We start from the raw sequence: 115,343 nt of genomic DNA, 5'->3' as shown, positions 1-115,343 counted from the left end.
AAGCGAGGGTGGAACAGTAACGCCATGTTGAACGGAAAAGCTTAAGCCATGTGCTTGTCCTAGTCCGTGATATGGGTCTTGCCCAAGAATAACCACTTTAACATTATGGTAAGGAGTTTCTTGCAGTGCTTTATATATATTTTCTTTCGCTGGAAAAATCGTTTCTTCATTGTACTCTTTTTCAACGAACTGTTGAAGTTGGATAAAATAATCTTTTTGGCTCTCCATTTTCATTAATTCTGTCCATTGCTTACAAGCAAATTGCATGACGTGAACACCTCAAGTAAGTAAACTTATTACCTCTACTACTTTACCACACAACACCAAAATTGAAATAATGAACATTTCCCGTTCGACAAAATTCGGGTGGTGCCTGGCACTCTAGTTCATTTTTCGACAAATTGCGGGTGGTGCCTGGCACCGTTTGTTTGAATTTGGTTGGTTGGCAGGGTAAAATGAGTGTGTTGGGGAGTGTATTGGGCGTTTATTTTACATTTTCCGATAAAATGTGTTACTTTTTTTCTGTTTTTTACGAAATAGGTTATTATATTTGGTCAAAATGTTATATCATATAAGACGAATAGTTACATGTTACATATAAAGTGAGGTTCTTATTGTGAGCAATGAACAAAATCCTAAATCAATAATTGTTATTTTTGGAGCAACAGGGGATTTAGCGAAGCGTAAACTTTATCCTTCTATTTATCGTTTATATAAAAATGGCAGCATTTCGAAAAACTTTGCAGTTGTTGGGGTTGCACGCCGCCCGTTAAGTCATGAAGATTTCCGCCAAAATGTGGAGAAGTCTGTTAGAGAAGCTAGCACGAATCATGATCACATTGAGGAGTTCAGCTCTCATTTTTACTATCATCCATTCGATGTGACAAGCAGCGAATCGTATCAACAGTTAAAAGATTTATTACATAATTTAGATGGTGACTATCATACGTTAGGAAATCGCATTTTCTATTTAGCGATGGCACCAGAATTTTTTGGTACCATTGCTTCCAACTTAAAGTCCGAAGGCTTAACAGATACAGATGGTTGGAAGCGACTTGTTATTGAAAAGCCGTTCGGTCATAACTTACCTTCTGCTCAGAAATTGAACGATGAATTACGTGAAGCCTTTTCTGAAAAAGAAATATATCGTATTGACCATTATCTTGGAAAAGAAATGGTCCAAAATATCGAGGTTATTCGTTTTGCTAACGCCATATTCGAACCGTTATGGAACAACCGTTACATTTCTAACATCCAAATCACTTCTAGTGAAACGCTTGGTGTAGAAGACCGCGGTAGATATTACGAAAGCAGCGGTGCATTACGAGATATGGTTCAAAACCATATGTTACAAATGGTTGCTTTGCTTGCGATGGAGCCTCCGATTAAATTAAATCCAGAAGAAATTCGTAGCGAAAAAGTGAAAGCTTTAAGAGCACTACGTCAAATTCCAGAAAATGAAGTCGATGATTACTTCGTTCGCGGCCAATATACTGGTGGCTTTATTAATGAAAAACCTGTCATTGGTTACCGTGAAGAAAATTCCGTTGACCCTAATTCAAACACAGAGACATTCGTTTCTGGAAAACTTATGATTGACAACTTCCGTTGGGCTGGAGTACCCATTTACATCCGCTCAGGTAAACGTATGACTTCTAAGTCTACAAAGGTTGTTGTGCAATTTAAAGATATTCCGATGAACCTTTACTACAACCGCGGAGCAAAAGTGGATCCAAACTTACTTGTCATTCACATTCAACCAGATGAAGGTATTACCTTACATTTAAATGCGAAAAAATCGGGTAAAGATATAACAACAACTCCGATTCGCTTAGACTATAGCAATAACAACTGCATCGACGGTATTAACACACCTGAAGCATACGAGCGCCTCATTTATGATTGTTTACGTGGCGATATGACAAACTTTACACATTGGGATGAAGTGTCCTTATCTTGGGGATTTGTTGATCAAATGTCTAAAGAATGGGAGTCGAAAAAAGCGGAAGACTTCCCTAATTACGAAGCTGGTTCTATGGGTCCAAAACAATCTGACGATCTTCTTGCAAAAGACGGATTTTTCTGGTGGCCAGTATAAGTAGATTTTTTTGTAAGGAGATTTTGGCTTTTCCATCTAATTTAGTGATTGAGTGGATTGGAGCGGAGGGCATCTGACTCCTGCGGGAAGAAGAGGGAAGGCTGAGACCCCACAGGCGAAGCCGAGGAGGCTCAGCTCCCTCCCCGCGGAAAGCAGATGCCCGCAGCGCAAAGGAACGGTCAAATTTAATACCTAATACACTTTTAGTAATACTGAACAACAGAGAGGAGTAGAAACAATATGAAATTTTACGATGTTACGATGCCAATTTTTACAGGAATGCCTGTTTACAAAAACAAGCCTGAAAAACAGCCAAAGGTTGAGACAGTAACGAACGGGTATGTTACAGAATCTCGCCTAAGCATAGACGTTCATACTGGCACACATGTAGATGCCCCATTACACATGGTAGTTGACGGCGAAACAATTGAAACTTTACCTTTAGATAAGCTTGTAGGTCCATGTAAAGTATTTGATATGACGAACATCGAAGACCGCATTAAAAAAGAGGATGTTGAAAGCCTGGACATCCAAAAAGACGACTTTATTTTATTCAAAACAAAAAACTCTTTTGATGAAGAGTTTAACTTTGATTTCATCTTTGTAGCTGAATGTGCAGCAAAACATTTAGCAGAAGTAGGTGTTTCTGGTATTGGAGTAGATGCACTTGGAATTGAACGTAGCCAAGAAGGACACCCAACACATAAAACACTATTCGCAAATAACGTGATCATTATTGAAGGGCTTCGTTTGAAAGAAGTAGAACAAGGCTCCTACACAATGGTTGCCGCTCCTTTAAAACTACAAGGAACCGACGCATCACCAGCAAGAATCATTTTATTAGAAATGTAAAATAACCAATTCGAAACGTAGCTATGACGGGGGAAATTGGATAAACATATTAGTGCCGGTTGTGTGACCGACTCCTCGAAAATGCATACGCATTTTCTTCGTGCGATGCATCGCTCTCGTAGCCTTCCTTGTCCTGCGGGAGAGGGTAGGCTGGTGAGACCCCACAGAGCCCTTGGGCTCGAGGAGGCTCACCGCCTCCCCCGCGGAAAGCGGTCACACAACCGGCACGTCTTTTATATACTAAAAAGAATATAATTGGACGCATCCTTTTTATACCTATATAACAAATACATATTTTCCTCCGTACTTATACAGAATATAACTAAGTAATAAGCTACGGAAGAAGTGGTAAGGATGCATCTCATCTTGTTGGTATGGGTTTTTTTACTTAATGTAAAACAACAAACATTAAAAAACTTCCATCAGCATGTAAACAGCATTTTATATGTGTGTGCAAGTAATTTCTTGTACTACCTATTATGCAAAGATTATATTCTATGGGATTTCAAATCAAATATAATGAGTTCAAAAGCCATTCGGACGATACACCTTCTTTTCATCATGCCACTCGTTTTATTACTTTACTTAGAAAATTACCCAAAGCAAAAGCTTGATCAACTACTCTATATAAGTAAATGGGTTGTTTCTTCCGCAATAATAGAATGCGTTGGCCAAAGAGTATTTAAAATGATTTATTTTGATAACGGCTGGCATATTGGCTGGTCCTTATGGATTTATGTTAAGATGTTCATCTTCAGTATTATGTTTAAAAAGTATCCATTCTCTGTTTTAGCTACTTCCTTTGGAATTACAGTATACTTACTGAAAAGATTTAAAGTTCCTGTTCTATCTAATATGAAGGAATATTGGTCGGAGACAAAAAGACTAGTCCAGCTAGAAAAACATGCTATTGTTACGTATTTACTTTCCTTTGTTACTACAGTCTTTTGCATACTTTCTATCTATTATTACTTCAGAAAAAACAAAACGCTTAGGTTCCGTTGATTGATGACGAAACCTAAGCGTTTTTAAATATTTACTTACTCATCCACTCTGTGTGGAAGATTCCTTCTTTGTCTACACGTTGGTAAGTGTGGGCACCGAAATAGTCTCGTTGTGCTTGAATTAAGTTTGCAGGTAACGTAGCGGTACGGTAGCTGTCAAAGTAAGACAATGCGCCAGAGAATGCTGGTACTGCCACACCATTTTGAATCGCAACCATCATCGTTTCACGAAGTGCACCTTGGTAGCTTTCTACGATTTCCTTGAAGTAAGGGTCTAATAGTAAGTTTGGTAAGCTGCCATCGCGATCGTAAGCTTCCTTAATTTTTTGTAAAAATTGAGCGCGGATGATGCAGCCGCCGCGGAAGATCATGGCGATTTCACCATATTGTAGGTTCCAATCGAACTCTTCGCTTGCTGCTCTTAGTTGTGCGAAGCCTTGAGCATATGAACAAATTTTAGCCATATATAATGCTTTACGTACTGACTCTATGAATACTTGCTTATCACCAGTATATCCTGTCATCTCTGGACCAGTTAACATTTCACTTGCTTTCACACGCTCTTCTTTCATTGCTGAGATGAAGCGAGCAAAAACAGATTCTGTGATGATTGGAAGTGGAACACCTAAGTCTAATGCACTCTTACTTGTCCATTTACCAGTACCTTTTTGACCAGCTGTGTCTAAAATTACATCTACTAACGGCTTGCCCGTTTCTTCATCTACTTTTGTGAAGATGTCTGCTGTAATTTCAATTAAATAGCTGTCTAACTCGCCTTTGTTCCACTCAGCAAATACTTCGTGTAACTCTTGAGCTGATAAGCCTAATACATTTTTTAATAAGAAATATGCTTCACTAATTAATTGCATGTCCCCATACTCGATACCATTGTGTACCATTTTCACATAATGGCCAGCTCCGTTTGGTCCGATATACGTACAGCAAGCATCGCCTTCTACTTTTGCAGAAATGTCTTTTAAAATAGGTTCTACTAGGTCGTATGCTTCTTTTTGGCCACCAGGCATGATAGAAGGTCCTTTTAACGCCCCTTCTTCTCCACCAGAAACGCCTGTCCCAACGAAGTGAATGCCAAGCTCTTCTAATTCTTTGTTACGACGGATCGTGTCTGTGTAAAGGGTGTTTCCGCCGTCGATTAAGATGTCGCCTTTCTCTAAGTAAGGCTTTAGAGATTCAATCGTAGCGTCCGTTGCTGCACCTGCTTTTACCATAAGTAAAATTTTGCGTGGCTTTTCTAGTGAGTTTACAAACTCTTCAATTGTAAACGTTCCTACTACGTTTTTGCCTTCTGCTTCTAGTAGAAACTCTTCTGTTTTGTCTTTTGAACGGTTGAATACTGAGATGGAGTAACCTCTACTTTCTATATTTAATGCTAGGTTTTTTCCCATTACAGCAAGACCGATAACACCGATTTGTTGTGCCATAAAAAAACTTCCTTTCTATGTAAAATAACTGTTTTTTCAGTGAATCAATTTCATAATTACGGTTCGTTTAGTGAAAAACGAACTAAACTTCACTCTAACTTAATAAACGTTCCCTATTATTATGTTCTTGCGCATGACGCTGTAGAATTATTCGTTTTTCGTATAGTAATGATACATTATGAAACGGACTCTAGTACTAAAAACTTGGCTATGTTAAAGGTTGCTGTTGATTTCCGTGCAAGGCTTCGCTTTCCGCGGGCGGTAAAAAGGAAGGTTATTTTCACTGCCGTGAAAAAACCTACTCCTCGGCGCAAACGCCTGTGGGGTCTCCCGCTTCCCGCTTCTCCCGCAGGAGTCTCAGCCTTGCACGGAAATCAACAGGTAAGTATATAAATATCAACACTAAGCTTTAACACAGCCAAACTATAAAATCCTGTGCTATTATACCATTTTATTTGATTAGAAAATAGCATTATGGCTAGGAGATTGCGAACATTTCACATGTAAAACGCTTACACTTTAGTCTTTGTTTTCGGTACACTTCTATACTTGTTATTTGGGAGCTTCTTGAACATAGTTCATCGCAATGGCTTTTATATAGGCTGCACGAACGGAAAGGATCGAAACCATTAAGGCACTTTCCATGTTGGATTGTTGTTTTTCCGATAGGTGTTCGTACATTTTCATATATTCCTTCACTTCATTAGCGATATAGTCCTCGGTTAGTATTTCCCCTTTTCGTACAAGTTCTTCATAGAGGTTAGAGTACGCAAGTAAATACTTAACTGGACTAATCAGGTCGTCTTTTCGATCCTTTGGATTGTTAAAAACTAACCGTAACACGGGGCGGATGGCTTCAAAGTCGAGGATTGTCTTTAAGTCTTTCACTATGTAAAGCAATGCTGCTTGTTGTATCGAGTATTTTTTTCCGACCTCAGGAGAGCCAATGAACTCTTTCATTTCGCGCTTTACCCAATTTTTTAAGGCCGTTTCCGAAATGGTCGTACATTCGAGCTGGTTTCCTAGTGTAGCTATGTCGTTCATAGAGAAACCAAGTTTGTTGTTTTCAAGGCAATTGATAAGCTTTTGTTGCAGGTCTGTAGAGACTGTCCCAATGGATTGGATGACCCTGAGTACTTCTTCGTTATTCTTTTCTATAACAACCTTTAGTAGGTTGGCTAACTGTAAACGTGTCCAGCCTTGTCGCATATTCAGACACCCTCTTAGGTTCGTAATTTCATTTTGTGTAGAATTTGGTATACAATTACTCGGTGTAGCCGATAAACTGTTTTTTTCGCCGATTAAACCGTGTTTTCGCTGATTGGCTTGCTCTATTCGCCGATAGAATAGTCACTTTCGCCGATTGAGTCGCGATTTTCGCCGATAAGTTCGACATTTCCGCCGTTTAACACGCGATTTTCGCCGATAAGATCGACCGCTTTCGTCGGTTGAGTTTCGATTTGCCTTTTTTCTCCCTGCCTACCTACACTTTGAGACGAAAATCACCCTTACTTGTCTATAATAGTAAGTCCACTAACACAATTCGTCAAATAAAGGTAAAGTTGTTTTATTGAAAAATTTCTGATTTGCATCTATAATTAGGTCTAGATAGAAAACAGGTTCATATGAACTCATAAACTATTATACAGTATATTATCAGGAGGAGAATTATGGGTAAACGTGTATTTTTATTCCTATTAACAAATATCATGGTTCTTGTAACCATCGGTATTGTCCTTTCCATCCTTGGTGTAGGTAGCTACCGCACTGCTGATGGCGGAATTGATTTAGTAACTTTATTGATTTTTAGTGCCGTGATTGGTTTCACTGGTGCGTTCATGTCACTATTGATGTCTCGCTGGATGGCGAAGAAAATGATGAACGTACAAGTTTTAAATCCAGATGGATCGCTTTCTCCACGTGAGCGTAAAATCGTAGACATGGTTCACCGTATGAGTCGTGCTGCTGGTATTACTCGTATGCCTGAGGTTGGAATCTATCATTCCCCAGAAGTAAATGCATTTGCAACTGGTCCTTCTAAAAACCGTTCATTAGTTGCGGTGTCTTCTGGTCTTTTAGATGAGATGGATGAGGCTGCAGTAGAAGGTGTTATCGCGCATGAGGTAGCACATATTGCAAATGGCGACATGGTAACGATGACACTTTTACAAGGTGTTGTAAATACATTTGTTGTGTTCTTAGCACGTATTGCTGCATGGGCTGTTTCTCGTTTCGCACGTGAAGACTTAGCACCAATTGTTCACTTTATTGCGGTAATCGTATTCCAAATTGCTTTCTCTATTCTTGGAAGCATCGTCGTTATGGCTTACTCTCGTTACCGTGAGTTCCATGCGGACCGTGGTGGCGCTGACTTAGCTGGTAAAGACAAAATGGTTCACGCATTACGCTCTTTAAAACAATACACGAACCGTATTACAGATGAAAAAGATACTGCTGTTGCGACATTAAAGATTTCAGGGAAAAAGAAAGGTTCACTTTTCTCTTCTCACCCTGATCTAGATGAGCGTATTCGTCGTTTAGAAGCAAAATAATCTTTTCATTCATTAAAAAACTTAGAGCCATTCTGCTCTAAGTTTTTTTGTTTTATTTTTAATTATGATGGGTATGTAAATTCAGATGAGTAAATATACCTATTCGAGTCCTTGTCGATAAATTAGTCCAAATGCCCTAATAGGTGTATTATCTTTTATAATTTTCTGTTATATTGAACTTATCATGAAAAAGGAGAACGGAAATTATGGAGCTATTCGTACTCTTACTCTCAGCTATCACACTTGCTAGCCTTTTTAACATGTTTCGTCACTTTTTACCAAGAATATATCAAAAATTATTAATAAATAGTGGCTTTTTATTATTTCTTTTAGTTCCAACTTACTTTTTAGATATTCCTCCTTATGCGGTGCTAAGTGTATATATCCTAATCGTGTTAAGTATGGCTTTTTATTTTCATATAATAGGAGCCTTAGTAAGTATCATTGTAGGTTTATTACTTGGATATAACTATGGTCTACCAACTTCTCATCTAATAGAACTATTTATTATATACATATCTATTTTATTTTTAACTTACTTGCTTTTTAGAAGAATAAAGCAGAGCAAAGATTTGAACGAAAACTGGATATCGCAACTGATGAAACAGTCCAAACAGCTTCATGTTTACAGAGAAATCGGTACGATGATGCAGCAAACATCTTCGCTAGATAAACAACTTTTAACGATTTTAACTGCGTTAACGGCTGGTCACGGACTAGGTTTTAACCGTGCCATCATTTTTTTAAAAGTGAATGAGGACGATGTTCTATATGGGCGTATGGCTGTTGGGCCGCGCACGGCAGAAGAAGGCTTTCATATATGGGAAAATATTGCCGCGAAAAAATATCAGTTAACCGATCTAATAGAAATTAATAATAATGAGACTCATACTGACTTAGAGCTCAATGATATCGTGCAGTCTTTGGTTATTCCTTTGAACAATCAACATTCTTCTGCCTATAAAGCGATGAAAACAAGAACTCCTAGTATTATTACGGAGAACCATGTAGAAGACGATTTTCAACAACAGATGAAACTGCTTTTTCAAATGGAAGAATATGCGATTGTTCCACTCATTCATAAAGGAAATGAAATAGGAATAGTTGTGATTGATAATGTTGTAAACAAGAAGCCAATTACGTTAGAAGATTTAGAAGGTGTGCTTCCATTTGCTAACCAAGCAGCTGTTGGCATTGAACAAGCGACGATGTATGAAAAAATGGAACAACTCGCAAAACGAGATGGGTTAACAGGGTTGTATAACCAACGTTCGTTGCAGCAGACGTTACGCCTTTTATTTCAAGATGAACAAGTGAGTTGGCCAGTTAGCCTCATTATGATTGACATCGATTTTTTCAAACATTTTAATGACAGAAATGGTCATTTACTAGGGAATGAAGTGTTAATTCAGCTCGCTAATTTGTTGCAAACAACTGTTGGAAAAGGCCACTCTATTTACAGATTTGGCGGAGAAGAACTATCTATTGTCATGCCTAAGAGTAACGCAGAAGCTGCGTATGAGTTAGCAGAAAAAATTCGTCATGCAGTGACAACGACTAGATTTCCTGAAGGGCAACATCAGCCGCTCGGTATGCTAACCATTAGCATTGGTGCCGCTTGTACGGAAGACCTCTCTACTCTATCAAAAGATGCATTAATAAGTGCTGCAGATGAAGCTTTGTATGCAGCTAAAAATAATGGCAAAAACCGAACTGTTGTATTTAAAGGAGAGTGATTAGGTTGGATACTATTATTTATTTTCTAACTTTTATTGTATTTTCAGCCTTTCTCTTTTTTCTTTCTATACCATTTTATAAGAATTACTTACGTGTATATTCTCGCTTTCTCTTTAAACGCTTAAGGGTGGAAAATAATTTTCCTTATACATTTGAACAAATTGTTTTTTTCTTTACAAGGCCTAGTTTAATACCTGCCTTACAACAAGCTGAAATAGAAAGACTAGAAATTGAATTAGAATTTAAAGGCATTTTACTTCCATGCTTAAAAGGAGTACGAATATTTTTACACGACACGGCAGAGGAGGCGCCGTTGTTTTTGGCGTATTTATCTGTTGAAGATTTTCGTTCCCCGACATTGGATAAGTTGTTAAAAGAAGAGAAGATTTCTCCTACTCAATATGTTACGATATGTTCAAGTCAACTAACACTTCCTGCCGTTCAAGAAGCTTTAAAAGAAGATGTAATTAAGCAATTGAAAATGGGAAGATATGCTAGTGTAACATCGGAATAAAGGAGAAATGTAAATGGCCGACTTGCAAGATACAGTTGAAATCAATAAGCCGATAGAAGAAGTATTTTCTTTTTTCACCCATATAGAAAACTCTCTAGAAGTGATGAGTAATGTAACGAAGGTAACCTTATTAACAGAAGGCCCTCTACAAGTTGGCAGTAAGTTTGAAGAAACGCGAAATATTCGTGGTAAGGAAGCAACGGCTGTTATAGAAGTAATAGAATTAGATGCACCGAATCGTTATGGTGTAAAAAGCGACTCCAATGGATTAACGGTTACGTACCATTATTATTTCCGCCCAACGTTGGATAACACAACAAAAGTCTCATTTGAAGGTAAAATTAAAACAAGTGGCCTGCGCATGTTATTGTCAAAGCCCGTGATACGAAAGATTTTACAAAAAGAAGATGGAGAACACTTACGAACGTTGAAGGAGCTTTTGGAGAAAAAAGCTGATAGGGAATAGTTTTCATAGCCAAAATGAACTTCATTCGCCTTATGAAGTTCATTTTTTTCTTTATTCTTGAGCAAAATGAACTTCATCGGCCTTATCAAGTTCATTTTCTTCTTTTTTCTCGAGCTAAATGAACTTCGTCGGCCTTATCAAGTTCATTTTCTTCTTTTTTCTTGAGCTAATTGAACTTCATCTATATTCCTATTTCTTATTAAACCCTTTTTTCTCTACAAACTCTTTCATATACATGCGTTTTGGACTTTCTAACATCGAAGCCATTTGAGCAGTCCATTTGTCGTTGCGCATCCCATTTGTTCTGTCGTAATAATATTGAGAAATTTCTTTGTTATATGCTTCTAACTGTTCTTTAAATTGTTCATTATTTGGTTCGTATGTTTCTTCATGGTAAACGTTTGAAACTGGTAAACGTGGTTTCACGCCTGGATCTTGCGCTGGGTAACCTACTGTTAAACCGAATAACGGAATAACTCTATTTGGAGTTTGCAACACTTCACATACCTTTTCTAAATTGTTACGTAATCCTCCTATATAACAAATACCTAATCCCATTGATTCTGCTGCTATTGCCGCATTTTGTGCTGCGAGTGATGCGTCAATAAGTGACACCATATATTTCTCTGTGCTCTCTAACGATTCGCTTAAATCTACTCCTTCCATTTCCGCAATCACATCATGTCGATGTAAATCTGCGCAGAAAACAAAGAAGTGACCGCTATTTTCTACATAAGACTGATTACCAGCTAGTTCTGCTAGTTCTTGTTTCTTTTCTTTGTTCGACACTCCGATAATAGAATAAGCTTGTATAAAACTAGAAGTGGATGCTGCTTGAGCACTTTTTACAATGGTTTCAATTTGTTCCTTTGTTAGCTGTTTATCTTCAAATTTCCTTATAGATCGATGAGCTAATAACGTATTAATTACTTCATTCATGAAACATAACTCCCTCCAACATCTTTTATATCTCTATTAAAACAAAAGACCCACTACATTGACTAGTTTTTCGCCCCGCTGGCAGCATATTTGGTATCTTTTTATATTTTGGGTGCAAAATGGTAAAATAGGAGTACAACGTTCCAACTAACTTCTTGGAATAGACTTTATGGGGGATTACATATGAATTTGAAAAATTTAGGAATTGTTTTTTGGGTTTCGGCGACCATTGTTGCCATTTTAGTGTTAATAGGAGCATTGGCGCCAAACGCATTTGGAGAGATATCGGGGCGCGCGCTGGATTTTACTACATATGCTTTCGGTTGGTTTTACTTGTTAGCCGTTTTATTCTTTGTGTTATTTTGTCTTATTTTAGCGTTTACTCGTTACGGAAGGATTCGCTTAGGAAGAGATGAAGATCGACCAGAGTTTCCTTTTTTCACTTGGATAGGGATGCTCTTTAGTGCAGGATTTGGTGTTGGTCTTGTTTTTTGGGGAATTGCAGAGCCAATGAGCCACTATTTTACACCACCACGTGATACGGTAGAGCCTTTAACTGATGTTGCGGCTCGTACTGCGATGCACTATTCCTTTTTTCATTGGGGAGTAAGTCAATGGTCCGTCTTTACAGTCGTTGGACTTGCAATCGGTTATTTTCAGTTTAGAAAAAAAGAAGATGGACTTATCTCCACAACACTTAAGCCAGTCATTGGGGATCGTGAATACATAAAAAAGCCTATTGATATTTTAGCGGTTATCGCTACAGTGATGGGAGTCGCTACTTCATTAGGACTTGGGATTTTACAAATTAACGGTGGGTTAAATGTTGTTTTCGGCATTCCAAATAATGCAATCGTTCAACTTATTATCATATTTGTTCTTTTACTTTTGTATTTAAGTTCGACGAGTACTGGATTAAATCGCGGAATTAAATATTTGAGTAACTTAAACTTAGCTCTTGCTATTTTATTGACGGCTTTTGTATTTATTATGGGGCCGACTGTGTTTATTTTAAATACGTTTACGCTTGGTATTGGGGATTATATTTCTAATTTCTTTAATACAAGCTTACGATTAACACCATACAAAGGTGGAACGTGGGTACGTGACTGGACGATTTTCTATTGGGCTTGGGCCATTGCTTGGTCACCTTTTGTTGGTGCATTTATTGCTCGAGTTTCTAGAGGAAGAACGATTCGGGAATTTGTCCTTGGCGTGTTAATTGTTCCCCCATTAATTGCACTGTTCTGGATTGCAGTATTTGGAGGAACAGCTTTACACTTTGATCTATTTGGTGGGACAGATATTGCCACAACGGTAAATAATGATATTACATCGGCATTGTTTACTACCTTTGCACAACTGCCATTTACTTTTATTCTATCATTACTTTCTATCTTATTGATTCTTACGTTCTTAATTACTTCTGCGGACTCCGCGACGTTTATTTTAGGAACGATGACGTCGAATGGTAGTATGAATCCACCATTATTTTTACGTGTCATTTGGGGGACTTTAATGGCTTCTATTGCGGCTGTTCTATTGTTGTCGAGTGGATTAGAAGGATTACAGACAGCTTCCTTAGTTGCTGCGTTGCCTTTTACTGTTATATTACTTGGGATTTGTCATTCTTTAGTGAAGGCGTTGAATAAAGAGCGCAAAGAGCAGAAACGAGCGAAATAGGAAGATTGGGAAGAACCTACTTATTAAATTGAGTAGGTTTTTTTTATGTATGAGAGTGCTATCGGTACTTTTCTCCGTCCTATGGGCACTTTTCAGGCGCTTATCTATACTTTTTGCAGGTCTATCGGTACTTTTCTACTCTCTATCTATCCTTTTTAGAATTCAGAACAAAATTTAGTAATTCTACAATTATCTCAACTTTTTTAAAAAAATAGGACAAATATCCATAATAGAAGGAATATACTGAATATTGTAGAACTACTACATTTGTATACAAACTTATATGGGGGAGGAAGAAAAAGTATGAAGCCAATAATTTCTTTTTTCAATCGGCTAATGCAACGTTATTTACCTGATCCATTTTTATTTGTTATTATCCTTACTTTTGTTGTATTTGGATTAGGTCTAATTTTCACAAGCAGTGGACCAGTTGACATGGTAAAGCATTGGGGAGATGGCTTTTGGGGATTGCTCGCATTCTCGATGCAAATGGTACTTGTACTTGTTACAGGTTATGTTTTAGCAAGTAGTCCTGTATTCAAAAAATTTCTAGGAGCACTTGCTTCTACTGCAAAATCACCAGGATCTGCTATCGTTATCGTAACAGTTGTTTCGTTAATTGCTAGTTGGATTAACTGGGGATTCGGATTAGTTATTGGGGCACTTTTTGCAAAAGAGCTTGCGAAAAAGGTGGAAAACGTAGATTATCGCCTACTAATTGCAAGCGCTTACAGCGGATTTATTGTGTGGCATGGTGGATTCTCTGGTTCCATACCGTTAACAATTGCAACAGAAGGACATTTTTCTCAAGATCTAATTGGGGTCATTTCTACTTCCGAAACTATTTTCTCTACATTTAACTTAATTCTTTTAGCTGCTTTGTTTTTAGTATTACCTTTAATGAACAGACTTTTAATGCCTTCAAAAGAAGATACAGTTTCTGTTGACCGTACATTATTAGAAGAAGCATCTAACTTACAAGCAGCAACAATCGAAAAGGCAAATATGACACCAGCTGAACGTCTAGAAAACAGTTATATTTTATCACTAACTGTATCTGTTATGGGGTTAGCCTTTTTATTCTATTATTTTGCAAACAATGGCTTTAGTTTAAATTTAAATATCGTTAATTTCCTATTCTTATTCTTAGGAATCCTGTTCCACTGGACTCCTAAAAACTTCTTAGAATCAGTAATGAATGCGGTGAAAGGTGCAAGTGGTATCATCATTCAGTTCCCGTTCTATGCTGGTATTATGGGAATGATGACAGCATCAGGCTTAGCGGCGGTTATGTCAGAAGCGTTCGTTAGCATTTCTAATGAGCATACATTCCACTTTTTCGCATTCTTAAGCGCTGGTATTGTTAACTTCTTCGTACCATCTGGAGGCGGCCAGTGGGCTGTCCAAGCTCCAGTTATGCTAGAAGCTGCAAAAGCAATGGACGTATCTATTGCAAAAACGGCTCTTGCTGTATCATGGGGCGATGCTTGGACGAACTTAATCCAACCGTTCTGGGCGTTGCCGGCACTTGCCATTGCGGGACTCAAGGCGAAAGACATCATGGGCTTCTGTGTTATTTTACTATTTGTAAGTGGAGCTATCATTTCTCTAGCTTTCTTACTACTATAATCATGACTTCAGGCCTTCTCCTTATTGGAGGAGGCTGTTTTACTTATTTTCAAAATGAACAAATAAGTAATAAGCGTAACGAATGTTCCGTTTATTATAATTAAATAACGTTCAATATAATACGTAAATTATATGAAAGAATAGGTTTAATATTCGTTTTTCGTTTAGTAATTGTACATTATGAAACTCACTCAACTAAAATATTCGTTTTTCATTAAACGACCCTAATAATGAAATTGATTCACTTTTACCGCAAAATAAAAAAGAGAAGGATTTCTCCTTCTCGTTAGTATTAGGTTATATGTCCCATTTTATGACATTCATTTTTAGTTTTCCTTTTGCACCAACCTTTATAGCACGGTTGCTTTCAAACGGGAACATACGGGCTGTAAACACTTCTTCCCCACCATTCACAAATACTTCTATGGATGATGTGTCTAAATATATAGTTAACAAAGACAATTCTTCTAAAGAGCAACTACGAATTTCTGTTTGAGATGTCACGAAGTTAACCCTCTCCATGGAAAAGCGTTTTTCTTCTCTATTATAGATAAGTCTCACGTTATCTCTTACGTTTATTTCCAAAAAGGAGTAGTCATTCTCTAGTAATTCAACAAATAACTCATAACTATCTCCACTCATACCATCTAACTCTAGCATTTCGTCTACTGCGTAAACATTTTGGAGTTCAAGCTTTGACTTTCGTAAAAGAGCTAACTCTTCTACTGGTTGTTGAATGAGCTTATCGTTTACCATTTTTAATTCTCTTGGCAAGGTCATGCAGTGAATCCAGCGGTTTTCTATTGTTGGATGTTTATCTTCTTGTTGTTCCGGTACACCCATCCATCCGATCAGCAATCTGCGTCCATTTTCATCTAACGTTGTTTGTGGCGCGTAAAATTCAAAGCCTCTATCGAGTTCTACAAACTCTCCATGTTCAAAGTTTGCCTCTTGATATTCTAATTTCCCTAGGAAATATCCGGCTTGAAACACATTTTGATACTTATAGCCTTCTGGCTTTAACCCTTGTGGAGAGACAATTAATACATCCTTGTCATCAAGGTGAAACAAATCAGGGCATTCCCACATGTAGCCAAATTCTCCTAATCCGTTCAAATTAGACCCAGCAATTGCTCCCACATGTTGCCAATCTGTTCCGTTTTCGGATTTTAAAAGCGCAACTTTTCCTTCTAGTTCATGACTTTGTGCACCAACAACCATATACCACTTATCATCATGTTTCCATACTTTCGGGTCGCGGAAGTGTGCGGTATATGCTTCAGTAGGTAACTGGACTACTGGCCCTTTTTTTTCAAAACGGATGCCATCCTTAGATACGGCAAGGCATTGGTAGGTTTCACGGTTTCCTTCTTCATCTTTTACATTTCCTGTGTAAAAAAGGAGTAGTTCACCTTGATGGGAAATGGCGCATCCTGAATAACAGCCATTTTTATCAAACCAGTCACTCGGTGCTAGGGCAATTTTTTCGTGTGTCCATTGGACAAGGTCTGTTGATGTGTAGTGACCCCAAAACTTTGCGCCATGACCAGTTTTAAATGGCATCCATTGATAAAATAAGTGATATGTTCCGTTCCAGTGAATGAAGCCATTCGGGTCGTTTAGTAAGCCTACTGGAGGCATGATGTGATAGTTTAGACGGTAATAGTCGTTTCCCACTAATTCTTTGTATTTTTCTACTTCTGCTAATGCTTGTTGTTTTAGTGCATCATCTTTGGAAGTCATTCGATACCTCCTACTTTAATTTCTATATTTTAGGGTTCTAATTGTTGATTTCAGCTGCAGGTGTTCGCTTTCCGCGGGCGGTAAAAAGGAAGGTTATTTTCACTGTCTTGAAAAAACCTACTCCTCGGCGCAAGCGCCTGTGGGGTCTCACTTGACACGCTTTCCCGCAGGACAAGGAAGGCTCCGGAGCGATGCCTCGCACGAAGAAAATGCGTATGCATTTTCAAGGAGTCTCACACCTGCAGCTGAAATCAACTGTATACGTTGAAACAAAACTAACAAAAACAAATTAATTTCTTTTTACTAACAATTCCACTTTTTCTAATGTTGGTAGGGCGGTCATGGCTCCTTTTTGGGATGCAGCGAGGCCGCCGGATACACTGGCGAATTCGGCCATTTTTCTTGCTTTTTCTAGTGTAATTTCATTTACACTTTCGTTCATGTTCGCAAGGCAGTAAAGAATACCTGATACGAATGCGTCTCCTGCTCCAGTAGTATCTACAGCGTTCACTTTCATTGCTGGAACACGTACTGAACCGTCTTTCATAAACGCATAACTACCTTCCGCTCCTAGCGTGATGAAAATGAGTGGAATGTTATACTGTTCCTTTAAAGAAGCTACCCCTATCTCAATCTCAGCTTCTCCTGTTAGAAACTCCAACTCTTCTTCGGAAATCTTTAATACATCCACTTTTGGCATGATGGACAAAATCGTTTCTTTTGCTTGTTGTTCTGACTGCCACAAACTTAAACGTAAATTCGGGTCATACGAAACGATTAGCCCTTTCTCTTTTGCCTGCTCAACAGCTTTCTCCGTTGCACTTCTAGAAGGTTCACTTATCATGGAAATAGATCCGACGTGTAGGATGTTATGTTCTTCAAAAAGCGTATCTACAATATCCTCTTCCTGTAAAAATCGATCTGCACTTGGGTCAATATAAAAGTCAAAACTTCTTTCGCCACCCTGTCCAAGTGTGACAAAAACGGCTCCAGTGCGTACGTCGTCTGTCATAGACATATAGTTTGTATTCACGCCGTAATTTTGAAGCGTTTCTTTCAAAAATCGACCAAGTACATCGTTTCCAACTTTACCAACAAACGTGGAAGGTGTTTGTAGTCTAGCAACACCTACCGCTACGTTTGCTGGCGCTCCCCCTGGGCTTTTTTGATACGTTACATTATGTTCATCAAGCGGAATGAAATCTATTAATGCTTCCCCTAAAGATATAACTCCTTTTTTCATCATCCGTACGCCTCCTCGCAAGTTTGCAGGGAAGGCTAAAAAAGCCCTCCATGCCCCAATATACTTTTTAGTCTTCTTTAATGCCCATAATCCAAGTCGCGATAAATGCTGTTGATACTGCAATGGCAAATCCAATTAGATAGTGAACAACATTCATCATGCCAAACTCCACTAAAATAGCAATCATCGGAATACCAGTTAATCCGTAAGAGTTAGCAATAACATTTGTTAAGACAACATATCCTCCGCCTAATGCGCCACCGATAGCCGCTCCGATAAATGGCTTACGATATTTTAAGTTCACCCCGAAAATAACAGGCTCTGTAATACCTAAAAATGCTGATAATGCAGAAGGTAACGCAATTTCTTTCGTTTTAGCACGTTTTGCTAAGAAAAATACCGCCAATCCCGCACCACCTTGGGCCACATTTGCCATTGCCCAAATTGGTAACAAATAGTTAAAACCAAGTTGTGTAATGAGCCCCGCTTCTATTGCATGGAAGCTATGATGTACACCCGTTATAACAATTGTAGAATATAATCCACCGAAAATTAATCCAGCAAATACACTACCATGTTCATATATAAAATTTAAAACCGTAGTAATACCTTCTCCGATAAAGTTACCAAGTGGACCAATAAACATGATCGTGACAAATCCAGTTAATATAATCGTTAAGAATGGTGTAACAAGTAAATCAATCGCACCTGGCACTACTTTTCGTAAGCCTTTTTCTATTTTACTCATAATATAAACCGCTAATAACACTGGTACTACTGTTCCTTGGTATCCAATTAAATCAATGTTTATCCCGATAAAATAAATCGATTCCGGCTCTGCATTCGCTAATCCCCAAGGGTTCAACAATGCTGGATGGGTCATGATACCACCGATTACAGCACCTAAGTAAGTATTCCCACCGAATTCTTTTGCAGCACTATAGCCTAGTAAGATTGGTAAGATAATAAAAGAAGCACTAGAGAACATATCTAAAAAAAAGATTATTGGACTATCTGCAGAAACCCAATTGAATGTATTTAACATACCAAGAAGTCCCATTAATAAACCACTTGCAACAATCGCTGGGATGATTGGCACAAAAATGTTCGATAACGTTTTGGCAAAGCGAGCAATTGGATTTAATTTTTGCTTTACTGCTTCATTATGATCTTGTGTTTCTTTTTCATTCAGACCTACTTCTTTTGCAAATTCTATAAATACTTTATTAACCGTTCCTGTTCCAAAGATGACTTGGAACTGGCCAGAGCTTGCAAATGCACCTTTCACACCTTCAAGTTCTTCTAACCCGCTTGTATCCACTTTACTTTCATCTTGTAGTACGAGTCGTAATCTTGTTGCGCAGTGCATGGCGCTAATAATGTTGTCTTTTCCACCTAAGAGCGGAATTAGTTCTAATGCTATTTTCTTGTAATCCATCCTAATTTCCTCCAAATTGTTTTATATTTTTATTAATAATTGATTTGTTAAACACCGCTGTTGATTTCCGCGCAAGCCTTCGCTTTCCGCGGGAGTCTACGACTTGACGCGGAAATCAACTGTTTGAAAAGTATCGTAAATAACATTTGCTTAGCTAGTTCACACTTAAAAACAAAAAAAGACCTAAAAAACGTGGCTAGAAACTTTGATAGTTCCAGCGAACGAATTTTAGGTCTTGCCTGCTAAGTCAGTAACAATCCTGTTAAAAATGTTAAGTTGTGTATACGTTTACATTGTAGATGTTTCGACAAGATTCGTCAATAGGGAATTACTTCAGTAACCGTTGAACGTGAAGTGTGATATAACCTACTTCCGATGGCGGAAAGTCAAAGTTATATTCTGTATGCAAATAGTCAGCTATTTGCTGTGCACAAGAAAAAGCCTTGTCATATTTCACACGCAACAGTTCTAACATGTCTTCGTCCATGGAGTCGAATTGCTCTTCTCCTTCTACTCTTCCTAAAGCGAATCTTAAATGTGATACGAGCCTCTGGTAGGACATACTTTGTTCGGCTACATTTACATCTAACGTTTTCTCAATTAGGTCGATTAGTTCACTAATGATTGTTGTATGTTGTAATGTTTCGGTCATGCTTTTTGAACCAAGTTTTGCCGTATGAATATGAAGCGCAATGTGGCCCACCTCATCTTCCGGAATCTCAACATTTAATCGTTCCTTTATTAGCTGTTTCGCCCATATTCCAATTTCGAATTCTTTGCGGTAAAGCGTACGAATTTCATTCAGGAGCTTGTTTTGTATGGCAAATCCTTTTTGTAAACGCTCTATCGCAAATGATAAGTGGTCCGTTAAGGCAATATGAATGTGGTTGCTAAGTGGTACTTGCAACACACCTTCCGCATGGCTAATAATTTGTTCGGCAATCTCTATATGTGCTTCAGGTAATGTTGCTAACATTTCTTGGAATTTATCATTGCCATCTTTCATGACAAAGATTTTTTCAATTTTATTTTTAGCGACAATATCGTTCTTTCCTTTTTGAAAACCAATCCCGTTACCCATTACGATCTTTTCTTGTCCAGCTTCTTTTACTACAACCGCATTGTTATTTAGTATCTTGCTTATTCTCACGTTTGTACGCTCCCAACATGATAAGTTGGTAGTGTTAGGCACCTACCTTATGTCCCTTTATTATAACAAATTCGGAGGCTATGCAAAATTGAATAACTAATCAAAATCATCCAGGGTACTAACTGCAGATATTCGCGGAAGGTATTCGCTTTCCGCGGGCGGTAAAGGTAGGTTATTTTCACTGTCGTGAAGAAACCTACTCCTCGGAGCAAGCGCCTGTGGGTCTCCCTTGTCACGCTTCTCCCGCAGGAGTCTCATACCTTCCGCGAATATCTGCTTTATTTGTACAAGCAATTGCTATTAGTAAAAAAAAGTTATTTTACAATAAACGTTGCTAATGTTGTATCTCCTGCAACTGCCTCTGATACTGTTTCTTTTGTGAACGTTTCTAGCACATCACCGTTTGTCATAATAATCGGTGTCACAGTGCTTTTCGCTTTTTCTGCGATTAACGCCAAGTCAAAGCTAATTAGTTTAGTTCCAACTTTTACTTTGTCGCCAACTTGTACGTGGCCTTCGAAACCTTCGCCGTTCATGCTTACTGTTTCTAAACCTACATGGATTAGCACTTCTACTCCAGATGCTGTTTTAATTCCGATGGCATGTTTTGTTGGGAAAAATTGAACGATTTCACCCTCTACCGGAGATACAACTGTACCTTCTGTTGGTTCAATGGCAAAGCCGTCACCCATCATTTTTTGTGCAAAAACTGGGTCTGGTACTTCTTCTAATGGTACGAATCTTCCTGTTAGTGGTGCAATGATTGCTCCGTCTTTTGATACTTCTTCTTTACCGCCGATTAACTTTTTGAAAAATGACATGTTTGTTAGCACTCCTTTTGAAATATTCTGATAAAAAACAAATAGACCTAATGCGGCCATGTTAAACATGTGCATTAGGTCTTGCCTGCTGGTAGCAGTAACAATCCTATATATTTTGTTTTTTTAAAATAGACTCTGTTAAAAGGCCGCTGTTGATTTCCGCGCATATCTTCGCTTTCCGCGGGCGAGTCGAGAGCCTCCTCGGCGCATCGGCGCCTGTGGGGTCTCTCGCTACTCGCTTCTCCCGCAGGAGTCTCCGATATGCGCGGAAATCAACAGCTAAAAAGGTATCAAAAACTCAACACTAACCTTTAACACAGACAAAAAATAAAATCTAACATAACCATTCTTTTTAAAAACTTAAAGAAAAAATAAGGTTTTGTCAACTAGATTGTTATTTTTTGAAGATGGCTGCGTTCTTGACTAGTTCTTCCCAGTCTGGGTAGAAGTCGGAACGGCGGTCGCGCCATGTTGTGACAGAGCCACTTTCTCTTACTTTTTCTAAAAGAGAGATATCTAAGTCACCTGTAATGACCATGTCTGTATTGAGTTCACCTTCTGCGACAATTCCTTTCGGTGGAAACGGTACGTCGTTAGGGGAAAGAATGGCACCTTGCCCAAAGTTACCTCGCATAAAGTCAACAGTAGGTAAAGAACCGATTGTGCCTGTTGTGACAACATAGATTTGATTCTCAATGGTTCTCGCATGACAAGAGTAGCGGACTCGGTGGAAACCGTGGCGATCATCTGTACATGATGGTGCGAACACGACATCCGCCCCCATTGCTTTTGTTAAGCGTACAACTTCAGGAAATTCCATATCGTAACAAGTAACCATTGAAATCTTGCCTTTTTCTGTTTCAAACACTTGTAAAGATTCGCCTGGTGTTATACCCCATTCTTCCACTTCTGTCGGTGTTAAGTGAAGTTTCGGTTGCTCGGCAACTGTCCCGTCTGGATAAAAAAGATGTGCCACATTATACAGTTTTCCCGCGCGCTCAATAATGTGCGTTCCGGCAATAATATGCATGCCCGTTTGCGCTGCAACTCCCGTAAATAACTGATAGTACAATTCCGTATAGGATGGTAAGTCATTTATCGTTTGCTGTCTACCATCTTTCTCAAATGATAAAAGTTGCGTTGTAAAAAATTCAGGAAACAATATAAAATCCGCATCAAATTCAGCGGCCATTTTTACATAATGAATGACTTGATTTGCGAAATCTTCAAAACTTGTAATCGTGTGCAAATGATATTGCACAGCAGAAGCACGTATACGCAATTTGCCTACCCCCTAATCATATTAAAATGGAGCGCGTATTCGGTAACGCGAACCCGTATATGTTTGGAAAAAATTCAAACAAATCTACTATAACATTTTTTCGTTAAAAGTAGTTTATTAGGGTATTAAAAAAAGGTGGTGAATATTGGGTTGAATTTTCTGCATTCGTTTATGTTTAAAAGGAAAAACGGTTCCCTCCTTATGAAAAATTTAACCAATTTATAAATTCCTATTAGAAAAACGGCATATTTACTAGATATTTTTAAATTTTCTGTACTTTTTAATACTATTATCCTATATAATAAAAGTACTAAAAATATACGTGATGAGGGTATATTATGAAAATAACCGCTTTACACATCGGAAAAGTAATCGTAGATGATATTTACTCTATAAATGGGAGTCTTTTGTTAACAAAAGGCACCGTATTGTCTCAAACACATATAGAGAAATTACAACAGCATGAGTATTACTTTCATCCGTCTTTATTGGTAGCTGAGTCTGCTTATATTAAATATGAACAATTCGAACAGGTAAAGTCTCTCTATCAAACTAGTGTAGAGTCTTTTCAATCGATATTTTCTAGTATTGAAAAGGACAAGTTGCCTCCACTAGATGAGCTGTATCAGATGTTAAATCCGCTTGTCGATCAGTTAGTAGAAGACCCTGTATTTATTCGTTATATCCAGCAAGTTAGAAGTTACGATAATTATACTTACACACATAGCATGAACGTGAGTATCTATGCATCCTTAATTGCAAAAATATTAAATTATGATAAGAAAGATATTAAGCTTTTAGGCCAGATGGGACTTTTTCACGATGTGGGCAAACTGTTGATCGATAAAGATATCATTCAAAAGCCTGGACAATTAAATGAGCGAGAATGGCAAGAAATACAAAAGCACACAACGTATGGTTATGACATGCTAAAGAATGTACCGTATATTCATCCACTTATTTTACAAGGTACACTTTTGCACCATGAGCGTTTAGATGGAAGTGGATATCCGGCAGGGTTAAAAAATAACCGGATCCCGTTTTTTGTACAAATACTTTCTGTTGCGGATGTATATGACGCCATCAGTTCTAATCGAAGTTACCGACCAAAACAAAATATATTTGTCACGACGAAGATTTTAATGCAGGAAGCTAAGTTAAATCGTCTTAATCCAGCTATTGTTACTCCATTCGTACAATATATGTTTTCTAATCATATTCGTGATGAAGTGGTACTTAACAACGGGCGTTTTGCAGAAATTATATTTATTCATTCAGATGAGCCACACTTACCAATAATTAAAATGGATGATCATTTTATTGACTTAAGAAAGCATAAAGAAATAGAAATACTTGATTTTGCCACATAAGACGTTAAACAATTTGTATTTTACTATATTTTCTATTGAAAAATTTCAGTTTTGTATTAAAATAACATGTATTGCATAATTATCGACAGTACATAAGGGGATTAAAAAATGGATTCACAAAATTTTCGTACGATCAATATTTTAAAATTTGTTGTACCTTCTTTAATCGGTATTTTATTATTCATGTTTCCTGTTCCACTAGAGGAAGGCTTTACTATTCCAGTTGCTATTCTAGCTGGATTCTTAAAAGGACTAATAGAGCCACAATTACCGTTAATCATGACGATAATCATTACACTTACAGCTCTTGCAACATTACTTGTTAAAGGACTGAAAAAGCAAAATCCTCAATTTATAAAAGATGATAGCTTTTTCAATTCGTTGTTCAACGTGTCACCAGTATGGACAATTATTCGCGTTTTAGGGATGGTTTTAGCTTTACTTACTTATTTCCAAGTAGGTCCAGAAGCTATTTGGTCTGAATATACAGGTGGGCTATTGTTAGAAGGCTTATTACCTCTATTATTTACGGTATTTTTATTTGCAGGGTTATTTTTACCTTTACTATTAAACTTCGGTTTACTAGAGTTGTTCGGTGCGTTATTAACAAAGTTTATGCGCCCTGTCTTTACATTACCAGGTCGTTCTTCTATCGACTCGTTAACGTCTTGGTTAGGGGACGGAACAATCGGAGTTCTATTAACTAGTAAACAATATGAAGAAGGCTATTATACGAAAAGAGAAGCGGCCGTAATCGGTACGACGTTCTCGATCGTTTCGATTACATTTAGTTTAGTTGTTATCTCAGAAGTTAAGTTAACACATATGTTTGGAGAGTTTTATTTAACAATTGCTATTGCCGGTATTATCGCCGCGATTATTATGCCGCGTATTCCGCCGTTATCTCGTATACCTGATACGTATTACAACGGGGAGGCAAAAGGGCAACAAGAGTTAATTCCAGCTGGGACTTCTTCCTTTAAATGGGGATTATCCGCGGCTGTGAAGCGTGCTAGGCAAAACCAAAGTGTGCCTAAGTTTTTCCAAGATGGTGGGAAAAATGTTTTAGACATGTGGATGGGTGTTATTCCAATTGTAATGACATTTGGTACGATTGCGCTTGTTTTAGCTGAAAATACACCAGTGTTCCAATGGTTAGGCATGCCGTTCATTCCGATCTTAGAGTTGTTACAGATTCCTGAAGCAAGAGAAGCTTCTGCAACAATGATTGTCGGGTTTGCGGATATGTTCTTACCAGCCATTATCGGTAGCGGAATTGAAAGTGAACTTACTCGCTTCGTCATTGCCTGTGTGTCTGTAACACAGTTAATTTATTTATCAGAAGTCGGGGGCGTTTTATTAGGCTCCAAAGTACCTATTTCATTGAAAAATTTATTTATCATCTTTATCTTACGTACATTAATCACATTACCAGTTATCGCAGCAATGGCTCATCTTTTCTTTTAAGATTATAGAGTGAACAAAACTGCTTGAAAAGTATAAAGAATTTACAATATTATTTAAGTGCCGGTTGGATGACCGACTCCTGCGGGAGAGGGCAGGCTGGTGAGACCCCGCAGAGCCTTTGGACTCGAGGAGGCTCACCGCCTCCCCCGCGGAAAGCGGTCATCCAACCGGCACGTTTTTTTAAAATTATGGCTGTGTCTTAGTGTTGATATTTATATAATTACCTGTTGATTTCCGTGCAAGGCTGAGACTCCTGCGGGAGAAGCGGGAAGCGGGAGACCCCACAGGCGCTTGCGCCGAGGAGTAGGTTTTTTCACGACTGTGAAAATAACCTTCCTTTTTACCGTCCGCGGAAAGCGAAGCCTTGCACGGAAATCAACAGCAACCTTTAACATAGCCAAAATAAAAGTAAGCTTTTTAAAAATACTTCCTTGGCGCAATCAGTTCTTTTTTTACTGCTTGTACATATGTTATTAATGATTTTAATTGTAAAAGTCGGACAATTCCTGTATATTTTTCTCAAACGACTCTGTATTAGACAAGCTAAAATTATAGTAATTAAAGGAGAAGTTAACATGATATTTAAACGTTGGTTCAAGATGTTTATCGTTAGTTTGCTAGTGCTTTTAACAGGTTTTGCAACAATTGCTAGTGCAGCTGGTGGAGATACAGAAGATAGTATAAATGAAAAGTTCGGACTTCCTATTGTAGTGTATGGGGGGAACTTAACAGATGAACAAAAAGCTGAAGTAAGAAGATTGTTAAACGTTACAGACACTGCAATGGTAGAAGAAATTTCAGTAACAGGGGACGACTTAGTAAAATATATTGGTGGAGATCGTAGTTCTCGTATGTTCTCTTCCGCTAAGATTACTAGAAAAGAAAGTGGCGAAGGCCTTGTTATTGAACAAGTAACTCCAGATAATATTACAGAAGTGACAAATGAAATGTATGCGAATGCGCTTTTAACAGCAGGTGTCGAGGACGCTCTAGTTCAAGTAGCTTCACCTGTTCGTGTTAGTGGCCACTCGGCTTTAGTAGGAATTTATAAAGCATACGAAGTTGCAGGTGAAGAGTTAGACAAAGATCGCATGGAAGTTGCGAACGAAGAATTAAGTTTAGCTACAAGACTTGCAAAAGATATCGACAAAGAAAAAGTAAGTGAACTACTTACAGAAATTAAAAAGCAAATTGCTGAACAAAACCCAGCAACTCGTGAAGATGTTGAGCGTATTGTAGAGGAACAATTAAAGAAATTAAATATTGAGCTTAGTGCAGAGGATCGCCAGCTTTTAATCGACCTTTTTGAAAAGATGCGCGCACTTAATATTAATTTTGATAATGTTCGTCAGCAGTTAGAGGATATCTCCAAAGATATTAAAAATCGTATTGAAAGCTTAGTTGGAAATACAGGTTTTTGGGAAAGTGTAAAAGAGTTTTTCCGTGATCTATTCCAAACTATTTCTAACTTATTTAAATGAGTGAGTTTCATGATGTACAATTACTAAATGAAAAACGAATATTAAACCTGTTTTTTAATATAATTTACGTTTAATATCGAACGTTATTTAATTATAATAAACGGAACATTCGTTTTTCACTAAACGAATAGTAATTATGAAATTGATTCAAATAATAAATGAAAAGGGTGTATAGAAAATATTTTCTAGCACCTTTTCTTTCGTTTCAAAAACCGTGCCGGTGGTGTGTCCGCTTTCCGCGGGGGAGGCGGTGAGCCTCCTCAAGCCCAAGGGCTCTGCGGGGTCTCACCAGCCTGCCCTCTCCCGCAGGAGTCGGACACACCACCAGCACTTTTATTTCTTTTTAACAAACACTATTTCTTTTGTTAATTTACATTTAACCCGTTACCAGATCCCTCATGCTTCCTCTTTTATCTTCAACTGACTGCCTAAAAATTTGGCTAATTCTAGCATGCCATATTTCCCAGCTTTTTTTTCTGCATCAGCATTATAATTCGTATTTGTATTAACGTCGTAGGTGAATATTTCGCCATTCTCATTACGAATAAATTCAATTCCGGCTACTTGGATATTATTATCCCACAAGAACGCTTCATATTTTTCAATGATTGGGTCGTTAAAGCCTTCGATAATTTGAAACTTCGGCTTCTCTTCTTTTTCTTCTCCAACTGGGCAAAACAAATCACCAATTTGACAGGCATCTGCCGGGCAAAGCTCGAACCCTTCAGACGTGTCTACTTGCACTGCATATAGAAATTTTCCGCCGATGAATTCACATCTTGTAATGAACGGTTGTGGTGCTTTTATATATTCTTGAATGAGGGTAATCCCATCGACTGGCTCTTCAAACGCTGGACTATTTATATAGTTTTCTAGACTTGAGATAGAATGGAATAACTGTACACCTAATCCTTTGCCAGCACGATTGTGCTTTGTAATAAAAGAAGCTGCTCCAATAGCTTTAGCTGCTTTAATAATCTGCTCTGTTCCTACAGCCGCAATCGTTTTTGGTGTTTTGATTCCGTGTTTTTCTAATTCTGTATATTGATTTACTTTGCTTAATTCTAACTGAAGTGCTCGGCTACCGTTGTTCACACGGCGTCCGTTGTGTTCTAGCCATGCTAGAGTTGCAGCAGTTAGTTCTGGGGCGAATCGATGATTTCTAGTATGAGAAGATGCACTCATTCGGTTGTAAAAAACTCCTTGTGGTGGCTCTTCTGTTAATGGGACGATTCCTTCGTCTAAGTGCCACTCTTCGTATGGGAGGTTTAGCTCTTCTAATCGTTTCGTTAAATGCTCTGTCCACTCTTTATTTTCATGTATAATATAGATTTTTTCCAAGAATGTTCCTCTCCTCTTACTGCTTGGTTTTATTGTACAATATGTGATTTGTCTGGTTTGGTGTTCATTAATCATGAAACGATTACTTTTCCTTCATTAAAGGCATTACTTCCATTGCAAATCGTTCCATCTCTTCTAGTTGCGGAGAAAATTGAAGCAACAATAAATCTACACCGACACGCTCATACTCTTTTATTTTTGAAGCAATTTGACTTGGTGTGCCAATTAACCCTGGTCGCAAGCCTCTATTGGAGACGGAATAATCTTGCAGTTTAATTTGTTGTTCTAACTGAGACTTGCTTGTAAAATCTTTAAACCCAGCATAGGCACTGGACTCTTTTACTTCCGTAATGCGCGCTAACTCTTGCTGCGCCTCTTCTTCTGTATCCTTACAGATGATGTATGCAGCCATGCCGAATGATTGTAAAGTTGCTTGCCCTGAGGACATCCGTCGATTTTTCATGTCATTTATTTTTACAGCCACTTCATCAACCGTTCCACCGTGCATCACATAAGCATCACACATACTTGTTATTACTTGCTTTCCTTTTTCACTTTCTCCACCAGCATATAAAATGGGATTTGGGCGTTGAACTGGCTTAGGAGCTAGCTTTGTGTTTTCAAGATGATAGTATTTTCCGTCATAACTAAAAGTTTCTTCTGTCCATAGCCCTTTTAGCACTTCAAGGAACTCTTTCGTTCTTTCGTATCGCTCATCATGTTCTGTAAAAATCCCTCCATATTGACGAGCTTCTTCTTCCCACCATGCGGATACGACATTTAGTGTAAAACGACCATTGCTTATTTGATCAATATTGGCTGCGGCCTTTGCTGTAATAGCTGGATTATGGAACCCAGGTCGAACGGCTGTCATGATCTCAATTTTCTCCGTTACTGCAGCAAGTGCTGCGGCAGTTGACCAAGCATCTAGACAGTCTTGCTCAGGTCCCTTAATATCGTTTAAAAAAAGCTCTGCAATTAGTGTGGTATCATACCCCCATTGCTCAGCTTTTTGAATCACTTCTTTTGCATACGTAAACGTTGATGGCATGTTTTCCTGTTCTACATTGCGAAGCCATCCACCGAATATAGGTAGCCAAAATCCAAATTTCATCCTAGTTCCCCCTCTTTTTCCAAAGCTTTTTCTATATATGCATACAGAAAAAGCCTCTCTCTAATGCATGAAAGATTAAAGGAAGGCTGGTTTAACTTGTGTTATCTCCTTATCTTTCAAGAACATTTGCATAATCTTGCTGGAATTAGCACCTTAAAATTAGGTTGCCGGGCTTCATCAGGCCATTCCCTCTGCCACTCTGGATAAAGAATATATCTAATTACAAGTAATCCTACCACAAAACTTGGTTTAAGGTAAATAATAAATACTCCCTGAACTTGCTTGTAACAAAATATTTTTACTACCGTCTAACTAATAGGAAAGGGTGAATTTTATGATTAAAAAAATGTTAATAATTGCTGCTATGGTTTTTATGGTGTTTTCATTGTTCGGCTGCAATACTACTGCCAATGATCGAGACGGGAAAATAGGTATTAGAGGAACTGTAACGGAGATATCGCCAGATGGGGAGTATGGTGCAATTCTTGTAGAAGGAAAAGTGGAAGAAGATACGGATTTTGATAAAGCAAGTGTACGTATTACAAAAGATACACTTATTCAAAAAGATGCACTTAGTAAGTTACATGTGTTCTCAGATATTCAAGTTGGAGATATGGTCGAAGTAATATTTGATGGTCCTGTTGCGGAGAGTTATCCAGTACAAGGAACGGCAAGTATTATTAGAATTATCACAGAAAAAAAGTAGACCCCGGAAGATAACATCTTTTTGGGTCTACTTTTTTTAAAATTACTGAACGTCTTTGTCAAAGTTCGGGCGAATTAAGCCTTCTTCTTCAAAAACATCGCCAATTTGCTCGTGGAAAGCTTCAAGCCTTTCATATTGAACTTTCTCTTCATCATCAACTTGTAAGTCGTCACCACGTGCTTCAAAATATTGAGCGAAAAGCTCTACTGATTCTTCTAATTCTCCTTTTACGCGATCGTCTAAATCAGAAGAAATTTCTGTGTTACGTAAGTTTTGCGCAACTGTGTTTGCTGCTGTTTTTGCTTCCTCCAAAGATGCACCTTCCGCACCTCTTTCGTATGCAAGTAATGGTTGAATGTCTGCACGAATTGTACGAATCATGTCCATCTGCACACCCATTAGTATTTTAAAATTATTTTTTTCCTCATTTGATGTTTCTTGTTCTGGTGGTGCTGATTCACCAGTATTTCCTGTTCCTTGTCCATTATTTGCGCCACATCCAACTAATAAAGCTGCAAAAAGTATAGATAACACTACCAAAAATCCATATTTTCTCATGTTTTCAAACCCCTTTTCCATTCTTTTTTTGTATAGTGTACCCACTTTTCAAGAACAAGTATATACTTTTACCAATTCACGTAATTATAATAATCTTTTCAAAATAGGGATTTTACAGAATGATAAAGTTTTTTCAAAATAATATTTTATTGTTGCATTTTAATTTATAATTTACTACTATAAAATGAATTACTTACTAGACCGAGTACATATCCAATGTTTGTTAGGAGCGTAAAAAATGAAATTATTAACCTTAAACTGCCACTCGTGGCAAGAAGAGAATCAAGAAGCAAAAATAAAGCATTTAGCCGAAACAATTAAAGAAAAAGCTTATGATGTTATTGCTCTTCAAGAGGTTAGCCAATCTCAGAATGGGCAGATTGTTTATGACAATGTAAAAGAAGACAATTATGCATACGTTCTGTTAATGGAGCTTGAGAAGTTAGGCGTCTCAGACTATTCATTAGTCTGGGACTTGGCTCATTATGGGTATGAAGTGTTAGAAGAAGGGGTTGCTATTTTAACAAAGCATCCTATCGTCGGCCGTGATTCGTTTTTTGTTTCTAAAGCAGAAGTTCCAACGATTTGGAAAACTCGTAAGATTGTCGGAGCGACGATTGAATTTCAAGGGGAGCCACTATCCTTTTATTCGTGCCATTTAGGTTGGTGGGGGGATGAAGAAGAACCTGCAAAGTATCAGATGGAACAGTTGCTTTCGAAATTTGATTCGAAGAAGGCTTTCTTCATGGGAGACTTCAACAATAGTGCTCATATACGAGGCGAAGGATATGATTTCCTTTTAAAAAATGGGTTCATTGATACTTATACTGCAGCCGTAGAGAGAGATTCTGGCGTAACAGTGGAAGGGAAGATTGCTGGTTGGGATGAGAATAAGCAAGATTTACGAATCGACCTTATTCTAACTAACTTTGAAGTGTCCGTTCAATCATCTAAGGTTATTTTTAATGGTGAAAATAAAGAAGTAGTCTCTGATCATTATGGGGTGGAAGTGGAAGTGTTGGTTATAGCTGGGTAAAAATGCAGCTGCAAAAGGTTAACGAATTTATTAAAGTTGCCCCAAAGAACTAACTACTACTTGCTCTTTGGGGACTCTTTCATGTCAAGTTCATTTTGGAATTTATCTTTGGTAAAAATGAACTTGGGAGCTCTCTTCATGTTCATTTTTGGTTTTTTATTTGGTGTAAATGAACGTGGGAGCTCTCTCCATGTTCATTTTTGGTTTTCTTTTGGTGTAAATGAACTTGGGAGCTCTCTCCATGTTCATTTTTGGTTTTTTTTTTGGTGTAAATGAACTTGGGAGCTCTCTCCATATTCATTTTTGGTTTTTTTTTTGGTGTAAATGAACGTGGGAGCTCTCTCCATGTTCATTTTTGGTTTTTTTTTTGGTATAAATATACTTGGGAGCTCTCTCCATGTTCATTTTTGGTTTTTTTTTTTGGTGTAATGAACTTGGGAGCTCTCTCCATGTTCATTTTTGGTTTTTTCTTTGGTGTAAATGAACATGGGAGCTCTCTTCATGTGCTTTTGGGGCCTCTCCCTTATATTTTATTGGGCAATTTTGTCCCCACCAAATTATTTACTGTTTACTAGCAGCTATTTCCCTAATTTCCGTTTGAATATGCTCTGTCCATTTATCAACAATTGTGTAATCCATTGCTGGTACGTATACTTCCTCTAATTTTTCATGCCATTCTTTCGCTTCAGCTAGTAGGGCGATTGCTTCTGTCATTGCCGCCTTGTATCTTGCACCAACACTGGCAATTTCTTTTTCATAACGCTCATCTGTCCCTTGGCGAATCGTTGCCTCGTACATATCGATAATTTCGTCTCCATCTCTTTCAGGGAAATATTCATGTGGAGCTGTACTATCAAAAATAGCAAATCCTAACTCTCTTATAATGACCATATCTAAGCTATGAGGATCAAACCCACAATGATATACCTCTGCGTCAAAACCGTTTGCTTCAGCATGCTTCACTATTTTTTTCAACATAGTAGATTTCCCCGAGCCAGGACGACCTTTAATAAAATAACGTTTTTCAAGACCATCTGTTAAGTTAGGTACAAAATCGCGAGCCCCTACAGGTGTTGCCGCGCCAAGGTAACGATGACGTACATCGGCTTTTTTGTCTAAAATTTTTCCATTAAAAAATTGTCTAATAAGATTGTTTGTTAATTCGTTTGCTTTTTCAAAATTCATATTATGAATGAAATATCTTTCCCATTCGTCGTGAATTTTGAGGGCCTTGTTGAATTTTGCGTATGCCGCGTCATATGCCGCGCTCTTTTTGTTTGCGAATTCTTCAATTAAGCTTCTACTCTCTTTTAGTTTGGAAGAGTCCCAAGCTTCACCTAAGTTCACGTATTGTTCTACCGCGCCAGGTGCCTTCGGTTCAATAACGTGCGGCGCCGTGCCGTCCACAATGCCTACACCTAATGCACGAATGATCACACCGTCTACGGATTGAATGTCTGCCGAACAGTGTAGCATCTCGATGTCATACCCTTTGTCGTTCCAGTAAGCTGCTACTTTTTTAATTAGGGACGACTTTCCTGTCCCTGGTCCACCTTTTAAAATAAACACTTTATCTAAGTTTTCAAGGTTTGAATCATACAAGCTATAGAAACCGCGCGCCGTGTTACCGCCAGCATAATAATTTAATACTTTTCCAGCCAAACATAACACCCCTTTGGTAGTTGGTTAGTTGGTTAGGTGTTAGTTGGTTAGGGTTTAGGAGTGGCTTTAACAACAAAGGGCTAACCAACAACCACTAACGCCTAACTAACTAATATAGGTCCACCAACATTTCTTATTCTTTTTAACATATGCAGGGAGGGTTGGTTAGGTGTATGCCTATTAGTTGGTTAGCTAGAGAGAATTTGGGGACGGGGGTGAATTTTTCATTTTTAATTAGTCCGAAGTAAAAAAAAGACTTTTTACCGGTTTTCTCAAAAAAGAAAAGCCCTGTAGAGCAATCTCTACAGAGCATTTTACAGTTGGTTTTCCAAATCCTAACCAACTAACCACTAACGCCTAACCAACTAATTCATTTCTTCCCCAACCCTAACTTCGCTAGCTGCTCAGCAAGCGCATTATTGATTGGCTCGTCGTTATTATTTTGTTTTAAATATTTATTCACATCACGCTTTGTCGCCTTTTGATTTTGGGCTCCTTTTCGCTTTTCTTGGAAAGTAGATAACTTCTCGCGATGTCCACACTTACAAGCAAAAATTTGACCTTCTCCCTCTCCACGTAACTCCAACTTTTTACGGCATTTCGGGCAACGTGCATTCGTTACTCTCGCTACATTTTTCTTATAGCCACATTCGCGGTCTTGGCAGACTATCATTTTCCCGTTCTTGCCACTCACTTCTAGCAATAACTTATTACACTCAGGGCATTTTCCACCTGTTAAATTATCATGTTTAAATGATTGGTTACTGGATTTGATTTCTGAAACGATTTCCTTCGTATAATTTCTCATTTCTGAAATGAACGCTTGTTTTTTCAACGTTCCTTTTGCAATCGAGCCTAACTTCTGTTCCCACTTCGCCGTTAATGCAGGGGACTTCAAGTCTTCCGGAACAAGCTCTAACAGCTGCTTGCCTTTAGACGTAATATGAATGTCTTTCCCTTTTTTCTCTATTAAAAAGCTATTAAATAATTTCTCGATAATATCCGCACGAGTTGCAACCGTTCCAATGCCGCCCGTTTCGCCGATTGTTTTAATTAAGTCCTTCGACGTTTCCGTCATGAATTTCGATGGGTTCTCCATTGCCGATAAAAGTGTACCTTCTGTAAAGCGACTCGGCGGCTTCGTTTCCCCACTTGTCATCAACACTTTCTGAATAGGCAACTTCTCGCCTTTTTCTAGCTTAGGTAACGTTTGATCCACGTCGTCCTCTTCCTCATCAACAAAGTTCCCGTAAACCTCTTTCCAGCCTGCACTTACAACCCTTTTTCCTTTTGCAAAAAAGTGCTCAGACCCAATGCGGGCCTCGACCGTTGTTTGCTCATACTCGAATGGTGCGTGTAGGACAGCCAAAAAGCGCTTTACTACCAAATCATATATTTTTCGCTCTTTGTCCGAAAGTTTTGCCAAAAACACAGGTTCTTCTGTTGGAATGATGGCATGGTGATCGGACACCTTTTCATCATTCACAAAAGACTTGTTTGCGCGAATTCCTTTCGCTAAAATCTTCTTCGCCACCATTGCATACGGCTTCACACTAATTGCATCTAATCGTTCCGCTAGCGTATCTACGATGTCAGTAGATATAAAGCGAGAATCGGTACGTGGATACGTTAGCAATTTATGCTGCTCGTATAATTTTTGCATGATGGATAATGTTTCTTTAGCTGAATAGCCGAAGATCTTATTTGCGTCACGCTGTAGTTCTGTTAAATCATATAACCCTGGCGCAAAGCTTTTTTTCAACGTTTTCGAGAGTTCTACTATTTCTGCTTGCTTCCTAGCAAGTTCTTTATGTAATTTTTCTATTTTCTCTTTCGAAAAAGAGCGAACATCCTTTGTTTTGCCATCTCTCCATTGCAGGAAGAATCCACTTTCATGCTGTGCTTTTAAGCCGTAATAAGGCTGGGGAGTAAAGGCCTTTATTTCCTCTTCACGCGTTGCAATCATCGCAAGCGTTGGTGTTTGTACTCGTCCACATGAAAGTTGGGCGTTATGTCTGGTTGTTAACGCTCTTGTCGCATTAAGCCCTACAATCCAATCCGCTTCTGCACGAGCTACAGCCGATTGGTATAAGTTTTCATAGTCTTTACCCGGACGAAGTTTGCGGAAGCCATCTTTTATTGCTTTATCTGTTACAGATGAAATCCATAGTCGCTTTACCGGCTTATTCACACGAGCTTTCTCGATAATCCAGCGAGCGACAAGCTCTCCCTCACGTCCTGCATCTGTTGCGATGATGATTTCCGTCACGTCTTTTCTTGTTAGTACACTTTTGACTGCGGAAAATTGTTTACCAGTTTGTTTCATAACGACTAACTTCAAGTCTGTTGGAAGCATTGGTAAGTCTTCGATCTTCCACGATTTATATTTAGGGTCATACGCTTCTGGATCAGCTAATGTCACTAAGTGCCCAAGCGCCCAAGTTACAATATATTCTTTTCCTTCAAAATAACCGTTTCCTTTTTGTCCACATTGTAAAACTCTTGCTATATCTCTACCTACGGAAGGCTTTTCTGCTAAAACTAATTTTTTTGCCATTCTAATTTTCCTTTCTACACTACCCATTTTCCTACTTCCATCTTTGCACAAAGTCCTGTTAGTTGCAACGAAAGGACAAACTTCTCCTATTAATTCCATAGCGTTTTTTCAATATTTTAGTCTAATAGCTAAATATAGGGTGATAGGAAGGATATAAACATGAGTTTATTAACTATAGATAAGTTTCATAGTTTTGGATATAGAACGTATACAATCTATTACACAGAAATGAGAAAGTCTTTTCAATACGAAGCGTAAAAAAGGACCTAGACAGTAATTAAATTGCCTAGGTCCTTTTCTATTAATCTAATGGTTTCGGATTATAGCTCGAACCAGTGAAGTCTGTTAAGTCACATACTGCTTGCCAAAGCTGTGGATAGAACTCAAACTTTGCTCCTCTTTCTAGCATTTGCGCTGGTACTCCTTTTAAGCTCTTTGTGTTTAAACCAATCATTCTGCGCACTAGTTGAATATGGTTGTGTCGGAACGTTTGGAAGTTCTCATCAAAGTATGTTAATTCTTGCATTAAGTCGAACAGCTCTGGTTGCTTGCTAGCTTGTTTGTGCAATTCTAAAGGGGTTAATAAATGTTCGTTTAGTAAGCTTTCAAACGGCTCCCATAGCGTTGGACCCATTTTCAAAATGGCATTAAACCCTGGTGAATCTTGACCGCTCCCACGTCCTAACGCTAGACGAATGGTATGATAATCCATCGGGCTTATTACTTTCGTCATATCAAATACAGCTGGTAAATGTTTTACGTGCATGTTGATACGGCGAAGTTGATCTGTTGCTTTTACTACCTCTTTTTCTCGCATCAATCCGTCTGCTAGATCAATGTATTGAAGTATTAGCTTGAAGTGCAGTTCCGCGATTTGGTGAACCATTTGAAATGTTAATTCATCGTCACAACTTAATGCCGCTCCTTCTTTTTGTAAGCTTAGAAGCTCTTCCGTACGGATATATTTTTCATAGTCTGTTATTGGTTTTCCAGTCATTATGTATTTCCCCCGTTTTCCCCTTAAAATGTAACCCCTTACATCCTATGTTACTCAAGTAGGCGGAAATGTGTCAAATGAAGATTTTGTATTATTCAGAACGCCCCTTGGAAAGTTCATTAATACTAACTGTTGATGATAGCACGAGTCACTCGCTTTCCGCGGGCGGTCACGTGAGCCTCCTCGACGCTATATTAGCGCCTGCGGGGTCTCACATGACACGCTGTTCCTCCAGGACAAGGAAGGCTTCGTCAGCGATATATCGCACGAAGGAAATGCGGATGCATTTTCGAGGAGTCTCATGCCTCGTGCTTTCATCAACTTTGGTTGTAATAATATATAAAAATTACTAACCTATCCCACTGAAAACAATCCAGTTCATTATGAAAGAAGTGATTTATGTATCCATATTGCGGCTTGAGATCCTTCTCCCATTGCGATGGTTACTTGTTCGGAATGGGCGACAACGTCTCCTGCTGCCCATAAGCCGTCGACGTTGGTCATTTTTGTTCGTGGGTCGACTACAATATGTTTGTTTTCTAGTAACTCGACACCTAGCCCCTTGGCTAAATTTGATTTCACTTCGTTTTGGCCGTAAGCAATAAAAGCTCGCGACGCTTCTACTTTTTCACCATTTTTTAATAACACTCCTTGAAAATTAGCTCCAGCCGCCAAAACTTCTTCTATAGCTACATTTATATAGGCGATATTTTTAGTTTTCATCTGCTCGAGAAGTTCTTGTGAAACATCTGTTTCCTGATCGTTTATGTAAATAATTTCGTTTGACCAATAAGATATTGTTAACGCCATGTTGGCGCCTGTATTGCCAGCTCCTAAAACGATGGTTCTCTTATCTTTAATTTCATAGCCGTCGCAATCTGGGCATACGTATACCGTTAAACCTAAACACGGACGGATGGCTGGGTAAGGTGGGATGTTGTCCATAACGCCGGTAGATAATAAGATTTTCTTCGCTGCGTAAATTGCTCCGCTTGCTATAGTGACAAAAAAAGTTGCCGGCATTTTCTCAACAGATATTACTTCTTTTTGTAAAAATTCTACCCCGTAGCTTAATGCTTGCTTATAACCTTGTTCTCTTAAAAATGTTCCACTGACGCCGTCAGGCCAGCCTAAAATATTGTGGTAGCTATGGCAAATGGATGATCGGCCATTGTTGTTGTCGATGACTAACACTTTTCGTTTGTAACGCCCAAGTTGAATGGCGGCTTGTAAGCCTGCAACGCCCCCACCAATTATAATACAATCGTATATCAACGTTAATTTCCTCCTAGTTTTTCGTTGTGTTTATTGTTTGTAGACAAACTTTTTTTTATGAAAAATGTTTCATCGTTGGTTATCCGGGTACTTGTACTATCAAGGAGGCGATATTAAATGAAACCAATTTATAAGGAATTTCATAATGATGAGGAAGCAGTACATGCTATTGATTCTTTAAAGCTCAAAGGTGTCCGTGAAGATGATATTTTTGTTGTTACGCATGATAATGACCGTACGAGTCGTATTGCCGACAACGCGGATGCCAATACGGTAGGTGCGAAAGAGTTAGGTTTAGATACTTATGTGAAAAATGTGTTTCGAAGTAAGGGCGATGAGCTACGTGCTCAATTCTGCGAATTAGGTTTTACCGAACCTGAGGCGGAAGCACTAGAAGAAAAGCTAGATCACGGTAAAGTTGTTGTTGTTGTAAAAGACCAGACCGTTGCTAATAGTTTCTATTAAACCAAATAAGCTTTTTAAATTTTTCTCTAACCCCCCTATTAAATATAAGGAAAGTCACTCGTTTAGAGTGGCTTTTTTGTGTGTTAATTGGAGATGGAATTATTACAGGAATGTTAAAAGTGCCAGGCACCTTTAACATTCCTGTAACATATTGTCTATTTCTCGGGAAATATGTCTTCGATTTCCTAAGGTAGTGTAAATTCTGTAGCGACATCCTGATGAAATCTTTCTTTGAATATAAAAAGGTTACGTTTCTTGTCATACCAATAGTCTTGTGCCCATTCTTTATGGTAGGTTGCAATTTGTTTAATAGCATGAACAAAATAGTGTATTTCTTCGTTTTTCATCGTAGGGTGAATAGAGAACCTAACCCAGCCTGGCTTTTTCGATAGGTCTTCCTTTTCCAACACATAATAGGCTATTTCTTCTGAAGATTTCTGGTCAATATTCAATAAGTAGTGTCCATATGTCCCTGCACATGAGCAACCACCTCTTACTTGAAAACCGAAACGGTCATTGAGTAATTGTATGACTAAATTATAATGAATCTCTTCCATCACAAACGAGACGATTCCTAATCTGTCCTTGTGGCCTTCCTCAAGAATTTGGACGCCTTTTATTTTCTTTAAAGAATTTAGCAGTATCGCAATAAGTTCGTTCTCTCTTTTTCGGATGTTTTCCACACCCATCTCTTCTTTTAATTTAATGGAAAGTGCCGCCCTTATTGCTTGCAAAATTCCTGGTGTTCCTCCATCTTCTTTCCTTTCTATATCATCTACATAAATGTGCTTTCCCCACGGATTTGTCCATTTTACCGTTCCTCCACCTGGATGGTCTGGGGCTATATTTTTACACAACTTTGAATCAAAGACTAACACACCACTAGACCCAGGACCTCCTAAAAGCTTATGAGGAGAAAAAACAATCGCATCCAGCTTTTCCATAGGATCTTTCGGGTGCATATTTATTTCTACATAAGGAGCTGACGCTGCAAAGTCTACAATACATATTCCGCCATGCTCATGCATGATTTTAGCTAGATTATGATATGGTGTTACAATTCCTGTAACGTTTGAACAAGCTGTAAATGCTCCTATTTTCCACTTTCTTGACTTGTACTTTCCCTTTAGCTTCTTTATTAAAAACTCTGTATCCATCTGGCCATCCTTAGTTGGTGGTACGATTATGACATCTGCTATCGTTTCGAGCCATGTTGTATGATTGGAGTGATGCTCCATATGACTAATGAATACGACTGGCTTCTCATCATTGGGAATGTCTACTTTTTCCCTCCATCCTTCAGGTATTCTTAGCCCTAAAAGTCTTTGAAGTTTGTTCATCACCCCTGTCATTCCAAATCCGTCTAATATTAATACATCTCCATCATCTGCATGAACATGTTGCTTTATCGTTTTCCTTGCCTCTTCGTACGCTTCCGTCATGAACGTTCCACTTACATTAGACTCTGTATGTGTATTTGCCATATTAGGGCCAAATGTATAAGTTATTTTCTTTTCAATAGGTTCGTACAACCGTCCGCTTGCTGTCCAATCTGCATAAATCATCTTTTTCCGTCCATATGGAGTTTCATAATGATGATGGATCCCTACAATGCCTTCTCGAAATTTATCAAAGTACCTTTCTAGCTGTCCATCATACCAATATATATTTGATCCGATTTTTGCTCTTATCATTTTATTCCACCCTCGTTAGGCATAACTGACTGTCAACATTATATGTAAAAATGAGATTGACGCCACTGCCTAAAAAAGTTTACTTGAAATACTTTTTTTAAAAAATAGCTATGTTAAAGCTTAGTATTGATAAATATATACCAATACCTGTTGATTTCCGTGCAAGGCTGAGACTCCTCGAAAATGCTACCGCATTTCCTTACGAAGGATGTATCGCTGCCGTAGCCTTCCTCGTCCTGCGGGAAAAGCGGGGAGCGGGAGACCCCACAGGCGCCTGCGCCGAGGAGTAGGTTTTTTCACGACAGTGAAAATAACCTTCCTTTTTACCGCCCGCGGAAAGCGAAGACTTGCACGGAAATCAACAGAGAACCTTAACATAGCCAAAAAAATAAAAAAAGCAAGGTTTCCCCTGCTTTGATGTTAGAATGATTGACTTGCAAATATACAATCTATTAATGCTGGTTGCTCAGATTGTTTGTATATAATCTTTAGTTTTGCTCCAGAGATGAGCTCATAGTTTTGGGCAGTACCGTAAGCAACGCGTAACACGATTGGCTCCTTCAAGCCTTCTACTAAAAATTCAACAGAAGATTGGTCTACTACGCCAACAACTTCAGCGTTCGCTTGTACTAAGCCTTTTCCTTTAATAATTAGCTTTTGACCTATAATGACATGCTCTTGTGTCATTCCATTCACATGCTTTAGCTCTCCAGCTGTTGTTTGATATCTGCGCGCGATGCTCCAAAGCGTGTCTCCCGGTGCTACTGTATAAGTTGCTTGCTCCAACGGAATAAGCTTGCTAGTGGTTTGCGTTACACTTGTGGAAGTTGGCATCACTTTTGTTGTCCCACTAGGAATTCTTAACGGTTGACCTGCAAAAATAGTATCTTTATCTAGTTTATTTTCATTTTTTATCCTTTCTACTGACGTTCCAAATTTTCTAGAAATAGAGAATAACGTTTCACCTAGTGAGACTTTATATGATTGTACTTGTACAGAAGTACTAATTTGTAAATTTTGACCCTCTACTATTCTGTCCGAAACTAGACCATTTGCTTGTTGAATAGCTGAAACAGCCACACCATATTTTTGAGAAATAGAAAAAAGTGTATCACCCTTTTCTACCTTATGTATTACATTTTGTGTATTTCTTTGATGGCTAGATTGGGAGTTTTTTTGCGGAATAGTTAAAGTCTGTCCAACTTTTATGAGGTCAGATGATAGCTTATTCGCTTGCATAATTTCAGTTACAGACACCCCATATCGATGAGAAAGGCCGAATAACGTTTCGCCACTTTGAACTTTATGTACAAGTTGGAAGGCCGCTTCTTTATTTGTAACATTTACGGTGATAAAAGCACTAGTAGCTAAAGTACCTGCTAATATATAACTAGCCATTTTACGTTTTTGTACTTGTTTCTGATCCCTTCTTTCCTCCCTAATGCGCTGACCTCGCGTTTTTGCAATGACAGTTAATTCTTTGTTCATCGTCCTAAATCCCCCTGTTAATTCCACAATTTGGTGTTATAAGAAACTTTTGTCGAAATCATCAATTATTTCGTGCCTGATGTCGATTTTCTTAGGGTGAAAAAAATAAACAGGATGAAAGACTTGTCACTTTCTAAATATAGAGATTTCCGTAAGCTAAAAGACACTAAGTATAAAAGGATAATTAAACTAGTAATTGAGTCCGTTTCATAATGTATATCTACTATACGAAAAACGAATGATAGCATCGAATTCTATAAACGAACATATTATTGTATATTTCACTGAAATATTCGTTTTTCATTAAACGAACCGTAATTATGAAATGAATTGAATTATCCTTTTAAATGGGAAAAACCTAACAAACTCAAGGTCTGTTAGGTTCATCTTCTTATCTAGAGTAAACTATCTTTTGATCAGCACATACTTTTGTCATAAACTCGTATTGCATTAATCGAACATGTAATAGTTTTAGTGGATCTTGGTACATTTCCGGGTTTGCTTTCATTGATTCTAGTTTTCTAGTTGCTTTGGCAATCTCGGACTCTGCATCTTGAATCGTACTATCTAGTTGTGTAAATGGCTCCATTAAGAATGTTACTACGTCATTACGCAATGATTTTTCAAATAAATCGAACTCTAGGAAGTATTTTTGTGTAACGATAGCAGTAATATCTTCATACTTTTCATTTTCTATATACTTTTTATATTGTGTATATAAAAATGTTTTATTTTGTGGGAGCTTATTAAATAAAAGCCCAGCACCTTTTAACATAAATTGAACAGGATTTTGGCGATTTAATATGTTTAAATGGCCAACTTCCGCTCTGCTAATAATACGATGAATATCACGGCGCCAATCTTCTACTACTTGGAAATCTGCTACTAAATTTACTTTGTCACGACGATACAACCCATTGAATGATTCACTCATATCCGTTAAGTAACCTTGAATTTCATTTAAATGCGCATGTGCTTCTTGAAGCCAATGACGTAATGCATCGGAATATTTTGGTGTTAATTCATTATTTAAGTACTCCTGAATTCTTCTATTCATTTCCTCATTTAACTCATTATGCATTTGGCTGAAGTCACTGTCTTCATGAATTAGTTCAGACGTTCCTTGTAATAAGTGTGGCACCGCTCTTTTTAATTCTGCTTGCATCTCAAACTTTACTACTCGGTACGACTCCATTAACTCTCTCGTTTTCTCACCTTGGTCTTCTTCTAGATGAGTAACTAGGGCTTGTAGTCTACTTAATATATCTTCATGGAATGTAATGGTGTTAGTTAGCTTACTTTCCATCGCCCCACGATTGCTTAATACCTCATTGTAAACAGATCTGATGGCATATAATAACTTCAATGATCGCATTTCTTCTAGAAGGCCTTCGTTTACTGTAATATTTTTATTTACAATAGAAACAAAGTCTTTCTGCTTACTGTTTTTAGCCATTGTATGGATACTCGAAGCATGGATTTGCTCTTTCAACATCGTACTTACTATTTCTACATTTCTAGAATGTACAGCATCTTCTGTAAGTAAAATAAACTGAATCATTTGCTCTGGCATTTTTTCTTTCCAATTCAAAATAGATAATAATTCTCCATCTGTAAACTCGGTGTCTACATCTATCACATAGACAAAACCATCGGCAAGCTGAGCTAATTTCTTTGCTTCCCTATTATTCACATTTCCAACAGACGTGCTGATTGAGAAATGATTTTCGTCTAAAAATTTGGACGGCCATTTTAACTCAACGACTTTGTTTTCATCTACTTCCGTGAAATCTTTGACGCTTTGTACCCCATTTTCGTCTAAAACAGCCATACTTGCCTCTTCTGTACTACCAGTCATATAATAAGTTAGCTTCTTCTCTACTAAGATGTTTTCTTCTAGAATTTCATGAAGTAGCTTACCTTTTACGCCGTCTTGATAGCTTTCCACATGTATGTGTTGCTTGGAAGTATCACGAAGGTTTAAAAATAACCATTGATCAAAGTGTGAAACTGGAAGGTCATTTTTTTGCGCCCACTTTTGAATAGATTGATAAAGTTCCAGCATCGTTGATAATGTTATATTGTCGTGCTGGTAGTAGAACATACTTTGTTCTGCTCGTTGTAATGTTGTGCTACTGAATGCTGTTGGAAATACTTCTGTCCATGCCATAATCGCAGCTGCGGGAAATAAGGATTTCTTTTCATCTGATATTTTAAGCCAATTTTCTAATGTGTCTGGTACAATTTTTTGAAGCTGATGAACGGCGTATTCCCCTTCTAAAAGGTGTAAATATCCTTCTTGAAGCAAGGAGGATATAGATAGCCAGTTTTCTCCTTCTTCTGTTTGGATAGAGAAAATAAGTTCATTCACCGTATTAATCCACGCAAAATAATTGTCACTTGTGCGATAGCTTACCCATAACGATGTAAGCAGCAATACAAATTCTCTATGACCAATCGCCTTAACGACATGTAGCACTTCGACAAAATAACGTGGGTCAAATTCTTTCGCAAATCCATTGTCTATATAGGATTTGAAAATATGAATCCACTCGGTACTTTCTGTTCGGATGATTTCACTAACAGCAAGTTCTACAGCATGTTGATGATCGTTTTGTTCTTCATAAAACACTTTTGCAATGGATGTAACATTTGGATAGTCAGGGTCAACAGCGATTGCACGTTTGATACTCTTGTATGCTGACTCCATTTTTTTGCGTTCTAAGTATAAAGTAAATAGTTGTAATGATACTTCTACTTTCAGTGTTTTACTTTCTGTTTGAACGCTTGTGTAGATGTCTTCTGCTTCTGCTAGAAGTCCAATTTCATAGTAAGCATCGGCTATGTTCTTTTTTGCCCACGGCTCTAGTTCATTCGTGACATTTTCCCATTTAAAAATGGCAGCCTCGTAATCTTTATGCTCAAAGTATACTTCCCCTTGTGCGTAGCGAATCGATGATACGTCATGTATATCGTTTGCCTGTTCCTCCATGTATGCTTCCCCTAATACTTGAATCGGGTGTAGTTGGTTATCTGTCCATAACGTCTCGTAAAACGTTTTATTAATTAGTTGTTTTTCCATCTTTGTTTCTTACCTCCAATTTCCTAGTCTTACTTTTTTACTAGGCAATACTAATAACCGCTGTTGAATTCCGCGCAAACCTTCGCTTTCCGCGGGTGGGAAAAAGGAAGGTTATTTTCACTGTCGTGAAAAAACCCCCTCTTCGGCGCATAGCGCCTGTGAGGTCTCCCGGTTCCCGCTTTTCCCGCAGGACAAGGAAGGCTGCGGGAGCGTACATCGCACGAAGGAAATGCGGTAGCATTTTCGAGGAGTCTTCTTCGGCTTGCACGGAATTCAACAGCTAGATAGCAATAATTATCCGGCATTTCACCTTAAATATGTTAAAGCAAAACTCAATACTATACACTTACCCCAAATTCATACTTCTATAGCATACGTAGGAAACAATTAATTTAAGACCTTTAAACTATATTTAGTACATATTTGTAACAAATATGTTACAGGTGCCAGGCACATGTATAAATTTGTAAATAAAGCGATGCATACAAAAAACCCACGAATTATACCGTGGGCTTTGGTCACTTCAAATATCAGTCTCTCACCTTAAAAACTTCTATCTTGTTATTTAGATCATTTGATAGGCTTTCCATCTTTTGAATTGCTTCGTTTAATTCTTGTAACGTATCGTAGAACATAACGGTTATATGTGTTGTCTGTACGGTATGATCCTTCATTATTCGTTCTAATTCTGTCATTTTCCATTGGATCTCTGTGACGGCGGTCATTATCGGTTTTGTACATTCCACACAACCATTACCACTTAGATCTCCTAACTTACTTTCCTCTAGCGATCGGAACAACGTTTGTAGTTTTTCAAATGCTAGTTCAATTTCAAGCATATTATCTTTTGACTCTGACGTCATCTGTGTAGCTGTCTCTGTCATTGTTTTTACAGAATTGTGTACTTGTTGAGATAGTAGGTTGGATACTACAACGAGTGCGTGTGAGTCTTCTTTCACACCAGCAATTAACTGTTCAAATTTATTCGTCATTTCATTTACTTGTTGGGATAGCCAACCTAATTCATTTTTTTCTTTCACATGTAGCGTTTCGGATAAATCCCCTTGAGCCATTTGTTGTATATGGTCCACTATAGACGGTAACGGATATAGATGTCTTTTAATGATATAGCGAATAATACTATATAAAGAGATGAAAAGAATAAAGATAGATGCTATATAGATCAGTGCTAGAAACAATTCAAACTGCTTTTTTCTAGTTAAATCTATTACCATCGTCATAACACGTTCATTTGGTAAGTACTCATTTGGTAAGTACTTATAAATTTTATTATAGGTTACACCATCATGTGTGAACTGGTAGCTAGCATTTTGTTTTGTAGCTAGAACTTGTTCGAATAGTTCACCGTCTGTATCTAATGCAATCGTATGTGTTCCATACAGTACCGGTAAGTCCGTATTCGGTTCAATTACTTGATTGCTTTCTCCTTTTTTCCATGCTGAAACGTTGATGACTGCTATTTCTTCCATGTCTTTATATTCATCAATAATATTTTCTATAATTTGCGAAGGGCCACTTTCAAATGTATGTTCATATATGTCGAAGTCTTCAATAAAAGGGTTCACCATAAAATCTGTTGTTCCGTCATAATAATAAGCAAACTTATAAAAAATATGGTCAAATAATTCTGCTTTAGAAATAGGACCTACCCAGTAGTTGTCCATTGCAAAACCTTCGTCAACGGTTACCGATTGAAGTGACATTAACTCGTTAAAAGCCGTAAACCAATATCCCCAGTTTTTAGAGCTTAATCCTATTTGTGTTTCATCAGAGGATTGTGTCACTACAATATCATCCCCTTGTCTCTCCCAAAGGGTAATTTCTTTCACAGCCCATTCATCCGCTAAAACACGTAATTCTTCCATCGTGATACTAGAAGCTGACCTTCCTCTTAATTCAGATGTTATCCCTTTAGAAGAAGCATAGAGTTTTCGTTCTATCATATTTTCGATCGTATTTGCTGAGTTTTGCGTAGACTCCATTGCAAATTTTACGATACTAGTCGCATTATCTATTTGTTCTGCTTGGTATTCTTCAAACTTTATTTTTACAAAGCCGTATCCAAGGAGGAATGTAGTGACTGTTATGATCCCTATTATTACGCCTATTTTTGTAAGTAACTGCATCATTATCGTATTTTTCTTCATAAAATTTCCCCTCACAAAATGCCAGATGGTTTCCTTTCCTTGCTTACTTTTTTATCGGTTACATATGAGCCTTTTTATATAGCTGTATTCATAATATTTAGGTGAAAGTATTGTGCTTTAGGTCTTTTATACTAGTGACCTATACTATGTATAACATACTTTATATGTTGTGGTAATAGATTTTTAAAAATGAATTATAATTTTCTGTCACTTCACAAATACTTCCTTCTGCTATGGTATTAAGTGGTTTTTAAAATAAGGCTCTATTAAACAACACTGTTGATTGGAGCGCATGTCTCCGCTTTCCGCGGGCGGGCCGGGAGCCTCCTCATCGCTTCTCCCGCAGGAGTCTACAACATGCGCTCCAATCAACAACTAGATTCTATTAAAAATCAACATTAATCTTTTACACAGCCTAAAATAAAAATACATCTTAAAAATGAAGATGTTTTTGTTAAAAGCTGAATGCTTCGTGTCAATTTGTGTTTCAATTTTTTCGATTTGTGTTTCAATCTAATTTGTTTGTGTTTCAATTTACTGCATTTGTGTTTCAATCTTGAGTTTAGACATATTTTAACTATGCTTTTGTTTCAATTCCATACATTTGTGTTTCAATCTTATGCATTTCTATTTCAATCTTCCAACTTTGTGTTTCAATCCATCTGAACTAAAAAAACCGAATAATAAACTCCTATTAGTAGAGTTTATTACTCGGTTTAAAAGTTTTTATCTTTTCCCTGACTCAAAAGGTTCTCCAACTGCTTTTGGAGCTTGTGAAGATTTAGAGAATACGATTAACGCAAGTAACGTTACAACGTATGGGAATATTTTTAGTAACACTGGTGGGAATATAGCCAGTGATGGAATAACTTGTGATACGTTTGCAATTGTACTAGCAAAACCGAAGAATAGCGTTGCCGCTAAAATTCCAAGTGGCTTCCATTGACCGAAAATCAAGGATGCTAACGCTAAGAATCCAAGTCCTGCAACCGTACCTGTAAACTCACCAGCAAACGTCGTTACGATAATAGCTCCAGCAAGACCTGAATAGGCACCAGAGATCATAACACCGATGTAACGCATCTTTCTAACATTAATACCAGCTGCTTCTGCCGCGTGTGGATGCTCCCCACAAGAACGTAAACGTAAGCCAAATGCTGTTTTATATAAAACGAAGGTGCTAAGAGCTAGAATGATTAATACTAACCATGTAGTTGGATATGTTCTTGTAAATAATAGACTTCCGATAATCGGTATGTCTGATAAGGATAAGAACGTCACATCAAAAGGTAAGAAACTGTTAATACGGATGTTCCCACTACCAGTAATAGTACGGGCTAAGAACACTGTAATTGCTCCAGCAATCATATTGATAGCCGTACCACTAATAATTTGGTTTGCATTTAAGTTAATACTTGCAAACGCATGTAGTAAAGAAAATAACATCCCAGCAATCGTTGCTATCAATAAGCCTAGCCATAACGCTTTCTGCTCTCCTGGCCAAATCATTTGCATATTAACAATCACTAATGCTCCTGTAAAGGCTCCCACTACCATTAATCCTTCTAAACCGATGTTTACTACACCGCTTCGTTCACTGAATAACGCACCTAATGCTGTGATTAAAAGAGGAATCGTAAAAATAATCGCATATGGCGCTATTTGTTGTATCAATGTCCACATACTATTTCTCCTCCTTTTTCTCTACAGTACTAGACTTCTTGTTCCTACGTTTTTTCAACACGTAAGTTACTAGTCGTTCAATTAAAATACTTGCTGCAGCAAAATAAATAATAATGGCAATGATTGAATCAGCAATCTCTGGTGGAATATCTGTCATCGCATTCATAAATCCACGTCCAGAGTAAAGAATACCGAAGAAAATCGCTGCAAATAATACCCCAACTGCTGTGTTTGCCCCAAGTAACGCTACTGCGATCCCGTCAAAACCTTGTGTTGGCAAAATACCAATCTGCATGCTTGTAGCATTACCTGTATATTGTGCCATTCCACCAAGACCAGCTAGTCCACCGGAAATTAACATAGAAGTAACGATTCCACGGTTAACAGCAATACCCGCATACTCTGCTGCATCACGGTTATAACCTACTGCTTTTAATTCGTAACCTAATGTTGTTTTATTAATAATGAAAGCCACAACGATAACTGCAATGGCTGCAACAAACAAGCCTAAATTAACGTAAGAGCCACCGAATAAGTCCGTTAAAAATCCTACTCTTAACGTAGCTCCATCAGGTAATTTTTTCGATTCTGTTTCTAAAAATTCACCTTTAAAATAAGCTGGCACTGCATAGTAAATCGTCCAATAAGCAATCCAGTTCATCATGATGGTAGAAACTACTTCATGTACATTGAATTTTGCTTTTAAAATACCAGGTATAAACGCCCAAGCAGCTCCACCTAAGAAACCAGCAAGAACCATTAAACCAACTAAAATCGGTTGCGGTGCACTGATAGATAAACCAACTGCTGTTGCACAAAATCCGCCAAACAACATTTGTCCTGCTGCTCCGATGTTAAATAGACCTGTACGGAATGCAAATGCTACAGATAACCCAGTAAAAATTAATGGTGTTGCCGTTGCAAGTGTATTACCAATTCTCGAGATGTTCTTTAGTCCACCCTCGAATAAATATTGATATCCTAAAAACGGATTATGGCCTGTTAGTGCCATTAAGATTGCACCAGCAATAAGACCGAATAAGACAGCGAGTAAAGAAACTACGGTGCTTCTCATTCTTTTACCTCCTTCTCCACTCCGGCCATCATAAGTCCGATTTCGTTCTCGTTTGTTTCCGAAGCGTTTACAATTCCGACTAATTGTCCGTTATTCACAACGGCAATACGGTCCGATACATTTAATATTTCATCTAATTCTAATGATACAAGCAATACCGCTTTTCCATTGTCTCTTTGTTCAATAAGACGTTTATGAATATATTCAATAGAACCTACATCTAATCCACGCGTTGGTTGAACGGCAATTAATAGCGTTGGATCTAACTCAATCTCACGACCAATGATAGCTTTTTGTTGGTTACCACCAGATAAACTTCTTGAAATAGAATCGCCGCCTTGACCGGAACGAACATCAAAACTTTTAATAATTTTATCTGCGTGTTCTTTCATTGCTTTAAAGTTTAATAGGCCACGCTTAGAGAATGGTTTTTTATGATAAACATGTAATGCCATGTTTTCTTGAATTGTATAGTCAAGAACTAGACCGTGTTTATGACGGTCTTCCGGAATATGAGCAATTCCTTTTGCTACTCTTGCTTTAACAGGGGTTTTTGTAATGTCTTCCCCTTCATAAATAACCGAGCCAGTTTCCGCATGTTTTAATCCTGTAATACTTTCCACGAGTTCCGATTGACCATTTCCATCAACCCCAGCAATACCAAGGATTTCTCCTTTTTTCACTTCAAGAGAAACATCTTTTAGTCCAAGAATACCTTTGCTATTTTTTACAGAAAGGTTATTTAAAGTTAAAACAACTTCACCTGGATTTGCTTGCTTTTTTTCTACTTTAAACGAAACTTTACGCCCTACCATCATTTCTGCCATTTTTTCTGTTGTTGTTTCCGCTACATTAACCGTTCCGATTGTTTTACCACGGCGAATAACGGTACAACGGTCTGCCATTGCTTTAATTTCTTTTAACTTGTGCGTAATTATAATGATAGATTTACCTTCAGCAATTAAGTTCTTTAAGATTTTCCCTAACTCCTCAATTTCTTGAGGTGTTAATACTGCTGTCGGTTCATCTAAAATAAGAACATTCGCATTACGGTAAAGCATTTTTAAAATTTCTACACGTTGTTGCATACCAACAGAGATGTCTTGAATTTTTGCATGTGGATCTACGTTTAAACCATATTTTTTAGATAGTTCCGCAACACGTTTTCCGGCTGTTTTGGAATCCAATGTAAACCATTTTGTCGTTTCGTTACCTAGCATAATATTTTCTGTAACGGTAAAGTTACTTACTAGTTTAAAGTGTTGGTGAACCATTCCAATTCCTAAACGGTTCGCAATGTTTGGATTGCTAATTTTTGTTTCTTCTCCGTTTACTTTAATACTACCGCGATCTGGTTGGTACATACCAAATAGAATGGACATAAGAGTAGACTTACCTGCACCATTCTCACCTAGTAACGCATGGATTTCACCTTTTTTTAACTGAAGGGTAATATCATCATTGGCAACAATTCCAGGAAACTCTTTCCGGATATTGAGCATCTCGACTACATATTCCATCTAGTAAACTCCCTTTTTAAAAATATTTTTCTATCGACTTTCATTCGTTGTCTTATTTAATGTATTTGTTAAAGACCGCTGCTGATTGGAGCATATGCCTCCGCTTTCCGCGGGCGGGCCGGGAGCCTCCTCGGCGCATTCGCGCCTGGGGTCTCCCGCTCCCCGCTTCTCCCGCAGGAGTCTACGATATATGCTCCAATCAGCCGCTAGATAAGTTAGATAAATAATACTATTCTTTAACAAAACGTATTCAATAAAAACTATTACAAATTCAAAAGATTCTAAAAGTATGATGTCTGATGTCTAGAGTTAAAATTTTTACGGCTATACTTACAATTAGGCTGTGCTTTATTGTAGGTTACCGTTTTTATTAAAGTATTTTGTTAAGTGAATCAATTTCATAATTACGGTTCGTTTAATGAAAAACGAGTATTTTAATGATATACATAATAATATGTTCGTTTATTAAGGTGTATAAATACAGACTACGATGCTATTTTCGTATTGTAGTCCCACATTATGAAACGGACTCAAGTAAATCATTTTAGGGACCTTTAGTACAAGAAAGGAGACGGGTCCTCCCGCCTCCTATAATAATTTAAGCAATCATTATCAAATGTTTGAATATCTTACAGTATTATTTAATTAAGTCGCCTTGCTCACCAGATACAACGATATCACCAGATTGTAATAACTTATATACTTCAGAAACTTTATCAGTAGTTTCTTTGCTTAAGTTTGGATTTTCAGCAGGGATACCAACACCGTCATTCTTTGCATCGAATGTTAATGTTTCTCCACCTGGGAATTCACCGTTTACTTCTGCTTTAATCATGTCAAAAGCAGCTTGGTCGATACGTTTCATAGCAGAAGTTAAGATTACAGACTTATCTTGACCTTCTAATAATCCGTCCGCGTATTGGTCAACGTCAACTCCAACCATCCATACATCACTTCCAGTTGCAACACGAGTTTTTGCTTCGTTGATTGCACCTACACCTACTCCACCAGCAGCAGCGAAGATTACATCAACACCACGCTCGTACATTTGAGCAGCGATTTGTTGTCCAGCAGCTACGTTATCGAAGCTACCTTGGTATACTACGTTTTGTGCTTCCATTGTTACGTTCGTTCCAAAGTTTTCGTTAGCATAAGCTAACCCTTGTTGGAAGCCCCAGTTGAATTTTTGAACTGGAGGAATTTCCATACCACCGATGAATCCAGCTTGTGCATCTTGTAATTCTAAAGCAGTAGCAACACCAGCAAGGAATCCAGACTCATGCTCAGCGAAGAAGATAGATACTGTGTTATCTCCTACTAATGTGTTCCAGTCCCCGTTATGTGGAGCTCCATCAATTAAAACAAATTTTGCATCTTCATATTTAGCTTGAGCAGCAAAAATAGCTGTTTCAAATTTAAAACCAGGAGTTACGATTAATTTATATCCAGCGTCATAAAGGTTGTCGATTTCTTTTACATAGTCAGCCTCAGTAGTTCCGTTTGGCTTCAGGTAACGCTCTTGTAAGTTTAACTCGTTTGCAGCCTTTAAAACACCTTCCCAAGAACCTTGGTTAAAAGATTTATCGTCAATTGTACCAGCATCTGTAACCATACCGACTTTCATTTTGTCAGCGCTTCCACCAGTGCTACCACAAGCAACAAGTAATGACATTGCGATCATTACAATTGTAAGAACAAAAAGTCCTTTTTTCATCAGAAAAAACCCCCGTAAAATTATTTGTTTTAGTATATAAATTTTATTCACTTGCTATTAATAATATAAACTTTCAATCTACTTATTACAATAAAAACTTGTCGATAAAAATGAGTAAATTTTACCGCTTACATAATTGATGCATACGGTTATAATTCCCTACACACCAACTCTGAACAACACCAGCATAAATATCCGTTTCTATGAATAAACGGTGCCAGGCACTTGTCGTATTTGGTCGTTTTCTGTCGTTTTGAATAAAAAGTTATATATAAAATAAAGCGAGTGATCAAATATGTACATATTTGATCACTCACTATCCTATGGTATGGTCACTTTGAATTTCTCCATTTTACTATCTAAATGCTTTTTATCCAGTTCCTCAAGCAAATCTTCTTCAAATTTTCGGTACACATATTGAGCAAACTTAATCACTTCTACTTTCACTTCTTGTTTGCTATGTTCTGCAATATGATCTAATGTGTCCATTACTGCTAATAAAATTGAAATATCTTGCCTTCCGTAATGACTTAGTTGATAGAACGTCGTATAAAGTAATTGTTCTACACTCTCCTGCTTTTTCAACAACCTTGGTGTTTTATCCTTGTTGTAAAAAACCTCATAGTTACTTGCACGTTGCAAAGCTTCTGTTAACGGTGTACGTAAAAAACGAATACAATCAATTGCCGTGTTTGGATCATTAATACCTGGTGATATCGCACGTAACGCTATCTCCACCATTTTGATAATATTAAATTCAATATCTTGTATCGGTGTCCTTTCTTGACCAATCGTAATATAATCATCTATTTCAAATTTCAACTCTTTCTCTTTATGGAAAATATGTAATATAACACTTTCCTTTGATACATAATGTCCAATATACTCTTTAAGTTCAATATAATAATCTTTTTCTTCCGCTAGTTCATACAGCTTTTTATAGTCCATTAGTTGTATGTAGCCAAATGTTCCTCCATTAACCGCGTGGACAGATGTGAATCTTTCAGGAGGTTCAATAGGTTGGTCTTTCTTTTCTTTATTAGCATTCTCTATATCTCTTTCTTCGTCTTTAATTGTTTTCAATGCATCCTCTGTTAACTGATAGATTAAATTACTCACTTGAATAGATGTTGCTACATTATGAATAAAGTAGGCAAAAAAAGCCAAGCTGATGATCGCTACCGTTACGCCAACCGACGCAGAAATGACGGGGTGATCGATGGTACCTTTTCTCATAAATAATAACGTGACAATCGAATAAATGAATGCCCCTAAAAATACACCAAGCACCCTCATAGTAGAGGATTTTGTAACAAAATCTTTTAACGTACGTGGCGAAAACTGAGATGTATATGTTGTTAGAACGACCATTATGGTAGAGAAAGTAATCGTCGTCATCGTTAATAAAGCAGCAGAAATGGTTCCTAGTATTATTTGCGCTAAGTCTACACTTGTCATGAGTAAGATAGGAATTTTATTTTGAAGAAAATCACTATGTACCATATCCACATATAAAACTACTAACGTAAGGACAAAGGAGATAGTACAGTAAATACTAGGTATCACCCAAATGCTTTCCTTCATTCGTAAAAGCACTTTCTTCATTTACTATTACCTCCTTGAGAAATATTCTTTATTATTTCTTTACTTCCTTTCCTTTATGAAAAATAAACAGAACTTGAGAATACAAACAGAGTTCGTTATTCTATTTAAAGAATCATTTTCATAAGGATGTGCAAAGTATGCGCTTAAATAAATTTATTAGTGAATCAGGTGTCGCATCTCGCCGTGGTGCAGACAGGCTAATTGAAGAGGGTAGAGTAAGAATCAACGGGAGAGTAGCCAAAGTTGGTGATCAAGTAAATCCTGGTGATGATATTCGAGTGAACGGTAATCAAATTAGAGTTGCCCGTGACAATGTCTATATTGCCTTAAATAAACCTGTTGGCATTACAAGTACGACAGAAAAGAATGTAAAAGGGAACATAGTTGACCTTGTTAATCATCCGTTGCGTATTTTTAATATTGGAAGATTGGACAAAGATTCCGAAGGGTTAATTTTAATGACAAATGATGGAGACATCGTAAATGAAATTTTACGGGTAGAAAATCAACATGAGAAAGAGTATATCGTTTCTGTAGACAAGCCAATAACGGACGAATTTGTAAAACGCATGTCCGAAGGAGTAAAGATATTAGGAACGAAAACGTTACCTTGTAAAGTTACTCCTCTATCTAAATACGACTTCAATATTGTTTTAACACAAGGACTTAATCGTCAAATCCGACGCATGTGCTCAGAGTTAGGGTACGAGGTGTACCGTTTGCAACGTGTGCGAATCATGAACATTCAATTAGGTAACTTACCAGTCGGCCAATGGCGTGACTTAACGAAGAAGGAAAAAAAGAAGCTGTTTGAAGAATTAAATTATGAACCGAAAGAATGGTAGGATTTTTTAGGGCTATGTATTCACATAGCTCTTTTTTATATGAAAAACAAAGAAAATATTTGTTTTAAAGGAATAATGTTGTATTTTTTTACATCTATTTCTATTAAACTTAAAAGATAGACAGTTTGAAGAAATAGGTGATTTTATGAGGAAAAAGTTATTATTCATTTTACTAGTTTTCACATTCCTTTTTACTACAAATAGTACTTTTGCAACAAATAGTATTACTGTGTCAAACTCACAACAGAAAATACCATTGTTTTCGTATAGTAAACTTATGCCTTTCTATAGCTCGGTTACAAACTCACCCTTCGCTCTTTTTGTAGCTCAACTGCCTGATGAGAAAAAAAGGTATGTGAACGGATGTGTGAAACCAAAACTAGAAAAAGGTCATGTAGTGAACGTTGCAGCAACCTCCCTATGGTTAGAACCTGGCGAAAATCGATCGTTAGATGAACCTTCTTTAACGACGCCTGTTGATTTAGAAAAATGGACGAAAAGCTTGAGTGTCGATCATAAGCTATGGCTCGTTGGAAAACTGGAAACACAAGCCTTGTACGGTCAAGAAGTAACCATTTTGCAAAGTAAAGGTGATTGGATTGAGGTTGCAGTACACGATCAATCAACACCTAAAAACGCAACTGGTTACCCAGGTTGGGTGCCAGCTTCCCATATTAGTGAAGTCGAGACTACCTACCCAAATTGTAAGCTAGCTATTGTAGACGCTAATACAACGACTTTGTATCATAATGCGAGTTTCTCTAACCCCTTTATGGACATTAGCTTCAATACGAGACTTCCAGTTGTGAAGGAGGGGGCAGATTGGATAAAAGTATATACCCCTGCAGATGAGTTTAAATATATGAGGAAAGAACATGTTTTAGTAGTAGATAATGAGAGTTCTATACCAAAGCCACAACCTGGCGATGTAGTAGAATCAGGAATGAAATTTTTAGGGTTACCTTATTTATGGGCTGGTACAACTGGCTATGGCTATGATTGCTCTGGTTTTACCCATTCTGTTTATAAACGACATGGCATCTATATACCGCGCGATGCGTCTGCTCAATTTAAGGCAGGGATAGCTGTTGCAAAAAGTGATCTACAACCTGGTGACCTACTCTTTTTCGCCTATGAAAATGGAAAGGGCAGCGTTCACCATGTTGGAATGTATATCGGAAATGGTCAAATGATCCATTCTCCTAATTCTAGTAAAAGCATCGAGATTGTTTCGTTTCAAACAGGAATATATGCGGCGGAATATGCTGGGGCCAGGAGGTATATTGATTGATCTTTGATGATGAAGTTCATTTTCTTCTTTTTTCTTAGTCAAAATGAACTTCATCGGCCTTATCAAGTTCACTTTCTTCTTTTTTCTTTGGCTAAATGAACTTCATCGACCTTATCAAGTTCACTTTCTCCTTTTTTATTAGTCAAAATGAACTTCATTCGCCTTTTGAAGTTCATTGGGGGCTAAATTTTCTCCGTAGTTGAACTTCATCGGACTTATGAAGTTCATTGGGAGCTAAATTTTCTCCGTAGTTGAACTTCATCGGACTTATGAAGTTCATTGGGAGCTGAAATTTCTCCTTAGTTGAACTTCATCGGCCTTATGAAGTTCATTGGGGGCTGAATTTTCTCCGTAGTTGAACTTCATCGGCCTTATGAAGTTCATCGAGGGCTGAAATTTTTCCGTAGTTGAACTTCATTAATAGAACGAAATTAACCTTTCCTTACAAAACAAAAAATGAACCCCATTTAAACAACTGAAGTTCATCCCCACTATTAAAAACATATAAAATTATTTAACTCTAAATTAGATCGACATATCGCCGATCTTAAACGACACTTTTAAAATATCTGATAGCTTATATAAAATAGAAACTTGCGTGTCTAACTTTCCCTCTTCAATTTCCACAATCGTTTCTTCGGTAACTCCGACTAATGCTGCTAATTTTTCTATATCAATATTTTGTCTTTCTCTTGCATATTTTAATTGGTGGCCGATATATTCCATGTTTTACACCCCTTTGTTATGTAAGCGATTACAATTAATATTATTATAATAAAATTTTTAGAATTTTTCAATAGTACAGAATAAAAGAAAAGCAAGGTTAAAGTTGAATGGCTCTTGAGAGAACTCTCTTTCACTTTTACCTTGCCTTAAAATAAGACTCTATTTAATATCGCTGTTGATTTCCGCGCAAGTCTTTGCTTTCCACGGGCGGCCTGGGATGGTTATTTTCACTAGCGTGAAAAAACCTACTCCTTGGCTTCGCCTGTGGGGTCTCCCGTCTCCCGCTTCTCCCACAGGAACCTCCGACTTGCACTACAATCAACAGCTAGATACCTATCAAAATCAATATTATTCTTTGGCACATCTAAAATTAATAGAATTTAGTACCCTGTACCTTTACCGCCTGTTACGATTGCGATACCGGAGCTAGCGCCAATTCTCGTTGCTCCAGCTTGTACCATTTTTCTAGCAGTATCTAAATCTCTTACACATGCAGAAGCTTTCACACCGATGTCTGGTCCTACTGCTTCTCTCATTAGCTTGATATCTTCTGGTGTTGCACATCCTGGTCCGAAACCTGTTGATGTTTTAACAAAGTCTGCTCCGGCCATTTTCGCTAAAATACAAGCTTTTTTCTTTTCTTCTGTCTCTAAGTAGCCTGTTTCGATAATAACCTTTACTGGTGCATGACCTTTAGCTGCTAATACAACTGCTTCGATGTCTTTTTTCACTGTTTCAAAGTCTCCAGATTTAAGAGCACCGATGTTCATTACCATATCGATTTCTGTAGCTCCACTAGCAATTGCATCGCGAGTTTCTGCTACTTTCACGTATGAGTTTGTTGCACCTAATGGGAAACCAACAACTGTTGTAATTCCAACATTAGTACCTTTTAATTCTTTCGCAGCTGTAGATACCCAGTAAGGGTTCACACATACCGTTGCAAAGTTGTATTCTTTTGCTTCTTCACAAAGCTTCACAATTTGCTCATGAGTACTATCTGGCTTTAATAATGTGTGATCAATCATTCTTGCGATAGATGGACCTGTAATAATGCTAGAGAATGCTGCGTTTGATGTAGGTGCGGCATTCGATGTCGCTTGAGCTGGAGTTGTGTTGCTTAGCTCTTGTTTATTTGTAAGTTGTTCCATAATTTTATTCGTAATTTGTTCGACTAGCGCATCCATTTGCGTTTGCATCCAATTTCACCTCTTCTTAATGTAATCGATCAACGATTCCAGCAATGACTGCATCAAAAGAACCGTCTGGATCTTCTAAGATGTCTCTTGCTGCTCCACCTTCTTCTAATACTAAAACATAATCGCCAATTCCAGCGTGAAAGCGATCGAATGCTATTAACGCATCTCCACATTTATTTCCATCTGTATCGACTGGAACGACTACCATAAGCTTTTTATTTTGATGGCTCGGTGTTTTAATCGTCGAAACGACATTTCCAACAACCTTCGCGAGTTTCATTATTTTGCTTGAGGAAGAATTTTTTCGATATCTTGGTGTGGTCTAGGAATTACGTGTACTCCTAAAAATTCACCAACGCGTTGTGCTGCATCTGCACCAGCTTCAGTAGCAGCTTTAACTGCACCTACATCACCGCGTACCATTACTGTAATTAAACCGCCGCCAACTTGAACTTTACCAACTAAAGAAACATTTGCTGCTTTCATCATTGCGTCTGCTGCTTCAATAGCACCTACTAAACCTTTAGTTTCGATCATTCCTAATGCGTTACTCATTTTATATTTCCTCCATTCGTTTTACGTTGTAATATTCGATGATTCCGAGTATCCCAGCATCTGATGGGACAAGGTCTTTCTTTAAGGGGATGGAAGACTCGTTACTTTTTGCCAAGTAAACTAAGTCACCAACGCCAGCTTGCTTTATCGTATCAATTGCCACAATCGGTTTGCCCTTATCCTGTAATTGTTCGTCTACTGGTTGAACAATAAGCAGTTTTAATCCCTTTAAATTCTCATCTTTATGTGTACAAAACATGTTTCCGATGACTCTTGCTACGAACATTTATAAAACCTGCTTTCAACGCTTAATAAAACGGCTTTCAATTTCCATAATTTTCGTAACACGGCGATCGTGACGACCACCTGCGTAATCTGTTTCTAACCATGTTTTTACGAGTTGTTTTGCTAAACCTTCACCGATAAACTGTCCACCGATAGATAGTACGTTAGCGTTGTTATGTTCACGGCTATTAATGGTAGAAGATAAATCCCAACAAACTGCTGCGCGAACGCCTGGAATTTTATTTAAAACCATACCACTACCAACACCAACACCATCAATCATAACTCCAACATAATCAGGGTTCGTTGCTACACACTCCCCAACTAGGAATGCAATGTCTGGATAGTCGACTGCATTTTTATCTTTACAGCCAAAATCAAGGTATTCATAGCCTAGCTCCGTTAAGTGCTTCTTTAACGTTTCTTTTAATTCGTATCCACCATGGTCGCTACCAATCGCTATTTTTTTCATCTCAGTTATCTCCTTTGGCAAATACGTGAATAATTGGTTCAAATGTCTGAACCTTCAAGCTAGCTCCACCAACGAGTACACCGTCTATATCTGATTGGCTAGCATATTCTTTTGCGTTTGATTCGTTTACAGAACCTCCGTAAAGGATAGAGATAGATTCTGCCGTCGAACCAACAACTTCTTGTAAAACAGCACGGATATATTTGTGTGTTGCTTGCGCTTGTTCTGCTGTTGCGGATTGTCCTGTTCCAATTGCCCAAACAGGCTCGTAAGCTACCAAAAAGTTACTAGATTGTATATCTTGTAGTGCGCCTAAAATTTGTTTCGTTAAAACTCGCTCTGTTTGGCCATTGTTTTTCTCTTCTAGCGTTTCACCGATACAAATGATTGGTGTTAGATTAGATCCAATGGCTTGCTGCACTTTTTTGTTCACAAGAGCATCACATTCGTTCGAATATTGTCTTCGTTCGGAATGTCCGATAATAACGAATTCACACCCGATATCATTCAACATTTCTGCTGATGTTTCGCCAGTAAATGCCCCACTATCCTTCTGGTGGACGTTTTGAGCGCCAACTTTAACTGATAAACCTTGTTGTTCTAATAAAAGTCGAACCTGGTATAACAATTGCGTTGGAGGACAAATAACAACGGATGTTCCTTCGATACTACTCATCTCTTGCACAAATGATGCTGCTTCTGAGAGTGTTTTATTCATTTTCCAGTTTGCCACCACATATGTTTGGCGACCTGTTATCCCTTTAGTTGGTTGCTGCCGGTATACCTCTTGAATGGCATCTTTTACTAGACTTTTAATGTAAGATTGAATGGCTTGATCCATCATTCTTTACCGATTATGCTTTCGGTAAAATTCCGTCAACCTCAATGTTTGGACGTGGAATCACGTGTACAGATACTAAGTTACCAACACGTGCTGCTGCGTCTGCTCCAGCTTCTGTTGCTGCTTTAACTGCGCCAACATCACCGCGTACCATTACTGTTACAAGGCCCCCACCTATTTGGTCTTTCCCAACTAATGTTACGTTTGCTGCTTTTACCATTGCATCTGCCGCTTCGATTGCACCGATTAAACCTTTAGTTTCGATCATTCCTAATGCTTCTTGACTCATTGTATTTCCTCCTGTTTCGCTTTTGCGATTAGTTTTTTTGGTTTTTTTTTCTACAATACTTGTTATTTCTTTTACATTTTTTTGCTTATCTTCTTTGGATTTTGCCAAGAGAAATCAGCCCTTTATATTATTCTAAAACTATCTACTAAAACGCAGCGTCTTTGACGTGTGAACGTTTTTGCACTTGTTAATCCTTCACCTGTAGGGCCAGCAATTGTAAGTGTTGTGAATCCTTCACTTTCAAATCCTAATCCTGATACAGATGGACCGTTTTTCACGAAAATAGTTGCTTGAATTTCTTTCGCCATTTTCGTTAAATTCGTTACATTTTGCGAGTGCATAATGGCTGTATGGCGATTTCCTTTTTCTGCAATAACAGCTAGTTCAATTGCTTTGTCTACATCTGGCACTCTAACGATTGGTAAAATTGGCATTAACATTTCTGTTACAACTAACGGATGATCTTCTTTTGTTTCTGTAATTAATAGCTTTACATCAGGAGAAGCTTGAATGCCAGCCGCTTGTAAAATAACGCTCGCATCTTTTCCAACAAAGTCTTTGTTTGGATAAAATTTGCCGTTATTGTTTACTAGTACTTTCGCTAACACTTTCTCCAGTTGGAAGCCTTTAAGTTCGAAGGCACCGTTTTTCACCATTTCACTCTTAAGCGCATTTGCTACTTTTTCTACAACAAATACTTCTTTCTCCGCTGTACATAACACGTTGTTATCAAAGCTTGCACCTGTTACGATGTCGCTTGCCGCTTTTGAGATAATTGCTGTTTCATCTACAACAACTGGTGGGTTACCAGGACCTGCTGCAATCACTTTTTTCCCTGCTGCCATCGCTGCTTTTACAACGATTCCTCCACCTGTAACAACTAATGCGTTAATTCCGGGATGCTTCATTACTTCATTAGAAGTTTCAATGTTAGGGTTCGCTACAGACGTTAATGTGTTTTCAGGACCACCCGCAGCAACAATTGCTTCGTTTAAAAGTTGAATCGTTTTAATCGAAACTTGCTTCGCGCTTGGGTGTGGATTGTAAACAACTACATTTCCAGCTGCTACTAGAGAAATAGAGTTATTGATTACCGTTGCAGCTGGGTTTGTTGTTGGAGTAATAGAACCGAATACTCCGATTGGTGCGTACTCTACAAGCGTTAAACCGTTATCGCCTGAGTATGTTGTGCTAACGATATCCTCCACACCTGGTGTTTTGTTTGCGGCAAGTAAGTTTTTTGCAACTTTATGTTGCACTCTACCTAAACCAGTTTCTTGGACAGCTAAGTTTGCTAGTTCTTCCGCATGTGCACGGCTAACTTCACGCATTTTTTCTACCATTGCAGTTCTAGTCGCTAAAGGTAGGACGCGGAGCTTTTCCCAGGCAACTTTTGCTGCTGCTACCGCTTCGTCAACTGTTGCAAACACACCGTTTTCTAAACGGATGTTGCTAGTTGTTGGCTGCGCTATAGCTGTTGCACTATCACTATTACCGCCTAGTTGCTGTAACACTTGTTCTACCATTTTTTTAATATCTGTTTCGTTTATTTGCACGTTTTAGTCCCCTCCTTTTTTAAAGGTTGTTGACCCTTTTATCTCTATTTGGTCGACGATCCCAACGATAGCGGAATCAACCGGTGTGCCGTTTGTAATTTCTGTTTGTCTTGCCGAACTTCCGCCAACAACAAGTACTACTTCTCCAACACCTGAGCCAACCGTGTCGATCGTTACTACTGGCTTGCCATCTTCTTCTAGCGTTTCCATATCAAGTGGAACCACGATAAGCATTTTCTTTCCTTTTAACTTCTCTGCTTTTGTTGTGGAAACAATGGATCCTACTACTTTTCCTATGATCATTCTAGTTAGTCTCCTTTCTAGGAGTCTGTTTTCTTCTGGATTTTCACGTTAAGTTCTCTTGCTAAATCTTTTGCAGATGGTGTCACTCTACTATTAGCTGGTAGATTAATTGTTTCTAGTCCATCTCGCATCGCCTTTTCAATATGTTTCGACAAGAGTAAAGGCGCTTTCTCATCGTATGAAGTGATTTGAGTGTCCACTGTCTTCACGATATCCTTGAGCGATACCCACTTCACTTCGTCCTTTTGAATCTGACGAATGTAACCTTGTATTCTTTCTTGCACGGAATGTGGCGAAAATATTTGTTCGTACACATTCAGCTCCACATCATCATTTGCAATTACAACTGGTTTACCTTGTAATTGGTATTGAATCGCTAGCCAAATAGCTTGGTCATCATCCATTGTTAAGGCAAGTTTTGATAACAGGTGGAAAGATGCAACTGGAATAACAAGTAACTTCGTTTTTTCTAATACTTCATTTAATTGTGTAAAGCTTGTCTCATTATTTAGGAGGATTGTATTAGCAGCCCATTTTTCTTGTGAGGCTTGCCAATTCTCTGAGACTAGTATTGTTACATCATACTTATCAGCAAGAGTAGAAACCGCTTCCATTATTCCTTCTGAATAGGAAGATGGATGGTTTAGTAGAATCGCAATGGAATGTGTATCTACTTCTTCCACTTGTTCACTTAGATATGCTTTGACAACTTGCAAGACGAGTGATTTAACTCGTTCCTTTACAGCCGCATCCACTATCTTCACTCCCATCTTCTATCGCAACGATTTCCCCGAGCTGCCCGTTTTTCATGTTGGCAGCGTTCGCTTCATCTAAGTCGATATGCATTTCTAACTTATACCTTTCGGAAACGCGAATGAGTACATTGGAGAAAATGACTCCACGCTCTCCTTTTACTTTTACTTGAACTAGGTCGCCATCCTTTAACTGAAACCTTTGGGCATCTGATGTGTGCATATGTATATGTCTCGCTGCACAGATCAAGCCTTCTTGGATTGTTACTTGCCCTCGAGGACCTTGGATGGTAATAGCGGCTGATCCTTTTATATCTCCAGAGTTTCGTATCGGCGGCTTTACCCCAAGAGTAAACCCGTCGAATAAAGAGATTTCTACTTGTGTCGCACCTCTCGCTGGACCTAACACTCGGACATTCGGAATTTTTCCTTTCGGCCCGATGAGTGTGACGGTTTCTTTTGCGGCAAACTGGTTTGGCTGGGACAAGTCTTTTTGTTTGTTTAGCTTATAGCCTCTACCAAAAAGTCGTTCCACATGTTCAGGTGAAAGGTGGATATGTCGATTAGATGCTGCAATCGGTACTTCTTTTGCTGTTGTTTTTAACGAACTTTCTACAACTTGTCTCACTAACTGCTTAATAATCTCTTTATCTATTATCCTCACCTCCTACATCTAATAATGCGCGGGCTGTATATTGGTCCGTAATGAGAACATTTGCGTAACCACCTGTTATAGCACCAATGATACCTTCTACCTTGTTGTTCCCACCTGCTACAAGGATGCTTTGTTCGATATTGGCTAAGTCTTGAAGCTCAATGCCGATTGTTCTTTCATTTAAAGATTCATTTGTGATTTTTCCAGTTATATCAAAAAATCTGGAACAAATATCGCCGACTGTTTTGTTCTCGTCTAATGTTTGAAGGTCCGTGTCTAAAAAGTAACCAGCTTTCATTAAGGTAGACTGTTTACCAGGTTCTCCAACTGTGTACATGGCAATGTTGGCCTTTTTTCCTAATTCCAACACTTTCTTTATATGTCGATCTGCAATAATTGCTTGTTTAACGACGATATGGTCAACAACTGCAGGCAATGGTAGAAAATGTGGTGCTGTATGAAACGCACTCGAAATGCCGTTAATTATTTCAGATGCGTATGTATTGTGTTCCGAGTAACTAACTCCACCGTTCAGCTGGACGACTGTCACATCTTTCACATTTTTCGGTTGCATGTTTTTGACCACTTGGTAAAGCGTTGTTCCCCATGTTAAACCGATTGTGTCGCCATTTTGTACAATTTCATATAAGTAGTTCGCAGCTGCTTCTCCAAGCTTTTCTTTAATCGATTCATCTTCATATTTCGGAATCGGGGCAATGACGCATGCTTTTAATCCGTACATTTCTTGGACACGAGCAGCTAGTTGCTGAACATCTTCGGTTGGGTCAATAATTTTTATATGAACGATACCGTCTTGTTTTGCTTGTAAAAGAAGGCGCGATACAGTCGGACGAGAAATGCCTAACTTTTTTGCGATTTCTTGTTGGCTGTAATGTAATTGATAGTACATTTTAGCAACTTCTACTAAGCGTGAAATTTTCTCATCGACCATTGGGTTCACCTAACTTTTAAATTATGGAAAATGAGCACTTTGCATTTTTTCATCATTTTCCCTAGTTTCATCTATTAAAACGTGTTTTATTGTTAATTTTGTTTGTTGGTTGTGAAATTTTGCTCACCCATCGTGAACATATGTTAATTTAATTATATATTACATAAAAATTCTGTCAACATACGTAACTTAAAAAATTTAGAATATTTTATTTTGTAAGCGGTGTCTGTTTTGGGAGAGAGAGGTAACTGCGTTAGGCAGTAAAAAACCCTTCGTTTCTTAACGAAGGGTTTTTAAATAGCTAGTTTTTTAGTTTGACTTCTATATAGAAGAAATTGTAATAGTGTTTTACATTGTGGTAAAGAAAAGCCAACGATAGGACCTATTAATAGAGCGATAACAACCGTTCCCATTCCAACCGGGCCACCCATTAACCAACCAAACAAGAGTACAGAAAGTTCCATTCCATTACGAACCCATTGTACTTTCCAACCTGTTTTTTCTACAATTAAAATCATTAGGCCATCACGAGGACCAGCCCCAAGTTCCGCTGACACGTAAATTCCTATTCCATAGCCAATAATAATAACACCTATTAATAAGTAAAATGCTGCTCCTATTAAACTATGAGCATTTGGCAAAATCCAAAGGAAAAAATCAATGAAAAAGCCAATTAGCAACATGTTAAGAAATGCACCTATTTTAGGCATCTGTTTTGTAAAGAGAACAGTAATAAGTAGGAGCAGGAAACCGATAATAATAATCCAAGTACCTATTGTGAGGCCAAATTGCAGGGTTAAGCCGTAATGGAATACATCCCACGGACCAATTCCTAGCAACTTTCCTTTTATTGTCATTGCTACGCCAAGTGCTAGCATTATTAATCCTATAGTAAAAAAAGACCAGCGCAGGATCCATTCTTTTCGCATAAGTGCCCCTCTAATCTTCTCAAAATTTTTATACCTATACCACTATACCACATCAAATTGCAATAAAATGCATAAAATAATTACTAATTAATGTAAAACGCCAGTCTAAAGTACAGTATTTCTACTGTAAATTAAGCTGGCATTAAAGTAGTTTCCAGCCTCAGGTGACTATAAAGTTTATAACACAGAGCTGTCTCCTTTTTCGGATAAAATCATGCTTTACTTTGTAGAAACTTGTTTAGGAATGTTTTGTTTTACGATGCTTAGCCAAGCACAAAGTTCATGCTTGCGTTCCGATATTATTGCATAACTGTCAAAAATATCACAGAAATGCGCGTTTATTATGGGGAGGGATTATTATTGTCCATTCAGAAAAAATGGCTAGAACAGCCACCACAAGTAGTGGATAGAAGGTTAAAACCTTAACAAGATTGTCATTTGGTATCGTGAGTAGTAAAAACCATATTAATAATAAAGATGTTTTTGTTAAAATTGAATGCTCGTGTTAATTTGTGTTTCAATCCTTATGATTTGTGTTTCAATTTGATTAGTGTGTGTTTCAATTTGCTGCATTTGTGTTTCAATTTTCCTTGTGAACCAAATTTAACTATCCCTGTGTTTCAATTTCAAAAATTTGTGTTTCCATCTTAAGCATTTCTGTTTCAATCTTCCAAATTTGTGTTTCAATCCATCTTAATGAACAAAAACGCAAGGCACCTGGAGCTTGACGTAGCCTATTCTAAATTTACAAGTTCTCTAATGATAATTTCCTAAACCAAAACAAAACAGAGAGGTTATATCCTCTCTGTTAACAAGTCAAATTAACATATTTCTCGATCCCAATGACGATGGTCGGCAATGGCTTGAATAAACTTCGTTGCAAAATCGTTCGTGTCCTCGTTGTAAGGAACAACCCCTGGACATTTTTGAATATTTTCCACATGGAGTAACTCTTTTGTATCCTTACTTAAGCCAATTGGCTTGTAATGAGAAAATGCCTCCTGAACGAAATAAGAAACTTGCTTATCTAACTCTTTCTTTTCCTTGTTACTACTTACTGCATAAACCGCATCAAATAATACAGAGTCCGCAGTGAGGAATGTATGATCTGCCTCCAGCTCCGTACCGTCTTCCCCTTTTAGCACACCTAACTTTTCACTTACAATCTCCGGCTTTATTCCTGCATTTTTCAAGGATTCTAATACTTCATTAACCTCTGTTCCATAAAAATCACTACCAATAAGCACTGCTACTTTACGAGTATCTGGCTTTTTCTTTGTATTCAGTTGAGATAAGGTAGGAGAAGATTTTTTCACACTGCTTTCTTTTCCTTGCGGTGGGTTTGCACCAATTGCTTTTGCGAAAGCTGTTGCCATCTCTATACTAACATTGCCGAACATATCTACTACCTGTTGTTGGACATCTTTACTTTTCACCTTACCAAGTTCAAAGCTGAACGCCTTAATGATATGCTCTTTTTCCACTTCACTCATACTGTTCCAGAATAAAGTCGCTTGAGAAAAATGATCTTTAAAACTTTCACTTCGTTTTCGTACTTTGTAGCCATCCACTTTTTCCTGGTAATGTGTATATCCTCCCTCTGCTTCACTCGCTGGTTCCGGCGTATTAGAAGCTAAAGAGTTTTTATGGTAACTTACCTGGCCTTTATTAATCGTTTGACGACCAAAGCCATCTCGTTGATTGTTATGGAATGGACACACAGGGCGGTTTATTGGCAGTTCATGAAAATTCGGTCCGCCAAGACGTAGTAATTGCGTATCTGTATAGGAAAACAATCTACCTTGTAGCAATGGGTCATTTGTAAAATCAATTCCTGGTACAACATGTCCGGGATGAAAGGCTACCTGTTCTGTTTCTGCAAATACGTTATCCACATTTCGATTAAGTGTCATTTTCCCGATTATTTTCACCGGAATATCTTCTTCTGGCCACAGTTTTGTCGGATCCAGAATATCAAAGTCAAATTCAAACTCGTCTTCTTCTCGTAGTAGTTGTACGCCTAATTCATACTCTGGATAGTCGCCATTCTCTATCGCTTCCCATAGATCTCGGCGGTGGAAATCAGGATCTTTTCCATTAATCTTCTGTGCTTCATCCCAAACTACAGAATGCGTACCTAGCACTGGTTTCCAATGGAATTTAACAAAATGAGCCTTTCCTTCCTCATTTACAAAGCGAAATGTATGTACACCGAATCCTTCCATCATCCTATAACTTCTAGGTAGGGAACGGTCAGACATTTTCCACATAATCATATGGGCAGTTTCTTGGTTATTAGCTGCAAAATCCCAAAATGTATCATGCGCGGACGCAGCTTGTGGCATTTCATTATGTGGTTCTGGTTTTAATGAATGAACTAAGTCTGGAAACTTCATCGCATCTTGAATGAAAAATACCGGAATGTTATTCCCAACTAAATCATAGTTACCTTCTTCTGTGTAAAACTTCGTAGCAAATCCACGAGCATCCCTCGCTAATTCCCCTGATCCACGAGAACCGACAACCGTTGAAAAGCGCACAAAAACAGGTGTTTTTTTAGAAGGATCCTGTAAGAAACCTGCTTTTGTATATTCTTTCATAGACTCGTAAACTTCAAATTCTCCGTGCGCAGCGAAACCACGCGCATGAACAATACGCTCAGGAATGCGCTCATGATCAAAATGCGTCATCTTTTCACGAAAGTGAAAGTCCTCCATAATTGTCGGACCACGCTCACCAGCTTTTAAGGAAAATTCATCTTCTGAAACTTTTAATCCTTGATTGGTCGTTAGTTTCTTCCCACTATCATCTACTGTAAACTTGTCCAATTGTTCCTTTTTGCTGTTACTTCCATTCCCATAACGCTCATCTGCCATTCACTCTTTCCTCCCTTTATCTAGTTTAGATTTGTTTAGTTACTTCATTCCCGTTATGCGTTAGAGCAAACATCTTTTACAAATTTGTTTTAGCCTGACCACACTTTTAAAAAGATGTTAGAAGATAAAAAAAGAAACGTACCCATTCTAAAACAGGTCCGTTTCTTCTTATGCTACTTCATACCCCTTATCAAGTTCACTTTCTTCTTTTTTCCTCTTCAAAATGAACTTCATCTACACACTGAACAAATATTCATCAAACAACAAAGAAAACAGGTGCTGAATTAGCACCTGTCTCATCGATTCATCCATTACTTTTCGTCAAACAAGGAAGCACCAGAGATCCCTGGTTTTGTCATTTCGTAAGGGTCTAAAATTAGATTCAGCTCTTCTTCTGTTAATACATCATACTGTAAGCAAAGTTCGCGAACTGGCACACCTTTTAAGATCGCTTCTCTTGCAATTCGGGATGCTACTTCGTATCCGATGTGTGGGTTAACAGCTGTTATAACTCCGACACTCTTTTCTACGTACTCTTTCATTCTTTCTTCATTTGCTGTAATACCTTCTAAGCAATTGTCTGTAAACGTACGGAAAGCATTATTCATAATGCTGATTGATTGAAGTAGATTAAAAATTAACACTGGTTCCATCACATTTAACTCTAATTGACCGGCTTCTGATGCAAGGCAAATAGTCTGGTCGTTACCTACTACTTGGAATGCTACCTGGTTAATTAGCTCTGGCAACACAGGGTTTACTTTTCCTGGCATGATGGATGAACCTGGCTGTCTTGCTGGTAAAGAAATTTCTCCTAATCCTGCTCTTGGACCAGATGCCATTAATCGTAAGTCATTTGCTATTTTGGACATGTTAAGCATACATACTTTTAAAGCACCAGATACTTCTGTGTAAGCGTCTGTATTTTGTGTTGCATCAACAAGATGTTCAGCACCTGTTAACGGAAGATCACTTATGTCTTGTAGATGTTTTACAACTTGTTCTATATATCGAGGGTCTGCATTTAAGCCCGTTCCTACCGCTGTTGCTCCCATGTTTACTTCATACAAATGTTGTCTTGATTGTTTAATTCTCTTTATATCACGTTCGAGTACACGGCTATACGCCTCAAATTCTTGGCCAAGACGAATTGGAACCGCATCTTGAAGATGAGTGCGTCCCATTTTTATAACATGATTGAATTCATTCGCCTTTTGTTTGAATGCTGCAAGCATATCTCCCATCGTGTCTAATAATTTTTCTGATAGATTTATAACAGCAATATGCATCGCGGTTGGGAAAGCGTCATTTGTTGATTGGGACATATTTACGTGTGTATTTGGACTACAAAGTACATAGTTCCCTTTCTCTTCCCCCATCAGCTCTAGGGCACAATTGGCAATTACTTCATTTATATTCATATTAATAGACGTTCCTGCTCCACCTTGGATAGGATCGACAATAACTTGATCATGCATTTTTCCAGCGATTAACTCATCCGCTGCCTTTACAATGTTCTCACCAATTCCGGAATAAAGACGTTTCGTATCCATATTGGCAAGGGCAGCTGCTTTTTTTACAATAGCCATTGCCTTAATTAACTCTTCATGGATTCGGTAACCAGTAATAGGAAAGTTTTCAACCGCACGAACTGTTTGAATTCCATAATACGCGTCAGTTGGTACTTCTTTTTCCCCTAGAAAATCTTTTTCCACTCGCATTTGGCTTTTAGTCATAGACATTTCTTCTTCTCCTCTATCAAGCTATAAAAACTAGCTATTATTCTTTTGGAAGTTCTATAGCTATTAAAACAGATAGAAGAAGAAACCTCAAGATGTTGTTAATGGAATTTTGTATGCGTTTGCATGGGTATGGGATACGCATTACAACATTTGCAACCCACTATTCTGTTCAAATTGATACTCGACTTTGGATCTTTTCTCAACGCTAAGACGAAAAAAATAATATTTAATCTATTGTCAAAATCATAACTATATATTATTATTCTATTTAACTAACACTACATATTGTGTTAGTTAATACTTACTAAAACAAAATATTGATAATAACCAGTAATAATGGTGTCTGTAAAAGGCTTAATAGGGAATCTGGTGTAATTCCAGAACTGTACCCGCAACTGTAAGTGTTGACGAAATAATCAAATCCACTGTCTATAGACGGGAAGGGATTAAAGTAGGTAGAAGCACAAGTCAGGAGACCTGCCATTGTTATACGTATTATCTTCTTCGGGAGTTGGGAAGATATAACGAGGTATACAATAACCTACAGTATGTGAAGCTGTATATTTATTACCACGTTATACATAAACCCATCCTTTGTGATGGGTTTTTTTAGTTCTTCTATACATCTCGATCTTCTACAAATCTATCAATAGAAAAGAGGAAATGAAATGGAAGAAAATTTACCTGCAAGAATATCTAGAACAATCCAGACGAAACTTGTTTTACCTCCGGACACTAATCATTTAGGTACTATTTTTGGCGGAACTATTTTGTCATACATTGATGAAATAGCTGCTATTACGGCAATGAAACATAGTAAAGAAGTGGTGGTAACTGCCTCTATTGATACGGTGAATTTTCTCTCTTCAGCTAAAGTTGGCGATATTTTGCACTTAGAAGGTGTCGTAATTTCAACCGGTAGAACGTCAATGGAAGTCTATGTAAAAGTAGAGTGCCAAAACCTGAAATCAAGAAAAAAAACCGTAACAACAACTGCTATTCTAACAATGGTTGCTGTAGATCTTAACGGCAAACCAACTCCAGTGAATGGTGTCATCCCTGAGTCAGAAGAAGAAAAAGCACTATTCCAACATGCCCAAGCTAGAAAAGAAAGAAGATTAAAGATAAATGAACTTTCAAAGGAGTGTGGACTATGAATTCTAAACATTCATTAAAGGAGAATTCTGTAAGAGATGTAATAAACACGGCCTCGGAAAGGTATTCTTTTGATTTTTCACCAATCTATGAGCAGATACCAAATTTAGATGAAGCTTGTTATGAACAAGCCTTACTTTTCTCATTAAACAAAATTTCCATGGAAGAACCAAAATGGTCTTTTTTTGCCGCGAATTTATATTTACACGAGCTCTACCGTACAGTATCTGAGAATCGCGGGTATCCTTTGGAAGAAAAGTACGGAAGCTTCTACTCTCTTGTCTCGCATATAACAAAACTAGGTATTTATTCTAACGATCTCATACATAGCTATTCCAAGGATGAGATTGAACTACTAGGAGAAGTCATTAACCCTGAAAAAGACTACTTATTTAATTATATCGGGATATTTTTATTGGCAGATCGATACTTAACAAAAGACTACAACGATACGATTGTGGAATTACCTCAAGAGCGTTTCATGATTATTGCCATGACTCTAATGAAGAATGAACCAAAGGACAAGCGCATCGCCTATGTGAAAGATGCTTATTGGGCATTAAGCAACTTATATATGACTGTCGCTACTCCTACTCTATCAAACGCTGGTAAAAGCTTTGGTCAACTTTCATCCTGTTTTATTGATACGGTAGAAGACTCTTTAGATGGTATTTATTTAAACAATTGGGATGCTGCTAGATTAAGCAAAGACGGTGGCGGATTAGGAATTTATTTCGGTAAAGTTCGAGCGTTAGGATCCGATATTAAAAAGTTCAAAGGGAATTCATCTGGAGTTGTACCTTGGATTCGACTTATTAACGATACAGCGGTAAGTGTCGATCAACTTGGACAACGCCAAGGAGCTATTGCAGTTTACTTAGACGTGTTCCATAAAGATATTATGAACGGCTTTCTAGACTTAAAAACAAATAACGGGGATGAAAGACGAAAAGCTCATGATATTTTCACAGGAGTCTCTATTCCTGACTTGTTTATGGAAAAACTAAAAGAAGTAGATGAACATGGTAGAAGTATGGGAGAATGGCACACCTTTTGTCCCCACCAAGTAAAACAAATCATGGGTTGGAAAAACAAGGATGGGGCTTCACTTGGCCTAGAGGATTTTTATGATGAAAAGAATAAGAAATTTTTCACAGAAAAGTATGAAGATGCTGTAAAACACCCACTTCTACCCAGAAAATCTTATCGAGCGATGGATATTATGGCTAGAATGATGGTTTCTCAGCTAGAAACAGGTACGCCCTATATGTTTTACAGAGATGAAGTGAATCGCCAAAACCCGAATAAGCACGTGAGCGGAATCGGACAAACTTCTATTTTTTGCAGTAACCTTTGTACTGAAATTACTCAAAATATGTCGGCTACTACTATTGTAAATGAGTATCAAGATGAGGATGGAAATATCGTCATTGTAAGAAAGCCAGGTGATTTTGTCGTTTGCAACTTATCTTCTATTAATCTGGCAAAATCCTATCAAGACAATGTGTTAGATAAGCTAATTCCAATTCAAATGCGAATGCTCGATAATGTTATTGATCTTAATTCTATTTCTGTCGGACAAGCGGAGCTAACAAATAAAAAATATCGTGCCGTAGGCTTGGGTACATTTGGATGGCACCACCTTCTAGCTTTAGAAGGTATTTTATGGGAGTCAGAAGAAGCGATAGCGTTTGCCGATAGACTGTATGAAGATATTGCGTACTACACTATTCAATCCTCGATGAAGTTAGCAAAGGAAAAAGGGGCTTATCGTGAGTTTGAAGGTTCAGAATGGCAAACCGGAGAGTTTTTTGAGCGAAGAAACTATGCCTCAGATAAATGGAATCAATTAAGAGAACACGTAGCAACATATGGCGTTCGGAATGGCTGGATGATGGCGATAGCGCCAAACTCCTCCACTGCTAAGATTGGTGGATCTACAGATGGAATAGACCCTTTATATGCGGTTGAATATGCGGAGGAAAAGAAGAATTTTAAATTTAAAGTGACTGCACCTGATATAAACTATCATACATATCACTATTATAGAAAAACAAGGAACCTGTTAGATCAAACATGGAGTATACGACAAAACGCAGCTCGCCAGCGTCATATTGATCAGTCTATCAGCTTCAACTTATATATTCGTCACGATATTAAGGCAAAAGAATTGTTACAACTTCACATGGAGGCATGGGAACAGCGTTTAAAAACAACCTATTATGTTAGAAGCACTTCTCAATCTGAAATAAATGAATGTGAAGCTTGTCATAGTTAAATGAATCTGATTCATAAAATATGATTACTATTTGAAAAACGAGGAGGTTTTAATAGTGTTACATGCCCCATTAACAAAAATTAAATTACTTAACCCTGAGTATCCAAACAAGTCGACTGGCATTATTAATGGAAAATCTTCAGGACTTTTAAACTGGAATGATATTGCCTATCCTAAAATGTATGATTTGTACCAAACACTCCTATCAAACTTTTGGAAAGCACAAGAAATCAATATGCAAGATGATATAAAGCAGTGGGATAGCCTAAGTGAACAAGAAAAAGATATATTTCTGCGTATCAACACACAGTTAGCTTCACTGGACAGTTTGCAAACACCAACAATGAGTCAAGTGATGGACTATGTGACAGATTCTAGTTTCAAAGCTATCTTTGCTGTCATTTCCCAACAAGAAGCTGTTCATAATGAGTCATATTCTTATATACTAAGTTCCCTAGTTCCACTAGCGGAACAAAATGAACGGTTTAATCAAGCTAAACTAGATCCGATAGTAAATCAACGTAACCAACTTATTTTAGATGCATATGAGGAATTTAGGTCTGAACCTACACCGCAATCTTTATTTAAGCTATGTGTAAACTCTATTAATCTAGAAGGTATTTACTTTTATGCTGGCTTTGCTTTTTTCTATCACTTAGCCCACCAACAAAAAATGCTAAAAACAAGTACCATGATTAGTTATATTCAAAGAGACGAAATGCAACATGCTTACTTTATTTCTCAATTTATACGAATTCTTTTTACGGAAAATCCCAAACTGCATACAGAGGCTAATATTGCTTACATCTATAGTACAATCAATCAAGCAGTTGTTCTTGAAAAAAAATGGGCCCGTTATATATTAAAAGATATTAAAGGCATCGACTTAGACGAGTTTGATGCATATATAGAATATTTAGCGAATAAACGGTTTAGACAACTAGGATTAAAAAACTTTTACGAAGAAAGACCAAATCCAATGCCTTGGATTCAAGTTTTTAGCGATGAAATGATTAATAATACAAAATCTGATTTCTTTGAGCAAAAATCAAGAACATACTCAAAAGTATCAAAGCATAACGGTTTTGATGAACTATAATGAAATGTGCAATAGTCTATTCTTCTGTTACAGGTAATACGAAAGAATTAGCAGAACAAATTTATACAATTTTCTTATCTCGATTCGTTGATGTACATCTATTTTCCATACATGAATTTAAGCTACCTCATTTGAGTAAATATGATGCAGTAGTGATTGGAACCTATTCTTGGGGAAATGGCGAGATACCAGAAGAAATGCAGAAGCTTTACAACACGTTTAGTGATTTCTTAAAAAGTAATGTAGTGACAGCTGTCTTCGGCACAGGCGATAGCTTCTATCCCCACTATTGTGGTGCAGTTGATAAATTCACTGAGATTCTCTACACTAACACAAATTTAGCTGCAACTTTAAAAGTGGAGCTACTGCTTCAAGAACAAGATTTGATGCGTTGTCAAATGTTTGTAGAGTCCGTAATTAAACGTAGTTTCAAAAAATAAAAAAGACCCTGATCTCCAGTAGTTAAAATTCTAGCGCACGGAGGATCAGGGTTGAAAGATGGGGTACTTTTTAAAGCAGCAATTTCACAACACGAACGAACATACACTAATACAAACTCAAATTTACAGACTCTCCGATTCATTCACCATCCTTAACACTGAAATTTCCCCAACTTTTGACAACTCAATAAAACATCCGTTCTAGCTGACGGATGTTTTTTTCTCTTTAATTCGCTTCTGTCTCCTTTTTAAAAACTATTATCGGATCAAAACTCTGCCTCTAAACTTATAATTAAATAGCACAAGCACAAAATTAGCGCAACAATTTCCTCGGAGTTCAAAACGAATTATTTTCCTTAATTTAGAAAATTAACTTGCATTTATCGTTTACATCCACTAATATATATCTAAATGATATATATCTTTTAGATAGGTGTGAATATAGTGAAAACTTATAACGATACAACATACGCAATATTAGGCATTTTAACAACTCCTTGTAAATCTGGTTACGATATTAAACAGTTCATAGATCAAAGCTTAAATCATTTTTGGAAAATTAGTTATGGGCAAATTTATCCTACGTTAAAAATAATCGTCAAAGAAGGGTTAGCCGAAGTGAAGGTGTCCCAAACACAAGGAAGAGTAGATAGAAACGAGTACTATCTCACGACAAAAGGATTGGAAATATTAAAAAGCTGGTTAGAACAACCCATTGAACATGCTCCAATTGAACGTAATGAAGTACTACTAAAACTATTCTTTGGTTCCTATCAGTCTGCAGAAAGCACTGTTTCCCTCCTTCAAGACTATAAGCAAAGACTAGAAACCCGTTACGAAACGTATTTAGCCATCGAACAAGGAATACTTCAACATAATAAAGAGGAAAAAGACGCAATGTACTGGCTGTTTACATTAGATTATGGAAAAAGAGGAACAAAAGCTGCTATCGAATGGTGTGAGCATACGTTAAAATATTTCTCAATAAAGGAGTAGGAAGAATGAATAAACAAATTTTCCCTGGCCGCTATACGACCGAGAATTCAGAGGATATTGTCGTTTTTATCATTGGAATGAGGTTCAACAATCGACTAGCCATCCATAAATGGTTTCCCGTTTTTAGCGCTATGCCAGGAATGATTAGAGAACTTTACATGAATAAAGAGGAATTAGGATTTTTATCAATGGAAAGCTATTATGGACTTAGAACGACCACTATGATTCAATATTGGCGTTCGGTGGAAGACTTACATGCTTATGCAAGGAATGAGAAGCATTTGACCGCTTGGAAAAAATTTAATGAAAAGCTAGGCAACAATAACGCCGTTGGTATCTATCATGAAACGTTCCAAATAAAAAAAGGAAACTATGAATCTGTTTACACAAACATGCCTTTCTATGGATTGGGTAAGGCGATGGAACATATCCCGGTAACTTTCGAGCGAAATTCTGCTCGTAAACGCCTTAAAGCACAGTAGTTCTTGATTTATAGAGCATTTTATAGGAGTCGGAGGTATGGGAGATGGATTTAATCTACATTTCAACTATCATTGTGGCAATTTTATTTCTGTCTGTTGCTGTTTTTCAAGTGCTACTTTCACTTGGCTATCCTTATGGTGAATATGCAATGGGAGGATACTATAAAGTCCTACCAATAAAATTAAGGCTAGTAAGTGCTGTTAATGCCTTGATTCTCCTATTTATGGGGTTTGTTTTCTTACAGCATGCAAATGTTATAAATGGTATAGATTTCTTAGCTACAAATATATTGGTATGGTGTTTTACTATTTTCCTCGGTTTAAATACACTAGCAAATATATTTTCTCGGAGTAAAAAAGAGCGGTTAATTATGACACCTTTATCAGGTGTGACTTTTATATTGTGTATTCTTATTGCGTTATCGTAGATTTTGGTGCCTGATCTGCCCCCTAATACAGTAAAGATGTAGATTGCTGGGGGCAGGCACCAACTTCATTTATTTTCCAAACCTCTTGCGATACCCACATTTCCTGCATAGTTCCTCCACTGCCTCTCTGCGTGAAAAGCCCTCTACAAGGTTTTTTGCTCTATCCATTTCAATAATATCTGAAAATGAGTGATCGTTAATGTTTCCAAGGTTGATTACTCCCTCACCATCTAGACAACAAGGAATAACTGTTCCGTTTGCTAAAATACCTGCTTGGTTTCGCAGACCATAACAGAAGCCTTTTCCGTCATCTTCCTCTTCGTGCAAAGCAGGCCATTGAAATTCGTAATCTTGATTGATAAAGATACGTTCCGCGATTTTCACGCCGCTTCCTGGACTGACTTTCTCTTCTATTTTGTAGTCTAAATCAAATTCTTTTTCAATAATGGTTAGTAATTCTCTGTTTCTCTCTCTTTCCAAATTCGTCGTATTATCTTGTGTAAGATTCCATAAGCGTAATGAAACGATCAATTCTGACTGGCTCGTTGCTTCTTTTATAAAAGAAAGAATACTTCGCACATACCCTTCCTTATCTTTAGAACCAATGTGGCCGTCAAAGCTATGAAGCGAAAAGTTCATTTGCCTTAGTGCAGGCTTATTTAGTAGTTTTTCTCTCTTTTTGTTTATTAACGTTCCATTCGTTGTAATATTTACTTTAAAGCCTTTCTCATAGCTTATATCTAACAGCTGATCTATTTTAGGATGGAGCAATGGCTCACCTTTCACGTGCAAATAAATGTAGTCTGTGTGCGGCTTAATTTGATCTAATCTCTTAGAAAAATCCTCCACTGAAATAAATTGCTTCTGTCGCTCCGTTGGCGGACAAAAGCTACAGGCAAGATTACATACACTCGTAATCTCTAAGTAAAACTTCTTATATTTCCTCACCAGTCATTCCTCACTTCTATCGAACATGGGTATACTATTATTCTATTAGAGCATATTTGTTTTTAAATGAAAACAACAAAAAAGTGCCAGATTTCCAATTGCGTATGGAGGACGGGCTTCGTAATATGGACACCTGTATCGCCGATATATTTACTTTTTCGCTGATTAAGTATGAGTTTCGCTGATTAAGCTAATGCCTTCGCTGATAGAATCTTAGTTTTCGCCGATAAATCCCTGATTTTCGCTGATTGACTCTCGATTTTCGCCGATAAAACGCTGATTTTCGCTGATTGGATTCCATTCACCCATAACAATTTCATATTTTATTTAGCCTTATAGCCAAATTATTGAAAAAAGGACATCCTTTATACTAATCCTTGAAATAAAACCCTGTTGAGGTCCACAAAAAAGTGCCAGACCCCCGGTATGCTAAAACTTTAGCGTACTGGGGATCTGGCACCTATAAAAACTAAAACGCCGGAATCGCCGTTTCATCATAGTTTTCTTCTAAAAATGCACGAACTTCTGGACTGTTCATTTTTTCTGCTAGCTTTTGAATGGGAGCAGAGTCTACATTGTCTTTACGTGCAACTAATGTAATCGCAAAATCATTTTCTACACCTTCTGTTAAAAGGGCATCACTTTTCGGTGTGAGTCCAAGTGGCGCTGCATAAGCTGGTGTCATAACAACCGCATCTGCATCATCATACATTCTAGCTAACATTAATAAATCCACTTCTTTAAATTGATAGTTTTTTGGATTTTCCACAATATCACTTTGCGTGTAGTATGGGCCTGTTTTTTCTTGTAATGTAATCACGTTATGTTGTGCTAATAATGATAGGGAGCGGTCGATGTTGGAAACATCATTTGCAATAGCAACAACAGCACCTTCTGGTAACTGATCCATTTCAGCATAATCTTTTGAATACACGCCATAGTTAGCAAAGTAGATAGGAACTACTGGCACTAATTCTGCATTGTTGTTTCGGTTGAATTCTTCCATGTACGGTACGTGTTGGAAGAAGTTCGCATCTACTTCTCCTGCTGCTAAGGCGCTATTCGGTTGAACATTGTCCCCAAGCACGATTACTTCTAGGTTAATTCCTTCTTCCGCTAACATTGGCTTTACAAGATCCAAGATTTCTGTCATTGGGGGAATTAAGGTAGCTATCTTCAAGGTTACTTCTTCCGTTGCTGGTGCTTCTTCGTTCGCCTTCGTTGTTTCGTTATCGTTATTTTGGCTGCCACAACCTACTAATAATAGTAAGAGCAAAGCTAATAGCATGGCTAATTTTTTCATGATGTGTTCCTCCTAAAGTTATCTTTTATCTATCATTCTTGCTATCGTCATACCTGTAAACTGAATGAGTTGTACTAGTATGACCATGATGATGATCATATACAACATTAAATCTGTTTTAAACTGTTGGTATCCATAACGGATCGCGAAGTCACCGACCCCTCCGCCTCCAACAACACCCATAATAGTAGAGTATGATATAAAGCTAATCGTCGATGTCGTTAACCCTAGAACTAACCCAGAACGAGCTTCTACATAAAGGAATTTAAAAATGATATCCTTCACGGACGCTCCCATTGAGATGGCTGCTTCCAATACTCCTTTTGGAATATCTAATAAGGACTGCTCGACCAACCTAGAATAATGGGCAATCGCTATAATTGCTAGTGGGACGGTCGCTGCAGCGGTCCCAATGGCAGTTCCAACAATCCACCTTGTAAAAGGAATTAAAAAAACGACTAATAGTAAAAAAGGGAACGATCTAATAATGTTTACAAGTAGATTTAACGTAGAAAAAACGAATCGATTTTCTAGTATTTTTCCTTTTCTACAAAGAAACAACATAGTTCCGACTGGAAGCCCGACGAGCACAGCCGCTAAAATCGAAGCCCCAACCATAATGAATGTTTCTCCTATTGCTTTCCATATGGCAGCTTCGTATTGAATTAATATTTCAGGCATCGGCTCGGTCACCATCCTTCGTAAGCTGTTGAATAAACCACTCAGGATGATGATCAATAGTAGGAATACCGTTCGGTTCAATAGAGACCGTATTATATATTTCTCCCTCTGACATGACGGTAACTTTGTGGCAAATACTTTTAATTACTTCCATCTCGTGACTTACGATGACAATCGTTACTCCGAGTTTTTGATTAATCGTGTTTAACACACCTAATATTTCCGTCGTCGTATGAGGGTCTAGGGAAGAAGTAGGTTCATCACATAACAATACTTGCGGTCGATTGGCTAGCGCTCTAGCAATCGCCACTCGCTGCTTTTGCCCACCACTTAATTCAGCAGGATATTTATCTATGAAAGTTTCTAATCCTACAAATTGAAGACATTCTAATACTCTACTTCGGTGCTCTTTTCTCGGTATTTTTGCTAGTTGTAAAGATACCGCGACATTGTCGTACACCGTTTTATTGGACACTAAATGAAAATGTTGAAAAATCATCCCAATTGACTGACGTGCTTTGCGAAGTGCTTTAGGGTTCAAGTTAGTTAGAATTTGTCCACTTACTTCCACTTCGCCACTATCTGGTTTTTCTAGTAAGTTAATCAATCGAAGTAGAGTAGATTTCCCCGCTCCACTTGCCCCAATTACACCATAAATCTCACCTTTTGGAACAGTAATAGAAACAGATTTTATTGCTTGAAATGATCCGAAATTTTTACTTACATTATGTAAGGTAATCATAAAAAAACCCCTTTCTTTCCAATGAAAGGTGAATAGAACTCTACTATTATAGCGTAAACAGGTTGGCTATGTCATTTGACTGATAAGTGTGAATTCTTAGCTGATAATTTATGTTTTGTTTAATTTATTTTGATATTGGTTTTTAGTCTTATTCAAAGGAAAGGATTGGCGGTATGCTGGGGGAGTTCGGTAAGATTCTATTTAATAATAGGCTATTAAATAACTCTGTTGATATTTGATGAAATTGAGTGTATATGTTTTAAAATTAGCCTGTTATCTAAAATATTATGGTTTTCAAATAATAAACAGAAGACTTATGGGAATTTATGTTAAAATATAGATATAGATGTTCTTCGATTAAAGGGCAGGATTATGGATTATTGAGTCTGCAAAATTCTATATTTTTATTAAAGAAAAAGGTGATGTTTTTTGAGTGAATTAATTGATGCAATCTTAACTGGAGAACGATTGACAATACTTAAGTTGGTGAATTCAGGTACAGATATAGACATTCAAGATGAAGACGGAAGGACTCCATTAATGCACGCAGTAATTGAAAATGATTACGAAGTAGCTAAACTCTTAATGGACAACGGAGCAAATATTGATATACAAGACAATATATCGCAGGCTGCCGCACTTCATTTTGCAGCACAACAATATGCTTTAGAAATTGCAAAACTAATGCTCAGTAAGAATGCCATTGTTGATACCAAGGACAAAAATGGTAATACACCATTATCTGATGCAGTTTTTCACTCAGAAGGAAAAGGCGAGTTTATTAAATTATTATTGGGTTATGGAGCCGACCCACATAATAAGAATAATTTTGCTGTCTCGCCTTACGAATTAGCTATGTCAATTGATAATTATGACCTAATAAATTTTTTCATAAAGGATTAATGAATGGAAACTGGTGCCTGACCCCCAGTACGTTAAAGTTTTACCAAACCGGGGGACTAGCTCAATAGCTATATAGTATTATGATTCTATCTCAAATATATCCAGGAGGACTTACCTTGAAAAAACTAACTATTGTTTTAATTATATTTCTTTTCCTAAGTGGTTGTTCTTCACCAACACTTCAAAATACTATAGAGAAATCAGGTATGGGAAAAGTAAACATATTATTCCAAGATGAAAAGGATGGTACGGTTATCTACCTAAAAGAAGAAGGAAACGATCAAAATTTATTAGTTATAACTACCTTTTTTAAAACGGAATATTTAGATAGATACAGGTTAGGAAGTCATTCCGAATCAAAAGTAATTAATCCTTTAGAAAAAGATGATGACATTTCCTTTTTTTATTCAGAAAATATTGATGCTATAATTTTATGGGGATTGGCTTCAGGTTATAGTGACATAGATCGAGCTGATTATACAATATTAGATGATTATGGGAATATTTTGCATAATAGTAGTGTAAAACTATCCAAAAATAATTTGATATTTGACAAATTACCAAATGAGATAAAACCAAGTTCTATCAAATCAATTTTATATAAGCTCACATCTACAGACGGGAAAGTAATTGTGGATAGATATTAATAAGTAGGAAGTTTTTGCCTGTCCCTCAGTACGTTAAAGTTTTACCATACTGGGGGACTGGCCCAAATAGCCATTCCTATTTGGATTATTAATGAGTAATCATGGCACGACAAGCTTTTGCACAACTGTAGCATGCATCCGCGCATTTCTTGCAGTGGTCATGATCATGCTTGCTGCATTCTTTCCCGCAGGCCTCACACACCTCTGCACATAGACTGCAGATTTGTTCCAAAAACGGACTGTTCGATTGAATGGCTCTGGCAGCCAAAGCGCAGATATCTGAACATTCTCTGTCCAACCTGATACAATCCGCCATCATCTTCACATCATCCTCGTTTAAACACGCATCAAAGCAGGTATTGCATGCATCCATACACGCAAGGCACTCTTCCAAACATTGCTGGTATTTTTCTTTTTCCGTCATTTTTCAAAAACCCCTTTCATTGTGTTGTGTCTTTATTTGTTTACCCATTGAAAACTTTCAGAAACATAAAATAGAAACTGGTACCTGACCCCCAGTACGTTGACAATGAGGAAAATGTTTTTCAATAAACTGAAAGGCTGCTTCTATTGGTTCAGGTCTATATTTCATTTTATCTACTCCTTTTGAACAAACTCGCCTTTCAACATACTCATACGAAGTCGGTCAATATATTCTCCATTTCTTAATCTATCTTGTCTTAAAATGCCTTCTTCTACATAACCCATACGTTTATAAGATTTAATTGCTTTTTCATTGTCTACTTCAACTCTGAGCCAAATTTTATTTAGTCCTAATTCATTAAATCCCCATAAAAGCATTTCATTCATTGCAGCAAGCCCAAAACCTTTACCCCAATAGTTTTTATCTCCTATTGCAATCCCTAATTCAGCGTGTTTGTTTAACTTGTCGATGTTTTTTAAATCAACCCAACCAATATGTTTTCCCTCTTCTGTGACAATGGCTTTTTGTTCATATCCATTTGTTTTGTTAATGCACATTTCAATCCAATTTTTAGTTTCTTCTCTACTAAAAGGTGGATACCTCTCTGGCATATTTAAATGTTTTGTTACCTCCTTATCTAAACCCCATTGATAACGGTCTTCAACATCATAAAGAGTTAATTCTCTTAATTGGATTTTCGGTAATTCCCTTGTTTTCATCTCTCTGTCTCCTAATTTATATTTCTAATTACTCACAAACTCTATATTTACCTTCAAAAAATAGTTCTTCGCTAATATCTAACTAACTATCTCAAACAAATTATATCTTTTAAATCAAACACTAACATATGATTTAGCAGTAATTTTAGCACATCAATTTTATAGTGGACAATGATTATTGTCCTCATAAAAATAGTTATGCTAATAGTACAGTTATTTACAATGTTAATTTATTTTAAGCGTTGATATGACAATAAAAAAAGCAGACCAAATCGCTATGCGAATTAGTCTGCTAATTGGGGCTATGGCGCCTGTCCCACAGTACGTTAAAGTTTTACCATACCGGGGGACTGACCCCATATCGGATCAAATGCTCTATTTTAATCTTTCCTAATACTTACTTGTATTTAGTTAATATCCCTGCTGGAATATGGCAATAATCATCCGGACATCTAGTTAGCCTATCTTGATGTTCTTCGGCACTTCTCACATAATTTGTAAGAGGTAATACTTCCACGACTACACGGTCACAGTCACTCCTCTTACTTATAAATGCTCTCGCCTCTTCCAAATGTTTAGGTTGTTCACTATACACTCCAGTTCTGTACTTCTCTCCAACATCAGGGCCTTGTTGGTTCAAACTATAAGGATCAATGATTTCAAAGAAATAATCCATTAACTTACTTACCGTAACAACTTTCGGGTCAAAGCCTGTTTTGACACATTCGGCATAGCCATCATACTCACCCTCGAGTGTATGACTTGTTCCATTCGCTCTTCCTGCTTCTGTAAACGTAACACCAGGTAAAGTTTTTATAAATGCTTGCACTCCCCATAGACATCCACCTGCAAAATATATTACTTCCATTTTGGTTCTCCTTGTTTTGGTTTTCTTGTTATACGGTTCACCTTGGTGCATCTAAATGAGGTTTTCCATCTCATTTGCGGCTCATTTGCGGCTCATTTTTTAAATTTATATTTACTGGATTTATTTTGACCTTCTAAAATTATTTTTTCCTGTTCCCTTAATTCCTTTAATATCCTTTTACTTGTAGATGGTGAAAATCCACAAAGCCTTTCAACTTCTTTTCGTGTTATATATTCATTTTTAGATAAATAGTCCAAAATCATTACGTTGGCTTGAATTTCATCAAAGTCTTTATCTTTTGTGTAATCAATATTGGCATTAAAACTTTCATACACTCGATGAGTAAACATATATTTATTTCTGGCTTCCCTTTGTAAAACATTTCTTTTTTGACATAGTTTGTTTAACACATTTGCTGCAGATTGAGTTGTTATTTGAGCCACCTCAGCAGCCTTGCCTAGAGTAATGGTTTTATTTGATTTAATGTATTTTAAAATACAGATCTCTGAAACTGAAAACTCGCCGTTTGTTTCTTCCTCTTTAGTAATAAACTTTAGAAATTCTATGTCCTCCAAACTGCTTCTTAAATTCAAACTTACAGCATCAGAATATAGATTATATTCTGGAGCTGACTTTCCTAAAGAAAGCATATCCTTAAATATGATATCTACTCCTTGGCCGGAACGTTGAACGTATCTTAGTTTTTGGAGTGTTTCAGCAATTTTTTTATTTCTCGGAGAAGAAGGATGTGTAATAATATTTTTCCTATCTACCCCAGATGGAAACGAACCAGGATTTTCAATAATTATTTCATTTGGATAAAACTTAACAAAAAATTGAAGTAGCGCTCTCATAATCACGGTGTGAAATTGCATTTAAAAGTGCTTCTTGGAAAACATTAATAGGATAATCTTGAATTTCCAATTTAAATAGGCCCATTTGAATGTTCTGTATTCCATTTCTATCTTCAAAAAATTGTTGAATCCTATCTACCGCCTGGACTAATGGAACTTTTAGCTCTAATCGTTTATGATATTCAGTCTGCCCCTCATTATATATAAGAATGATTATTTCTGATTGTGGCATATATTTAGCAATCGAATCTTTCGTACCAACAAATAACAATCCTGCTACTGTTAACTGAATTTCATCACCATCAACATCTATCAATCGTAAGTCCTTTAAAACGTAAGATTGTCTGATTGATATAACGTAGAATCCTTATCACGAGATTGTATTTTTAACTTTAATCGCTCTACTTCAGTAAAATCTATATCATCTTTGGTAGTACGTTCGATAATTTTGGCAGAGTAGTCGCCTTTAAATCCCTTTATGCTATTTGAGGTGTATTCTGATGGATAAAGTGGCTTTGTATTTTTCCCTAATCTTTTATATACAACACCTTTTGAACTAGCTACAATTTCTGGTGACTTTTGTATTGTTATTTTTATAATATCTTTATTAGCAATCTTTATTATATCAATATCAGTAAAAAGTTTAGGTATCGTCTTGTCATAAATACTCTCTATGATATTCTGCTCATCATAATTTTCACATCCGGTAATTTCTCCATTATCTTCAACACCTACAAGGATGATACCACCATCTGTATTAGCAAAACTTACTGCTTCATTTGTTAAGATATTCATTAGTTCCTTCTTGTTTACTTTAATCCAACTTTTAAACTCTACATACTTAGTTTCACCCTGTTGGATTATATCTTCAATATCCATAAATACACCTCCCAATATAAACATTATACCAAGAACAGAAGGCAAAACGGAAAGATTAAGTAATTTAAGACCTACTAAAAACCTCATATACTTATGGTACGTTTCAGCATTTTGGTTGTGGTAAAACAGATATTGCTACCTTATTGATTATAATAATCCCAAACTCTCAATCAGCAAGTAAATCGCTGTAAACAATAAGATCATATATGTCAATATTCGAAAAACATTTTGATTAATCCTTTTAAATAATAGTTGCCCCAAATATAATCCTACAAATACCAAAGGTAAGGCCCATAAACTTGATAACCAGATTGTCTTATTTGTTCCAGCAAAAGTCACTTGGATGATTAAACTAACAAAGTATATAAATAAATAAAAGGCTAGTGTAGTACCTCTTAATTTTTCTTTTTGAGTATCTGTTCCTGAAAAATATAATAATAATGGTGGTCCGGGCATACCTATACTTGTTGTGAATGAACCTGATAGTCCACCAACAATTAAATCTTTCTTCTTATTTTGGTTAATTCGAAACTTAAGAATGAGCATTATTGCTAATACTAAGATAATAAGGCTCACTCCCAACTTTAATCTATTTATATCAACTAACAAGAAGATCATAATTCCAATGGGCAGACCTGTAACACTCCCTACCACAAATCTTCGAAGGATGCCAAAATCAATATCCTTTCTAATTTTCATTATTAATGCAATAGAAATAATTAAAGACAATATTAGGTTTATTTGAATTGCCTCAATTGGTTCAAATATTAAAAGAAGAAATGGAGTAGCCAAAATTGAAAATCCGAATCCTGTACTCGTTTGAAGTACAGAAGCGACTAAAATGATTATAATAAATGCTATTATCTCCATAAAACACCCACTTTCCTATAACAAAAAAATAAAGATACTGTTAATAAACAGTATCTCTTCTACAACTATTTTAACATTTCATTAATTGTTCGACTATCCAAAACTAATTCCACTCTCTGTTTTACCACTATTTGTGATACGGTTCACCGTGGTTATTTAAGAGGCAAAAAACAGACAGGATAAAATTTTTCCTGTCTGTTTTAGTTTATTCAGTCAATTGTTAATTTGAGTTAAGTCTTGGTTATTACTACATCACTAACTAAAGGGTTTCTAATAATGTAAACAAACCAGTTAGATGTTCCCTGCTATTTAAGTTTAGAATTTATAAATTCTTTGGCAGTAAATAACATTCCCTTAGTAAAACCTTCACTTTTTGCATCCATAATATCTTGCTTCTTCATTATATCTTCTAGTTCTGTACACCACCTATTAATTCGTTCTTGATTATAATCATCTTTTGCTTCCTCATTTTCAATTTGAGATATTAATGTTTCAGCACGTTTATTCAAAATTTTTCTTTTATCATCCCTCACAAGCTTTTGCGTTTCTTGATCAAGTTCAATCTTTTTCTTGATAGCCTCTAGTGCAATTGGTATAAATGCTCTACCTGCTTCAACTGCAATGGTAACTGCAATTTCTTTCCCTACTGAATTTAAACTTCCCTTTGTTCCTAAGATTTCAATATCTTTTGAATCTACTTTTATTACATCTAAGTTAGACGGTGTGACCTTATTAGTCATTTTTATCTCTCCCATATAATTATATCAACTAACCATCCTCTTTAAAAAAACCAATTCTAATAATAATTCAATTAGCTTAACTCTTTTCCTTCTTCCACTAATGTTTTTCACATTTAATGTAGTGACGGAGATAGTTACTTTTTGCAGAAAAGAATGTCTAGGACATTTCTTCCTAGACATAAACTCTCAAGATCTTTTTATACATTGGAGTCTTGCTTTTCTTTAATAAGTGGCATTTATTTTAAGGAAAGATTAGTTGCTGCGGCAATTTCATCAACGGGTTGTCCTACCAGTAACAATTTAACAATGGAAATATTATTGGCTTAAACTTGCTTCCCACTCTTCATTTCCCAAATAGAACTAATCTCTTTAGCTCATATTCATAAGAGTAAAAAGCATCTCATACTTTACTGTGTATTTACTTTCTAAAAGGATCTAATGATAAAAAAATTACTTACTTTTCATTTCTGTATGGATAGAATTAAGTTTTTTACTCGTTTCCTTTTTTATTTTTTCCCGCTTCTCCAAATCACTATTCTCTTTAAGAATTATGAGTATTGCTTCTTTTAGAGGTTCATAATTTGCTAGACAATCTTTTTCAGTCAGTTGGTGTATACCCTTACTAAGTATCCCATAAATAAATGTTTTATTTTCATTTAGATAATCAGGTATCTTTCCTAACTCATGTAATTGTTTTACTTTTTCTTGCATTTTTTTCTTTTCAAAGTCCTCTTTTCTAAGCAAGCCTTCTGATATAGCTGTTTGAGCTTTCAAGATGATTAGCCTTTCAAAAATCCTCCTTAAATAAAGAAAGGCTGCCACTCCGTAATTGTGAGTCTTTAGTATTGTTGCAGTCCTAAAATCTTTCTTGGATACATTATCCTTAGCAAAGATTTCATCTAGATTATTAAATTTTTCAAAGTCCATGATTGAAGGATATTGTCCCGTTTTGATAAGGTAACCATCTTCTGTTAAATGAAAAATAACATACATTTTATGTTGATGTTTAGATGTGCAATGGAATTCAAGTTGAATTGTGTTAGTTTCGCCGAACACCTTTTCAAAAAATTCTTTCGCACGACTTTGTAACTTTTCCAATGCATATTGCTCGTGTTCCTCATTTTCCTCTGCTGACCTAATATTTGTCCCTATTGTCAATATATCATCTGTATCAAGAATTGCTTCAAGTCTATCGCTTACAATATAATTATCTCTCTTACACTCTGGACAATAATAATAGATATTATGCTCCTTTAAGAAAATCGTTTTTAAAAATCTAAAATCCATTCCTTCAATATATTCCGTATGATTAAGAATAGTGGGACCATATTCCTCGGTATAATCTAAAACCTCTATTTCATCTCTTGATTCAACTGGATAGGTTACACTTGGTTGGACAATAAAATTAAGGGCTAGTAGAATAACATATAACAAGTGAGGAGCGAATCTACTATGTCCAAAAAAAGAAGAACGTTTACCACAGAATTTAAGAAGCAAGTGGTTGCTTTATATGAAGGTGGAAAAAGTCGTCAAGATATTGTCCGTGAATATGAATTAACTCCTTCTGCTGTAGACAGATGGATTACTCAGTTTCAACAGTCTGGTTCCTTCATAGGGAAAGACAATAGAACCCCAGAGCAACAAGAATTGATTGAGTTAAGAAAAAGAAATAAACAACTAGAAATGGAAGTTGATATTTTAAAGCAAGCCGCGCTGATCATGGGACGAAAATAAAAGTGATCGAAAAAAACCGACACATTTATTCGGTATCAGCAATGTGCGAAGTCCTAGAAATAGCTCGAAGTACCTTTTATTACGATACAAAAATAGCAGATCAAAAAAAACAAGCAAAGGTTGCAGAAGAGCAAGTATTAAAAGAGAAAATCCTAGAGATTTTTAACAATAACCGTCAGGTATATGGTACTCGCAAAATTAAAAAAGGTCTGGCTAAAACGGGTTTAACAGTCTCCAGACGCCGTATTGGACGATTAATGGCTGAACTTGATATCCAATCTAAATATGCCCAACCTTCGTATAAACCAATGGCATCACCACCAAATGAAGAATCTGTACGAAATGTGCTGAATCGCGAGTTTCAAGTGGATAAAGAAATGTCTATTTTAGTTAGTGACTTAACGTATGTAAAAGTAGGAAGGGAATGGAATTACGTTTGTTTTTTACTAGATTTATATAATAGAGAAATAGTTGGTTACAGCGCTGGAAAGCGTAAAGACGCAGCTTTAGTTCAACGTGCCTTCGAATCAATCAAGAAACCATTAGGGAACATCAAGATGTTTCATACAGATCGCGGATCTGAGTTTAAGAACGTTGGTATCGATGAATTATTAAGTAAATATAAGATTAAGAGATCTCTAAGTGATAAAGGAAATCCCTATGATAACGCAGTGGCAGAAGCTACATTTAAGATATTAAAAACAGAATTAATTAACGGAAGGCATTTTCAAACCCTTGAACAGCTAGCTCTTGAACTTTTCGATTATGTAAATTGGTACAACAATATCCGTATGCATAGCTCACTCGGCTATGTAAGTCCAGTAGAATATAGAATTTTGTCCCTTAAAAAAGTTGTTTGATTTAGTGTTGACATACCAAACTTCTAAATCAAATTTTATTTTTGTATATAAAGGAAAACTGAAAAGTAATGAGGACCCCTTACCAATAAAATCAGTAATTTTGACTTCCAAGTAAAAACCTCCTTTTGAACAAATCCTAATATTGTAACCTTAATAGTCAATACCTAATGCTTGCTTGTAACCTCTTGCGGAGGGTGGGTAATTGTCCATGTCTTCAAAAAGTCAATGACACTAGATTTTTCCGTAAGGATAGCAACGTTATTCTTACTTCGTGTAATCGCTACGTAAAACTGTGCTATTACTGTATCGGACATTTTGTGTTTCCCTTTGGTAACATGGTTTTCCATCTCTTTAGTAGGAAGTATTAAAACATTTTCATAACTTAACCCTTTCGATTTACCGAACGTTATTGATTCAAAGTTAATATCCACATCTAATTTAGAAATAAATTTGTTAAGCGACCTTATATTATAATAAAGTACTGTTGGCTTATAATGTTCTATGAACTTAGATACATTATCCAAACTGACCAAGTACGTACCTACATCTTCATTGTCCACTTTCTTTACAGATTTCATGTTGAGGTCACTATATAATGTGTTTGCTAAATCGCAAACTATCTGTGTACAACGGTGGCATACTTCTAAGCTTTCAAGCTCGCGGTGCTTTAGTACCTCGGTAAAGAAATTAAATATATTGATCCCTCTGTATTTGCTGAGAAAAGGACCTGAATTTGTTGAATATGTTGCTTGTCGATGGTCTCCTACAACTACAAGATTAAGGTTTGATCGGTAAATACCCTCGATTATTTTTAAGTCGTATCCTCCCATGTCTTGTATCTCATCTATAAGAATCGTGGTATAAATTTTTTGGAGTCTATCAATGATTACACCACCAGAAGCTACTAATATTACATGACAAAATTGAGCCAATCTTTCATAATAAAGCCTTCCTTGAGAATCGTAGTAATATCTCCAATTAGCAGCTGTTATACCCTTTAGGCGTGGGATTTCCCCTAACAAACAAAAATTAACACCTTTTATTTCAGGTCCTCCCATAACTTTTCTATATGGCCTAGCACATTCATTAAGCAGAAATTCCGTCCATGTCTTACATTTTATGTTCACAGGAATAATTCCTACTGAGTCCGGCAGATCAGACTTCATAGAGTTTAGATTTGCATTCGTATATGTGAGGTATAGAACCTTACCTTCTTGGTAGTTATTTACTGCTTCCCCTATTAATAATGTAGTCTTTCCTGTCCCAGCTGCAGCCTTAATAATTCTTTTATTGGATGGCATCATTTATATACTCCGGAAAAATTAATTGTATTTCGCTGTTTAAGAATACTTTTAGCGCCCAATCAGTTTTGTTATTCAACATAAATTCTAACAACTCATCTTCAGACTTATCTTGTTTTCCTAGTATAGTTTTTAATTTATCATAATTACCAACATCACATTTTAACACCTGTGGTTCTAAGGTATTTAGCTCATTATTTGTGCTAAAACACAATTTAATGGGACCATCCATGTAGTCCTGATATTTGTTGTTAATATTCTTTTCATAATCATAATCGTTATCTGTAACTACTACAGTACTTATATTTAACAACTTTGCTATATCTAAAAATCTTTTAAATGATAGTCCGTTTACAGAGATTATATCTATCCCCTCATCTAAAGGAAGCTTATTATATTTTTGATGATAGGCTTTTTGAATTATTAAATCATCTGCTGGTCCTTCGACCAATATTACCCTCTTAGATAAAATAAATCTTAAAGTGTCATAGTTTGGTAGTTTATGAAAGTAATCTCTTGTATCTTTTGGTAATTCATTTAACTTCCCACTTCTATTTTCACCAAGAAGAATTACATTTTCCATCGCCATCTTATTCAATACATACGAACTATGGGTAGTAATAAGTAATTGTTGATCTGAACATTCGGTTATGATTTTATCTAATAAAATTCTCATATTTGAAAATGAAAGATGACTTTCAGGTTCCTCAATTAGTATTAAATTTCTCTCAGGCTTTCTGTTTCCAATAGACAGTGTAGTCTTTATGACATTTTGTTCTCCTTTACCAATATAATCAAAAGGGATATCGTCTAAGAACGCAGCAATCGCAGACTCCCACGTAGCTTTTTGAGTCACATCTAATGATATTGATAGATTTCTAGAGTCATCTAACATGAGATTTTTCTTCTCATTTAATACTTCATTTATAGATGTTATATTAGGATCTTCACCAAATCTTTCCTTATAACTTCGATAAAGAACGGCTAAATTAGCTTTTTGTTTTTCATCTAAGACATCTGAGATAATCTTCATAATATACTTTTGAGAACTAGCAGTTAGACTTGTAGTAGTTGAGTCAATCAGATGAGATTTTATTGGAATTGACCTTGTAGTTATTGCTGCTCCTGCAAAACTTTTCCATTCAACTGTATAATATTCAGTAGGTATATGTTTAAAGTTTTCATTCTCAATGTACTGCTGGTATTCTTCCCGATAATGTTCATTAAATTTAACAGAGAATACGAACCCCGGCACGTTGCTATTTTCACTATTCTCTATACCCATTAATTCATTGAGATCAGAATCTTCCGACTCTAAGAAGTATAATTCTATCTTTGTTTCTGGAGGAGTTGTTTTTTTATCTGCTTTTACACCATCGATAAACTGGTTAACAATTTTTCTATTAAATACATAAGGAGATAGTTCATAAAAGATTGGTTTTCCATTCATTGTCCCTGTTAAGGCTAAGTGTATTGCTTCTAATAATGTTGATTTACCAGCCCCGTTGTTTCCAATCATTATTGAATAGTTATTATTAAAATCTATTGAAAAACTATCAAATTTTTTGTAGTTAAATATTTTTACCTTTTTTAACACCTTACACACTCTCCTTGCAATATTAATTATCTTTTAAGTATTTTATTTTCATTAATTTTTAATAATAATCATTTTAAAATTTGAAATATGGTAATAGTTTTATGATAAATTCTATTTTTTAATAATAGATTCCACCTAAATTTTACATTATTATGGTAGAATTTTGTACATATACTAATTTTACACATAAGGGATTATGAAAGTGACAACTAGTTTATTGTGAATTACTAACATTGTTTGTACAAGTCATTTCTCTGTTACATAATATATAGTTGCAAATGGCCAAAAGCCCCAAAGACAAATATATAATTAAAAGTACAGACCTTTTCGGATTAATACATTGCTTACGATATTCCTTTAACAGGAGGTATGAATAAATGATTGATTCTAATGAATCACCTAAAGAAAAAATAATAAAAAGTAAAAAGCGTATCCAAAATCACGGGGAAGTGTTTACGCCAAAGAGAATTGTTAAGAAAATGCTCGATTTGCCTAACATACGTGAAGCATGTCAGAACTTAACTTCTACTTTTCTAGAGCCAGCTGCAGGGGAAGGTACGTTTCTTGTGGAAGTTTTAAATAGAAAAATGAATATGGTAGTAAAAAATTACGGTGATAACATAACACGATATGAAAATTATTCACTACTTGCATTATCGACGTTATATGGTGTTGAATTGCTTGAAGACAACGCTCAAAAATGCGTTATGAATATGTATCAGTGCTATTATGAATCATATCAGCAACAGGCATTTCAACATGGTACCAAAGTGAAAGATAAGGTCTTAAGAAGTGCTAAATTGATTATTTCTAACAACATTGCTCAGGGGAACTCTCTTACTAAAACATCTCCTGATGGTAAACCAATTGTATTTAGTGAATGGCACCCTGTAAATCTTACAAGAACACCTAAAACAATTAAAGTTCAACGTACAGAATACACTCTTGAGGAAATTCTAACTGGAAAAGAAAAAGAAAAAGGAGAACCTGTAACTCATTCAGATAGAGTAAAGCAACTTGATTTCTTTGACATTCTCGAAGATGAAGAATTGATTGAAATTAAGGAGAAAAAAATGAAATACATTCCTGTAAAATTTATTGATGTATATAAGGAAGAAATGGAGGAAGTCGATGGATAGAACAATCATTAACCCATATCAAGAGTTAGACTTAAAGGTTTATGCATATACCTTACCTGAAGTTCCCAGTCATGAAGGCTATGTTAAAATTGGTGATACCAATAGAGAAATAAAAAAACGTATCTATGAACAGGTTGGAACAGCAGGACTTAAACCTAATATTCTTTTTGAAAAGCTTGCAAAAAAGTCGGATGGAACTTGGTTTCGCGATAAGGCACTTCATCGTTTCCTTCTACAAAATGGGATTAACAAAAAGAATTTTAATAATTACGCAGACGAGTGGTTCTATTTTAATGGCACACCAGAAAAGGCTGAAATCTTAACAGATAAGTATATCAGTCTTGATTATGATGAAATCCATATCGATGAAATGCACTCAGACTACTCACTTCGGAATGAACAAAGTAGTGCTGTTCAACTAACGCTAGATTACTTCAATAGTGGACAAGGACCAAAAGAATTTCTTTGGAATGCTAAACCTCGCTTTGGAAAAACACTTACTTCGTACGATTTTGTTAGAAAAATCAAAGCAACAAATGTAATGATTGTAACCAACAGACCAGCTATAGCAAACTCATGGTTTGATGATTTTAAAAAGTTCATCTCTTGGCAAGAAACCGGATTGAAATTTGTTTCAGAAACAGATTCCTTGAAAGATAAAGCATTGTCTCGTGAGGATTTCATTGATTTTATAAATTCTACTGAACATGAGAATCCTTCACAGATCACCTTCATATCGCTTCAAGATTTAAAAGGTGCAAAATTTGCAGGCGGTAACTATGAAAAACTTGAATGGGTAGGAAATTTGAATTGGGATTTACTAATTATCGATGAAGCTCATGAGGGAGTTGACACTGTTAAAACGGACGTGGCTTTTAATAAAATCAAACGCAACTTCACTCTACACTTGTCAGGAACTCCTTTTAAAGCATTGGCAAACAATAAATTTACTAAAGAGCAAATTTTCAACTGGTCATATGTCGATGAACAAGCAGCAAAAATGGATTGGGATTATAAAATCGGAAGTAATCCATACGAAAATCTACCAACACTAAGCCTATTTACTTACCAAATGAGCAAGATGATAGAGGAACGAGTGTCTAAAGGGTTAACATTAGAAGATGATAGCAATGTTGATTTTGCATTCGACTTGAATGAGTTCTTTAGAGTTAAAGAAGACGGAAAGTTTGAGTATGAAACTAGTGTAAGAAAATTCCTAGATAACTTATCTTCGGGTAAGTTCCCTTTTGCGACAGAGGAACTCAGAAAAGAATTAAACCACACTTTTTGGCTGTTACCTCGTGTTAATTCTGCGAAGGCACTAGAAAAGTTATTGAAATCTCACCCTGTTTTTGGTGAGTATACGATTGTACTAGCTGCAGGTGACGGGATAAGCGTTGATAAGGATCTGAACCTTGAAGAAGAAGGACAAGATTACAAGAAGAATGAGAAGAGTTTTGATAGGGTTAAAAAGGCAATTTCCGAAAATGAGAAAACAATAACTTTATCCGTTGGTCAACTTACAACGGGTATTACTATTCCGGAATGGTCTGCTGTACTTATGCTTAACAACATTAAGTCGCCAAGCTTATATTTCCAAGCGGCTTTCCGTGCTCAAAACCCTTATGAGTTTGTTCAAGACGGTAAGCTTTATAGGAAAGAAAACGCCTATATTTTCGATTTTGCGCCAGAACGTACGCTATTCCTTTTTGATGAATTTGCTAATAATCTATCAAGTGGAAGCTCGAAAACGAACGAGGAACGCAAGAAGAAGATTAAAAAGTTATTAAATTTTTTCCCTGTTATTGGGGAAGATGATGCAGGTAATATGCACGAGTTGGACGCAACTGAAGTCTTAACTATCCCTACACAAATCACTTCAACAGAGGTAGTAAAGCGTGGATTTATGAGTAACCTTTTATTTGCGAACATCTCAGGTATTTTTGGTGGGAATTCACCATTTAAGGAAATACTAGATAAGATTAAGCCTGAAAAGAATAAGCGTTTGACAGATCGTCGTGAAGTTAAAGTAACAAACCCCATGATTGATGAAGATGGTAACGTTGATATCCCTTCTGACATTGTTATTAACAAAACAAAAGATCTCTTTGGAGAAGCAATCTACAAGGTTTTAGAAACACCTGACATACCTGAAGTTACAACTATCACTTTTGGGATTAAGGACAATTTAGATAAAGGTTTCAACAAATTAAAAGAGACATTCAACTTGAATAAATCTCAAACCGAGAAAGCAAAAAATGAAGTAACATCAGCAATTAAAGACGTGGTTCAAGAAACTGTAAATACCTATCAAAGTCAAATTCGAGAAATCGAGCATGGTTTTATAGAACAAATTGATACCGCCAGAGAAGCTAATGATGTTGTTATAGTAGAGAAACTTAAAAAGGAATTTGAGCAAAAAAAGGCTGAAGTTAATCAGACCTTCACTGAAAAACTAAATACAGAAGTAAGTACAACGGTTGAATCAGCAGTTGAAGAGCAAATTGTCAAAGTGGAAGAGAAAAAGAAAAAGACTACTGAAGATGACGTTCGAGATCATTTGCGTGGATTTGCTAGAACAATTCCGGCATTCCTTATGGCTTATGGAAATAACGATACAAATTTAGCTAACTTTGAAGAAAATATAGATGAGCCGACTTTCGTGGAATTAACAAGTATAACAATTGATGAATTTAGAAAATTGCGTGATGGGTTTGACTACGTAGACGAACATGGGAATAACCGTAAAGTACCGGGCTTATTCAATGAAATAGTGTTTGATGCTAGTGTTAAAGAGTTCTTTAATACGAAAAATAGGTTATCAAACTATTTCGATGGAACACTTGAGGAAGATATATTTGATTATATACCTCCACAGCAAACAAACCAAATTTTCACTCCAAGAAGAGTAGTGAATTTAATGGTTGATTTAGTTGCAAAGAATAATCCTGGAATTTTTAGCAACTATAATGCTAAGTTCATTGATTTATATACAAAAAGCGGACTTTATATTACAGAAATTATAAAACGCTTAAATGAAGACTTGAAAGAACAAATACCAAATTCTGAAGAAAGAATAAAATGGATTCTGGAAAATCAAGTTTTTGCATGTGCTCCAAGCAACATTATTTATAACATAGTGAAGAATTATATTTTTGCTGATTTCAAAGGCATTTCTATCAAGAACATAGTTGAATGTGATTTAATAGAATATGCAAAAAATAATGTAGCGAAAAATAAACTATCTGATATTTTTGGAGATGAGAATTTGAAATTCGATGTAGTTATTGGTAACCCACCGTATCAAGAAATGGATGGAGGAGCACAAGCAAGTGCAAAACCTATTTATCACCATTTTGTACGTTTAGCCAAAGACCTTAATCCAGAATTAATTTCTTTTATTATTCCGACACGTTGGTATGTTGGTGGAAAAGGATTAGATGACTTCAGAGATGAAATGTTAAACGATCCTCATCTTAGAGAGTTACATGACTGGTTAACACCTGAAGATATTTTTCCAAATACAAATATCAGGGGGGGCGTTTGCTATTTCTTAATAGATTCATCTTACAATGATAAGTTAACTCGTGTTGTAACTCATGAAAATAACAACATAATCGATAATATTTCGAGACCGTTGGAATATAAAGATTCTGGCATTTTTGTAAGGCATTCTACCGCTATACCTATTTTAAATAAAATTGATTGTCAAGGTGATAATAGCTTAATGGAATACGTGTCTACTCGTAACCCATTTGGTTTTTCTACTAACTTTACTTTTAACAAAGTTAATAATTCTATGGTTGAACCTATTAAGTGCTATGCTAATAGAGGTAGAGTTGGATATATTGAATTAACAGATATAGTGAAAAATTCATCGTGGATAACTAAATGGAAAGTACTAACACCATATTCCAATAATATAGGAACAGAGTTAAAGGATGATAATTTAAATACAATTGTAGCTAGTCCTAGTTCAATTTGCACTGAAACTTATCTAGTAATCGGTGCGGAATTAGAGTTAAATGAGAATAGTGCAAATGCTCTAGCTAAATATATGGAATCAAGATTTGTAAGATTTCTGCATGGACTAGCTAAAAATAGTCAACATGGTACTAGAAGCACTTATAGATTTGTTCCTATACAAGATTTCTCTATCCACTCAGATATTGATTGGTCTGCACCAATTCAAGAAATAGATAGTCAATTATATAAAAAATATGGCTTATCAATTGAAGAAATCGATCATATTAAAAGCAGAATTAAAGAAATGTAAGTTTTAAAGAATTATAAAAAGCACGTCTATTTTGACGTGCTTTTTATACTATATTGAAATACCACTTCTATTAAGCTCTTCCAAATCAAAATGATATAAAACATCCTTTATGCGTCGATCCTTTGTTTTCTCCCCTTGAGTTACATGAACTTCTTTAATGACGGAATGAAAAAACATCTTCTTTTCCTCATCAGAGAGTGTATGGTAAAACTCTTTAAAGTTTTTAATGGAATACTCTATGATGTCCATAATTGACCCATTTTGTTTCAACTGGATTTGCTTAGTTATTTCAATAAGACTGGTTTTTATTTTGTTTAATTCTTCTTGTTTTTTTGCTAGTTGAGATTTAATCATTTCAGCATCTAAGTTAAGAGATGTATCACTAGAATGCTCCATAATTTTCAACATCTCTCGTTGTATTTTTTCTATCTGCTTTTTTAGGCTACTAGCTTCTATTTCCAAGGGGTTTAATTCATAGTTTAATATTGACCTTGTAACTGAATGAATTGCCAATGGAGAAACTTTTTCCTTGAGATGGTGCAAGAAATTGTTAAGTACCGTTTCTTCAGCATACTCCTTATTAACGAGGTTAGACAGACACACACTACTACCACTGTTTTTATTTTTATTGCATTGATAATACTTATACTTTTGGCTACTATTTCCTTGTACCATCGACGTTCCACATTGTGGACACTTCATTAACCCGCTGAGTGGGTAGGATCCAGGGTGTATTTTTTCAGGAATGAAACTCCTAATATCCATAACCTTTACCTTTTCTTCCCACAATGGCTCTTCAATAATTGGAGTATGTTCACCTTTATTTATCTTACCTCTCCATTTTGTGTTACCAATATAATTCTGATTCTCTAAGATTGTTTTAACGGCGTTAACAGTCCATTCCTTTCCCTTTTTCGTCTTAACACCTTGGGTATTAAGGCTAGATGCTATTTTTTTATATCCCCACAGACCAATAGCATATTTCTCGAAGATATACTTTACGACTTTAGCTTCTTCAGGAACCAATGTTAGTTCTTTATCTATACTTTCATATCCCGTTACTTTTCCCCCAAGAAACTTTCCCTCCTTAGCTTTTTTCTCCATGCCTGAAGAAGTTCGAAATGAAATTAACTCCCTTTCCAATTCCGAAAAAACTGACATAATCTGAAGAATAAGCTTATCTTTGGGATCTTCCGTACTTGTTCTGTCTGCTACGCAAATAAGATGTTTATCCATTGAGTTTAACTTCTCAATTACATACAATGTATGTAAATTATTACGTGCTAATCGGTCTTGCTTGTGAACTACTATATAGTCTATTCTCTCTTTATTATTCAAAGCTCTGTTGAACATTATTTTAAAACCGTCTCGACCTTCAAAAGACTTTCCAGATTTCAGATTATCTTCGTAAATATCGACTAGTTCAATGTTATTTTTCTCGCAATACATTTTTATATCTTCTCTTTGTTTTTCTATAGATGTATTTTGCTGGTCCTTTTCCGGTCGCGGGCTTATTCTAACATAACCTAATGCTCTTTTAGACCCCATTTTTCATTTTATCTTCCATTTGGTTAGAATATTTGATGATTAAGTCCGAAAAGTAATGTAAGAAATCATTGGCTTTAATCTTTTCCAAATCTTCCTTTGTAGCTAACACTGTTTCGTAATGTTGATTGTAATCAAGTTGTATGTTTTTTTTCATTACTTACACCCCTATTTGAAATTGTTATTTTCTATTTATGGAGTGAAACCATAGCAGAGTGGTCTCAAGAATTATTGGACACTTCCTTTTTACCAGATAAAAAAGCACCACTAACAACCGTCGAAGAAAAGATACTTCTTCAACAGATTTGCTAGCAGTGCTCCTGCTTTTTGATATGAAATTGTTCTAGTAAAATTTATATAAGAAGTATGCAAAGACTAAAGTTTTCAATTTAAAATATTACAAACTCTGATAGATATATTAAATTCTCTATACTTCTTCTTCGTCAAGCACAATTAGCTTTGCATTGTGCTTTTCAATTAGTAAACCGAAAGATCTAATTTGATTTACATCCCTACTGATTCTAGTAAGAGAGTTAACTATTACAATTTTAGCTTGTCCATCCTCTATCAAGTGAACTAGTCGTCGTAAACCAGCACGTTCACTAAATGGAGTAGCTCCCGAAGACTTGGCATCTTCTATGATGTTTAATGACAATGAGTTTTGTTTGGCGTATTTCTCACCAGCTAATCTTTGTGAGGCTAAAGATATTCTTGAATTATTAGCTGAGCGTATATATAAAGCACCTTCAATAGCAGTATTCATTGTATTTTCCCTTCCCCTTCAAACGTATTCTGTGTATATCTAATGGAAAGTTTTACTTTAGACTAAAAATCAATCTCCTAGACTTACCTAATTCTTTGTAAACCTTATCCTTAATACGACTATGTATTGCTAGCCGACTCTAACCGTAAATATTAGGGGGTTTAAAATCCTTCTATTAAACCAAGTCGGTTCATATATTGGTCTTCTCCCTCTAGAACAGTTTCAATTATCGATTTAGCAATGTGTGTTCTATTATTGATAAAATCAATTAATTCTTCCATATAAACAACACTAGTTTCTTCTAGGTCATCCGAAGATTCATACTCCCCAACCACGGATCCTAATTCAGTATAGTAATCTAATTCGCTATACAATATTTGATGTATAATATCAGTTGATATCCCTAGTTCACTAGAGAGATACTTAGTTAAATATTCCATATTAATTACTTTCTCTTCCATTAAAAGAACCTCACTTTAATTGAATTTGATTAGTTGGAAAGTTGTTAAGCTTTGTTCGTTATTCAGCCAGCATTATTATTTTGACGTAAAAATTAACAAACATGATTTTTCACTTTGTTCCGTTACTAATTTAACAGTGCATTCAGCTTTAACTTTTCGACATTTGAACTTCCTCCTTACTCCTTATGATAAATTGGTCTTAATTAAATGGCGAACATAAGCGAAAATAAATTTCATAATATTAATAAATACTGTTTAAACTTTCGGTTTTTTGACCATAAAGTAAATATGACTTTCGATTTTTCAATCAGAAAAGTATACCTTTGTGGTTATTTAACCGATAGCCCGCCTCCAAATCCCGTTGGTGCCAAGGGATTCTGGAGATAGGATATTTTTGTTTATTTTTTCAACTTAAGGTCTTTCGGTTTTTCAGGCAGTTGCTTAATTAATTCTTCGGTTATTTGACCAGTAGATGTTTCAAGCTCAACGAATGGATTCAGTCTATAATTAATAGAAAGAGTGAATTCCTTATCCTTGCTATAAGTTACCTTGACTTTATCAATGAAAGTTAAGCATAATGTTCTGAATTCGTAATTTAATAATGAGGAAATATCTGCTTTTTTGAAATGAGAAAATACCTCAAACAATGCCATGTCATTGTTTAGTAATTCAATCTTTTCAATTGCATGGTTAATCTTAAACTTTTCTTCCTTTATTAATTCTTTAGAGCTTTTGAAGATGGCTGCAATGTCTTGTTGCACTTCTTGTTGAACTAGCATTCGCTCATTAAAGAGAATTCGCTCTTCAGTTTGTTCTACTTGTTTTTTCCATGTTTTTAATGTTTTCATCCAACCTGTTAGGGCAAACTTACTTTCATCTATCATTTGATGCAGATTGGATGTCCATTTCTTTGTTACATCTGATTTAACCTCTTCATGTATTTTCTCAGCGCTAATATTAATTTTGCAGTTTTGGCAACGATACACTTGATATTTTCCGCTTTTTCCTTTAGGTGAATTATCTTTTGTCTTAAACGCCGTGTTACACTGGTTGCAGTATAAAAGGTTTCTAAGAAGAAATGATGTATCTAACATGCCGTATCTTTTCTTATAGCTTTTAACTTGTGTGACAATGGAAAACATGACGGGAGAAATGATAGGATCATGTACATCTTTGAATGATTCAAGTTCTCCATTCTTAATTTTATTTTGGGATGAATGGGTTTGATTTATAGACCAACTTAGATGACCTGCATAGACAATATTCTTTAGGATGTAATCGATAGTACTGCTATGCCACTGACTTATATGCTTTGTTTTGACAAGTTCATCATTTAGAACATCTGCAATTTTTTCATTTGAATAGCCCCAGGATGCCATGTCAAATATCTTAGTAACAATAGGGGCATCTTCGTTTGGAGTTAATAGACCTTCCACCAAATCATATCCTACAGGTGTTCTTGTACCTGGACGGCTAGGTTTTTCAGCATCATTATTTGCGAGAATACTGAGTTGTGCATCTTTTGCTCGCTTAGATTTAATACTTGATTCTTCAGCAGCAAAAACCAGTTTTGCTTGGACTAAAGGATCGTTTGGATCCCACTCACCACTAGCTGATTCTGAACTAAAGAACTTTACATGTGGATATTGCTCCTTAATAGGAAGATAGATCTCCCGCTGAAAGTCATAAATTCTTCGGGTTATACGAGACTCATCATAGAAAAATATTGCTTCAACTTCTCTTGCATCATTAAGTAGTAACTGCATTTTTTTCCGTTTAGATGCTCTCTTTCGGTAACCACTTACTGCTTCATCAAATCTCCACTTAATAATTTCATAACCTTCTTGTTTGGCCTTCTCAGATATCATTCTCTTTTGAATTTCCTCTGAATGATTTTCTTTTTGTCTGTTGTCAGAAATGCGTAAGTAACCTACAGCTGGTCGAAGTGTTGTAACTCTAAACAACTCCTTTCTCTTTGACTAGAGAGTATAAATCTATTTCAAAATAATCATGATTAACCTTAACACTCTTAATTAGGAGCTCTATTAAAACTTCCAATTCAGTTTTTGTGAGGCTTCCGAGAGCAGGTTGTACAATTTGTGAGATTGTTTTAATCTCATTTTTCAATGATTGTAACAGAGCAATTTCATGATTAATTTCTTCTATATCAGCATTTTTTCTTTGAATCTCTAACTTCAATTTCTCGTATTTAGTGTGAAAATTACTGGATAAAGACAACATTGATTTGTTAAGTAGCTGTTCTTTATGTTGTTTATGATAAGTCAGATTATCTATTACACCACGAAGATGCATCTTAAAAATAGACTCATATTCTTTCAAAGCAAATTTCTCTGTTTCATTTTTAAGTGTTTCTTCAATAATTTTGTTGAATTCATCTAATTCAACTACTACTTTTTTATGACGGGAGCTACATACAAAGTAAGCAGGTTTATCCAGGGCTTTTTTGAACAACATGTTTTTATTGCAAACTCCGCAAATAGGGTTAAGCACCATCTTGTCTTTTGCTCGTGTGACAGCCTCATTGTATTCCTCAATAAATTTATTAAGAATTGATTGGACTTTTTCAAACAAATCCAATGAAATAACTGGATCCACATGATTGAGTTTGTCATAACCATAATCAGTGATGCAATGCCCTGCATAGAATGGCCTTTGTAAGATTTTCATAACTGTTGTATGACCATTTAAATATTTTCCATACTTTGTCAATACACTTACAAACTCTTCCTTTGTTTGAATCTCGCTAAATTCCCCGAATAATGATTCAATTATTTTACTTCGAGTATTATCTAGAGTGAAACGTACTTTTGTACGACCATCCTTTAAAACTTCTTCAATGCGCTCGAAGCCAATTATTTTCCCTGGGTATCTTTTAATCGCATCAGAAGTACGTCTTCCGATGTTCTGACCTTCTTGCTGACTAAAAATTCCGTAGAAGTTTTCGATACTGGAATTTTTAATGAACGGTATTTCTTTTGTAGCAGTAAAAATGACTTCAACTCCATAGAGATTGACAAGTTCATTAAATTCTGAGGCTTCATAAAAATCCCGTTGAACTCTATCACGAGCGTAAATAATGACTAAAGCTACTCTGCCTTCTTTAATTAGCTTTAGTAATTTTTTATAAGCTGGACGATTGTTTGCATCGTTTTTCGTTGCAGAAACATTGAAGTCTTCTAGAAAAAGTACTTCATCCTCATTTATGCCTCTCGCCTTTAATGCTTTTTTTGCCGCATCACGTTGTTCACGTAAATTCTGTGAGCTGGAACTGACCCGCGTATAAACGATAACCAGTTTTTTTTGCAAAATTAGTTACCTCCTTTGTATCTAAACCTTTGATCTGCTGAGTGAAGGAGCTTTGCCTTAACAGAGCAATCAATGTCTAGTTCATTGATTAGCAGTTTGGTAATTAATTTTTGCACCCAAACAGCAGATTCTACTGGTAGGTCCTGTGAGTACGTAATTTTAGATATCCTTGATTTTGACAAGTTATCGTCTCCTCCAAATATGTGATATAAACATACTTGACAGGACATGTAAGGTTTATACTCCCTTATCTTTTATGTTGTCTTTCGATTCCTGTTCCATAAAGTCTAGCTTTAATTGAAAAGCCACCTGCGACTGTGTATCTTTTTGGATCCCTCTCGGAATAATAATCTTCTTGGGGGTTGACTGTGGGAAGTCATATTTCTCAAAAGCCTTATTCATTTGCACTCCTCCTTTTGATATTCATAGAAAGATAGGCTACTGTTTCGAGAACAAAAAAAGGACCGAATCTCTTGTGTAGTACTTAACCTCCATAGGAAATTAAGATACACAAGAAAATCCGGTCCTTCCGAGATTTATCTTTGTATTTTTATAGTGTTGTTATTATTATTACGAATGTACGTTCTAATATCTTTCTTAATCTATTTTTATCATGAATAAACTATTTCGTCAACAGTCCAAACAAATTTTTTTTACTTTAGATAAAGAGAGTGGAAGAATCTCTCTCTAATAACAAAGTATGCTAGATGGAAAACGGTTCTATTTTTAGAGATCTATTCTGTTTTCTTTTTAGACATCTTTTATGCGGTTGGACAACATAATACTCTCGTATTTCTTGAACAAAGCCTTTAAACCTTCTGTATATATATATCCAATCCCTTCTTCCATTGTTGCAGTAAAGATTACCTTTAGTTGATGCCTGTCGAATAGATAGATTAATATTCTAGATAAGTATCCAAACTGGCTGTCAGCCGACTGCGTTCATAGACGACTATAGTATCTATTAAATCTTGTTTAATTAGGTCAATTAGTTTTAAAAGTTCTACTGGCTTAGAAGAGCCAGTAACTCCTTCATCAACAAAGTAAAACAAACCTTCTGGAACAATTCCCTGTAGATAGGGACTTGCAGCCTCAATTTGCAATTCAAAATTTTGCTTTTTTGAGCTAGTTCTAGCATAAACGGCAGTTGCCTTATGTTTTTTCAAATTCATTTCTTCCTCTCCAATTTTTTATAAAATCACAACTTTGGCTAAAACTTAATTTACATTCAGTTGAAGGAAAAGTCCTCCTTCTGTAAAAAAAAGCACGCAAGGAAACATAGCTGCCAACCCAGATAGATTGATAGACTATGTAACCAAGCGTGCTTCGCTCTCGTTACTAATGTTTTTATTCCGTTACATATACATGATAATTTATGCTTAATAATATCGCAAGCAAAGTTACAAGAAATTTTCTAACAATTTTTTAGTGAAAAGAGCGCATAATGATTGAAGACATATTTCTACTGCATAGTATGGTTGTACTGCGCAGCAAGTGAATCTGTTGTTTTTCCTTTTCTTATTGAACATAAGCCTCCGTTAGCTTAATAAGCCAATCTTTTTTATTTACCTACCTATTCGTTCAAGTATATCTGAATAATTGTCGTCAATAATTAGCATTGGTTCCTTTATAGACTGTAAGATGTCTTCTATGTCAACTAATTCATTATCTTTTTCTTCACTAATGGTTCTAAAAACTGTAATAACGGCTTCCATTTTCTCTTTTTCTTCACTACTTATAGCATACGAATGATTTTCAAGAAACTTATTAGTCATACCAGATATAAATTCATCAACACGAAATAAGCTATATTGTAGTAAATCCCAATCAGATGATTCGTCTCCCATATGTATTGTTGAAATAGCAAATAAGTAGGAATGAATGCTTCTACTTTCTCCGTTAACAATTCTCCAATTGTTGTACAAATCGCTTTTCACGTCACTGCTTTCTTCTTTTTCGATAGTTAAATGAACAAACTCCTCCAGCCTGTTAGCCAAATTACTTCCTTTAACAGATACAATTGATAAATTGTCATAATTTCTATCTATACTCTGATTAATATAGTGTTTATACTCTAATTGAACATAAATACTGTAAATAACAAAGACTCCAATTAACAAAATAAGAAATCTGTTTAAATACTTTTTTAAATTTGCTTTATACATATAATCCCCCATTGGATATTTTTACTTCTTCAAGTATTCTGCTTCGTTAGCACAATAAGAAAAAGCGACGTAATAACAGCTCTGATCTTCAACTCTTGCTCACCGTTAGCTAAAAAGCACAGCGTTTTCTTTTGTATCTTTAACTGAAAAATTGCAGCCATTGTTAATTAAAATCTTATCTTACTAATTAAAATAATGGTTAAAGTTTCATGTTGAAGCTTTTTATTGCTTGCTCATCTTAAGCTCTTCAGGAACTTCTTCCGAGGGTAAATTGTACGTAGCAATTGATACTATTTCTCCACTAAAACCGTCAATATGTGTTTCTATTAGTACCCAACCTTCCCAATGACTAGACTCTGTGTAACTGTACGTAAGGACCATATAAATAGGCATTTTTTCATAAAAAGGGTACTTACCAACGGCGTTTGGGTAGTATTTACTTGTGTTTATTTTCTCTTCAATATTTATCCATTTTTCAGTTGCTATTCTTATTGCCTCTTCTTCACTAATTTCAGTTTGATGGAAATGAGTATAAATTATAAATAAAATGCATACTAAAATAATAGGAATTATAACTTTGAGTATCTTTTTCACAATTACCCTCCTTCAACTAAGTTTTAAGGTCCCAACCATGTTAAAAATATAATATTACTGCCCGTTACTTCAATAAGTCTTCATTTCGATAAAAAGGGCAATAATTCCTTTAAAAATATGTTTTACAATTGAGGAGGAATTGAAATGTTATTATCGAAAGCATGGGAAAAGTATGAATCTGATAAAAGGATAGAGGGATTTTCCCCACATACTTTAAAAGCCTACCGACTTCAAGCGACACTTCTTATTCGCTATTTCAATGATATAGAGATCGGTACACTTACAACTGAAAAATTAAAATGCTACTTATCTGAATCTAGCGAACATCTAAAACCATCTAGCCTTTCCCATAGAATCCGTTTTATGAAATCTCTGTTTAGATGGTCTCACGAGGAAGGAAATATTCCTAAAAATCCAGCTTCAAAAATTAGAGAGCCGAAAGTCGGAAAACGCATTCCAAAGTTCTTAACTGAGAGGGAAATTGAACATCTACGTGAAGCATGTTTGACCTCTATGGAAAAAGCGTTATTTGAATTCATGTTCTCAACTGGATGTCGTATTGGAGAAATTGTTTCGCTTGAGAAGAATTGTATAAATTGGTCTGATCGTTCAGCTATTGTTAGAGGTAAAGGAGATAAGGAAAGAGAAGTATATTTTAATATTCGCTGCGACATTTGGTTAAGGCGATACATTGAAAGTCGCACAGATAAAGACCCTGCAATCTTTGTTACAGAACGGTATCCTCATCGAATGAGTATCGCCCAAATGAGGTATGTCATTAAACGCATCTCCAGACGTGCAGGTATTAATAAAGATATTCACCCTCATCAACTTAGGCATAGCTATGCCACTCATTTACTTAACAACGGTGCCCCTCTTGAAGTGATTCAAAGTTTAATGGGACATGAGAAAAGTGAAACAACACGTATTTATGCTCAATTAAGTGGGAGGCTTCGGAAAGAGTTTTACCAGAAATACTTTTGATTGATTAACCGCAAGAGCAACACCTTTGGGAGTGTTGCTCTTTTCAATTCTTGCACCCGTTACTTTAAGTGAATTTTTTCACAAGCAAAAAACCTATACTTTTATTACTTCAAGTTTTTAAAGAAATCATATAGTTCATCAACATTGTAAGTTTTAAAAACAAGTTCTTCTTGATTGAAAACAAGCATTACAGGAAATCTTTCAATGTCCAGCTCTTCTTTATAATTGACCACGTAATCTTCATCATATTCCCACCAAGTCGCTACTATTTTCTTTTCTTTGTTTTTCATAATATCCAAAGTGTTACCATAAACCAGTTCTTGCATCTCAGAAGGTAATTTCTCCCCTTCTACATACATTACAACAAGGTTAAACCCATCTATATGCGATAAAAGCCCTGAATACTTTTCTTCGTATGCCATGTCTAATAAAATTATTTCCTCAGGATAACCTTCGAATTCATTCCCTCTTGGAGGATTTACTAACACCTTTTGTCCCTTTTGAATATCGTCGAGAGATGCTTCTGTACCATTTTCATACTTAATTATAGTTTCATCGGCTATCATAGCAATATAAGAATAACCTTCAGATGTTATATTTGGACCTTTTATATCTCGTTTTTCCCACTCTGAAATATTAACAACAACGCTGTTTTCATTTTTTTGTACTTCCTTAACAGTGCCTATCATTTTATCATCTTCATAATGTCCGTAAGGGTATTCTCCCTTCTCACCCGTACTGCTTGCACATGCAGAAAATAATAACACGCTAAATAAAAAAATCACTAAAAATTGAATTCTCTGTCTCAAGCTACTCCCCCTCTTTAATGTTTAGACATCTTACTAAAAAAATTTCTTATCTTCTTATACAAACCTGCTTCGTTAGTTTAAGTGAAATTCTTCACAATCTAACGAACCTTCATAAATAAATAATACCAGAAAATAACAAATTTGGTGTAAAAATATTGATAAACTACTCGTATCCATGAGTAGTTTGTTAGCTAGCTTGCGCAGTATCTAGTCAAATACGAAAAAACGATCACTTTTGAAGTGACCTCCTTTAAAAATTATATTCTGGTTACCAGTATGGTTGTACTCCCTCTGTGCAACCAAACCAAAATTCCCACCAATTATTCCCCAAAAATTCGGATCCATTCAAGTTCTTCGAGTGAATTAAAGAAAATGCTCGAATCGAAAAAGAAAAGATTCTTATTCAGTCCTCTAAACATAACCGATATTTCATTGATTATATCTTGAGCTTTCTCTGTATCGTATATTCCAAAGGCAATATCTGTTATAGCTGATTCCTTAATAGCATTAATAATATGCAAATCGCATTGTCTATCGAGGGATTGTCCATAAATAGTTAAGCCTCCGGTCATGCTTTTAAACTTTCTATAGCAACGCATTAAATACTTATTATTTTCAATTCTTTGAAGTTTTTGTTGCCATGTTCCTTCAGAAACATAAAGGGGGAAATTCCCTTCTGCATATGTGTCTGTAATTATATCCAATAATCTAGAATCAGTATTTATACCTCTAGTTATCTTTACAATTTCTCCGTTCCTCATATAAAAATGTAATGCACCGTGCAAGTAATATAACTCCAGAGGATTATCTGAAGGCCTGGTTCCAGCCCCCTTATCAAACATAATCAACTCACTTTCACTGTCATATCCAAAACCATCGGTTACTTTTCTGGATTTATTATTAAATACACTCAATAAAGCCCAATAAGGTAACAAATCATAATTCGTTGTAAAAATAGACTTTTTAAATATGTTATAAGCTAATCTTAGCTGGTGTCCCTTTTGGGGACTAAGTTCTTCAAATTGAGGGTGAACTTCTCTTACTGCATCAATTAAAGACTGCTTAATTCTTTCGTAACTAGAATCAATCTCTTCATCTTGGATACCAAATATCCTGTTTGTCAACATAGTTGTGTGTAATGCATGCAGAACCGTTTCAAAGTTTTGAGTTTCAAACTTTGAAAACATTTTTTGATCTTCTACTTCAAAATAATCCTTACAATGTTCATATAAATTGTTGTACCTAAATTGTTGATTAAAGTGTATGGAAAAACCATTACCGAACAATAAATTATCAAGGAAGATGTCATTCCTCTGTATAAGTTCACTGTATGTAAATAAAGTATATGTCAATATTGCTCCCCCCTAGTAGTTTTCTTTCTATATTTCAAAGCCGATGTTCTTCAACTTGTCTAGCTCTGATGAAGGCAGTTTGACTTTAACTAATTCATACATTCTCTTTACGTATAATGCATATTAAAATTATATTGTTCTATGGGTGTCTAGGAAATATTTTACTTGAATAAACCAAAAAAGAGAGTCTAGTAGTGCCAGCCTTTTCCTCATATATTAAGAGCGTACACTTGTACTTTATAGCTCAACTTTTGATACAGAGTTTGCAACCATTTTTTCTTTGCCAACCGGCGTAGTGTAATATCTTTGTTCAATCCCCCATAATAGATGTTTTAATTCTTCTTCATTTCTAATTTTAAATTTTGATTCTTCCTCTTCAAAAGGCAAATTTTCACAATAATCTTTAATATAGGAATAGATTGTTCGCTTTTCAATGGGAGTAAATTCTTTAAGTGTTTCCATTGCAAGTGCTATTCTTTTTCTATTTGCAGTTTTTACTTTTAATGCATCATATTCTTCTTCAAGTTTAATAAAATCACTTTTTAAAAAGTCCTCTGTCTCTTGATGTGTTGCCTCCTTATAAAGCTCTATTATGCCCTTGAAAATTGAAGTGAGTGAAGAAATCTTCTTAAAATAGAGTGTATCGTTAGATTTCAAATAAATAGCGTCGGGATTTTCATTTATAACTAATATAGGTGATTGATATTCAAGTACAGGTTCACCGGATATTTTAAACCATTTTTTATTGATAATTAGTGATGGAGTTATTTTTTGGAAATAATAAATATCTTCTTGAAAAGAACATAAATACAGTAAGTTTTTATAATCATCTCTTCCTATTTGGTCATAATCAGTAGATATAAATTCTCTATTTAAAAAGTCTATACAGTATTCCTCATTAGAGAAATTAGGTATATGAAACCACTCATCATCTTCTAATTTATAGTCGGAATTAAATATTTTGGGGTTATCTAAATCGTCTGGTAAATTGAAAATAACTTCGTCTGAAATAAGTTTTAATATTTTTCCGTCTTTTCCCTTAGTCTGTGCAACTAAATAATTCATGTTTCATCTCCTTAAATCAATAAATGTAAAATCATTTATTCTTTTTAAATTTGGTAAATTAATATTTTTTGGGTCTTTAAGGGATTTCCTAGTAATTAAAAAGATTTTAGTTCTATTAATGGTAGTTAAATAATAGAAATGGAATCCAAATAATAAAAATAGAGGGTTAAAATAAAGTGTTTGTGAAAAAAAGGTGAATATAAATAAAAGTAAAAAGACAATAATTAAAGTTTCGAAGTAAGGAATGCTCAATGCAACAAAAAAGTATCCTAAGTAACTAGGTAAAAAGGAATTGTTAGCTTGCTCAACTTCAGCAATTTTAGAAAGTTCTATTGTTCGTTCTTTACCCTCTTTTTCAATAACTTTTTTAGATTTTTCTAAACTATCATTAGATAACAACCTTGATAATAATAGGCTTAGATAAGTAAAAGAAACAGGCAACAGGAAATACAGAATGTATGATATATAGTCAGGTATAAATGACATTATATGAGGCCAGTTTATTGTTTCCTGTTCTTTCACTAAAAAAATAACAATTATTAAGGATGTTGAATTAAAAGTAAGAAATAATCTATAAAGAAAATTTATCATCAATATTCATTCCTTTTTAGGCTAGAAGCCAAGTAGATTTAATATCGAAATAATCGTGGTTATAAAATCTAAAGCTAGGTATCTGTTTACCACTGATAAAAGGAATGTAGCAACTCCTATTATACTTCGACAAATATTGTTAATTTCCTCCAATTTATGCATATAATTATTTTCCCTATTGAACAAGGATACAATTTCAGAAACGAACTTCGCTTCCACAAATAAAAAAGAGAAAGTCAATAAGACGTCCACTTTGTTTGTTAAGTTTATTGCTTTTGCTGATTTTGTATTGCATAGTATACGTCTACTACGTACTAAAAGAGTTATTCTACAATCACCGCTATACACAAAAAGAAGCTATCCTTACCACTGGAATGCACCCGTTTATTGAATAACTATCAATCAACTTTTTAAATTTATTACATACGAAAATACTTATAATCATTGAATTAAGCGCAAGAGACAAAAAGAAAAACAATTTTTAAAAAATAGCATGGATCCATAAGTGGACACCATGCTATTTCCTATACTACTCTTTATCACGTATTGTAACAGGAATCGAAATCACTTCTTTTGAAAGATATTCTTCACAAATAATTGATATTATAATTTCATATTCTCCTGCCTTTTTAGGAACTAAAATATAATCATCAGGGCAGTTACTCCTCCTAGTATGAAGCAATTCTTTCCTATAAATTGTAATTGAATTATCATCATTCAATGTACTATAGAATCCATCACGACGACTAGGAACAATTGTTTTAAAAATATCTGGATTAATATCCCAGCCAGGATTATAACCACTTATATAACTACTTCCCCCAACTCTTTCCATAAATCTAAGTAAGCTATCTACACTTCCTTCAGATTGTTGTGCTCTTTTATAATTTCTCTCTGCTTCTTTTAAAGGATTTTTTGAAAGTGTAGGCCTTTTAGGTTCAGAAAAACCCTCTTTTTTTCCTTCAATTACCTCAATTTCAGAAGGGAATTTTATCTCAAGATACACATTATTTGCTTTTGCTTTTCCAACATTGGATAAAGACAGATCAAAAGGTACAGCCAAATTAATTATATTATTGTACATTTCCAAATTTGAATTATATTCCTTAACTAACTCAATTTCATCTTCAATCCCATCGTTGTATTCACGTATTTTTTCATGATCTATATATTCCTTAAGATGTTCTGGTATATCTTCAATTCGAGAAGGTGTAAATATATAATTATTACTTTGTTTTTTAAAGGCTAATTCCAATGGTTTATTTCCATTGAAATTTAACTCTAACAAGGGTTTTGCCTTTTCTTCTTGTTTTTTCAATTCATCCAATTCGGCTTTTAACTCTCTATTTTCTTTGCTTAATCCCGCTAACTCCTCGGCAACTTTAGGAGAGATAGCCTTGTCCAATTTAACCCAACCAATTCTTGGATGAGTAATAAAAGATTTAATTAATGCAAGAGATAATTTAGTAGCAAGTTCATCAGGATTACTCCAAAAATTAACCATCTTCCCTGAAGTAGCCTTTTCAACAAATGTTTCTAATTTTTTTATTTTTTCTGGATTCACTTCACGATCTGCAGGTATTGTAGCAGCATTCCTATCCATGACAAAAGATAATATTGGTATCCCTTTTGATTTTGCATAATCAAATTCTTTTTCCGTATAACTATGGTCAAGCCCCCAAAAAATAGAGTCGAAAAAATAATTAGTTACGTTCTCTTATAACTACCGCGCTTACGCTTGGTGGCCCAGTCATTTGGTGAGGAATTTCACAATTCCACACCAAATGACTGGGATCATTTTTGTATATATTACGCTACCTTTATAAACTCTTTATAGTACTCTTTTGGTGAGTCATAACCCAGGCCTTTTTGGATTCGTTCTTCATTATAATACATGATATATTTCTTTAAATCTTTCTCAAATATAGCCTTTTTAGTGTTTGGATAGAAACATGGAAATTCAACTTTTAATTGAGAAAAGAAACTTTCAATCACGGCATTATCCCAACAGTTTCCTTTCCTAGACATACTTGGGGTAAACTTAAGTGTTCTCGACAATTTATTATGTTCAAAAGAACGGTACACGCTTCCTTGATCACTATGAATTGTAACCCCTTCTAAATCCTTTAGCTGACGCTGTTTTTGACCGGCTTCGATCGTACGCTTAATAAGCTCAGTGTCAGGGCTGAAACTAATCTCAAAGGCAATAACTTCTCTATTAAAAAGATCCATTAACGCTGAAATATAAAATTTCGTATTAAACACTTTAATTTCAGTCATGTCCGTAACCCATTTTTGGTTTGGGAACTCTGCATTAAAATCCCGTTCTAGAAGGTTATTGTACACATATCCAGCAGCTTTTTGTTTCTCTGTTTTCGTAGTGTTTTTTTGTCTAACAGTGGCTT

The 115,343-nt window shown here is 36.2% G+C and carries 104 protein-coding genes and 2 riboswitches (1 of these 106 only partly in view); of the genes, 30 read left to right on the top strand and 74 right to left on the bottom strand.

Annotated elements, in window-relative coordinates; translation table 11 throughout:
- On the bottom strand, window positions 1–267 hold the start of the coding sequence (locus CDZ92_RS16420; RefSeq protein WP_096156295.1) for a uracil-DNA glycosylase. It extends 399 nt beyond the left edge of the window; the window shows 267 of its 666 coding nt (coding positions 1–267); its start codon is at window positions 265–267; the stop codon falls past the left edge of the window.
- Between the two features lie 349 nt (window positions 268–616).
- Between CDZ92_RS16420 and zwf the strand changes: the two genes are divergently transcribed.
- The 3 genes from zwf (at window position 617) to CDZ92_RS16405 (ending at window position 3,955) form a co-directional block, all read left to right on the top strand.
- The gene (zwf, locus tag CDZ92_RS16415; protein WP_096156294.1) at window positions 617–2,098 is read left to right on the top strand and encodes a glucose-6-phosphate dehydrogenase; all 1,482 of its coding nucleotides are present in this window, start codon (window positions 617–619) and stop codon (window positions 2,096–2,098) included.
- Between the two features lie 240 nt (window positions 2,099–2,338).
- Window positions 2,339–2,950 (top strand): cyclase family protein, encoded by a 612-nt coding sequence (locus CDZ92_RS16410; RefSeq protein WP_096156293.1) that lies wholly within the window; start codon window positions 2,339–2,341, stop codon window positions 2,948–2,950.
- Window positions 2,951–3,316: 366 nt separating this feature from the next.
- The gene (locus CDZ92_RS16405) at window positions 3,317–3,955 is read left to right on the top strand and encodes a hypothetical protein (protein ID WP_096156292.1); all 639 of its coding nucleotides are present in this window, start codon (window positions 3,317–3,319) and stop codon (window positions 3,953–3,955) included.
- Window positions 3,956–3,986: 31 nt separating this feature from the next.
- On the opposite strand, the gene gndA is transcribed toward CDZ92_RS16405, so the two are convergent.
- Complete coding sequence (gene gndA, locus CDZ92_RS16400; protein ID WP_096156291.1) at window positions 3,987–5,396, bottom strand: NADP-dependent phosphogluconate dehydrogenase; 1,410 nt, start codon at window positions 5,394–5,396, stop codon at window positions 3,987–3,989.
- 552 nt (window positions 5,397–5,948) lie between these two features.
- On the bottom strand, window positions 5,949–6,605 hold the full coding sequence (locus CDZ92_RS16395; protein WP_096156290.1) for a DUF1836 domain-containing protein: 657 nt from the start codon (window positions 6,603–6,605) through the stop codon (window positions 5,949–5,951).
- Between the two features lie 461 nt (window positions 6,606–7,066).
- Between CDZ92_RS16395 and htpX the strand changes: the two genes are divergently transcribed.
- From htpX to CDZ92_RS16375, 4 genes are all read left to right on the top strand, one after another.
- Window positions 7,067–7,948 carry a protease HtpX gene (gene htpX, locus CDZ92_RS16390; RefSeq protein ID WP_096156289.1) on the top strand — a complete coding sequence of 294 codons (882 nt, stop codon included), beginning with the start codon at window positions 7,067–7,069 and terminating at the stop codon, window positions 7,946–7,948.
- Window positions 7,949–8,154: 206 nt separating this feature from the next.
- Window positions 8,155–9,684 (top strand): sensor domain-containing diguanylate cyclase, encoded by a 1,530-nt coding sequence (locus CDZ92_RS16385; protein WP_096156288.1) that lies wholly within the window; start codon window positions 8,155–8,157, stop codon window positions 9,682–9,684.
- 5 nt (window positions 9,685–9,689) lie between these two features.
- The gene (locus tag CDZ92_RS16380; protein WP_096156287.1) at window positions 9,690–10,199 is read left to right on the top strand and encodes a hypothetical protein; all 510 of its coding nucleotides are present in this window, start codon (window positions 9,690–9,692) and stop codon (window positions 10,197–10,199) included.
- A gap of 13 nt (window positions 10,200–10,212) precedes the next feature.
- Window positions 10,213–10,665 (top strand): SRPBCC family protein, encoded by a 453-nt coding sequence (locus CDZ92_RS16375; protein WP_096156286.1) that lies wholly within the window; start codon window positions 10,213–10,215, stop codon window positions 10,663–10,665.
- Window positions 10,666–10,854: 189 nt separating this feature from the next.
- On the opposite strand, the gene nfsA is transcribed toward CDZ92_RS16375, so the two are convergent.
- The gene (gene nfsA / locus CDZ92_RS16370; RefSeq protein ID WP_096156285.1) at window positions 10,855–11,604 is read right to left on the bottom strand and encodes an oxygen-insensitive NADPH nitroreductase; all 750 of its coding nucleotides are present in this window, start codon (window positions 11,602–11,604) and stop codon (window positions 10,855–10,857) included.
- 183 nt (window positions 11,605–11,787) lie between these two features.
- Here nfsA and CDZ92_RS16365 point away from each other — a divergent pair, with 183 nt between their 5' ends.
- Both CDZ92_RS16365 and CDZ92_RS16360 read left to right on the top strand, forming a co-directional pair.
- A complete protein-coding gene (locus tag CDZ92_RS16365; RefSeq protein ID WP_096156284.1) occupies window positions 11,788–13,287 on the top strand; it encodes a BCCT family transporter in 1,500 nt (499 codons plus the stop codon).
- A gap of 303 nt (window positions 13,288–13,590) precedes the next feature.
- Window positions 13,591–14,916, top strand: a complete 1,326-nt coding sequence (locus CDZ92_RS16360; protein ID WP_096156283.1) for a short-chain fatty acid transporter — start codon at window positions 13,591–13,593, stop codon at window positions 14,914–14,916.
- A 297-nt stretch (window positions 14,917–15,213) separates the two neighbouring features.
- Here the strand turns inward: CDZ92_RS16360 and CDZ92_RS16355 are convergent, their stop codons facing one another.
- From CDZ92_RS16355 to CDZ92_RS16330, 6 genes are all read right to left on the bottom strand, one after another.
- Window positions 15,214–16,659: a glycoside hydrolase family 32 protein gene (locus CDZ92_RS16355; protein WP_096156282.1), complete on the bottom strand. Its 1,446-nt coding sequence runs from the start codon at window positions 16,657–16,659 to the stop codon at window positions 15,214–15,216.
- A 289-nt stretch (window positions 16,660–16,948) separates the two neighbouring features.
- Complete coding sequence (locus CDZ92_RS16350; RefSeq protein ID WP_096157038.1) at window positions 16,949–17,902, bottom strand: aminoimidazole riboside kinase; 954 nt, start codon at window positions 17,900–17,902, stop codon at window positions 16,949–16,951.
- 67 nt (window positions 17,903–17,969) lie between these two features.
- On the bottom strand, window positions 17,970–19,340 hold the full coding sequence (locus CDZ92_RS16345) for a sucrose-specific PTS transporter subunit IIBC (protein ID WP_096156281.1): 1,371 nt from the start codon (window positions 19,338–19,340) through the stop codon (window positions 17,970–17,972).
- A gap of 328 nt (window positions 19,341–19,668) precedes the next feature.
- The gene (locus CDZ92_RS16340) at window positions 19,669–20,490 is read right to left on the bottom strand and encodes a PRD domain-containing protein (RefSeq protein WP_096156280.1); all 822 of its coding nucleotides are present in this window, start codon (window positions 20,488–20,490) and stop codon (window positions 19,669–19,671) included.
- 314 nt (window positions 20,491–20,804) lie between these two features.
- The gene (locus CDZ92_RS16335) at window positions 20,805–21,311 is read right to left on the bottom strand and encodes a PTS sugar transporter subunit IIA (protein WP_096156279.1); all 507 of its coding nucleotides are present in this window, start codon (window positions 21,309–21,311) and stop codon (window positions 20,805–20,807) included.
- A gap of 394 nt (window positions 21,312–21,705) precedes the next feature.
- Window positions 21,706–22,593 carry a carbon-nitrogen hydrolase family protein gene (locus CDZ92_RS16330; RefSeq protein WP_096156278.1) on the bottom strand — a complete coding sequence of 296 codons (888 nt, stop codon included), beginning with the start codon at window positions 22,591–22,593 and terminating at the stop codon, window positions 21,706–21,708.
- Window positions 22,594–22,931: 338 nt separating this feature from the next.
- On the opposite strand from CDZ92_RS16330, the gene CDZ92_RS16325 reads away from it, so the two are divergent.
- The 3 genes from CDZ92_RS16325 (at window position 22,932) to CDZ92_RS16315 (ending at window position 26,911) form a co-directional block, all read left to right on the top strand.
- Entirely contained in the window at window positions 22,932–23,963 is a 1,032-nt protein-coding gene (locus tag CDZ92_RS16325; RefSeq protein WP_096156277.1) for an HD-GYP domain-containing protein, read from the top strand.
- A gap of 108 nt (window positions 23,964–24,071) precedes the next feature.
- A complete protein-coding gene (locus CDZ92_RS16320; RefSeq protein ID WP_096156276.1) occupies window positions 24,072–25,430 on the top strand; it encodes a YjiH family protein in 1,359 nt (452 codons plus the stop codon).
- A gap of 575 nt (window positions 25,431–26,005) precedes the next feature.
- On the top strand, window positions 26,006–26,911 hold the full coding sequence (locus CDZ92_RS16315) for a DUF1002 domain-containing protein (protein ID WP_096156275.1): 906 nt from the start codon (window positions 26,006–26,008) through the stop codon (window positions 26,909–26,911).
- A gap of 396 nt (window positions 26,912–27,307) precedes the next feature.
- Here CDZ92_RS16315 and CDZ92_RS16310 read toward each other — a convergent pair whose 3' ends face one another.
- The gene (locus tag CDZ92_RS16310) at window positions 27,308–28,252 is read right to left on the bottom strand and encodes an ATP-grasp domain-containing protein (protein WP_096156274.1); all 945 of its coding nucleotides are present in this window, start codon (window positions 28,250–28,252) and stop codon (window positions 27,308–27,310) included.
- A gap of 82 nt (window positions 28,253–28,334) precedes the next feature.
- Window positions 28,335–29,366: an LLM class flavin-dependent oxidoreductase gene (locus tag CDZ92_RS16305; protein WP_096156273.1), complete on the bottom strand. Its 1,032-nt coding sequence runs from the start codon at window positions 29,364–29,366 to the stop codon at window positions 28,335–28,337.
- Window positions 29,367–29,472: 106 nt separating this feature from the next.
- A riboswitch (SAM riboswitch) is annotated at window positions 29,473–29,576 on the bottom strand.
- A 124-nt stretch (window positions 29,577–29,700) separates the two neighbouring features.
- On the opposite strand from CDZ92_RS16305, the gene CDZ92_RS16300 reads away from it, so the two are divergent.
- Window positions 29,701–30,072, top strand: a complete 372-nt coding sequence (locus CDZ92_RS16300; RefSeq protein ID WP_096156272.1) for a DUF3221 domain-containing protein — start codon at window positions 29,701–29,703, stop codon at window positions 30,070–30,072.
- 42 nt (window positions 30,073–30,114) lie between these two features.
- Here CDZ92_RS16300 and CDZ92_RS16295 read toward each other — a convergent pair whose 3' ends face one another.
- Window positions 30,115–30,630 (bottom strand): hypothetical protein, encoded by a 516-nt coding sequence (locus CDZ92_RS16295; protein WP_096156271.1) that lies wholly within the window; start codon window positions 30,628–30,630, stop codon window positions 30,115–30,117.
- 238 nt (window positions 30,631–30,868) lie between these two features.
- Between CDZ92_RS16295 and CDZ92_RS16290 the strand changes: the two genes are divergently transcribed.
- Window positions 30,869–31,666 carry an endonuclease/exonuclease/phosphatase family protein gene (locus CDZ92_RS16290; RefSeq protein ID WP_096156270.1) on the top strand — a complete coding sequence of 266 codons (798 nt, stop codon included), beginning with the start codon at window positions 30,869–30,871 and terminating at the stop codon, window positions 31,664–31,666.
- 561 nt (window positions 31,667–32,227) lie between these two features.
- On the opposite strand, the gene CDZ92_RS16275 is transcribed toward CDZ92_RS16290, so the two are convergent.
- The 4 genes from CDZ92_RS16275 to CDZ92_RS16260 form a co-directional block, all read right to left on the bottom strand.
- Window positions 32,228–33,328 (bottom strand): PRK06851 family protein, encoded by a 1,101-nt coding sequence (locus CDZ92_RS16275; protein WP_096156267.1) that lies wholly within the window; start codon window positions 33,326–33,328, stop codon window positions 32,228–32,230.
- Between the two features lie 370 nt (window positions 33,329–33,698).
- A complete protein-coding gene (locus CDZ92_RS16270; RefSeq protein ID WP_096157037.1) occupies window positions 33,699–35,885 on the bottom strand; it encodes a DNA topoisomerase III in 2,187 nt (728 codons plus the stop codon).
- A 301-nt stretch (window positions 35,886–36,186) separates the two neighbouring features.
- Window positions 36,187–36,882, bottom strand: coding sequence for a tryptophan 2,3-dioxygenase family protein (locus CDZ92_RS16265; RefSeq protein WP_096156266.1), 696 nt, complete (start codon window positions 36,880–36,882; stop codon window positions 36,187–36,189).
- Window positions 36,883–37,263: 381 nt separating this feature from the next.
- Window positions 37,264–38,157 carry an NAD(P)/FAD-dependent oxidoreductase gene (locus CDZ92_RS16260; protein ID WP_096156265.1) on the bottom strand — a complete coding sequence of 298 codons (894 nt, stop codon included), beginning with the start codon at window positions 38,155–38,157 and terminating at the stop codon, window positions 37,264–37,266.
- 117 nt (window positions 38,158–38,274) lie between these two features.
- Between CDZ92_RS16260 and CDZ92_RS16255 the strand changes: the two genes are divergently transcribed.
- Window positions 38,275–38,622: a general stress protein gene (locus CDZ92_RS16255; protein ID WP_096156264.1), complete on the top strand. Its 348-nt coding sequence runs from the start codon at window positions 38,275–38,277 to the stop codon at window positions 38,620–38,622.
- A gap of 185 nt (window positions 38,623–38,807) precedes the next feature.
- Here CDZ92_RS16255 and CDZ92_RS16250 read toward each other — a convergent pair whose 3' ends face one another.
- The 9 genes from CDZ92_RS16250 to CDZ92_RS16210 all read right to left on the bottom strand — a co-directional run bounded on the left by CDZ92_RS16250 (window position 38,808) and on the right by CDZ92_RS16210 (window position 54,651).
- Window positions 38,808–40,316: an aminotransferase class V-fold PLP-dependent enzyme gene (locus CDZ92_RS16250; RefSeq protein WP_096156263.1), complete on the bottom strand. Its 1,509-nt coding sequence runs from the start codon at window positions 40,314–40,316 to the stop codon at window positions 38,808–38,810.
- A 420-nt stretch (window positions 40,317–40,736) separates the two neighbouring features.
- Window positions 40,737–41,804, bottom strand: a complete 1,068-nt coding sequence (locus tag CDZ92_RS16245; RefSeq protein WP_096156262.1) for a muramidase family protein — start codon at window positions 41,802–41,804, stop codon at window positions 40,737–40,739.
- A 391-nt stretch (window positions 41,805–42,195) separates the two neighbouring features.
- Window positions 42,196–44,886, bottom strand: a complete 2,691-nt coding sequence (locus CDZ92_RS16240; RefSeq protein ID WP_096156261.1) for a tetratricopeptide repeat protein — start codon at window positions 44,884–44,886, stop codon at window positions 42,196–42,198.
- Window positions 44,887–45,416: 530 nt separating this feature from the next.
- Window positions 45,417–47,054, bottom strand: coding sequence for a HAMP domain-containing protein (locus tag CDZ92_RS16235; RefSeq protein ID WP_096156260.1), 1,638 nt, complete (start codon window positions 47,052–47,054; stop codon window positions 45,417–45,419).
- Between the two features lie 726 nt (window positions 47,055–47,780).
- A complete protein-coding gene (locus tag CDZ92_RS16230; protein WP_096156259.1) occupies window positions 47,781–48,737 on the bottom strand; it encodes an ABC transporter permease in 957 nt (318 codons plus the stop codon).
- 1 nt (window position 48,738) lies between these two features.
- Entirely contained in the window at window positions 48,739–49,812 is a 1,074-nt protein-coding gene (locus tag CDZ92_RS16225) for an ABC transporter permease (RefSeq protein ID WP_096156258.1), read from the bottom strand.
- Window positions 49,809–51,332 (bottom strand): ABC transporter ATP-binding protein, encoded by a 1,524-nt coding sequence (locus tag CDZ92_RS16220; RefSeq protein ID WP_096156257.1) that lies wholly within the window; start codon window positions 51,330–51,332, stop codon window positions 49,809–49,811. The genes CDZ92_RS16225 and CDZ92_RS16220 overlap by 4 nt, the downstream gene beginning before the upstream one ends.
- A 637-nt stretch (window positions 51,333–51,969) precedes the next feature.
- Complete coding sequence (locus CDZ92_RS16215; protein WP_096156256.1) at window positions 51,970–53,046, bottom strand: BMP family lipoprotein; 1,077 nt, start codon at window positions 53,044–53,046, stop codon at window positions 51,970–51,972.
- Window positions 53,047–53,367: 321 nt separating this feature from the next.
- On the bottom strand, window positions 53,368–54,651 hold the full coding sequence (locus CDZ92_RS16210) for a DUF2254 domain-containing protein (protein WP_096156255.1): 1,284 nt from the start codon (window positions 54,649–54,651) through the stop codon (window positions 53,368–53,370).
- Between the two features lie 137 nt (window positions 54,652–54,788).
- Here CDZ92_RS16210 and rluF point away from each other — a divergent pair, with 137 nt between their 5' ends.
- Entirely contained in the window at window positions 54,789–55,496 is a 708-nt protein-coding gene (rluF, locus tag CDZ92_RS16205; protein ID WP_096156254.1) for a 23S rRNA pseudouridine(2604) synthase RluF, read from the top strand.
- Between the two features lie 145 nt (window positions 55,497–55,641).
- Window positions 55,642–56,787, top strand: a complete 1,146-nt coding sequence (locus CDZ92_RS16200; RefSeq protein ID WP_096156253.1) for a C40 family peptidase — start codon at window positions 55,642–55,644, stop codon at window positions 56,785–56,787.
- Between the two features lie 525 nt (window positions 56,788–57,312).
- Here the strand turns inward: CDZ92_RS16200 and CDZ92_RS16195 are convergent.
- The 16 genes from CDZ92_RS16195 to aspA all read right to left on the bottom strand — a co-directional run bounded on the left by CDZ92_RS16195 (window position 57,313) and on the right by aspA (window position 70,919).
- Window positions 57,313–57,513: a helix-turn-helix domain-containing protein gene (locus CDZ92_RS16195; protein ID WP_096156252.1), complete on the bottom strand. Its 201-nt coding sequence runs from the start codon at window positions 57,511–57,513 to the stop codon at window positions 57,313–57,315.
- Window positions 57,514–57,893: 380 nt separating this feature from the next.
- Window positions 57,894–58,541, bottom strand: coding sequence for a deoxyribose-phosphate aldolase (deoC, locus tag CDZ92_RS16190; protein ID WP_096157036.1), 648 nt, complete (start codon window positions 58,539–58,541; stop codon window positions 57,894–57,896).
- 187 nt (window positions 58,542–58,728) lie between these two features.
- A complete protein-coding gene (locus CDZ92_RS16185; protein ID WP_096156251.1) occupies window positions 58,729–58,992 on the bottom strand; it encodes a EutN/CcmL family microcompartment protein in 264 nt (87 codons plus the stop codon).
- The gene (locus CDZ92_RS16180; protein WP_096156250.1) at window positions 58,992–59,267 is read right to left on the bottom strand and encodes a BMC domain-containing protein; all 276 of its coding nucleotides are present in this window, start codon (window positions 59,265–59,267) and stop codon (window positions 58,992–58,994) included. Before CDZ92_RS16180 ends, CDZ92_RS16185 begins: the two co-directional genes overlap by 1 nt.
- A gap of 1 nt (window position 59,268) precedes the next feature.
- On the bottom strand, window positions 59,269–59,553 hold the full coding sequence (locus CDZ92_RS16175; protein WP_096156249.1) for a EutN/CcmL family microcompartment protein: 285 nt from the start codon (window positions 59,551–59,553) through the stop codon (window positions 59,269–59,271).
- Between the two features lie 15 nt (window positions 59,554–59,568).
- Entirely contained in the window at window positions 59,569–60,024 is a 456-nt protein-coding gene (locus tag CDZ92_RS16170) for an RpiB/LacA/LacB family sugar-phosphate isomerase (protein WP_096156248.1), read from the bottom strand.
- A gap of 1 nt (window position 60,025) precedes the next feature.
- On the bottom strand, window positions 60,026–60,868 hold the full coding sequence (tpiA, locus tag CDZ92_RS16165; protein ID WP_227521415.1) for a triose-phosphate isomerase: 843 nt from the start codon (window positions 60,866–60,868) through the stop codon (window positions 60,026–60,028).
- Between the two features lie 10 nt (window positions 60,869–60,878).
- On the bottom strand, window positions 60,879–61,154 hold the full coding sequence (locus CDZ92_RS16160; protein ID WP_096157034.1) for a BMC domain-containing protein: 276 nt from the start codon (window positions 61,152–61,154) through the stop codon (window positions 60,879–60,881).
- Between the two features lie 122 nt (window positions 61,155–61,276).
- Complete coding sequence (locus tag CDZ92_RS16155; RefSeq protein ID WP_096156247.1) at window positions 61,277–62,710, bottom strand: aldehyde dehydrogenase family protein; 1,434 nt, start codon at window positions 62,708–62,710, stop codon at window positions 61,277–61,279.
- A gap of 3 nt (window positions 62,711–62,713) precedes the next feature.
- A complete protein-coding gene (locus CDZ92_RS16150) occupies window positions 62,714–63,013 on the bottom strand; it encodes a EutN/CcmL family microcompartment protein (RefSeq protein WP_096156246.1) in 300 nt (99 codons plus the stop codon).
- 17 nt (window positions 63,014–63,030) lie between these two features.
- Window positions 63,031–63,768 carry a hypothetical protein gene (locus CDZ92_RS16145; RefSeq protein WP_096156245.1) on the bottom strand — a complete coding sequence of 246 codons (738 nt, stop codon included), beginning with the start codon at window positions 63,766–63,768 and terminating at the stop codon, window positions 63,031–63,033.
- Complete coding sequence (gene pduL / locus CDZ92_RS16140; protein WP_096157033.1) at window positions 63,740–64,420, bottom strand: phosphate propanoyltransferase; 681 nt, start codon at window positions 64,418–64,420, stop codon at window positions 63,740–63,742. The genes CDZ92_RS16145 and pduL overlap by 29 nt, the downstream gene beginning before the upstream one ends.
- Window positions 64,413–65,372 carry a sugar-binding transcriptional regulator gene (locus CDZ92_RS16135; RefSeq protein WP_096156244.1) on the bottom strand — a complete coding sequence of 320 codons (960 nt, stop codon included), beginning with the start codon at window positions 65,370–65,372 and terminating at the stop codon, window positions 64,413–64,415. The genes pduL and CDZ92_RS16135 overlap by 8 nt, the downstream gene beginning before the upstream one ends.
- A 293-nt stretch (window positions 65,373–65,665) precedes the next feature.
- Entirely contained in the window at window positions 65,666–66,301 is a 636-nt protein-coding gene (locus tag CDZ92_RS16130; protein WP_096156243.1) for a YczE/YyaS/YitT family protein, read from the bottom strand.
- Between the two features lie 821 nt (window positions 66,302–67,122).
- Complete coding sequence (locus CDZ92_RS16125; RefSeq protein WP_096156242.1) at window positions 67,123–69,177, bottom strand: catalase; 2,055 nt, start codon at window positions 69,175–69,177, stop codon at window positions 67,123–67,125.
- A 311-nt stretch (window positions 69,178–69,488) separates the two neighbouring features.
- Complete coding sequence (gene aspA, locus CDZ92_RS16120) at window positions 69,489–70,919, bottom strand: aspartate ammonia-lyase (RefSeq protein WP_096156241.1); 1,431 nt, start codon at window positions 70,917–70,919, stop codon at window positions 69,489–69,491.
- 320 nt (window positions 70,920–71,239) lie between these two features.
- Window positions 71,240–71,418: riboswitch (cobalamin riboswitch) on the top strand.
- Window positions 71,419–71,587: 169 nt separating this feature from the next.
- On the opposite strand from aspA, the gene CDZ92_RS16115 reads away from it, so the two are divergent.
- The 7 genes from CDZ92_RS16115 (at window position 71,588) to CDZ92_RS16085 (ending at window position 77,797) form a co-directional block, all read left to right on the top strand.
- Window positions 71,588–72,076: an acyl-CoA thioesterase gene (locus CDZ92_RS16115; protein ID WP_096156240.1), complete on the top strand. Its 489-nt coding sequence runs from the start codon at window positions 71,588–71,590 to the stop codon at window positions 72,074–72,076.
- The gene (locus CDZ92_RS16110; RefSeq protein ID WP_096156239.1) at window positions 72,073–74,352 is read left to right on the top strand and encodes a ribonucleoside-diphosphate reductase subunit alpha; all 2,280 of its coding nucleotides are present in this window, start codon (window positions 72,073–72,075) and stop codon (window positions 74,350–74,352) included. Before CDZ92_RS16115 ends, CDZ92_RS16110 begins: the two co-directional genes overlap by 4 nt.
- Before the next feature lie 52 nt (window positions 74,353–74,404).
- Entirely contained in the window at window positions 74,405–75,451 is a 1,047-nt protein-coding gene (locus CDZ92_RS16105; protein ID WP_096157032.1) for a ribonucleotide-diphosphate reductase subunit beta, read from the top strand.
- Window positions 75,451–75,891 (top strand): flavodoxin domain-containing protein, encoded by a 441-nt coding sequence (locus CDZ92_RS16100; protein ID WP_096156238.1) that lies wholly within the window; start codon window positions 75,451–75,453, stop codon window positions 75,889–75,891. Before CDZ92_RS16105 ends, CDZ92_RS16100 begins: the two co-directional genes overlap by 1 nt.
- 444 nt (window positions 75,892–76,335) lie before the next feature.
- Window positions 76,336–76,887 (top strand): PadR family transcriptional regulator, encoded by a 552-nt coding sequence (locus tag CDZ92_RS16095; RefSeq protein WP_096156237.1) that lies wholly within the window; start codon window positions 76,336–76,338, stop codon window positions 76,885–76,887.
- A gap of 5 nt (window positions 76,888–76,892) precedes the next feature.
- Window positions 76,893–77,369, top strand: coding sequence for a DUF4188 domain-containing protein (locus CDZ92_RS16090; RefSeq protein WP_096156236.1), 477 nt, complete (start codon window positions 76,893–76,895; stop codon window positions 77,367–77,369).
- A 44-nt stretch (window positions 77,370–77,413) separates the two neighbouring features.
- Complete coding sequence (locus CDZ92_RS16085; RefSeq protein ID WP_096156235.1) at window positions 77,414–77,797, top strand: hypothetical protein; 384 nt, start codon at window positions 77,414–77,416, stop codon at window positions 77,795–77,797.
- A gap of 69 nt (window positions 77,798–77,866) precedes the next feature.
- Here the strand turns inward: CDZ92_RS16085 and CDZ92_RS16080 are convergent, their stop codons facing one another.
- The 4 genes from CDZ92_RS16080 to CDZ92_RS16065 all read right to left on the bottom strand — a co-directional run bounded on the left by CDZ92_RS16080 (window position 77,867) and on the right by CDZ92_RS16065 (window position 81,471).
- On the bottom strand, window positions 77,867–78,745 hold the full coding sequence (locus CDZ92_RS16080) for a radical SAM/SPASM domain-containing protein (protein ID WP_096156234.1): 879 nt from the start codon (window positions 78,743–78,745) through the stop codon (window positions 77,867–77,869).
- Between the two features lie 469 nt (window positions 78,746–79,214).
- Entirely contained in the window at window positions 79,215–80,048 is an 834-nt protein-coding gene (locus CDZ92_RS16075; protein WP_096156233.1) for a MetQ/NlpA family ABC transporter substrate-binding protein, read from the bottom strand.
- 18 nt (window positions 80,049–80,066) lie between these two features.
- Window positions 80,067–80,729 carry a methionine ABC transporter permease gene (locus tag CDZ92_RS16070; protein ID WP_096156232.1) on the bottom strand — a complete coding sequence of 221 codons (663 nt, stop codon included), beginning with the start codon at window positions 80,727–80,729 and terminating at the stop codon, window positions 80,067–80,069.
- A complete protein-coding gene (locus CDZ92_RS16065) occupies window positions 80,722–81,471 on the bottom strand; it encodes a methionine ABC transporter ATP-binding protein (RefSeq protein WP_096156231.1) in 750 nt (249 codons plus the stop codon). Before CDZ92_RS16065 ends, CDZ92_RS16070 begins: the two co-directional genes overlap by 8 nt.
- Window positions 81,472–81,900: 429 nt before the next feature.
- Between CDZ92_RS16065 and CDZ92_RS16060 the strand changes: the two genes are divergently transcribed.
- The gene (locus CDZ92_RS16060) at window positions 81,901–82,374 is read left to right on the top strand and encodes an ankyrin repeat domain-containing protein (protein ID WP_096156230.1); all 474 of its coding nucleotides are present in this window, start codon (window positions 81,901–81,903) and stop codon (window positions 82,372–82,374) included.
- Window positions 82,375–82,490: 116 nt separating this feature from the next.
- The gene (locus tag CDZ92_RS16055; RefSeq protein WP_096156229.1) at window positions 82,491–83,021 is read left to right on the top strand and encodes a hypothetical protein; all 531 of its coding nucleotides are present in this window, start codon (window positions 82,491–82,493) and stop codon (window positions 83,019–83,021) included.
- 88 nt (window positions 83,022–83,109) lie between these two features.
- On the opposite strand, the gene CDZ92_RS16050 is transcribed toward CDZ92_RS16055, so the two are convergent.
- From CDZ92_RS16050 to CDZ92_RS16010, 9 genes are all read right to left on the bottom strand, one after another.
- Window positions 83,110–83,445, bottom strand: coding sequence for a four-helix bundle copper-binding protein (locus CDZ92_RS16050; protein ID WP_096156228.1), 336 nt, complete (start codon window positions 83,443–83,445; stop codon window positions 83,110–83,112).
- A gap of 173 nt (window positions 83,446–83,618) precedes the next feature.
- Window positions 83,619–84,164: a GNAT family N-acetyltransferase gene (locus tag CDZ92_RS16045; protein ID WP_096156227.1), complete on the bottom strand. Its 546-nt coding sequence runs from the start codon at window positions 84,162–84,164 to the stop codon at window positions 83,619–83,621.
- 397 nt (window positions 84,165–84,561) lie between these two features.
- Window positions 84,562–85,032: a peptide-methionine (S)-S-oxide reductase gene (locus CDZ92_RS16040; RefSeq protein ID WP_096156226.1), complete on the bottom strand. Its 471-nt coding sequence runs from the start codon at window positions 85,030–85,032 to the stop codon at window positions 84,562–84,564.
- A 92-nt stretch (window positions 85,033–85,124) separates the two neighbouring features.
- Window positions 85,125–85,907, bottom strand: coding sequence for an ATP-binding protein (locus CDZ92_RS16035; protein WP_096156225.1), 783 nt, complete (start codon window positions 85,905–85,907; stop codon window positions 85,125–85,127).
- Window positions 85,858–86,202 carry a hypothetical protein gene (locus tag CDZ92_RS16030; RefSeq protein ID WP_096156224.1) on the bottom strand — a complete coding sequence of 115 codons (345 nt, stop codon included), beginning with the start codon at window positions 86,200–86,202 and terminating at the stop codon, window positions 85,858–85,860. The genes CDZ92_RS16035 and CDZ92_RS16030 overlap by 50 nt, the downstream gene beginning before the upstream one ends.
- Window positions 86,203–86,213: 11 nt before the next feature.
- Window positions 86,214–86,765: an AlbA family DNA-binding domain-containing protein gene (locus CDZ92_RS16025; protein WP_176483795.1), complete on the bottom strand. Its 552-nt coding sequence runs from the start codon at window positions 86,763–86,765 to the stop codon at window positions 86,214–86,216.
- Between the two features lie 147 nt (window positions 86,766–86,912).
- Window positions 86,913–87,635, bottom strand: coding sequence for a sulfite exporter TauE/SafE family protein (locus CDZ92_RS16020; RefSeq protein ID WP_096156222.1), 723 nt, complete (start codon window positions 87,633–87,635; stop codon window positions 86,913–86,915).
- 305 nt (window positions 87,636–87,940) lie between these two features.
- Window positions 87,941–88,375, bottom strand: a complete 435-nt coding sequence (locus CDZ92_RS16015) for a hypothetical protein (RefSeq protein WP_096156221.1) — start codon at window positions 88,373–88,375, stop codon at window positions 87,941–87,943.
- A 450-nt stretch (window positions 88,376–88,825) separates the two neighbouring features.
- The gene (locus CDZ92_RS16010) at window positions 88,826–89,809 is read right to left on the bottom strand and encodes a hypothetical protein (protein WP_096156220.1); all 984 of its coding nucleotides are present in this window, start codon (window positions 89,807–89,809) and stop codon (window positions 88,826–88,828) included.
- Window positions 89,810–89,827: 18 nt separating this feature from the next.
- On the opposite strand from CDZ92_RS16010, the gene CDZ92_RS16005 reads away from it, so the two are divergent.
- Window positions 89,828–90,969 (top strand): IS3 family transposase gene (locus CDZ92_RS16005; RefSeq protein ID WP_096156219.1). Its coding sequence is split into 2 segments (ribosomal slippage): window positions 89,828–90,074 and window positions 90,074–90,969, totalling 1,143 coding nucleotides; the frame shifts between segments, so codons are not numbered across the junction.
- A gap of 164 nt (window positions 90,970–91,133) precedes the next feature.
- On the opposite strand, the gene CDZ92_RS16000 is transcribed toward CDZ92_RS16005, so the two are convergent.
- Both CDZ92_RS16000 and CDZ92_RS15995 read right to left on the bottom strand, forming a co-directional pair.
- The gene (locus CDZ92_RS16000) at window positions 91,134–92,273 is read right to left on the bottom strand and encodes a UvrD-helicase domain-containing protein (protein WP_096156218.1); all 1,140 of its coding nucleotides are present in this window, start codon (window positions 92,271–92,273) and stop codon (window positions 91,134–91,136) included.
- Window positions 92,257–93,867, bottom strand: coding sequence for an ATP-dependent nuclease (locus CDZ92_RS15995; protein WP_096156217.1), 1,611 nt, complete (start codon window positions 93,865–93,867; stop codon window positions 92,257–92,259). Before CDZ92_RS15995 ends, CDZ92_RS16000 begins: the two co-directional genes overlap by 17 nt.
- Window positions 93,868–94,244: 377 nt before the next feature.
- Between CDZ92_RS15995 and CDZ92_RS15990 the strand changes: the two genes are divergently transcribed.
- Window positions 94,245–95,006, top strand: a complete 762-nt coding sequence (locus CDZ92_RS15990) for an N-6 DNA methylase (protein ID WP_096156216.1) — start codon at window positions 94,245–94,247, stop codon at window positions 95,004–95,006.
- Complete coding sequence (locus CDZ92_RS15985) at window positions 94,999–99,282, top strand: Eco57I restriction-modification methylase domain-containing protein (protein WP_096156215.1); 4,284 nt, start codon at window positions 94,999–95,001, stop codon at window positions 99,280–99,282. The genes CDZ92_RS15990 and CDZ92_RS15985 overlap by 8 nt, the downstream gene beginning before the upstream one ends.
- A gap of 48 nt (window positions 99,283–99,330) precedes the next feature.
- Here the strand turns inward: CDZ92_RS15985 and CDZ92_RS15980 are convergent, their stop codons facing one another.
- From CDZ92_RS15980 to CDZ92_RS15940, 11 genes are all read right to left on the bottom strand, one after another.
- Complete coding sequence (locus CDZ92_RS15980) at window positions 99,331–100,830, bottom strand: recombinase family protein (RefSeq protein WP_096156214.1); 1,500 nt, start codon at window positions 100,828–100,830, stop codon at window positions 99,331–99,333.
- A complete protein-coding gene (locus CDZ92_RS20110; protein ID WP_176483794.1) occupies window positions 100,820–100,984 on the bottom strand; it encodes a hypothetical protein in 165 nt (54 codons plus the stop codon). The genes CDZ92_RS15980 and CDZ92_RS20110 overlap by 11 nt, the downstream gene beginning before the upstream one ends.
- A 270-nt stretch (window positions 100,985–101,254) precedes the next feature.
- Window positions 101,255–101,590: a recombinase family protein gene (locus tag CDZ92_RS15975; RefSeq protein WP_096156213.1), complete on the bottom strand. Its 336-nt coding sequence runs from the start codon at window positions 101,588–101,590 to the stop codon at window positions 101,255–101,257.
- 161 nt (window positions 101,591–101,751) lie between these two features.
- Window positions 101,752–102,030: a hypothetical protein gene (locus tag CDZ92_RS15970; RefSeq protein WP_176483793.1), complete on the bottom strand. Its 279-nt coding sequence runs from the start codon at window positions 102,028–102,030 to the stop codon at window positions 101,752–101,754.
- A 419-nt stretch (window positions 102,031–102,449) separates the two neighbouring features.
- Window positions 102,450–104,015 (bottom strand): recombinase family protein, encoded by a 1,566-nt coding sequence (locus CDZ92_RS15965; protein WP_096156211.1) that lies wholly within the window; start codon window positions 104,013–104,015, stop codon window positions 102,450–102,452.
- Window positions 104,008–105,378, bottom strand: a complete 1,371-nt coding sequence (locus CDZ92_RS15960) for a recombinase family protein (RefSeq protein WP_176483792.1) — start codon at window positions 105,376–105,378, stop codon at window positions 104,008–104,010. Before CDZ92_RS15960 ends, CDZ92_RS15965 begins: the two co-directional genes overlap by 8 nt.
- A gap of 2 nt (window positions 105,379–105,380) precedes the next feature.
- Window positions 105,381–105,560, bottom strand: a complete 180-nt coding sequence (locus tag CDZ92_RS15955; protein ID WP_096156209.1) for a hypothetical protein — start codon at window positions 105,558–105,560, stop codon at window positions 105,381–105,383.
- Between the two features lie 55 nt (window positions 105,561–105,615).
- Window positions 105,616–105,780, bottom strand: a complete 165-nt coding sequence (locus tag CDZ92_RS20105; RefSeq protein WP_176483791.1) for a hypothetical protein — start codon at window positions 105,778–105,780, stop codon at window positions 105,616–105,618.
- Window positions 105,781–106,274: 494 nt separating this feature from the next.
- Window positions 106,275–106,550, bottom strand: a complete 276-nt coding sequence (locus tag CDZ92_RS15950) for a recombinase family protein (RefSeq protein ID WP_096156208.1) — start codon at window positions 106,548–106,550, stop codon at window positions 106,275–106,277.
- A 393-nt stretch (window positions 106,551–106,943) separates the two neighbouring features.
- Window positions 106,944–107,543 (bottom strand): hypothetical protein, encoded by a 600-nt coding sequence (locus tag CDZ92_RS15945; protein WP_255249832.1) that lies wholly within the window; start codon window positions 107,541–107,543, stop codon window positions 106,944–106,946.
- 222 nt (window positions 107,544–107,765) lie between these two features.
- The gene (locus CDZ92_RS15940) at window positions 107,766–108,137 is read right to left on the bottom strand and encodes a hypothetical protein (protein ID WP_096156206.1); all 372 of its coding nucleotides are present in this window, start codon (window positions 108,135–108,137) and stop codon (window positions 107,766–107,768) included.
- Between the two features lie 144 nt (window positions 108,138–108,281).
- Between CDZ92_RS15940 and CDZ92_RS15935 the strand changes: the two genes are divergently transcribed.
- Entirely contained in the window at window positions 108,282–109,121 is an 840-nt protein-coding gene (locus CDZ92_RS15935; RefSeq protein ID WP_096156205.1) for a tyrosine-type recombinase/integrase, read from the top strand.
- 104 nt (window positions 109,122–109,225) lie between these two features.
- On the opposite strand, the gene CDZ92_RS15930 is transcribed toward CDZ92_RS15935, so the two are convergent.
- From CDZ92_RS15930 to CDZ92_RS15905, 6 genes are all read right to left on the bottom strand, one after another.
- Window positions 109,226–109,930: a hypothetical protein gene (locus CDZ92_RS15930; protein ID WP_096156204.1), complete on the bottom strand. Its 705-nt coding sequence runs from the start codon at window positions 109,928–109,930 to the stop codon at window positions 109,226–109,228.
- A gap of 320 nt (window positions 109,931–110,250) precedes the next feature.
- The gene (locus CDZ92_RS15925; protein WP_176483790.1) at window positions 110,251–111,282 is read right to left on the bottom strand and encodes a DUF4917 family protein; all 1,032 of its coding nucleotides are present in this window, start codon (window positions 111,280–111,282) and stop codon (window positions 110,251–110,253) included.
- Between the two features lie 237 nt (window positions 111,283–111,519).
- Window positions 111,520–112,347 carry a hypothetical protein gene (locus CDZ92_RS15920; protein WP_096156202.1) on the bottom strand — a complete coding sequence of 276 codons (828 nt, stop codon included), beginning with the start codon at window positions 112,345–112,347 and terminating at the stop codon, window positions 111,520–111,522.
- A 3-nt stretch (window positions 112,348–112,350) separates the two neighbouring features.
- Window positions 112,351–112,938, bottom strand: coding sequence for a hypothetical protein (locus tag CDZ92_RS15915; protein ID WP_096156201.1), 588 nt, complete (start codon window positions 112,936–112,938; stop codon window positions 112,351–112,353).
- A 529-nt stretch (window positions 112,939–113,467) separates the two neighbouring features.
- Window positions 113,468–114,502 (bottom strand): hypothetical protein, encoded by a 1,035-nt coding sequence (locus CDZ92_RS15910; protein ID WP_141395238.1) that lies wholly within the window; start codon window positions 114,500–114,502, stop codon window positions 113,468–113,470.
- A gap of 245 nt (window positions 114,503–114,747) precedes the next feature.
- Window positions 114,748–115,343: IS3 family transposase (locus tag CDZ92_RS15905; RefSeq protein WP_176483854.1), on the bottom strand; the 596-nt coding region annotated here is incomplete at its 5' end.

It is taken from the genome of Bacillus sp. FJAT-45066, assembly GCF_002335755.1.
GTDB classification, from domain to species: domain Bacteria; phylum Bacillota; class Bacilli; order Bacillales; family Bacillaceae_I; genus Bacillus_CD; species Bacillus_CD alkalisoli.
The sequence above is the reverse complement of the archived record's forward strand: the minus strand, read 5'-3'. Positions and strand labels throughout refer to the sequence as shown.

Excerpts from the sequence above, each read along its gene's own strand:
- CDZ92_RS16410 (WP_096156293.1), top strand. The coding sequence starts at position 2,339 with ATGAAATTTTACGATGTTACGATGCCAATTTTTACAGGAATGCCTGTT.
- gndA (WP_096156291.1), bottom strand. The coding sequence starts at position 5,396 with ATGGCACAACAAATCGGTGTTATCGGTCTTGCTGTAATGGGAAAAAAC.
- CDZ92_RS16395 (WP_096156290.1), bottom strand. The coding sequence starts at position 6,605 with ATGCGACAAGGCTGGACACGTTTACAGTTAGCCAACCTACTAAAGGTT.
- htpX (WP_096156289.1), top strand. The coding sequence starts at position 7,067 with ATGGGTAAACGTGTATTTTTATTCCTATTAACAAATATCATGGTTCTT.
- CDZ92_RS16385 (WP_096156288.1), top strand. The coding sequence starts at position 8,155 with ATGGAGCTATTCGTACTCTTACTCTCAGCTATCACACTTGCTAGCCTT.
- CDZ92_RS16375 (WP_096156286.1), top strand. The coding sequence starts at position 10,213 with ATGGCCGACTTGCAAGATACAGTTGAAATCAATAAGCCGATAGAAGAA.
- nfsA (WP_096156285.1), bottom strand. The coding sequence starts at position 11,604 with ATGAATGAAGTAATTAATACGTTATTAGCTCATCGATCTATAAGGAAA.
- CDZ92_RS16365 (WP_096156284.1), top strand. The coding sequence starts at position 11,788 with ATGAATTTGAAAAATTTAGGAATTGTTTTTTGGGTTTCGGCGACCATT.
- CDZ92_RS16360 (WP_096156283.1), top strand. The coding sequence starts at position 13,591 with ATGAAGCCAATAATTTCTTTTTTCAATCGGCTAATGCAACGTTATTTA.
- CDZ92_RS16355 (WP_096156282.1), bottom strand. The coding sequence starts at position 16,659 with ATGACTTCCAAAGATGATGCACTAAAACAACAAGCATTAGCAGAAGTA.
- CDZ92_RS16350 (WP_096157038.1), bottom strand. The coding sequence starts at position 17,902 with ATGAAAAAAGGAGTTATATCTTTAGGGGAAGCATTAATAGATTTCATT.
- CDZ92_RS16345 (WP_096156281.1), bottom strand. The coding sequence starts at position 19,340 with ATGGATTACAAGAAAATAGCATTAGAACTAATTCCGCTCTTAGGTGGA.
- CDZ92_RS16335 (WP_096156279.1), bottom strand. The coding sequence starts at position 21,311 with ATGTCATTTTTCAAAAAGTTAATCGGCGGTAAAGAAGAAGTATCAAAA.
- CDZ92_RS16325 (WP_096156277.1), top strand. The coding sequence starts at position 22,932 with ATGAAAATAACCGCTTTACACATCGGAAAAGTAATCGTAGATGATATT.
- CDZ92_RS16320 (WP_096156276.1), top strand. The coding sequence starts at position 24,072 with ATGGATTCACAAAATTTTCGTACGATCAATATTTTAAAATTTGTTGTA.
- CDZ92_RS16315 (WP_096156275.1), top strand. The coding sequence starts at position 26,006 with ATGATATTTAAACGTTGGTTCAAGATGTTTATCGTTAGTTTGCTAGTG.
- CDZ92_RS16305 (WP_096156273.1), bottom strand. The coding sequence starts at position 29,366 with ATGAAATTTGGATTTTGGCTACCTATATTCGGTGGATGGCTTCGCAAT.
- CDZ92_RS16300 (WP_096156272.1), top strand. The coding sequence starts at position 29,701 with ATGATTAAAAAAATGTTAATAATTGCTGCTATGGTTTTTATGGTGTTT.
- CDZ92_RS16295 (WP_096156271.1), bottom strand. The coding sequence starts at position 30,630 with ATGAGAAAATATGGATTTTTGGTAGTGTTATCTATACTTTTTGCAGCT.
- CDZ92_RS16290 (WP_096156270.1), top strand. The coding sequence starts at position 30,869 with ATGAAATTATTAACCTTAAACTGCCACTCGTGGCAAGAAGAGAATCAA.
- CDZ92_RS16270 (WP_096157037.1), bottom strand. The coding sequence starts at position 35,885 with ATGGCAAAAAAATTAGTTTTAGCAGAAAAGCCTTCCGTAGGTAGAGAT.
- CDZ92_RS16265 (WP_096156266.1), bottom strand. The coding sequence starts at position 36,882 with ATGACTGGAAAACCAATAACAGACTATGAAAAATATATCCGTACGGAA.
- CDZ92_RS16255 (WP_096156264.1), top strand. The coding sequence starts at position 38,275 with ATGAAACCAATTTATAAGGAATTTCATAATGATGAGGAAGCAGTACAT.
- CDZ92_RS16250 (WP_096156263.1), bottom strand. The coding sequence starts at position 40,316 with ATGATAAGAGCAAAAATCGGATCAAATATATATTGGTATGATGGACAG.
- CDZ92_RS16245 (WP_096156262.1), bottom strand. The coding sequence starts at position 41,804 with ATGAACAAAGAATTAACTGTCATTGCAAAAACGCGAGGTCAGCGCATT.
- CDZ92_RS16240 (WP_096156261.1), bottom strand. The coding sequence starts at position 44,886 with ATGGAAAAACAACTAATTAATAAAACGTTTTACGAGACGTTATGGACA.
- CDZ92_RS16235 (WP_096156260.1), bottom strand. The coding sequence starts at position 47,054 with ATGAAGAAAAATACGATAATGATGCAGTTACTTACAAAAATAGGCGTA.
- CDZ92_RS16230 (WP_096156259.1), bottom strand. The coding sequence starts at position 48,737 with ATGTGGACATTGATACAACAAATAGCGCCATATGCGATTATTTTTACG.
- CDZ92_RS16225 (WP_096156258.1), bottom strand. The coding sequence starts at position 49,812 with ATGAGAAGCACCGTAGTTTCTTTACTCGCTGTCTTATTCGGTCTTATT.
- CDZ92_RS16220 (WP_096156257.1), bottom strand. The coding sequence starts at position 51,332 with ATGGAATATGTAGTCGAGATGCTCAATATCCGGAAAGAGTTTCCTGGA.
- CDZ92_RS16215 (WP_096156256.1), bottom strand. The coding sequence starts at position 53,046 with ATGAAAAAAGGACTTTTTGTTCTTACAATTGTAATGATCGCAATGTCA.
- CDZ92_RS16210 (WP_096156255.1), bottom strand. The coding sequence starts at position 54,651 with ATGAAGAAAGTGCTTTTACGAATGAAGGAAAGCATTTGGGTGATACCT.
- rluF (WP_096156254.1), top strand. The coding sequence starts at position 54,789 with ATGCGCTTAAATAAATTTATTAGTGAATCAGGTGTCGCATCTCGCCGT.
- CDZ92_RS16200 (WP_096156253.1), top strand. The coding sequence starts at position 55,642 with ATGAGGAAAAAGTTATTATTCATTTTACTAGTTTTCACATTCCTTTTT.
- CDZ92_RS16195 (WP_096156252.1), bottom strand. The coding sequence starts at position 57,513 with ATGGAATATATCGGCCACCAATTAAAATATGCAAGAGAAAGACAAAAT.
- deoC (WP_096157036.1), bottom strand. The coding sequence starts at position 58,541 with ATGATTGATCACACATTATTAAAGCCAGATAGTACTCATGAGCAAATT.
- CDZ92_RS16185 (WP_096156251.1), bottom strand. The coding sequence starts at position 58,992 with ATGAAACTCGCGAAGGTTGTTGGAAATGTCGTTTCGACGATTAAAACA.
- CDZ92_RS16180 (WP_096156250.1), bottom strand. The coding sequence starts at position 59,267 with ATGAGTAACGCATTAGGAATGATCGAAACTAAAGGTTTAGTAGGTGCT.
- CDZ92_RS16175 (WP_096156249.1), bottom strand. The coding sequence starts at position 59,553 with ATGTTCGTAGCAAGAGTCATCGGAAACATGTTTTGTACACATAAAGAT.
- CDZ92_RS16170 (WP_096156248.1), bottom strand. The coding sequence starts at position 60,024 with ATGAAAAAAATAGCGATTGGTAGCGACCATGGTGGATACGAATTAAAA.
- tpiA (WP_227521415.1), bottom strand. The coding sequence starts at position 60,868 with ATGATGGATCAAGCCATTCAATCTTACATTAAAAGTCTAGTAAAAGAT.
- CDZ92_RS16160 (WP_096157034.1), bottom strand. The coding sequence starts at position 61,154 with ATGAGTCAAGAAGCATTAGGAATGATCGAAACTAAAGGTTTAATCGGT.
- CDZ92_RS16150 (WP_096156246.1), bottom strand. The coding sequence starts at position 63,013 with ATGATCATAGGAAAAGTAGTAGGATCCATTGTTTCCACAACAAAAGCA.
- CDZ92_RS16135 (WP_096156244.1), bottom strand. The coding sequence starts at position 65,372 with ATGGTCGATGAGAAAATTTCACGCTTAGTAGAAGTTGCTAAAATGTAC.
- CDZ92_RS16130 (WP_096156243.1), bottom strand. The coding sequence starts at position 66,301 with ATGCGAAAAGAATGGATCCTGCGCTGGTCTTTTTTTACTATAGGATTA.
- CDZ92_RS16125 (WP_096156242.1), bottom strand. The coding sequence starts at position 69,177 with ATGGCAGATGAGCGTTATGGGAATGGAAGTAACAGCAAAAAGGAACAA.
- aspA (WP_096156241.1), bottom strand. The coding sequence starts at position 70,919 with ATGTCTATGACTAAAAGCCAAATGCGAGTGGAAAAAGATTTTCTAGGG.
- CDZ92_RS16115 (WP_096156240.1), top strand. The coding sequence starts at position 71,588 with ATGGAAGAAAATTTACCTGCAAGAATATCTAGAACAATCCAGACGAAA.
- CDZ92_RS16110 (WP_096156239.1), top strand. The coding sequence starts at position 72,073 with ATGAATTCTAAACATTCATTAAAGGAGAATTCTGTAAGAGATGTAATA.
- CDZ92_RS16100 (WP_096156238.1), top strand. The coding sequence starts at position 75,451 with ATGAAATGTGCAATAGTCTATTCTTCTGTTACAGGTAATACGAAAGAA.
- CDZ92_RS16090 (WP_096156236.1), top strand. The coding sequence starts at position 76,893 with ATGAATAAACAAATTTTCCCTGGCCGCTATACGACCGAGAATTCAGAG.
- CDZ92_RS16085 (WP_096156235.1), top strand. The coding sequence starts at position 77,414 with ATGGATTTAATCTACATTTCAACTATCATTGTGGCAATTTTATTTCTG.
- CDZ92_RS16075 (WP_096156233.1), bottom strand. The coding sequence starts at position 80,048 with ATGAAAAAATTAGCCATGCTATTAGCTTTGCTCTTACTATTATTAGTA.
- CDZ92_RS16070 (WP_096156232.1), bottom strand. The coding sequence starts at position 80,729 with ATGCCTGAAATATTAATTCAATACGAAGCTGCCATATGGAAAGCAATA.
- CDZ92_RS16065 (WP_096156231.1), bottom strand. The coding sequence starts at position 81,471 with ATGATTACCTTACATAATGTAAGTAAAAATTTCGGATCATTTCAAGCA.
- CDZ92_RS16050 (WP_096156228.1), bottom strand. The coding sequence starts at position 83,445 with ATGACGGAAAAAGAAAAATACCAGCAATGTTTGGAAGAGTGCCTTGCG.
- CDZ92_RS16045 (WP_096156227.1), bottom strand. The coding sequence starts at position 84,164 with ATGAAAACAAGGGAATTACCGAAAATCCAATTAAGAGAATTAACTCTT.
- CDZ92_RS16040 (WP_096156226.1), bottom strand. The coding sequence starts at position 85,032 with ATGGAAGTAATATATTTTGCAGGTGGATGTCTATGGGGAGTGCAAGCA.
- CDZ92_RS16035 (WP_096156225.1), bottom strand. The coding sequence starts at position 85,907 with ATGCAATTTCACACCGTGATTATGAGAGCGCTACTTCAATTTTTTGTT.
- CDZ92_RS16025 (WP_176483795.1), bottom strand. The coding sequence starts at position 86,765 with ATGGATATTGAAGATATAATCCAACAGGGTGAAACTAAGTATGTAGAG.
- CDZ92_RS16020 (WP_096156222.1), bottom strand. The coding sequence starts at position 87,635 with ATGGAGATAATAGCATTTATTATAATCATTTTAGTCGCTTCTGTACTT.
- CDZ92_RS16015 (WP_096156221.1), bottom strand. The coding sequence starts at position 88,375 with ATGACTAATAAGGTCACACCGTCTAACTTAGATGTAATAAAAGTAGAT.
- CDZ92_RS16000 (WP_096156218.1), bottom strand. The coding sequence starts at position 92,273 with ATGATGCCATCCAATAAAAGAATTATTAAGGCTGCAGCTGGGACAGGA.
- CDZ92_RS15990 (WP_096156216.1), top strand. The coding sequence starts at position 94,245 with ATGATTGATTCTAATGAATCACCTAAAGAAAAAATAATAAAAAGTAAA.
- CDZ92_RS15985 (WP_096156215.1), top strand. The coding sequence starts at position 94,999 with ATGGATAGAACAATCATTAACCCATATCAAGAGTTAGACTTAAAGGTT.
- CDZ92_RS15980 (WP_096156214.1), bottom strand. The coding sequence starts at position 100,830 with ATGGGGTCTAAAAGAGCATTAGGTTATGTTAGAATAAGCCCGCGACCG.
- CDZ92_RS20110 (WP_176483794.1), bottom strand. The coding sequence starts at position 100,984 with ATGAAAAAAAACATACAACTTGATTACAATCAACATTACGAAACAGTG.
- CDZ92_RS15975 (WP_096156213.1), bottom strand. The coding sequence starts at position 101,590 with ATGAATACTGCTATTGAAGGTGCTTTATATATACGCTCAGCTAATAAT.
- CDZ92_RS15970 (WP_176483793.1), bottom strand. The coding sequence starts at position 102,030 with ATGGAATATTTAACTAAGTATCTCTCTAGTGAACTAGGGATATCAACT.
- CDZ92_RS20105 (WP_176483791.1), bottom strand. The coding sequence starts at position 105,780 with ATGAATAAGGCTTTTGAGAAATATGACTTCCCACAGTCAACCCCCAAG.
- CDZ92_RS15950 (WP_096156208.1), bottom strand. The coding sequence starts at position 106,550 with ATGAATTTGAAAAAACATAAGGCAACTGCCGTTTATGCTAGAACTAGC.
- CDZ92_RS15945 (WP_255249832.1), bottom strand. The coding sequence starts at position 107,543 with ATGTATAAAGCAAATTTAAAAAAGTATTTAAACAGATTTCTTATTTTG.
- CDZ92_RS15935 (WP_096156205.1), top strand. The coding sequence starts at position 108,282 with ATGTTATTATCGAAAGCATGGGAAAAGTATGAATCTGATAAAAGGATA.
- CDZ92_RS15920 (WP_096156202.1), bottom strand. The coding sequence starts at position 112,347 with ATGAATTATTTAGTTGCACAGACTAAGGGAAAAGACGGAAAAATATTA.
- CDZ92_RS15915 (WP_096156201.1), bottom strand. The coding sequence starts at position 112,938 with ATGATAAATTTTCTTTATAGATTATTTCTTACTTTTAATTCAACATCC.